This window comes from Massilia sp. Root335 (genome assembly GCF_001425685.1).
Classification (GTDB): domain Bacteria; phylum Pseudomonadota; class Gammaproteobacteria; order Burkholderiales; family Burkholderiaceae_D; genus Telluria; species Telluria luteola.
Genome location: NZ_LMCY01000005.1, coordinates 114,613 through 201,051 on the forward strand (window position 1 = coordinate 114,613; position 86,439 = coordinate 201,051).

General features: G+C 65.7%; 78 protein-coding genes and 1 pseudogene (1 of these 79 only partly in view). 34 read left to right on the plus strand and 45 right to left on the minus strand.

Annotation, left to right across the window (positions count from 1 at the left end):
* Together ASC93_RS04710 and ASC93_RS04715 are read left to right on the plus strand one after the other, a co-directional pair.
* Nucleotides 1–94: the 3' portion of a phosphatase PAP2 family protein gene (locus ASC93_RS04710; protein ID WP_229412595.1), read on the plus strand. Its footprint begins 1,790 nt before the window's first position; 94 of the gene's 1,884 nt are visible here — the last part of the coding sequence; the start codon falls outside the window, past its left edge; the stop codon is at nucleotides 92–94.
* A 157-nt stretch (nucleotides 95–251) separates the two neighbouring features.
* Nucleotides 252–1,826: a beta-xylosidase gene (locus tag ASC93_RS04715; protein ID WP_056437855.1), complete on the plus strand. Its 1,575-nt coding sequence runs from the start codon at nucleotides 252–254 to the stop codon at nucleotides 1,824–1,826.
* A gap of 107 nt (nucleotides 1,827–1,933) precedes the next feature.
* On the opposite strand, the gene ASC93_RS04720 is transcribed toward ASC93_RS04715, so the two are convergent.
* Together ASC93_RS04720 and ASC93_RS04725 are read right to left on the minus strand one after the other, a co-directional pair.
* Nucleotides 1,934–3,316, minus strand: coding sequence for a YfcC family protein (locus ASC93_RS04720; RefSeq protein WP_229412596.1), 1,383 nt, complete (start codon nucleotides 3,314–3,316; stop codon nucleotides 1,934–1,936).
* Between the two features lie 23 nt (nucleotides 3,317–3,339).
* Nucleotides 3,340–4,458, minus strand: a complete 1,119-nt coding sequence (locus tag ASC93_RS04725; RefSeq protein WP_056437862.1) for a succinylglutamate desuccinylase/aspartoacylase family protein — start codon at nucleotides 4,456–4,458, stop codon at nucleotides 3,340–3,342.
* A gap of 153 nt (nucleotides 4,459–4,611) precedes the next feature.
* On the opposite strand from ASC93_RS04725, the gene ASC93_RS04730 reads away from it, so the two are divergent.
* The 3 genes from ASC93_RS04730 to ASC93_RS04740 are packed head-to-tail and all read left to right on the plus strand — an operon-like array spanning nucleotide 4,612 to nucleotide 9,579.
* Nucleotides 4,612–5,580 carry a MurR/RpiR family transcriptional regulator gene (locus tag ASC93_RS04730; RefSeq protein WP_056437865.1) on the plus strand — a complete coding sequence of 323 codons (969 nt, stop codon included), beginning with the start codon at nucleotides 4,612–4,614 and terminating at the stop codon, nucleotides 5,578–5,580.
* A 35-nt stretch (nucleotides 5,581–5,615) separates the two neighbouring features.
* A complete protein-coding gene (locus ASC93_RS04735) occupies nucleotides 5,616–8,354 on the plus strand; it encodes a TonB-dependent receptor (protein WP_056438083.1) in 2,739 nt (912 codons plus the stop codon).
* Nucleotide 8,355: 1 nt separating this feature from the next.
* Nucleotides 8,356–9,579, plus strand: coding sequence for a cyanophycinase (locus ASC93_RS04740; protein WP_056437868.1), 1,224 nt, complete (start codon nucleotides 8,356–8,358; stop codon nucleotides 9,577–9,579).
* Between the two features lie 227 nt (nucleotides 9,580–9,806).
* On the opposite strand, the gene uvrA is transcribed toward ASC93_RS04740, so the two are convergent.
* Nucleotides 9,807–12,656, minus strand: coding sequence for an excinuclease ABC subunit UvrA (gene uvrA / locus ASC93_RS04745; protein ID WP_056437871.1), 2,850 nt, complete (start codon nucleotides 12,654–12,656; stop codon nucleotides 9,807–9,809).
* Nucleotides 12,657–13,138: 482 nt separating this feature from the next.
* Between uvrA and ssb the strand changes: the two genes are divergently transcribed.
* Nucleotides 13,139–13,639: a single-stranded DNA-binding protein gene (gene ssb / locus ASC93_RS04750; protein ID WP_056437874.1), complete on the plus strand. Its 501-nt coding sequence runs from the start codon at nucleotides 13,139–13,141 to the stop codon at nucleotides 13,637–13,639.
* A 95-nt stretch (nucleotides 13,640–13,734) separates the two neighbouring features.
* The gene (locus ASC93_RS04755) at nucleotides 13,735–14,031 is read left to right on the plus strand and encodes a putative quinol monooxygenase (RefSeq protein WP_056437879.1); all 297 of its coding nucleotides are present in this window, start codon (nucleotides 13,735–13,737) and stop codon (nucleotides 14,029–14,031) included.
* Here ASC93_RS04755 and ASC93_RS04760 read toward each other — a convergent pair.
* Nucleotides 14,028–14,354 (minus strand): hypothetical protein, encoded by a 327-nt coding sequence (locus tag ASC93_RS04760; RefSeq protein WP_056437883.1) that lies wholly within the window; start codon nucleotides 14,352–14,354, stop codon nucleotides 14,028–14,030. The two genes, ASC93_RS04755 and ASC93_RS04760, sit on opposite strands and share 4 nt — an antisense overlap.
* Before the next feature lie 330 nt (nucleotides 14,355–14,684).
* Here ASC93_RS04760 and ASC93_RS04765 point away from each other — a divergent pair, with 330 nt between their 5' ends.
* Nucleotides 14,685–15,359 carry a methyl-accepting chemotaxis protein gene (locus tag ASC93_RS04765; protein WP_056437888.1) on the plus strand — a complete coding sequence of 225 codons (675 nt, stop codon included), beginning with the start codon at nucleotides 14,685–14,687 and terminating at the stop codon, nucleotides 15,357–15,359.
* Here the strand turns inward: ASC93_RS04765 and ASC93_RS32480 are convergent.
* The 3 genes from ASC93_RS32480 to ASC93_RS04775 form a co-directional block, all read right to left on the minus strand.
* Entirely contained in the window at nucleotides 15,356–15,481 is a 126-nt protein-coding gene (locus tag ASC93_RS32480) for a hypothetical protein (protein WP_267874923.1), read from the minus strand. The two genes, ASC93_RS04765 and ASC93_RS32480, sit on opposite strands and share 4 nt — an antisense overlap.
* A gap of 45 nt (nucleotides 15,482–15,526) precedes the next feature.
* A complete protein-coding gene (locus tag ASC93_RS04770) occupies nucleotides 15,527–17,272 on the minus strand; it encodes a ClcB-like voltage-gated chloride channel protein (RefSeq protein WP_056437893.1) in 1,746 nt (581 codons plus the stop codon).
* Nucleotides 17,273–17,403: 131 nt separating this feature from the next.
* Nucleotides 17,404–17,931: a hypothetical protein gene (locus ASC93_RS04775; RefSeq protein WP_056437896.1), complete on the minus strand. Its 528-nt coding sequence runs from the start codon at nucleotides 17,929–17,931 to the stop codon at nucleotides 17,404–17,406.
* A 361-nt stretch (nucleotides 17,932–18,292) separates the two neighbouring features.
* Here ASC93_RS04775 and ASC93_RS04780 point away from each other — a divergent pair, with 361 nt between their 5' ends.
* On the plus strand, nucleotides 18,293–21,784 hold the full coding sequence (locus tag ASC93_RS04780; protein WP_056437899.1) for a glycoside hydrolase family 2: 3,492 nt from the start codon (nucleotides 18,293–18,295) through the stop codon (nucleotides 21,782–21,784).
* 226 nt (nucleotides 21,785–22,010) lie between these two features.
* Nucleotides 22,011–24,674: a TonB-dependent receptor gene (locus ASC93_RS04785; RefSeq protein WP_229412597.1), complete on the plus strand. Its 2,664-nt coding sequence runs from the start codon at nucleotides 22,011–22,013 to the stop codon at nucleotides 24,672–24,674.
* Between the two features lie 15 nt (nucleotides 24,675–24,689).
* On the opposite strand, the gene ASC93_RS04790 is transcribed toward ASC93_RS04785, so the two are convergent.
* The 7 genes from ASC93_RS04790 to ASC93_RS04820 all read right to left on the minus strand — a co-directional run bounded on the left by ASC93_RS04790 (nucleotide 24,690) and on the right by ASC93_RS04820 (nucleotide 35,704).
* Nucleotides 24,690–25,457 carry a ThuA domain-containing protein gene (locus tag ASC93_RS04790; protein WP_056437906.1) on the minus strand — a complete coding sequence of 256 codons (768 nt, stop codon included), beginning with the start codon at nucleotides 25,455–25,457 and terminating at the stop codon, nucleotides 24,690–24,692.
* A 10-nt stretch (nucleotides 25,458–25,467) separates the two neighbouring features.
* Nucleotides 25,468–26,379: an alpha/beta hydrolase gene (locus tag ASC93_RS04795; protein ID WP_056437909.1), complete on the minus strand. Its 912-nt coding sequence runs from the start codon at nucleotides 26,377–26,379 to the stop codon at nucleotides 25,468–25,470.
* On the minus strand, nucleotides 26,369–29,380 hold the full coding sequence (locus ASC93_RS04800; RefSeq protein ID WP_056437912.1) for a glycosyl hydrolase family 28-related protein: 3,012 nt from the start codon (nucleotides 29,378–29,380) through the stop codon (nucleotides 26,369–26,371). Before ASC93_RS04800 ends, ASC93_RS04795 begins: the two co-directional genes overlap by 11 nt.
* A gap of 5 nt (nucleotides 29,381–29,385) precedes the next feature.
* Nucleotides 29,386–30,708: a gluconate:H+ symporter gene (locus ASC93_RS04805; protein ID WP_056437915.1), complete on the minus strand. Its 1,323-nt coding sequence runs from the start codon at nucleotides 30,706–30,708 to the stop codon at nucleotides 29,386–29,388.
* Nucleotides 30,709–30,721: 13 nt separating this feature from the next.
* Nucleotides 30,722–33,706, minus strand: a complete 2,985-nt coding sequence (locus ASC93_RS04810; protein WP_056437918.1) for a TonB-dependent receptor — start codon at nucleotides 33,704–33,706, stop codon at nucleotides 30,722–30,724.
* Nucleotides 33,707–33,796: 90 nt separating this feature from the next.
* A complete protein-coding gene (locus ASC93_RS04815) occupies nucleotides 33,797–34,282 on the minus strand; it encodes a gluconokinase (RefSeq protein ID WP_056437922.1) in 486 nt (161 codons plus the stop codon).
* 348 nt (nucleotides 34,283–34,630) lie between these two features.
* Nucleotides 34,631–35,704 (minus strand): AI-2E family transporter, encoded by a 1,074-nt coding sequence (locus ASC93_RS04820; RefSeq protein WP_082547771.1) that lies wholly within the window; start codon nucleotides 35,702–35,704, stop codon nucleotides 34,631–34,633.
* A 140-nt stretch (nucleotides 35,705–35,844) separates the two neighbouring features.
* Here ASC93_RS04820 and ASC93_RS04825 point away from each other — a divergent pair, with 140 nt between their 5' ends.
* Complete coding sequence (locus ASC93_RS04825; RefSeq protein WP_056437925.1) at nucleotides 35,845–36,408, plus strand: putative glycolipid-binding domain-containing protein; 564 nt, start codon at nucleotides 35,845–35,847, stop codon at nucleotides 36,406–36,408.
* On the opposite strand, the gene ASC93_RS04830 is transcribed toward ASC93_RS04825, so the two are convergent.
* Entirely contained in the window at nucleotides 36,375–37,601 is a 1,227-nt protein-coding gene (locus ASC93_RS04830; protein WP_056437928.1) for a DUF418 domain-containing protein, read from the minus strand. The two genes, ASC93_RS04825 and ASC93_RS04830, sit on opposite strands and share 34 nt — an antisense overlap.
* A gap of 360 nt (nucleotides 37,602–37,961) precedes the next feature.
* Here ASC93_RS04830 and ASC93_RS04835 point away from each other — a divergent pair, with 360 nt between their 5' ends.
* The 3 genes from ASC93_RS04835 (at nucleotide 37,962) to ASC93_RS31885 (ending at nucleotide 40,715) form a co-directional block, all read left to right on the plus strand.
* On the plus strand, nucleotides 37,962–39,128 hold the full coding sequence (locus ASC93_RS04835; protein WP_229412598.1) for an MFS transporter: 1,167 nt from the start codon (nucleotides 37,962–37,964) through the stop codon (nucleotides 39,126–39,128).
* A 118-nt stretch (nucleotides 39,129–39,246) separates the two neighbouring features.
* A complete protein-coding gene (locus tag ASC93_RS31880) occupies nucleotides 39,247–39,873 on the plus strand; it encodes a DUF4254 domain-containing protein (RefSeq protein ID WP_056437932.1) in 627 nt (208 codons plus the stop codon).
* On the plus strand, nucleotides 39,870–40,715 hold the full coding sequence (locus ASC93_RS31885) for a glycosyltransferase family 2 protein (protein WP_056437935.1): 846 nt from the start codon (nucleotides 39,870–39,872) through the stop codon (nucleotides 40,713–40,715). Before ASC93_RS31880 ends, ASC93_RS31885 begins: the two co-directional genes overlap by 4 nt.
* Nucleotides 40,716–40,772: 57 nt before the next feature.
* On the opposite strand, the gene ASC93_RS04850 is transcribed toward ASC93_RS31885, so the two are convergent.
* The 3 genes from ASC93_RS04850 to ASC93_RS30350 are packed head-to-tail and all read right to left on the minus strand — an operon-like array spanning nucleotide 40,773 to nucleotide 42,455.
* A complete protein-coding gene (locus ASC93_RS04850) occupies nucleotides 40,773–41,825 on the minus strand; it encodes a glycosyltransferase family 9 protein (RefSeq protein WP_056437938.1) in 1,053 nt (350 codons plus the stop codon).
* A 28-nt stretch (nucleotides 41,826–41,853) separates the two neighbouring features.
* Nucleotides 41,854–42,312 (minus strand): hypothetical protein, encoded by a 459-nt coding sequence (locus tag ASC93_RS04855; RefSeq protein ID WP_056437942.1) that lies wholly within the window; start codon nucleotides 42,310–42,312, stop codon nucleotides 41,854–41,856.
* Nucleotides 42,309–42,455: a hypothetical protein gene (locus ASC93_RS30350; RefSeq protein WP_157201749.1), complete on the minus strand. Its 147-nt coding sequence runs from the start codon at nucleotides 42,453–42,455 to the stop codon at nucleotides 42,309–42,311. Before ASC93_RS30350 ends, ASC93_RS04855 begins: the two co-directional genes overlap by 4 nt.
* 134 nt (nucleotides 42,456–42,589) lie before the next feature.
* On the opposite strand from ASC93_RS30350, the gene nudC reads away from it, so the two are divergent.
* Complete coding sequence (gene nudC / locus ASC93_RS04860) at nucleotides 42,590–43,411, plus strand: NAD(+) diphosphatase (protein WP_082547778.1); 822 nt, start codon at nucleotides 42,590–42,592, stop codon at nucleotides 43,409–43,411.
* A gap of 39 nt (nucleotides 43,412–43,450) precedes the next feature.
* Here the strand turns inward: nudC and ASC93_RS04865 are convergent, their stop codons facing one another.
* A complete protein-coding gene (locus tag ASC93_RS04865) occupies nucleotides 43,451–44,329 on the minus strand; it encodes a hypothetical protein (RefSeq protein WP_200958268.1) in 879 nt (292 codons plus the stop codon).
* A gap of 150 nt (nucleotides 44,330–44,479) precedes the next feature.
* On the opposite strand from ASC93_RS04865, the gene folE reads away from it, so the two are divergent.
* Both folE and ASC93_RS31605 read left to right on the plus strand, forming a co-directional pair.
* The gene (folE, locus tag ASC93_RS04870; RefSeq protein WP_056437946.1) at nucleotides 44,480–45,046 is read left to right on the plus strand and encodes a GTP cyclohydrolase I FolE; all 567 of its coding nucleotides are present in this window, start codon (nucleotides 44,480–44,482) and stop codon (nucleotides 45,044–45,046) included.
* A 237-nt stretch (nucleotides 45,047–45,283) separates the two neighbouring features.
* Nucleotides 45,284–45,559, plus strand: a pseudogene (locus ASC93_RS31605) (transposase); the annotation flags it as partial.
* A gap of 63 nt (nucleotides 45,560–45,622) precedes the next feature.
* On the opposite strand, the gene ASC93_RS04880 reads toward ASC93_RS31605, so the two are convergent.
* Nucleotides 45,623–46,045 (minus strand): hypothetical protein, encoded by a 423-nt coding sequence (locus tag ASC93_RS04880; protein WP_229412599.1) that lies wholly within the window; start codon nucleotides 46,043–46,045, stop codon nucleotides 45,623–45,625.
* Nucleotides 46,046–46,349: 304 nt separating this feature from the next.
* Between ASC93_RS04880 and ASC93_RS04885 the strand changes: the two genes are divergently transcribed.
* Genes ASC93_RS04885 through ASC93_RS04895 form a run of 3 tightly spaced genes read left to right on the plus strand, consistent with a single transcriptional unit; the run spans nucleotide 46,350 to nucleotide 50,161 of the window.
* A complete protein-coding gene (locus tag ASC93_RS04885) occupies nucleotides 46,350–46,928 on the plus strand; it encodes a (2Fe-2S)-binding protein (RefSeq protein ID WP_056437949.1) in 579 nt (192 codons plus the stop codon).
* A gap of 9 nt (nucleotides 46,929–46,937) precedes the next feature.
* The gene (locus ASC93_RS04890) at nucleotides 46,938–47,945 is read left to right on the plus strand and encodes a xanthine dehydrogenase family protein subunit M (RefSeq protein ID WP_056437953.1); all 1,008 of its coding nucleotides are present in this window, start codon (nucleotides 46,938–46,940) and stop codon (nucleotides 47,943–47,945) included.
* Nucleotides 47,942–50,161, plus strand: a complete 2,220-nt coding sequence (locus ASC93_RS04895; RefSeq protein WP_056437956.1) for a xanthine dehydrogenase family protein molybdopterin-binding subunit — start codon at nucleotides 47,942–47,944, stop codon at nucleotides 50,159–50,161. Before ASC93_RS04890 ends, ASC93_RS04895 begins: the two co-directional genes overlap by 4 nt.
* A gap of 12 nt (nucleotides 50,162–50,173) precedes the next feature.
* Here ASC93_RS04895 and ASC93_RS04900 read toward each other — a convergent pair whose 3' ends face one another.
* From ASC93_RS04900 to ASC93_RS30355, 7 genes are all read right to left on the minus strand, one after another.
* Nucleotides 50,174–51,670, minus strand: coding sequence for an efflux transporter outer membrane subunit (locus tag ASC93_RS04900; protein WP_056437959.1), 1,497 nt, complete (start codon nucleotides 51,668–51,670; stop codon nucleotides 50,174–50,176).
* Between the two features lie 10 nt (nucleotides 51,671–51,680).
* Nucleotides 51,681–52,664 carry an HlyD family secretion protein gene (locus ASC93_RS04905; protein WP_162251794.1) on the minus strand — a complete coding sequence of 328 codons (984 nt, stop codon included), beginning with the start codon at nucleotides 52,662–52,664 and terminating at the stop codon, nucleotides 51,681–51,683.
* A gap of 7 nt (nucleotides 52,665–52,671) precedes the next feature.
* Entirely contained in the window at nucleotides 52,672–52,878 is a 207-nt protein-coding gene (locus tag ASC93_RS04910; protein WP_056437962.1) for a DUF1656 domain-containing protein, read from the minus strand.
* An 11-nt stretch (nucleotides 52,879–52,889) separates the two neighbouring features.
* Entirely contained in the window at nucleotides 52,890–54,932 is a 2,043-nt protein-coding gene (locus tag ASC93_RS04915; RefSeq protein WP_056437965.1) for an FUSC family protein, read from the minus strand.
* The gene (locus ASC93_RS04920; protein ID WP_056437968.1) at nucleotides 54,929–55,381 is read right to left on the minus strand and encodes a MarR family winged helix-turn-helix transcriptional regulator; all 453 of its coding nucleotides are present in this window, start codon (nucleotides 55,379–55,381) and stop codon (nucleotides 54,929–54,931) included. Before ASC93_RS04920 ends, ASC93_RS04915 begins: the two co-directional genes overlap by 4 nt.
* Nucleotides 55,382–55,719: 338 nt before the next feature.
* Nucleotides 55,720–56,352, minus strand: coding sequence for an HAD hydrolase-like protein (locus tag ASC93_RS04925; RefSeq protein ID WP_056438097.1), 633 nt, complete (start codon nucleotides 56,350–56,352; stop codon nucleotides 55,720–55,722).
* Nucleotides 56,353–56,388: 36 nt separating this feature from the next.
* Entirely contained in the window at nucleotides 56,389–56,577 is a 189-nt protein-coding gene (locus ASC93_RS30355; protein ID WP_056437970.1) for a hypothetical protein, read from the minus strand.
* A gap of 328 nt (nucleotides 56,578–56,905) precedes the next feature.
* Here ASC93_RS30355 and ASC93_RS04940 point away from each other — a divergent pair, with 328 nt between their 5' ends.
* From ASC93_RS04940 to ASC93_RS04960, 6 genes are all read left to right on the plus strand, one after another.
* Nucleotides 56,906–58,117: a PHB depolymerase family esterase gene (locus ASC93_RS04940; RefSeq protein WP_056437976.1), complete on the plus strand. Its 1,212-nt coding sequence runs from the start codon at nucleotides 56,906–56,908 to the stop codon at nucleotides 58,115–58,117.
* A 129-nt stretch (nucleotides 58,118–58,246) separates the two neighbouring features.
* The gene (locus ASC93_RS04945) at nucleotides 58,247–58,738 is read left to right on the plus strand and encodes a type VI secretion system tube protein Hcp (protein WP_056437979.1); all 492 of its coding nucleotides are present in this window, start codon (nucleotides 58,247–58,249) and stop codon (nucleotides 58,736–58,738) included.
* Nucleotides 58,739–58,751: 13 nt separating this feature from the next.
* A complete protein-coding gene (locus ASC93_RS30360; protein ID WP_157201750.1) occupies nucleotides 58,752–58,949 on the plus strand; it encodes a hypothetical protein in 198 nt (65 codons plus the stop codon).
* Nucleotides 58,950–59,177: 228 nt separating this feature from the next.
* The gene (locus tag ASC93_RS04950; RefSeq protein ID WP_056437982.1) at nucleotides 59,178–59,549 is read left to right on the plus strand and encodes a hypothetical protein; all 372 of its coding nucleotides are present in this window, start codon (nucleotides 59,178–59,180) and stop codon (nucleotides 59,547–59,549) included.
* 306 nt (nucleotides 59,550–59,855) lie between these two features.
* Entirely contained in the window at nucleotides 59,856–60,935 is a 1,080-nt protein-coding gene (locus ASC93_RS04955) for an acyltransferase (RefSeq protein WP_307188969.1), read from the plus strand.
* Between the two features lie 76 nt (nucleotides 60,936–61,011).
* Entirely contained in the window at nucleotides 61,012–61,578 is a 567-nt protein-coding gene (locus ASC93_RS04960) for an HNH endonuclease (RefSeq protein WP_056437990.1), read from the plus strand.
* Nucleotides 61,579–61,725: 147 nt separating this feature from the next.
* Here ASC93_RS04960 and ASC93_RS31610 read toward each other — a convergent pair whose 3' ends face one another.
* The 4 genes from ASC93_RS31610 to dnaA all read right to left on the minus strand — a co-directional run bounded on the left by ASC93_RS31610 (nucleotide 61,726) and on the right by dnaA (nucleotide 67,935).
* Nucleotides 61,726–62,322, minus strand: a complete 597-nt coding sequence (locus ASC93_RS31610) for a PEP-CTERM sorting domain-containing protein (protein WP_056437993.1) — start codon at nucleotides 62,320–62,322, stop codon at nucleotides 61,726–61,728.
* A gap of 326 nt (nucleotides 62,323–62,648) precedes the next feature.
* The gene (gene gyrB, locus ASC93_RS04970) at nucleotides 62,649–65,153 is read right to left on the minus strand and encodes a DNA topoisomerase (ATP-hydrolyzing) subunit B (RefSeq protein WP_056437996.1); all 2,505 of its coding nucleotides are present in this window, start codon (nucleotides 65,151–65,153) and stop codon (nucleotides 62,649–62,651) included.
* A 180-nt stretch (nucleotides 65,154–65,333) separates the two neighbouring features.
* On the minus strand, nucleotides 65,334–66,440 hold the full coding sequence (gene dnaN, locus ASC93_RS04975; RefSeq protein ID WP_056437999.1) for a DNA polymerase III subunit beta: 1,107 nt from the start codon (nucleotides 66,438–66,440) through the stop codon (nucleotides 65,334–65,336).
* 85 nt (nucleotides 66,441–66,525) lie between these two features.
* Nucleotides 66,526–67,935: a chromosomal replication initiator protein DnaA gene (dnaA, locus tag ASC93_RS04980; RefSeq protein WP_056438002.1), complete on the minus strand. Its 1,410-nt coding sequence runs from the start codon at nucleotides 67,933–67,935 to the stop codon at nucleotides 66,526–66,528.
* Between the two features lie 370 nt (nucleotides 67,936–68,305).
* Here dnaA and rpmH point away from each other — a divergent pair, with 370 nt between their 5' ends.
* The 7 genes from rpmH (at nucleotide 68,306) to ASC93_RS30370 (ending at nucleotide 73,535) form a co-directional block, all read left to right on the plus strand.
* Nucleotides 68,306–68,440: a 50S ribosomal protein L34 gene (gene rpmH, locus ASC93_RS29460; RefSeq protein WP_075796440.1), complete on the plus strand. Its 135-nt coding sequence runs from the start codon at nucleotides 68,306–68,308 to the stop codon at nucleotides 68,438–68,440.
* Nucleotides 68,441–68,474: 34 nt separating this feature from the next.
* Nucleotides 68,475–68,930, plus strand: coding sequence for a ribonuclease P protein component (rnpA, locus tag ASC93_RS04985; RefSeq protein ID WP_082547775.1), 456 nt, complete (start codon nucleotides 68,475–68,477; stop codon nucleotides 68,928–68,930).
* A complete protein-coding gene (yidD, locus tag ASC93_RS04990) occupies nucleotides 68,927–69,187 on the plus strand; it encodes a membrane protein insertion efficiency factor YidD (RefSeq protein WP_056438008.1) in 261 nt (86 codons plus the stop codon). The genes rnpA and yidD overlap by 4 nt, the downstream gene beginning before the upstream one ends.
* A gap of 9 nt (nucleotides 69,188–69,196) precedes the next feature.
* Nucleotides 69,197–70,849 (plus strand): membrane protein insertase YidC, encoded by a 1,653-nt coding sequence (gene yidC / locus ASC93_RS04995; RefSeq protein WP_056438012.1) that lies wholly within the window; start codon nucleotides 69,197–69,199, stop codon nucleotides 70,847–70,849.
* A gap of 112 nt (nucleotides 70,850–70,961) precedes the next feature.
* On the plus strand, nucleotides 70,962–72,341 hold the full coding sequence (mnmE, locus tag ASC93_RS05000; RefSeq protein ID WP_056438015.1) for a tRNA uridine-5-carboxymethylaminomethyl(34) synthesis GTPase MnmE: 1,380 nt from the start codon (nucleotides 70,962–70,964) through the stop codon (nucleotides 72,339–72,341).
* A 91-nt stretch (nucleotides 72,342–72,432) separates the two neighbouring features.
* Nucleotides 72,433–72,990, plus strand: a complete 558-nt coding sequence (locus ASC93_RS05005) for a DUF1439 domain-containing protein (protein WP_056438100.1) — start codon at nucleotides 72,433–72,435, stop codon at nucleotides 72,988–72,990.
* 332 nt (nucleotides 72,991–73,322) lie between these two features.
* Nucleotides 73,323–73,535, plus strand: coding sequence for a hypothetical protein (locus ASC93_RS30370; RefSeq protein WP_056438018.1), 213 nt, complete (start codon nucleotides 73,323–73,325; stop codon nucleotides 73,533–73,535).
* A gap of 39 nt (nucleotides 73,536–73,574) precedes the next feature.
* Here the strand turns inward: ASC93_RS30370 and ASC93_RS05015 are convergent, their stop codons facing one another.
* A complete protein-coding gene (locus ASC93_RS05015) occupies nucleotides 73,575–74,195 on the minus strand; it encodes an Hpt domain-containing protein (protein ID WP_056438021.1) in 621 nt (206 codons plus the stop codon).
* Nucleotides 74,196–74,201: 6 nt separating this feature from the next.
* Nucleotides 74,202–75,173, minus strand: a complete 972-nt coding sequence (locus ASC93_RS05020) for a CAP domain-containing protein (protein WP_229412600.1) — start codon at nucleotides 75,171–75,173, stop codon at nucleotides 74,202–74,204.
* A gap of 144 nt (nucleotides 75,174–75,317) precedes the next feature.
* Here ASC93_RS05020 and pssA point away from each other — a divergent pair, with 144 nt between their 5' ends.
* The gene (gene pssA / locus ASC93_RS05025; RefSeq protein ID WP_056438028.1) at nucleotides 75,318–76,100 is read left to right on the plus strand and encodes a CDP-diacylglycerol--serine O-phosphatidyltransferase; all 783 of its coding nucleotides are present in this window, start codon (nucleotides 75,318–75,320) and stop codon (nucleotides 76,098–76,100) included.
* Nucleotides 76,101–76,244: 144 nt separating this feature from the next.
* Here pssA and ASC93_RS05030 read toward each other — a convergent pair whose 3' ends face one another.
* The 12 genes from ASC93_RS05030 to ASC93_RS31890 form a co-directional block, all read right to left on the minus strand.
* A complete protein-coding gene (locus ASC93_RS05030) occupies nucleotides 76,245–76,553 on the minus strand; it encodes a metal-sensing transcriptional repressor (protein WP_056438031.1) in 309 nt (102 codons plus the stop codon).
* 11 nt (nucleotides 76,554–76,564) lie between these two features.
* Nucleotides 76,565–77,494, minus strand: a complete 930-nt coding sequence (locus ASC93_RS05035) for an aldo/keto reductase family oxidoreductase (RefSeq protein WP_056438036.1) — start codon at nucleotides 77,492–77,494, stop codon at nucleotides 76,565–76,567.
* Between the two features lie 137 nt (nucleotides 77,495–77,631).
* Nucleotides 77,632–78,780 carry a D-alanyl-D-alanine carboxypeptidase family protein gene (locus ASC93_RS05040; RefSeq protein ID WP_056438039.1) on the minus strand — a complete coding sequence of 383 codons (1,149 nt, stop codon included), beginning with the start codon at nucleotides 78,778–78,780 and terminating at the stop codon, nucleotides 77,632–77,634.
* 97 nt (nucleotides 78,781–78,877) lie between these two features.
* On the minus strand, nucleotides 78,878–79,507 hold the full coding sequence (locus ASC93_RS05045; RefSeq protein ID WP_056438042.1) for an alpha/beta hydrolase: 630 nt from the start codon (nucleotides 79,505–79,507) through the stop codon (nucleotides 78,878–78,880).
* Nucleotides 79,508–79,521: 14 nt separating this feature from the next.
* Nucleotides 79,522–79,848 carry a ferredoxin gene (locus ASC93_RS05050; protein ID WP_056438045.1) on the minus strand — a complete coding sequence of 109 codons (327 nt, stop codon included), beginning with the start codon at nucleotides 79,846–79,848 and terminating at the stop codon, nucleotides 79,522–79,524.
* A gap of 60 nt (nucleotides 79,849–79,908) precedes the next feature.
* Complete coding sequence (locus ASC93_RS05055) at nucleotides 79,909–81,036, minus strand: VanZ family protein (protein ID WP_056438048.1); 1,128 nt, start codon at nucleotides 81,034–81,036, stop codon at nucleotides 79,909–79,911.
* Nucleotides 81,033–81,644 carry an ABC-type transport auxiliary lipoprotein family protein gene (locus tag ASC93_RS05060; protein WP_229412601.1) on the minus strand — a complete coding sequence of 204 codons (612 nt, stop codon included), beginning with the start codon at nucleotides 81,642–81,644 and terminating at the stop codon, nucleotides 81,033–81,035. The genes ASC93_RS05055 and ASC93_RS05060 overlap by 4 nt, the downstream gene beginning before the upstream one ends.
* Nucleotides 81,645–81,658: 14 nt before the next feature.
* Nucleotides 81,659–82,606 (minus strand): MlaD family protein, encoded by a 948-nt coding sequence (locus ASC93_RS05065; protein ID WP_056438053.1) that lies wholly within the window; start codon nucleotides 82,604–82,606, stop codon nucleotides 81,659–81,661.
* A gap of 1 nt (nucleotide 82,607) precedes the next feature.
* The gene (locus ASC93_RS05070; RefSeq protein WP_056438056.1) at nucleotides 82,608–83,459 is read right to left on the minus strand and encodes an ABC transporter ATP-binding protein; all 852 of its coding nucleotides are present in this window, start codon (nucleotides 83,457–83,459) and stop codon (nucleotides 82,608–82,610) included.
* Nucleotides 83,459–84,586, minus strand: coding sequence for an ABC transporter permease (locus ASC93_RS05075; protein WP_056438059.1), 1,128 nt, complete (start codon nucleotides 84,584–84,586; stop codon nucleotides 83,459–83,461). The genes ASC93_RS05070 and ASC93_RS05075 overlap by 1 nt, the downstream gene beginning before the upstream one ends.
* A gap of 96 nt (nucleotides 84,587–84,682) precedes the next feature.
* Nucleotides 84,683–86,182, minus strand: a complete 1,500-nt coding sequence (locus ASC93_RS05080) for a B12-binding domain-containing radical SAM protein (RefSeq protein WP_056438060.1) — start codon at nucleotides 86,180–86,182, stop codon at nucleotides 84,683–84,685.
* Nucleotides 86,179–86,439: hypothetical protein (locus tag ASC93_RS31890; RefSeq protein WP_229412602.1), on the minus strand; the 261-nt coding region annotated here is incomplete at its 5' end. The genes ASC93_RS05080 and ASC93_RS31890, both read right to left, overlap by 4 nt.

Here is an 86,439-nt window from a genome sequence, read left to right on the forward strand (position 1 = left end):
CCGCAAGGGCGTGTTCACGAACGTCGTCGCGGACGGCTACAAGTCGACCGTCATCTACAGCAACACGGGCGTGTCCGTGCGGATCGACGGCTGAGAACGCAGGACCACGGCTTCCCGCATCGTGCCGCGGGAAGTCATTTAGTTTTTTGATTTTACTAAACGGCGGTAATCTACTATCCTGTCGTCAACTCGCACTGTTAGCGCAAACATTTCCTCTAAAAGCGAGCTCCGACGTTATAAGGACAATAAGCATGAGACACCGCCGCACCGTGCTGCGCGCCGCTCTGGCGCTGGCTTTTACCACTCCATTCGCACTGCCCGCGACTGCCCTGGCGGCGGACGCCGGGCGCCAGATCGTCATCGACGCCAAGGCGCCGACCGTCGCCCGCGATCACTTCGCCGACCTGTCGGTGGGCTCCGACTATCCGGGCACGCTGATCCGCGACGACAGCCTGGCCCAGCTCAAGATTGCGAAGGATGAACTGGGCTTCCGCTACATCCGCTTCCACGCCATCTTCCACGACGTGCTGGGCACTTATAAAGTTGTCGACGGCAAGCCGGTGTACGACTGGACCAAGCTCGACTACCTGTACGACAAGCTGCTGGGCATGGGCATCAAGCCGTTCGTCGAGCTGGGCTTCACGCCGGACGCGATGAAGACGTCGGACCAGACGATTTTCTACTGGAAGGGCAACACGTCGCATCCGAAACCGGACCAGTGGGCGGGCCTCGTCGACGCCTTCGTGCGCCACGTGCAGCAGCGCTACGGCAAGGACGAAGTGCGCACCTGGTTCTTCGAAGTGTGGAACGAGCCGAACCTGGACGGCTTCTGGGAAAAGGCCGACCAGAAGGCCTATTTCGACCTGTTCGACCTGACGTCGAAGACACTCAAGGCGATCGACCCGGCTTTGCGCGTGGGCGGTCCGTCGACGGCGGGCGCGGCCTGGGTGCCGGAATTCCTCGCGCACACGAAGCAGAGCGGCGCGGCCGTCGACTTCATCACGACGCACACGTACGGCGTGAACGGCGGCTTCCTGGACGAAGAGGGCAAGGGCGACAACAAGCTGTCCCCATCGCCAGACGGCATCGTCGGCGACGTGCGCAAGGTGCGGAAGGAAATCGAAGCATCCTACCTGCCCAAGCTGCCCTTGTACTTCACGGAATGGAGCACCAGCTACTCGCCGCGCGACCTCGTGCACGATTCGTACATGAGCGCCGCCTACATCCTCAGCAAGCTGAAGGCGACCGAGGGCATCGCGCAGGGCATGAGCTACTGGACCTACACGGACCTGTTCGAGGAACCGGGCCCGCCGACCGCGCCGTTCGAAGGCGGTTTCGGCCTGATGAACCCGCAGGGCATCCGCAAGCCGGCCTGGTTCGCGTACAAGTACATGCATGAGCTGGGCGACCAGCAGGTGCAGACCACCGACAAGCAAAGCTGGGTGACGAAGGACGCGAACGGCGTGCAGGTGCTTGCGTGGGACTTCCAGACGCCGGACATGGGCAACAAGAGCAACCGTCCGTTCTTCGGCGTGGTCCAGCCGACGCACGCCGGCACGCCTTTGAAACTCGCGCTGAAGGGCATGAAGCCGGGCACGTACACGATGCAGGTTTATCGGACGGGCTTCAAGGCCAACGATGCGCACACGGCCTACATCGAGATGGGCAAGCCGAAGACGCTGACGGGCGAGCAGGTCGCCAAGCTGCAGGCGCAGACCGTGGACAAGCCGGAGACGCGCAAGGTCACGGTCGCGGCGAACGGCACGGCCAGCGTGCAGGTGCCGATGCGCGTCAACGACGTCGTGCTGGTGAAGATCGCGAAATGATCTAAGCGCCTATTTCAGTAGGGTGGGCACCCCGTGCCCACCATGCGTTACCGAGACGCGAGCGTCCGGTGGGCGGAAGCCCGCCCTGCCGGGACAGGTTCCAGGTCTCAGCTCCACTGCATGAGACACGGCGGCACCAGCAGGGCGAGGGCCAGCACGAGGTAGATCAGCTGCAGCGGGATCATCCACCTGGCCCACGTGATCCAGGGCACGCGCGCGAGCGCGAGCACGCCGACCGTGATGCCGGACGTCGGGATCATCGGCGTCGACAGCTCACCCAGCTGAAACGCGAGGATCGCGGTCTGGCGCGTGACGCCCACCAGGTCCGCGAGCGGCGCCATGATCGGCATCGTCAGCGCGGCCTGGCCCGTGCCCGAGTGGATGAAGAAGTTGATCACCGACTGGATCAGGTACATCTTCTGTGCCGCGAACACGGGGTGGCTCGACTGCACGAGCGGCATCAGCCCGTGCAGCATCGTGTCGATGATGTGGGCGTCGCGCGCGAGGATCATCGTGCCGCGCGCGACCGCGATCACGAGCGCCGTCGGTGCCAGGTCTTTTGCCCCCTGCATGAATGCCGCCACCCAGTTGTCGGGCCCGAGGCGGCCGACGATGCCCACGACGATCGCCATGGATAAGAACAGCGCCGCGATCTCGTCGATGTACCAGCCGAATTTCACGACCCCGATCACCATCGAACCCAGCGCCAGCGCGAAGATCGCCAGCACCGCCTTGTGCCGTCCCATCATGCGGTCGCCCGTTTGCCCGGACGGCGCGGCCGCCGGATGTTCCAGGCGCCGCGCCTGGTCCAGCACATAGGTCGGGCTGAGCATGGGGTTCTGCTTGACGCGGGCCGCGTACCACATCAGGAAGACGATCGTGACGGACGTCGCCGCCACCCACACGACCAAACGATACCCGATCCCGGAAAACACGGGCACGCCCGCGATGCCTTGCGCGATGCCGACGTTGAACGGATTGAGGAAGGCCGCGCCGAAACCGGCCTGCGAACCGAGGAAGGGAATCGACACGCCGACGATGGTGTCGTAGCCGAGCGCCAGCGCCAGCGGCACGAAGATCAGGACGAACGGAATCGCCTCCTCGTTCATGCCGAACGTGGCGCCGCCGAGCGAGAACAGCGTGACGAAGACCGGAATCAGCGCGGCGCGCACGAGCGCCGAGTGCTCGTGCATGCGGGCGATCGAGCGGATGCCGGTGTCGATCGCGTCGGTCCGCTGCACGACGGCGAACGCGCCGCCGACGACCAGCACGAAGCCGATGATCTGCGCCGCCTCGACGAAACCCTTGATGGGCGCCTTCATCAGCGCGACGATGCCCTGCGGCGCGTTCGCGACGTAGTGGAACGAGGCCGGGTCGACGAGCTGCTTGCCGTTCACGAGATGGGTCTCGTACTTCCCGCCGGGGACGAGCCACGTCGCCAGCGCGATCAGGGAGAGAATCGCGAACAGCAGCACGAAGGTATTGGGCATTCGCAGGCGCATACGCATTGGCCTCATTGACTCAGCAGGGAACCGGAACGGAAGGGCGTCGTGCCCGCGATCTTACAGACGTGCATGCCCCGCAGCAGGTGGCGATGCGCGGTGCTGGCGAACAGCAGCCCGTCGCGGCTCGCACGCACGGTGGCCGTCGCGCCGGTCACGGGGTTGACGATGTCGGCGACGGCGTCCCCGGCCTTGACCTCGTCGCCCAGCGCTTTCAGGAAGACGAGCACGCCCGACTGCGGCGCGTGCAGCGGCTCGACGGCTTCGAGCGGAGACGGTTCGCACAGCGGCGCGGGCAGCGCGGCCGGCGGGATGTCGACGATGCCCTCGCGTGCCAGCCATTGCAGCAGCGCCTGCGCATCCTGTTCGGCGTAATCGTAGCGCACGTCCATCTCGCCGCGCAGTTCGACCGTGACGGCGGCGCAGGCCGGCGGGATCGGGATCGCCGGTCCGAAGTGCGCGGCGAGCTCCCACCACAACCGGCCGCACGCTTCGTCGAACGGCTCGCCGCCCGACCCGGCGGACAGCAGGTACGCGCGCGCGCCGAGCAGCGCCGCCAGCGGTTTTACGCGGTCCGCCAGCGCGGGACCGGTGTACACGTGCAGCAGGGCTTCGTTGTCGCAGTGCAGATCGAGCACGATGTCGGCGTCGATCGCCAGCGCCAGCAGCGTTTTCTTCAAGACCTGGGTCGCATCCAGCGGCTCCCAGCGATCGACGGCGGCGCGCGCTTGCGCGCGGATCGCGGCGACGTTGGCGGCCGCGTCGGGCCCGAGCCTGCCGGCCAGCGTCGTTTTGAGTTCGCCGGCGACGTGGCGGAAGGCGCGGTTGAAATTCACGCCGGAGGCAAGGTCGAAACGCCCGAGCGGCGTGCCGTGCACGACCTGCGACAGCCCGATGGGATTCGCGGCCGGCACGAGGATCACTTCGCCGCGGATGCGGCCTTCAAGATCGAGCCTTTCCAGTTCGCGCCGCAAATAATGCGCGACCAGCATCGCGGGGACTTCGTCCGCATGCAGCGACGCCTGGATATAAACCTTCTTGCCGCTGCCCGCGCTGCCGTAGTGGCAGGAGGTCAGCTGACAGGTGGCGAGGCCAGGCTCGGTGGCGATCGGGTGTGTCTTCGTATGCATGCGCAAGATCTCCTGGCGGCTGCTGCTGCGGCCGATTATGTATGAATTTTTACACAACGTAAATCGATGAAAGCCGATTTTCAAAATCTTGTTGAACTTTTCGAGGCACCTGTTTTACATTTAAAAACATTAACTCATTGACATCCGGTTACGATGGCTCCTCCCGCCCCGCGCAGCGCTTCGCCCGACATCGGTTTCGCCGAGTCTTCGCTCGGCCAGTCGCTGTTGCGCGTGCTGGCCGGGGGATCGGCGTCGAACCGCGCGATCGCGGACTACGTGCTGCGCAACCAGGTGCGCGTGACGGCGCTCGGCATCGAGGAACTTGCCGACGCGTGCGATGTGTCGACGGCGACCATCAGCCGGTTCGCGCGCGATCTCGGTTTTAAAAATTACGCGGCGATGCGCGGCGCGGTGGCGGAGACGCTGCAGTCCGTACTGCAGCCGGTCGAAAAGCTGCGCAGCACGATCGCGCGCCGCGCCGCGAAGGTGTCGCCCGCGCTGGAAAGCCTGGGCTATGCGGAGGCCGCGCTGACGGCGACCCGGCGCGGCCTGGCCGGCAGCGAGATCGACCGCGTCGGCACGGTGCTCACGAAGGCGCGCACCGTGTACGTGCTGGGGTTCGGGCTGTCGTCGTTCCTCGCGGGCGCGCTCGCGATGCACCTGCAGCCTTTCTGCCGTCACGTGGTGGAAGTGGCCGCGAGCGGCGGCACGGAGGTGGCGGCCAGCCATCTCGCCACCGTCACCGGCCGTGACGTGCTGGTCGTGATTTCGCTGCCGCGCTACACGCTGGACGCCGCGTCGCTGACCCGGTTCGCGCGCGCCGCCGGCGCGACCATCGTCTCCATCACGGACTCGCCCGCGTCGCCGCTCGCCGAGCTGGGACACCACGTGCTGTATGCGCACAGCGCGCATCCCGTGCTGCCCAGCAGTTCCAGCGCCGCGCTGGCCGTCATCGAAGCGCTGGCCGTGGCGCTGATGACGTCCAACAAGGCCAACGTCGCCAAGGCGGCCCGCCACACCGAGGCGATCGCCGCCTACCTCCACGGCGAGCACCAGATCCGTACCGGCGGCACGCAGAAAAAAGAGGGCGTGCGCAAGCGTCCCGCCGTCAAGAAGTCCTGAGTCACCACCCAAGACACCGAGAGAGGATGCACCGCATGACCAAGCACATTACGAGAGCCTTGCAACCGACCGTCCTCGCGGCGGCCGTGGGCCTGATGGCGCAACAGGCATACGCGCAGGCGCAGGCGGACGAACCGAAAATGCACCGCGTGGAAATCACCGGTTCGTCGATCAAGCGCATCGACACCGAGACCGCGCTGCCGGTGCAACTGATCTCGCGCGAGGACATCGAGAAGATGGGCGCGACGACCGCCGCCGAACTGGTGAAGAACATCAGTGCGAACACGGCGCCGCTGACGGACGGTCCCAGCATCTCGGACGGCACCTCCGGCCAGCGCGGCATGAATGGCGCCAACCTGCGCGGCCTGGGCGTCTCGTCCACGCTGATCCTGCTGAACGGCCGGCGCCTCGCCAACTTCGCGTCCCCGGGCGACAACTCGGGCGTCGACTTGAACAACATCCCGGCCGGCGCGATCCAGCGCGTCGAGGTGCTCAAGGACGGCGCGTCGGCGATCTACGGCACGGATGCCATCGGCGGCGTGATCAACTTCATCACCCGCAAGGATTACACGGGCATCGACCTGGCCGCGTCGGCCGCCGGCACCCAGCAGGGCGGCGCCGGCAAGCGCACCCTGAGTCTCAGCGGCGGCACGGGCGATTTGTCCACCGACCGCTTCAACGTGTTCGGCGTGCTCGACGTGCAGCAGCTCGACCGCCTGCGCTCGGGCCAGCGCCGCTTCATCGCGGAGCGCCCGCTCGCGACGACCCTGCCGGCGCAGATGTCCAGCAACACCTTCCCCGCCAACGTCGACATCTCGGGCGCGCAGCGCGCCGCCCTGATCGCCGCGGGCCTGCTGCCGGCCGGCAGCAAGTCCAGCCGCGTCAATCCGAGCTCGCCGAAGTGCAATCCGCCCGCCACCGTCTACGCCGAAAAGGGACCGGGCGGCGCGGCCGGCTGCAGCTACGACTACATGGAAGACACGGAGATCTATCCCGATTCGCGCAAGATCGGCTTCATCGGCCGCGCGACGTTCCAGCTCGATGCGGACAACCAGCTGTTCGCGGAACTCGTGCAGACGGAGGCGACGTCGAAATACGTGCTGTCGCCGAACCCCGTCCGCATCCGCAATCTGCCGGTGAGCATCCTGCCGGACGCCTATCGGACGGCGTTGTCGGCACCGGGCCTGCCCGACACCTTCAGCGGCATCCGCTACCGCATGGCGGAAGCGGGCAACCGCAGCAACGAGGTGACGAGCACCGGACAGCGCCTGCTGCTGGGCGCCACCGGCACGCTCGCGGGCTGGGACTACGACGTCGCGCTGGGCCGCGCCGAAAACAAGGCCGTCGACAAGTACGTGAACGGCTACGTCCTGTACGACAAGTTCGAGGCCGGCGTGCGCGCGGGGACGATCAACCCGTTCGCCCCGTCCTCGCAGGCGGGACTGGACCTGATCAACAGCATCAAGATCAACGACGAGGCGAGAAAGGCCAAGGGCGTGTCCACTTCGCTCGACGGCAAGATGTCGCGCTCGTTGACGGCGCTGGCGGGCGGCGATCTCGCGCTCGCCGTCGGCGGCGAATTGCGGCACGAGCACCAGACGTTCACGCCGTCGGAACTGCTCAAGTCGAACAACATCGCCGGTGACCGCGACAGCACGATCCCGGCCGGCGAACTGGCCGACGTCGAGACGGCGGACAATACGAGAAAGGTGGCGTCCGTGTTCACCGAGGTGGTCGCGCCGTTCACCAAAGAGCTGGAGATGCAGTTCGCGCTGCGCTGGGACCATTACAGCGAAGTGGGCAACACGACCAATCCGAAGATCGGCCTGCGCTGGCAGCCGATGCAATCGCTGCTGCTGCGCGCGTCGGCCGGCACGGGCTTCCGCGCGCCGTCGCTGTCGGACCTGAAGCGCCCGACGATCTTCGGCACGACGGCCGGCATCCTCACCGACCCGCAGTGCGTCAAGCAGGAAGGCAGCATCGATACGTGTACCGACCAGTGGAACGTCGAACGCCGCTCGAACCCGAACCTCAAGCCCGAGAAATCGCGCCAGTTCACGCTCGGCGTCGTGTTCGAGCCGGTCAAGCGCACGAGCCTCTCGATCGATTACTGGAACATCGAGAAGAAGGACGTCATCAGCACGCTGGGCGAGCAGGTCATCATCGAAAACCCGGCGGCCTACAACGGCAAGTACATCCAGCGCGACGAGGACGGCTTCATCTCCAACATCCTCCTCATGAAGGAAAACCAGGGCAAGCTGAAGACGTCGGGCTTCGATATCGGCGGCGACTGGCGCACCGAGCGCGGGCCGTGGGGCCGCTTCGGCATCAACCTGTCCGGCACGCTGATCCTGCACTACGACCGCCAGTTCGGTCCGGACGAGCCGTACCGCAGCAACCTGGGCGTGTTCCTGAACGACCAGGTGATCCAGAAGTGGCGCCACCGCGTGAACTTCGAATGGGACAACGGTCCGCTCGCGCTGACCCTGGCGAACCAGTACTCGACCGGGTACACGGATCAGAACACGACCTACGACCCGTACACGGACAAGCTCCTCGCACCCAATCACGTGAAATACTATTCGCTGTGGGACCTGACCGGCAGCTGGACGGTCAACAAGCAGTTGAAGGTGCGCGCAGGTGTGCTGAACCTGTTCAACGCGGACCCGCCGTTCTCGAACCAGGCCTGGTTCTTCCTGGCCGGGTATGACCCGAGCTACACGGACCCGCGCGGCCGCAGCGCGTTCGTGAGCGCGAACTACTCGTTCCGCTGACATGGTCAAGAGCGTATGTTGCGCGCTGGCGCTCGTCGTCGCCAGCGCCGGCGCGGCGGCGGCCGATGCCGGTGCGGCGAGAGGATCGCTGGTCATCATCGGCGGCGGCCTGCGCGTCAATAATGCCGAGGTGTGGGAAAAAGTCGTCGCGCTGGCGGGCGGGAAGGGCGCGCGCATCGCCGTGCTCCCGACGGCCGCGGAGAATCCCGCGAAGGAAGGCCGGCTCACCGTGGACGCCCTGAACCGCTACGGCGCGCGGGCGTTTGTCGCGCCGGTCGCGCCGCGGCTGGCCGGCCCGGACAGCATCGACGCGGCGCGCAAGGCCGCGGACGATCCGGCCCTGGCCGATGCCGTGCGCAAGGCCGGCGGCGCCTTCTTCACGGGCGGCGATCAAGCCCGCATCACGGGTTCCCTGCGGCGCGCCGACGGCAGCAACACGGCCGTGCTGGACGCGCTGTGGGCGCTGTACCGGCGCGGCGGCGTCATCGCGGGCACGAGCGCCGGCGCCGCGATCATGAGCAGCACGATGTTCTACGACCCGCCGCTGGACGTGATGCCGGTGCTGAAGAACGGCGTGGTCGACGGCAAGGACGTGGCGCCGGGACTGGGCTTCATCGGCACCGACGTCTTCGTCGACCAGCACCTGCTCGCGCGCGGGCGCTTCGGCCGCATGCTGCCCGCGATGCTGGCCAAGGGATACACGCTGGGACTGGGCATCGACGAGAACACGGCAGCCATCGTCGGGCCGGCGCGCGACGTGACCGTGATCGGTTACCGCGGCGCGCTCGTGCTCGACCTGGCGGGTGCAAGCACCGACAAGGCCAAGGCGGGGTTCAACCTGTCCAACGCGCGCATCAGTTATCTGGACAGCGGCGACCGGTTCAACCTGGCCACGCGCACCTATGTGCCGGGACCGGACAAGGAGCCCGTGGACCGGAAGTACGTCGAGCACCGCGCGCCGATCTTCTACACGGACATCCTCGGCAACACGGCGGTCGCTGACCTGCTCGAAAAACTGGTGGACAGCGATCTGCAGCGCGCCGTCGGCGTGGCGTTCGAAGGGCCGGACAGCCAGTCTCCGGAACGCGGGTTCGAGTTCACGTTCACACGCGTGCCGGACAGCGCGGAATACGTCACGAACCGCGAGGATGCGTATTCGGTCTACCGGATCAGGATGGACGTGCGGCCGGTGCGGGTGAAGCAGCCGTTTTATACGGTGGAGTAGAGCTACGGTGCAGCAGGGCTCCGGCGCAGGAGGGCTACGGTGGAGTGGGGTGTGTGAGGAGGGCGGCGCACTAAAAACCGTCGTTCCCGCGCAGGCGGGAACCCAAGCAATGTACGCGTCGCGTCAGCTCCAGCCGCAGGACTGCATGCAAAACTTGGATCCCCGCCTGCGCGGGGACGACGGTGAAGCGGTTCGGGCCACGATCGATCTCATGGCCCTGCCGCTCTTTACTGCTTCAACAGCGGCTTGAGATACTTGCCCGTCACGCTGTCCGGATTCACCGCCACCTCCTCCGGCGTCCCGTGCGCGACGATCGTGCCGCCGCCCGCGCCGCCTTCCGGACCCAGGTCGACGATCCAGTCCGCCGTCTTGATGACGTCCAGGTTGTGCTCGATGATGACGAGCGTGTTGCCCTGGTCGCGCAGGCGGTGGATCACCTTCAGCAGCAGGTCGATGTCGGCGAAGTGCAGGCCCGTCGTCGGCTCGTCGAGGATGTACAGCGTGCGGCCGGTGTCGCGCTTGGACAGCTCCAGCGACAGTTTCACACGCTGCGCCTCGCCGCCCGACAGGGTCGTCGCGCTCTGCCCCAGCTTGATGTAGCCGAGGCCCACGTCCAGCAGCGTGTGGAGTTTACGCGCGATGACCGGCACGGGCTTGAAGAACTCGTGCGCATCCTCGACCGTCATGTCCAGCACTTCGGTGATGTTCTTGCCCTTGTACTGGACTTCCAGCGTCTCGCGGTTGTAGCGCTTGCCGTGGCAGACGTCGCAGGGCACGTACACGTCCGGCAGGAAGTGCATCTCGACCTTGATCACGCCGTCGCCCTGGCACGCCTCGCAGCGGCCGCCCTTGACGTTGAACGAGAACCGGCCGGCCGAATAACCGCGTTCCTTCGCCGTCGGCACCGTCGCGAACAGGTCGCGGATCGGCGTGAACACGCCCGTGTACGTGGCCGGGTTCGAGCGCGGCGTGCGGCCGATCGGCGCCTGGTCGACGGAGATCACCTTGTCGAAGTGCTCCAGGCCGTGGATGGCGTCGTGCGGCGCCGGCTCCGTCTGCGAACCGTACAGGTGGCGCGACAGCGCCGGATACAGCGTATCGTTCACGAGCGTCGATTTGCCGGAACCCGACACGCCCGTCACGCACGTGAGCAGGCCCACCGGCAGCTCCAGCGACACGTTCTTGAGGTTGTTGCCGGTCGCGCCCGTGATGACGAGCTGGCGGTCCGGGTCGGCCTGCGTGCGCTTCTTCGGCACGTGGATTTTCTTCTTGCCCGACAGGTAGGCCGCCGTCAGCGACGTCTTGCTCTTCATGATGTCCTTGAGCGAGCCCTCGGCGATCACGGCGCCGCCGTGCACGCCCGCGCCCGGGCCCATGTCGACGATGTAGTCCGCGGTGCGGATCGCATCCTCGTCGTGTTCGACCACGAGTACGCTGTTGCCGATGTCGCGCAGGTGTTTCAGGGTCCCGATCAGGCGGTCGTTGTCGCGCTGGTGCAGGCCGATCGACGGCTCGTCCAGCACGTACATCACGCCCGTCAGGCCCGAGCCGATCTGCGACGCGAGGCGGATGCGCTGCGCTTCGCCGCCCGACAGCGTGTCGGCGCTGCGGTCCAGCGACAGATAATCCAGGCCGACGTCGTTCAGGAATTTCAGGCGCGCGACGATTTCCTTGATGACGCGCTCGGCGATGTCGCGCTTGGCGCCCGTCAGTTCGAGGCCGTCGAAATAGGTCAGGCAGTCGCGCAGCGGCGTCTTCGCGACTTCGTAGATGGCCCGTTGCTGCTTGCCATTGCCGATCTTGACGTAGCGCGCTTCCGTGCGCAGGCGCGCGCCGCCGCACGACGGGCATTCCTTCTCGTTGATGAACTTCGCCAGCTCTTCCTTCACGGCCATCGAATCCGTCTCGCGGTAGCGGCGCTGCAGGTTGTTCACGACGCCTTCGAACGTGTGCTCGCGGATCACCGTGCGGCCGCGCTCATTCACGTACGCGAACGGCACGGCGGTCTTGCCGGAGCCGAACAGCACGGCTTCCTGCGCCGGCTTCGGCAACTGCTCGAACGGCTTGTCGAGGTCGAAACCGTAGTGCGACGCGAGGCTCGTCAGCATCTGGAAATAGAACTGGTTGCGGCGGTCCCACCCCTTCACGGCGCCGGACGCCAGCGACAGGTTCGGGAACGCGACGATGCGCTTCGGGTCGAAGAACTCGATGTGGCCCAGGCCATCGCACTCCTGGCAGGCGCCCATCGGATTATTGAACGAGAACAGGCGCGGTTCCAGCTCCTGCAGCGAGTAGCCGCAGACGTTGCACGCGAACTTGTTCGAGTAGATGTGTTCCTTGTCGGTGTCCATCTCGTACGCGACGGCGCGGCCGTCGGCGATGCGCAGCGCGGTTTCAAAACTTTCGGCCAGGCGCTGCTTGATCTCGGCGGTCACCTTGACGCGGTCGATGACGACGTCGATCGTGTGCTTTTCCGTTTTCTTGAGCTTCGGCAGGTCGTCGACGTCGTAGATCTTGGCCGCGTGCGTGCCGCTCTGGATGCGGAAGCGGACGAAACCCTGCGCCTGCATCGACTCGAACAGGTCGCCGTGCTCGCCCTTGCGGTTGGCGACGACGGGGGCCAGGATCATCAGCTTGGTCCCTTCCGGCATGCCCAGCACGGCATCGACCATCTGCGAGACGGTCTGCGCGGCCAGCGGCTCTTCCGGGTGGTCGGGGCAATACGGCGTGCCGACGCGCGCGTACAGCAGGCGCAGGTAGTCGTGGATTTCGGTGACGGTGCCGACGGTCGAGCGCGGATTGTGCGACGTCGCCTTCTGCTCGATGGAGATCGCCGGCGACAGGCCCTCGATCATGTCGACGTCCGGCTTTTCCATCAGCTGCAGGAACTGGCGCGCATAGGCCGACAGCGACTCGACGTAGCGGCGCTGGCCTTCGGCATACAGCGTGTCGAAAGCGAGCGAGGATTTGCCGGAACCCGACAGGCCGGTGATGACGATGAGCTTATTGCGCGGCAGGTCAAGATTGATGTTCTTGAGGTTGTGCGTGCGGGCGCCGCGGATACGGATTTCTTCCATTGTTGTTTGAAGGCTTTCGAATGGTTGCGGGGCCGGCGCACGCAGGTGACGGGTGAGCGGGCCGAACGGGAAAGCGCACTAGTTTAACTGTTTTTATTTACAGTGGTATGCCGGGCCTCGAAAAAGTGCGCAAGGCTTGTTGGCATGATATGACGACTTGTCAAGATGTGTCGTTCTTGCGTGCCGTGCGAGACGGCGGGTGCGTTCCGTATGTGGTCCGGGGGCGGGGCAATTCAATGGCAGACTCGCCAGAAAACCGAAATATTTTTCGCCGGGTTGCATTGATGCGCATCTCTTCCAAAATGGGCACTTCGCCCCCATCTTCGTGGTCTGATCGGGTGCTGGAAACCGGGTGTCCGATCAGTGCGGAATCAGTTGCTTCTGATGCGACTGACCAGCATAATAGCGGGCGCAACATCAACAGTTTCCCTGACGCCTAGTCTGCACGCAGAGTCAGGGATCATCCAAAGGAGCTTTGCAAAATGGCATCAGTTAACAAGGTCATCATCGTCGGCAACCTCGGCCGCGATCCGGAAATCCGCTACATGCCGAGCGGCGACGCCATCGCCAACATCGCCGTGGCGACGTCCTACAAATCGAAGGACCGCAACACCGGCGAGCAGAAAGAGCTGACCGAGTGGCACCGCATCTCGTTCTTCGGCCGCCTCGCCGAAATCGTCGGCCAGTACCTGAAAAAGGGGTCGTCGGTCTACGTGGAAGGCCGCCTGCAGACCCGCAAGTACACCGACAAGGACGGCATCGAGCGCTACGCCACCGACATCATCGCTGAAAACATGCAGATGCTGGGCGGCCGCCAGGGCATGGGCGGCGGCGACAGCTACGGCGGCGGCGACGACATGGGCGGCTACGACGCCGCGCCGAGCCGCCCGGCCCCGCGCCAGGCCCCGCCGGCCCCGGCCGCACGTCCGCAGCCGAAACCGGCACCGAACTTCTCGGATATGGATGACGACATCCCATTTTAAACAGGAGCCCGTTTTCCTGTGAACGAAAGCCCGCTCTTCGCAAGAACAGCGGGCTTTTTCTTTGCCAACAATCAGTTCAACAATCGGAGCACACGATGGTGATCGAATACGTCCGCTACAAGATCCCGGCCGACCAGGCCGACCAGTTCATCGCCGCCTACGCGACGGCCGGCGAGGCGTTGCGCGCATCCAGCCATTGCCTGGGCTTCGAGCTGAGCCGGTGCACGGAAGAGCCGACGTCATTCATCCTGCGGATCGAATGGGATTCGGTCGAAGGCCACATGGAGGGCTTTCGCAAGAGCCCCGAATTCCGGGCGTTCTTTGCGAGCGTCAGGCCGTTCGTGGGCAATCTCGAGGAGATGCGGCATTACGAGCGGACGGCTGTGTGCTAGAACAGCCTGCACATGAAAGTCATGCCGGCGGCATCGTGTGCCCACGCCCACGTCACCACACCCAGGCCTGCATTAAGAAAGCTTAGGCATACGCGCAACATGATGTGCAGCTTGGGTGCGAAGACGATCGGCAAGGCGAACAGTATGGGAAGAGAGAGTACCCCGCCCAGGTAATACAGATTTGCGATCGGGGTGCAGGAGTACGTGTTGCCGATCAGGGTGGCCGAGATAAAGAATCCCACAACGATAAGCAGCGTTATCGCGACACCCAAGTGGCTTTGTTCCCTGACTCGGGCCGGAACCAAAACGCGCGATTCACTCATTTTTTATCCCGTCGTTATCGTGCTGGCTCACCTTGAGCATCAATCGTCATTATTTCAGCAATATTGCCACGCATTCCTGCGGAAAAGCATGACGGCCATGCGCTCGGCCCGTCCAGCCCTGGAAGACGGGGCGGTTCAGTCGTTGAGCACATCCGGCGTGGTTCGCGCCTGCCCGTTATTTGGGCTGCCCTCACATCCTGGTGCGTATAAGCGGACTGTTTGATTCAAGTTAGTGCGTCGGCATACGACAATCACGGTCCAAGCGGGCATGAAACCTGCTCTGAACGTTGTATGAGCCGCCGCCGGCGGTCAAACCGATCGGAGCCCAAGATGCATGCAGAAACTCTTCCCCCCTTGTCCGTCGCCAAGCCCGAGGTCAAGCTGTCCGGCGACGTGTTCGGCGCCCTGATCAACCTGTCCGGCCGCCGGCGCTTCACGTCCCAGCGGGTCGTGCTGTATTCGGTATTGGCGTCGCTGGGCCATGAAGGCGCGGACCGGACCGCCCGCGACACGCTGGCTGCTTTCAAGGACGCGCATGTCACGCTCGTGCAGGGCAAGCAGGGTTTGCCAGGCGTCTTCTGCCAGCAGTTGCACGATGCGTACTTCGGCACACTGCAGGGGGACAAGGTCGTGCGCGACTTCATCGCCCTGGCCGAGAGTACGCTGGATGCCATCGGCAGCGCGTCGCGCCGCGCGCCCGCGCTGCTCGACGACCTGGTGCGCTGCGCGACACCGCTGCTCAGCGTGCTCAACGCCCTGACCCTCGTGTACGAGGAACAGTCCAAGCGGCATGCCGCGCTGCAGCGCCGGCAGATGCAGGACTTGATGGGTGACATCAAAACCATCGCGCGGCAGGCACGCATGGTCGCCTTCAACGCACAAGTGGTCGCGGCGCGCGCCGGCCCGGTCGGCAAGGAGTTCGCCGTGGTGGCGAGCACGATGACCAACGTCACGGGCGAGATCGACGATCTGGTGCAGACCGTCCTGGCGGGGGCGCTGACCTAGGGTGGCAGGCTGTTTTGCGATGCTCCGGCGGCACGCGTCATGTGGACGACGAGGCGGTCGCGCTTGCGTGGATCGGTCAGGGTGGCGAGCAGGGCATACCCGTCTTCGTACAGAATTTTCATCACCTGGTCTTGTTCACGTTACGTGAACAAGTAAAAAAGTGAACATCACCCCTCCACCTGCACCCCCAGCGGCTCCCGGTTCAACCTGACATACGCATCCAGCACATCCGTCTTGTGCACCGCCCCGAGCAGCTCGGGGTCGGTCGCGCTGCGCACGGCCGGCAGCCGCTCGCCGAAGTGGCGCATGAACTGGCGCAAGGCTTCCTCCAGGCTCATGTCGGCGCTCACGACCGGCAGCGCATCCGGCCGCGCGATGTCGGCGCAGGTGCGGGCGGATGCGCCGTCCTGCTGGTACAGCGCGGCGACGTCGTGCAGCGCCACCACGCCGCGGTAGCGCCGCGCGTCGTCGACGAGGTAGACGTATTTCACCGGATGCTGGCGGAACAGCGCGGCGGCCAGCGCGATGGGGGCGTCGAGCGGCAGGACGGTGTCGGCGGGGCGGATCAGTTCCTGCATGCGGATGGCGCGCAGGCGCTCGCGTTCGTGCTCGTCGGCCGCGCGGCGGGCCGTGATCTCGTACATCGACGGGCCGTTCACGGCGCGCGCGACGCCGTACGCGACCACGCACGCGAGCATCAGCGGCAGCATCAACGAATAACTGAGCGTCATCTCGAAGATCATCAGGATCGCCATCAGCGGCGCGCTCGTCGCGGCGGCGAGCGTGGCGCCCATGCCGACGGCGACGAAGGCCGCCGGCGCCGCCGCCGTCTCCGGCCACAGCGCCTGCGGCACCAGCGCGAACAGATGGCCCATGGCCGCGCCGACGAACAGCGTGGGCGTGAAGATGCCGCCGATGGCGCCGGAGCCGCTCGTGAGCAGGGTCGCCGCGATCTTGCAGACGAGGACCACGAGCACGGCCTGCCACAGCCAGGACTGGTGCAGCAGCGCGTTCACGACGCTGTAGCCGTTGCCCCAGACCTGCGGCACCCACAGGGAGATGGCGCCCACGCCCAGGCCGCCGAGCGCGAGCCGCAGCGGCAGCGGCAGGCTGCTGCCGGCGAACAGGCGGCGCGTGCGCTGCAGCGCGTACAAAAAGGCCGGCGCAATCAGTCCCGCCAGCACGCCCAGCGCGACGAACCACACGACTTCCAGGTTGGCGATCGGCGCGAAGGCCGGCATCTCGTAGGTGGGGTGATAGCCGGGCAGGCGGCGCATGGTGATGTTGGCGACGACGGCGGAGACCATGATCGGCCCGAGGCTGTTCATCGTGATGGCGCCCAGGATGATCTCGGTCACGAAGAAGGCGCTGGCGATGGGCGCGTTGTAGGCCGCGGCGATGCCGGCCGCCGCGCCGCAGGCCACCAGCAGGCGCAGGCGCACGGTGTTGAAGCGGCCGATGCGGCCGACGACGGACGCGGTCATCGCGGCCAGCTGGATCATCGAGCCTTCGCGGCCGATCGAGCCGCCCGACGCGATCGACAGCAGCGACGACACGCTGTTGACGAGCGTGAGCTGCACCGGCACCTTGCCGTCGCCCACGGCCACGACTTCCATGTAGTCGGCCCGCACGCCGCCGGCGTGGCGGCGCGCCAGCACCAGCAGGCAGCCCGCGAGCAGGCCGCCGGCGCATGGCGTCAGCAGGCGCGCGGGCCAGGGCAGGGCCGTCGCGATGTCGACGAAGGAGCCGCTGCGGCCGAACAGCAGCGCCTGCAGCAGGGTGAGACCGTCGCGGAAGAGGAGCGTCGCCAGCGCGCCGGCGCAGCCGACCAGCGCCGCCCACAGCAGGATGGCGTTGGCGCGCAGCAGCTGCCGGAGCCGGGTGCGCAGGCGATCGGGTGGAGAAACGTTCATGGTGTGGATAGAGGGCCTGGCGCGGCGTCCAGGCCGGCAACTATAGCATGCGCCCGCTTCCACCCCGTATCCACCGACTCGTGCCGGCGCCCTGGCCGCATCGTCGATGGCCAAGGCGCGGCATGCGCGCGTTACGGTCGCCTGCCGGTGGCCTGGTGCGCCTGGTTGTTGCCGCCTTCGAGCGTATTGCTGCACTGGAGCAGGTTGCCCGACGACGTCTGGATCGTGAACGCGGCGATGTCGACCCCGGCGCCCGGCTCGCCCCGGTCGACGAAGTTGAACCAGATGTTGGCCGGCTCGCCGTTCAGGCGCCCGCTGCCGGTGCCGTAATACGTGTTGAACGGCGCGTTCGGCGTGGTGGCGTCGGGGCCGGTGCACAGACCCCGGGTGAGATCCGTCAAATGAAAGTGGTCGCCGGTGGACAGGTTGACTTCCAGGTTGTTGGGGCCGGAAATCGTGCCGTTCTGCTGGCAATGCAACTCGTAGCCGAACGTGTAGCGGTAGGCCGCGCCGGGGCAGATGAGGGAGCCGCCGCCCGTCATGCGGCCGGCCTCGCTCGGGGTGCTGCAGCAATCGGCCCAGGCCGCGCCGACGGCGGACGACAGCAACAGGGCCGCCAGGACGCGGCGGGATGGGAACGGCAATGCGTGGATGTTCATGCGGGATCTCCGAAAGACGACGATGACTTGGGCAACGATCCGCCGCGATGGCGGAGCATGATGTTTTGGCATGTAATAAAAACATCTTACGGACATGCCCATGCGGCAGGGTGACCCTGCGCCAAGGTCTGCCGGGATGTTGAGAGCGGTCAGACGGCTTTACTAAAGAGCCGGGAGATCGCGCCCACGGGGCGGGCGGGGCGCGCCGCACGCATGTCGCGGGCTGTTTAGTGATCACGGCTAAACTGCGCCGCCAGGGCCGTCCCGCGTTTGACCCTCCCATCGGCCGGATGCAGAATCCGCCGCACAACGATCCCGGCCGCCCCGTGCCGGGACATCACGTCCATTCCCGGAGACCTCCATGCGCCACGCCAGTTCGGGCCTGTCCACGCCCGTCGCCAGCCCACCCCGTCCCTTGAACGCCGTATTTGCCGTGCTGCTGGCCACATCTGCCGCGCTGGCGCCGGTCGCCGGTGCGGCCACGTGGGGGCCCTTCAACGCCGAATTCCCGGCCGCCAGCGACGGCCTCGTCAAGAAGCCGCCCAAGGGCATGACGCTGGCCGCGCGACGCGGCTTCGCCATCGGCGGCTGGTTCAAGCCGTCCGAACCCGCGCGCGGGACGGCGCTGTTGGCCGGCATGGACGGCATCGGTTACCTGTGCAGCGTCGACGGCAAGCTGGCGTTTTGCGGCGCCGGCGCGCCGCTGCGCACCGACGTGACGCTCGGCGCGGGCGCCTGGACGCATGTCGCGGCCAGCCGGGACGGCCGCCACGTCGTCCTGTACGCGAACGGCAGGGAGGTGGCGCGGCAGGATGCGGACGGCGCGGACACGGCCGCCGCGCAGCTCGCGATCGCGCCGCGCACCGGGGCCACCGGCGGTTTCGCCGGCCGCGTCGCGGGATTGATGGTCGCCGACGAAGCGCTGGATGCGCAGGCCGTCGCGCGGCTGGCGGCGGCACGGCCGGACGAGACGTTGACCGTGTTCGAATCCGGCAGCCCGCATTGGCCGCTGCAGACGCACCAGATGGCCGGCCAGCTCGCGCCGCAGGATGCATGGACGCTGCCCAAGAGCGCGACGCTGCCGGCGCGCCCCGTCGCCGTGCCGGCCTATGCCGGTCCGGCGCTGGAGCGGCGCGGCGCCGGCACCTGGGCGATCCGCGCCTGGACGCTGCAATCCGCGGACAAGGCATCGGGAACGGCCAGTCAGATCGCAAGCGGCGGCTACGACGCGTCGCACTGGTACAAGGCCACCGTGCCCGGCACCGTGCTCACGACGCTGGTCGACCGCGGCGTGTATCCGGACCCGGCGTACGGCCTCGACAACCTGGCGATTCCGGAAAGCCTGAGCCGGCAGGACTGGTGGTACCGCACCAGCTTCGTCCTGCCGCCGGACCGGCGGCCGGGCCGGCACCTGTTCGTCACGTTCAAGGGCATCAACTACGCGGCCGACATCTGGGTCAACGGCCGCAAGGCCGGCACGACGCGCGGCGCCTTCGTGCGCGGCAGCGTCGACCTGGGGCCGTACGTGAACCCCAAGGGCGAAAACGTCATCGCGGTCAAGGTGTCGCCGCCGCCGCATCCCGGCATCGCGCACGAGGAATCCATCGCGGCCGGCGTCGGCGAGAACGGCGGGGTGCAGGCGCAGGACGGTCCGACCTTCATCGCCACCGAAGGGTGGGACTGGATTCCGTCCGTGCGCGACCGCAACACCGGCCTGTGGCAGGAGGTCGTCCTGCGCAGCACGGGCGACGTGCGCGTGGGCGATGCGCACGTGATCACCGCGCTGGCGGCCGGCAATGGCGAGGCCGACATCGGCATCGAGGTGCCGGTGACGAACGTGTCGGACAAGCCAGTGCGCGCGACCGTGCGCGCCACCATCCGCGACCGCGCCGGAGCGCTGGCGCCGATCGTCGTGAGCCGCACGCTGGACGTGGCGCCCGGCACGCGCACGGTGCGGTTCGCGGCGGCGGAATTCGCCGCGCTCAAGGTCAAGCATCCACACCTGTGGTGGCCGAACGGCTACGGCAAGCCGGAACTGCACGACCTCGACGTCGACGTGCTGCAAGGGGCGGCGTTGTCCGACCATGCGCACACCGCTTTCGGCATCCGCAGCGTGACGTACGAGTTGTCGCTGGTCGACCATACGGGCCATTTGCGCCGCGTGGAGGCCGATTTCACGAAGGCCCACGAACTCGGCATCCGCATCACGGACGCCCGCCACGAGGCGCTGCGCAAGATCGCGGACAACCAGTGGGCGACGGGCCTGCGGGCGGAAGCCGAGGGAACGAAGGCGATCCGCGAACTGGACGACACGCGCCTGACGCCTTACCTCGTCATCAAGGTCAACGGCGTGCGCATCGCGGCGCGCGGCGGCAGCTGGGGCATGGACGACTTCATGAAGCGCGTCGACCGCGCGCGCCTGGAACCGTACTTCCGCCTGCACCGCGACGCCAACGTGAACATCATCCGCAACTGGGTCGGCCAGGACACCGAGGAGACGTTCTTCGAACTGGCCGACGAATACGGCCTCATGGTGCTGAACGACTTCTGGGCCTCGACGCAGGACTACAACATCGAACCGCAGGACGTCGACCTGTTCATGGCGAATGCGGCCGACGTCGTGCGCCGCTTCCGCAATCACCCGTCCATCGTCGCCTGGTTCGGCCGCAACGAGGGCGTGCCGCAGCCGGCGCTGAACGAAAGACTGGAAGCGCTGATCTACGCGGAGGACGGCACGCGCTGGTACACGGGCAGCTCGAACCGCGTCAACCTGCAGAACAGCGGCCCGTACGACTACCAGCCGCCGGAAACCTATTTCACGACGCACGCCAAGGGTTTCGCCGTCGAGGTGGGCACGCCGTCGTTCCCCACGCGGGAGGCGTTCGAGGCCGTCGTCCCGCCGTCCGAGCGCTGGCCGCTGGGCGACACGGCCGCGTACCACGACTGGCATGCCAGCGGCAATGGCCGCGTCGAGCCGTTCATGAAGGCGCTCGATCGCCAGTACGGCGCGCCCGCCTCGCTCGCCGACTTCGAGCGCAAGGCGCAGCTGATGAACTATGAGTCGCACCGCGCCATCTTCGAAGGCATGAACGCGGGGCTGTGGCGCGAGAACAGCGGCCGCATGCTGTGGATGACGCAGCCCGCCTGGCCGAGCACGATGTGGCAGATCCTCAGCCACGACTACGACACGCACGCCGCCTACTACGGCACGAAACACGCGTCCGAACCCGTGCACGTGCAACTGAACCTGCCCGATCACGCCGTCGACGTCATCAACAACCCGGTCGCGCCGCTGGAGAACGCGCACGTGGCGTTCGCGGCGTACACGGTCGACGGCAAGCTCGCCGGCCGCGGCGCGACCACCGTCAGCGTGGCCGGCGGCGGCACGTCCGGCCCCATCGACCTCGGCATCGGCAAGCTGCTGGCGCGGGAAGGTCTGGTGGTCGTGAAACTGACGCTCGCCGATGGCGCGGGCCGCACCCTTTCCGACAACGTGTACTGGGAGGCCACGAGCCCGGAACGCTTGCGCGGCCTGGACGCGCTGCCCGACGTACCCGTGACCGTACGCGCCGCCGGCCGCACGGAAGGCGCGGCGCGCAAGGTGGACGTCACGCTGGCCAATCCATCCGCGGTGCCGCTGCTGACCGCGAAGCTGACCTTGACGACGGCCGGCGGCGCGCGCGTGCTGCCCGTGTACTGGTCCGACAACTACGTGTCGCTGATGCCGGGCGAGAGCCGCGTCGTCACCGCCGAATTCGATCCGGCCGCCGCCGGGCAGGGCGGGCTCGCCGTCGCCGTGCGCGCGTGGAACGCCGCGGAACGGACGGTCGCGGTGGACGCGCCGCGGCCGTAAAGGAGCCGCGCCGTCGCGCGACAAACCCGTTGTTTAGTAAAGACGAAGAAACTGAAAGGTGTCCGGCGAAATTCTTTGATTTTACGAATACGGATTGAAATACTCGTTCGTACGGGGCCGGTTCGACGGTCCCTTGTCCCGACCACGTGCCGGACCCCGCATCGCCGGCACGCATAATTCAGAAGACCAAGGAGATCAGATGCTGCATCCGATGAAACGAACGGCCATGAGCATGGCTGTCGCGAGTGCCTGCGCCTTCGCCGCGCTGCCCGTCCAGGCCCAGGCCCAGACCGATACCCAGGCCACGGCCACCACGCCCGCCGCCAAGCAGGCGCAAACCAGCGACACGATTCCCGAAGTGACGGTGACCGCCACCCGCTTCAGCACCTCCCTGCTCAAGACGCCGGTCGCCGTGACCGCGTTCTCGCAGGACCAGCTGACCCGCAAGGGCGTGACGAGCATGGCAGACCTGGGCAACGAGATCCCCAACGTCACCATCAACCAGGGCCTGGACAGCGGCGTGCAGATCACGATCCGCGGCATCACCTCGACCAACTTCACCGAGACCGGCGACCCGGCCGTCGGCTTCCACGTGGACGGGCTGTATTCGCCGCGGCCGCAGGGCGCGCAGGCGCTGATGTTCGACATCGACCAGCTGGAGGTGCTGCGCGGCCCGCAGGGCACGCTGTTCGGCCGTAACTCGACCGGCGGCAGCGTCAACGTGATCACCGCCAAGCCCGATTTCAACGGCAATTACGGCCGCGCCGATGTCGACTTCGGCAACTACCAGAAGAAGCAGATCAGCCTCGTGCAGAACGTCGTCGTCAACGACAGCCTGGCGCTGCGCGGCTCGTTCATGCGCGTGGTGCGCGACGGCTATGCGCACCAGACGCAGGATCTGTCTGAAGCCAACGTGCCGTCCAAGGGCTGGGTCCCGAACGGCATCCCGGACGTGGACATGCGCTACAACCACCCGGTCTCGCCGCGCGACTACTACACCAACCAGGACGAGTGGGCGGCCCGCCTGCAGGCTGCGCTGCGCATCAACAAGGACCTGACGCTGCGCGCCGCATTCGAGAACTTCCAGGATTCGGGCGCGGGCTATGCCTTCTTCCGCGACTGCGCTTCCGGCGCCGGCACCCGCTACGCCTGCAACGGCAGCGAATGGGACATCAAGGTCAACGTGCCGGGCGCCACCGACCTGAATATCCGCACGCTGCGCACGGGCCTGGACTGGAACCTCAACGACCATACGTCGGTCAACTACAACTTCGCGGTCTCGGACCAGCGCCGCTCGCAGATCACGGACGACGACCTGGGCCTGCAGAACGCGCCGTCGTGGGCCGACATCGCCCCGTTCCCGAATACGCCCGACGGCAACTGGGGCACCTGGCCGCTGCGCGACACCTGGCACCGCACGGCCGATTCGCGCTACCTGTCGACCGTGCATGAACTGCAGCTCAAGCAGCAGCTCGGGGCCCTGAAGTACGTGTCCGGCCTGTTCTGGATGCACGAACGTAACCGCATCGACTACGAGATGACGGAAGCGATCCAGCATCCGTTCGGCGACCCGGGCAGCGTGGTCTATGCGCAGCCGAATCGCCAGGTCGATTCCAAGGCCATCTACAGCCAGGCCGACTGGAACTTCGCGCCGAAATGGACCGGTACGCTGGGCCTGCGCTACAACGACGACTGGAAGCAGGACCAGGGCGGCAAGGTGTATGGCGCCAACTGGATCGGCAACCCGGCCTACTACCGCGGCATGTACGACCGCGGCACCCCCGGCACGCCGGACTTCGTGATCCACGACGGCACCGACCTGACCCAGTTGATGGGCTGGGCCGGCGGCGGCCCGATCGCCTATGCCGGCTATGCGAACGCCACCAACAACGATCACAAGGAAAGCTGGAGCAAGGTGACCTGGCGCCTCGGCACGCAATACCAGATCACCCCGCGCCAGATGGCCTATGCCTCGATCTCGACCGGCTACAAGGCCGGCGGCTTCGCGGACAAGGTCGACAGCTGCAACTACCACCTGTGCGCGGCCACGGGCAAGCCGGGCGAGGCGACGTTCCTGCCTTACGGTCCGGAGACCGTCACGAACTACGAGCTGGGTTACAAGGGCCGCTTCCTGGACAACAAGCTGAGCCTGTCCGTCACCGCGTTCTACATGCGCTACAAGGACATGCAGCTGACCGGTAATTATTTCGTCAACCAGATCATCCCGGACAATCACCTGCCATGCCCGGCCGACCAGCCCAAGTGCGACGTGTACGAGAGCTGGCGCACCATCAACGTCGGCGACACCCGCATCCCCGGCCTGGAGATCGAGTGGGACTACAAGCCGTGGCACGGCGCCCGTTTCGGCGGCGGCTTCGCCCTCATCGACACCAGCGTGCATGGCTTCGACAACTACAGCGACGACTACCAGTGCGGCGACGTGCGCGCCGAATTCGGCGTCCAGCCTTGCCCGGCCGTCTACAACGGTACGAACAAGGCACTGCTGGGCCGCCGCCTGTACGACATCACCGGCAACCACCTGCCCAACACGCCGAAGTACCAGGTCAACATGAACTTCGCGCAGGACTTCGACCTGGCCGGCGGCTACAAGCTGACGCCGTACGTGAAGGTGAACTGGCGCGACAAGGCCTACTTCGACCTGCGCAATTCGGACTGGGCCCACATCGGCCGCTACCAGGCCGCCTATGCCCTGGTCGATGCCTCGGCACGGCTCGAAGCGCCGGAGGGCAAATGGTTTGCCGAAGCGTATGTGCGCAACGCGTTCGACAAGCGCGCCAAGACGAGCGGCGATTCCCTGTGGGGCGGCTTCATGCAGGCCTCGTACGTCGAGCCGCGCATGTTCGGCATCCGCGCGGGCCTGAACTACTGACCGGGTGGGCGGGGGTCAGCGCTGCTGGCCCTTGCCCGTCGCCGCCCACCAGATCCCGCCCATCAGGTGGGCAAGGTATTGCGGGTCGCGGTACATCTCGACGTTGTGCCCCAGCAGCGTGACGAACACGCGGCCCTGTTCGTACCGGTGATACCACGACACCGGGTGATCCCTGCCCATGCCCGTCGCTACCTGGCCCGGCCAGATCCTGGTCGGGTCATAACTCGATTCGTCCACGTTCAGCACGGGGTGGATGGCGACCTTGTACGGGTTCGTCGTCTCGTACCACTCGTCGCTCCAGATCCAGCGCGGCGGAATGCCGAACGTCGCGGGAAAACCCTTGTCGACGACGTCGACGGCCGCCGTCTGCAGTATCGGGTGGATTTTAAAAGAGCGGCCGACGAGCTTTTCGTACCACACCCACCCGTTCGGCGGCGTGATGGCGGCGCGGTGCACGATGACGGCATTGCCGCCGGCGCGCATGTATGCCTCGAAGTTCGCGCGCTGCGCCGGATTCAGTTCCTCGCCCGGCGTGTTGAGGAACACGACGGCCGCATACTGTTTCAGGTCGCCGTCGAAGACCTCGGTCTTGTTCGTGTACGTGAATTCGAACGCGTGCAGCTTGGCCAGCTTTTCCAGGCTGTCGCGCGCGACGGGGATGTATTCGTAGTGGTATTTGTTGGGGATGGCCAGCACGAGCAGCTTGTACTGGCTGTCGGCCGCCCACGCCGCCGGCGTGGCCAGCATGGTGGCCGCCGCCAGCGTCGGCACGATACGTTTCATGTCACTCCTTTCATGGCGCGGGCACGCCTTCCGGCTGGCGTCCATTGCGCGGGACGAGCCAGCCGCCGTCGGACAGCCAGTCGGTGAGGCGGTCCGGCCAGTGCTGCAGCGAGACGCGCTCGCCGCGCTGTCCCATATTGAATGCGTGGTCGGTGTCCGCATACAGGTGCAGCTCGGCCGACACGCCGGCCTTGACCAGCTGCTGGTACAGCGTGAGCGTCGGCGGCATGCAGCAGGTGTCGCGCGAGCCGGCGACGAGGAACGCCGGCGGCGCGCCGTCGACGGCCTTCGCGGGTGAGCCCAGCGGCCCAGGATACACGAGCACCTGGAAATCCGGGCGCGCGCTCTGGCGGTCCAGCGCATCCGTCTTGCCGCGCGGCGCCGGTTCGGGATTGTCGGCGACCAGCGACACGAGTTCTCCGCCCGCCGAAAAGCCCATGACGCCCACGCGCTGCGGGTCGACGCCATATTCCGGCGCATGGGCGCGCACCCAGCGCACGGCGCGCCGCAGGTCGGCCGCGCCCTCGCGCGAAGCGGTGTAGCCCGCGGAATCCGGACCGTGCTGGAGCCGGTACTTCAGCACGAAGGCCGTCACGCCGACGCGGTTCAACAGCCTGGCCGGCAGCATGCCTTCGTTCTCGACGACGAGCAGGTAGTGGCCGCCGCCCGGCACGATGACGACCGCCGCGCCGTTCGCATGGCGCGGGTCGGCGCGCAGAACCGTCAGCGACGGGTCGTGCACGTTCGTGGGGTAGGCGCCGTCGACGAGCTTTTCCGGTTCGTTGCGGCGCTGCTCCGACCCCGGTGCGCCGTCGGGCCACAGCTTGACGACCGGCGGCGCGGCCTTGGCTTGTTCGGCGAGAGCAGGGCCGGCGCAGGCCAGCGCCAGCATGGCGGACACGATCAGGTGTTCAATCGACATGGGTCGTGTAGAGGCTGTGATGGGTCAGGATGAATAGTGTACGCTTGTCGGAGCCGCCGAAGACCAGTTGCAGCGGGCGCTCCGGCACGTCGATGCGGCCGCGCTCCTTGCCGTCCGGGCCGTAGACGAACACCTGGCCGTTGGCGACGTAGACATTGCCGTCCGGGCCGAGCGCCGCGCTTTCGCCGCCGCGGTCGGCCACCGGTTTCAGGTCCGTGATGGCGCCGCCTTGCCCCATCAAGCCGCTGAACGTGCGGTTCTCGGAACCGTTCGTGAAGACCACGCGCTCGCCCACGCGGGCGCTCGTGAAGCCGTGCGTGTCGAGCGTATCGGACCAGCGGTAGCCCAGGTGGTTCGTCGCGCCCTGGCGCGTCACGCGGTACGCGGGCAGCACCAGGCTGCCGTCCGGCGACACGTATTCCTGCGCCTTCGGCTGCGCGACGTCGCGCGCGAACATCTCGGCCAGCATCGTGAATTCGTAGGTCTTCGGATCGATCTGGTCGCGGAATTCGCCGTTCTGCCAGAAGTTGACGGGCACCGCGACGCGCGCATCCGCCCGCGCCGCGACCGGCGTCGGCTTGATCATCGTGATGCCTTCGGGCGTGGGCGGCATGTCCGGCTTGAATGCGTAGACGCTCGCGCCCGGGCCGTAGTGCGACACGACCATCACGTCGCCGCTGCGGTCGATGGCGAGGTTGATCGGGTCGAGCGGCGCGTCGCGCACGATCTCGAGGCCGCGCTCGCGGCTCCACGCGTGGATGCGCTTGAAGTGGCGGTCGATGAAGTACAGCTTGCCGTTCGCGTCGACCGCGCCGCCGGCGATGGAATAGAAGCCGTCCGCGACCTTTTCCACCTTGCCCATGGGCGCCGGCGCGCTCGCCTGCGTGCCCGTGTAGTCGAGGATCGCAAACTCGCGCTCGCGCACCTGGATGTTGTGGGTGACGTCGACGATGGCGTTCTCGTACGGGTATTTCGACGCGCGCAGGTAGGTCGTGCAGCCGTTCTCGTCGCAGGTCGCGAAGCCGCTCTCGCCGTTCACGTGCACGTTCCTGAAACGGATGTCGCTGGAGTTGGCGATGCGCGCGGCCGCCAGCGCCGGCTTGATGGACCGCGTGACGCGGTAGGCGTGGTAGTTCGCGATGAGGAGGTTCTTCGAATTGCGGATGTCGAACGACGTGGAGTCCATGCCGTCGCGGACTTCTTCTTCCGTCTGCGGCGCGAAGAAGGACCAGTTCTCGACGCCGTCCAGCACGATCTCGTTGCGGATGTGGTGCTCGGCCGAGAGTTCGTACACGCGGCCCGGGGTCTTCGTGTTCGTCACGTAGAAGCCGGCCTGCGCATACCCGCTCGGCGACCAGATGCCGGTGAACGTGCCGCCGCCGCCGTCCGTCACCCAGATGCTCGGGTACTGGCGGTCCCACCAGGCCGTCGTGTCCCAGTTCGGCGTCTTCTTGTACGGATCGGCGCGCGTGCCGTCGTACAGGCGCGTGCCGTGGCCGCCCTGGATGCGCACGTCGTCGACCAGTGACGACGCGCCCGCGCGCCACAGCAGCGCGACGGCGCGGTTGTTGACTTCTCCCGTCGCGAGGCCGACGCCGGACACGATGCCGGCGCCGCCGCGCGCGCTCTCCAGCAGGGCCTTGGGCGTGCCGACATCCTGGAACAGGGGCGAGCCGTTTGGCAGCACGAGCTGCGTCAGGCCCGGGTGCAGGCCGACGATCACGGTGTCCGGCTTCATGCGGATCGTGTCGTTCACCATGTAGAAGCCCTGCGGCAGGTACACGACGCGGTTGCCGTCGATGGCCTTCTGGATGGCGGCCGTGTCGTCCGCGCGGCCGTCGCCCCGGGCGCCGAATGTGCGCACATTCGCCCATTCTTGCGTGGGCGGCAGCGGCTTCAGTACGCGCTGCGGCGTCGACCTGGTCGGGAAAGGCGCGGTCTTGTAATTGGTCGTGAAGCGGCCCGGCGCGCCCAGCTGATCGAGCTTCATGCCGTAATTGAGTTCCGTGACCTCGTACGCGCGGCCGGCGCCGGCGAGGGTCTTGCCGCTGTCGCGAAAGCGCGCGAACGTGGGCACGTTGCGCGCGGATGCGTGTTCGAAGGCGATCTGCGTGTAGACGTTGTCCTCGTTGCTGATGACGACGGCGGCCTTCGCCACGTTCTCGAAGCGCACGTGCTTCCCCCACAGCCAGTCGCCGTAGCCGCGGTCGATGTCGATGCCGACCGGTGTGTCGCGGATGTCGACGTTGTCCAGCGTGAGCCCGGCCTCGTGCTCGCGGATGGCGGCGTCGCGCTGGCCGTCGAAGCTGGAGTCGAGGAGGGTGAATTGCCACGCGGGCGACGTCTTTTCCGCGAGGATGCCGTAGCGGCCGCCGTGGAATTTCAGGTCGTAGGCGATGTTGCCGACGTGGTAGACGCCGGCGAGGCCGCTGCCGATATTGAAATCGATGTGCGACAGGTTCGAGTGCTGCGCGGTGTGCATGCGCACGCCGGTGGCGGCCGGGTTGCCGGCGCCGATCTCGAAGTCGACGTTCGACAGCACGGAATAGAAGGTCGCGGAGTTCGCGTCGCGCACGTCCTTCTGCGCGCCGACGGCGCCCGCCACGGGCATCGGCACCTTGCCGACCGTGTACTGGTCGCCGCCGGTAAAGATCACCATGTTGGCGACGCCCTGCTGGAAACCCGGCGTCTGCGGCGCCAGCACGAACACGGGGCGCGTCGGGCCGACGCCGTACAGGCGCACGGCGAGCGGGATCAGGATGCTCTTCGTGATGCGGTAGCGGCCCGACGGCAGGAACACGACGCCGCCTTCGCCCTTGTTGGCCGCGGTGTCGAGGGCTTGCTGGATGGCGGCGCTGTCGTCCGTCCTGCCGTCGCCCCGCGCATGCACGACGACGGCATGCGGGTCGTCGGGCATGGTCTGGAAGGCGGACACCGAGCCTTGCGCCGTCCCCGCGAGCGCGAACGTCGCGGCCAGCAGGGTGGAAATCGTAGTCTTCATTATTCTTATCCTTGGGTGACGAACAACGACAACAGCATCACGAACAGCAGCCCGAACGTGCCGACGAGGGTCTCCATCATCGTCCACGAGCGGAAGGTGTCCTTCAGCGACAAACCAAAATATTCCTTGAACATCCAGAAGCCGGAATCGTTCACGTGGCTGAACATCAGGCTCCCCGCACCGACCGCCAGCACCATCAGGTTCGGGTTCACGCCGGAGCTCTGCACGAGCGGCCCGACGACGCCGGCCGCCGTGATGCCGGCCACCGTGGCGGAGCCGAGGCAGACGCGGATCAGCGTCGCCACGGCCCACCCGAGCAGCAGCGGCGGCACGGGCATGTGCGCGAGCTGCGTGCCCAGTTCCGCGCTGACGCCGGACTGCGTGAGCACTTCCTTGAGGCCACCGGCGCCGGCGATGATCATCAGGATCGGCGAAATCTCGCGCAGCGCGCCCGCGGCGCTGTCGGTCGCGTGCTTGAACGGGCGGCCGCGGCCGACGCCCAGCGTCACGACGGCGACGCCGTACGACAGCAGCATCACGATGAGTGGGCTGGACAGGAACGCGAGCGGTTTCGCCAGGTCCGGGCGGACCAGCGTGACGAGCGTGAGTGCCCCCAGCAGCACGACGGGCAGCAGCGCGGTCGCGAAGCTGTTGAAGGTGCCGGGCAGTTCGCTGTCAGGGATGTCCTGCTGCGCGGTGCGGAACATCGGGGCGGGTTCGCCGCGGATGTTTTTCAGCGACATGGCGAAGACCGGCCCGGCGATGATCAGGGTCGGGATCGCGACGACGAGGCCGTACAGCAGCGTCTTGCCCATGTCCGCGTGGACCGCGACGACGAGCGCCGTCGCCGACGGATGCGGCGGCAGGAACCCGTGCGCGATCGACAGGCCGGCCAGCAGCGGCATGCCGAGCGCCACGGCCGGGCGGCCCGACTGGTACACGAGCGAGAAGATCAGCGGCACCATCAGCACGAAGCCGACGTTGTAGTACAGCGGCAGGCCGACGACGAAGCCGGTGACGGTCATCGCCACCGGGATCCGGTGCATGCCGAGCCGGTTGACGAGGCTGATGGCGATGCGCCGGGCGGCGCCGCTGTCGGCGATCAGCTTGCCGAACACGGCGCCCAGGCAGATGACGACGACCAGGGACCCGAGCAGGTCACCGATTCCCTTTTCGATCGCGCCCGGGATCTTCGCGGCAGGCATCCCGAGCATCAATGCGGCGACGAGTGCCGCGACGACGAACGCGAGGAGCGGCTGCATCTTGCCCCACGCGATCATCACCGTCAGCAGGCCGACCGCCAGCAGTACGGACAGCAAATTCCACACGGCCGGCCCCCGATCAGAAGTTGTAGCGCAGGCCGGCGCGGTACGTGCGTCCCACGACGTCGTACAGGGCCGGATTGATCGCGAAGCTGGGGTTGGCCTGCGGTGCCGGTTCCGGATCGCGGTCCGCCAGGTTGTCGATCTTGAAGTAGACCATCATCTGCTTCGACACGTTGTAGCTGCCGCCGAAATCGATGTAGGTCGCGCCCTTCATCTTGTTGTCGTAGATGGTCGGGTGGGTCAGGGTCGACACCGGGCAGTTGGTCTGGCACTCGATGTACTCGTTGCTGTACTTGCCGTCGCTGAACCAGCGTTCGGTGAGGGTCAGGCTGAGCTTGTCGTTGTCCCAGGTCTGCGTGGCCAGCAGCTTCCACTTCGGCGTGTTGCCCAGGTTGACGCCCGCGCCTTCCGACGGGATCGTGCCGACGACGCCCGAATCCGTGATGAAGTGCAGCGTGCGCGTGGCTAGAGCGCGCACGGTGAAGCGGCCCGGCAGGCTGAACTTGTCGAGGTTCGTGCGGTACGAGGACTCGACGTCGAAGCCCTTCAGGTGCAGCGACGCCAGGTTGAAGTTCTGCACCGTGACGTAGTTGTTGCCCGGGCTGTTCAGCACCATCGCCGAACAGATTTCCTTGTTGCCGGCCGTGCACAGGTCGACTTCCTGCTGGATCGACAGCGTGGAGATCACGTCGTTGACCTTGATGTCGTAGTAGTCGACCGATGTCGCGAATCCCGGCGCCCAGCTCGGCTGGCTCAGCACGATGCCGAACGAATTGTTGCGCGCGATTTCCGGACGCAGGTTCGTGTTGCCGACCGTGCGCTGTTGCAGGCTGACCGTGTTGCCCTGGTATTGCACCTGGTTGTTGACGACGACCGGGGCCGCGAACAGTTCGGACAGGTTCGGCGCGCGCACGTCCTTCGAGCTGACGGCGCGGAACCGCAGGCCGTCGATGCCCGTCTTCCACGTGGCGCCGATCTTCCAGCTGCTGACGCTGCCAGCCGTGCTGTACTTGGTCTGGCGGTCGGCGAGGTTCAGGTTCGCTTCGCCCCAGGTGGCCGATTTCAGCACGGGCAGGTTGAGTTCCACGTACGCCTCGCGCACGTTGTAGGCGCCCGCGCCGTTGTGATAGTTACCGGCGTACCAGTTGTTGCCGACGGGGGCATTGAGGGTCGGGTCGGCCGGGTAGGCCGCGGCGTCGATCGAATCGGGCGACACGCCGGCGCCGTACGGGTCGCCGTGCACGTCGTACTTCTCGCGGCGCCACTCGGCACCGGTCGCCACCGCCAGCGGACCCGCCCAGCCTTCCCACACTTCGCCGTTGAAGTTGGCGCTGGCCACGTCCTGGCTCTGCGTCGTGCGCTGGATCGGGCCGGCGGCCGGCGCGATATAGCCCCAGGCGGCCGGATCGACCGGGTTGTTGCCGATGATGTTCAGCGGCACGCAGCCGTTCGCGGCCGCGACGGCGTTGCGGCAGACGATCCTGCCGCTGGCATCGCGCACGGCGTCGATCGCGTTGTTGTAGCGCGTGTTCAGCGTGATGTCGTGGACGTTGATGTTGGTCGTGTTCTCGCCGTGTTCCGCGTACGCGTCGTACGACCAGTCCTTGCCGAACAGCGTGAACCTGCCGTCGCCGCCGAGGACGAAGCGGCGCTGGGTGCGCGTCGGATGCACGTTGATGTTGGCCGGGAAGATGGCGTTCGCCGTGCCGTACTGGAAGCTCTTGATGTTGTTGGCCGCGCAGGCCGCCGCGATCGACGCCGGCAGGAACGGGTTGTCGCACTGGATCGTCAGGTTTGCCTGCTTGGCCGCGCCCGGGTTCGGCGAGAACTGCGATTTCACCTGCGCATAGTTCATCGTGACATAGATCTCGTTATCCGGATCGATGTCCCACGACAGGCGCGTGTAGGCGACTTGCCGCTTGAAATTCATGGCGAGGTTCGTGCCGGCGCCCACGCTGCCGGACAGGTCGCCGCCCACGCAGAACGGATTCACGCAGTTGGTGACCTGGCCGGTGCGGGTCGGCACGCCATTCGAACCGTAGGCGAACTGGTACGGCACGCCGCCGTCGCCGAACGCGGTGCCCTGCAGCGGGCCGCTCGTGATCAGGCCGTATTTGGAGTACTGGTATTGCTGGGCGTGGTCAATGACCTTGTATTCCGGCTGGCCGTCATTGGTCTGCGACAGCGGGCGGCGCTGGAACACCGTGTTGCGATACCACGTGCGGCCGTTGGCGCCAACTTCGCCGAAGCCCGGCGAATCGATGCCGTTCTCCTTGCTGAACTCGCCGCTGACGGTCGCGTGCAGGCGGTCGTCCATGAAACCCTTGCCCCAGGCGGCCTGCAGCGTGCCGCTCTTGTCGTCGTGGTAGCGCGTCTGGCCGCCCTCGACGTTGGCTTTAAAACCCGTGAACTTCTTGTCGGTGATGAAGTTGACGACGCCGCCCACCGCATCCGACCCGTACGAGGCCGACGCGCCGCCCGTCACGACGTCGACGCGCTTGACGAGCAGTTGCGGGAACTGGCTGACGTCGGTCACGCCCGTGACGTTGGCGCCGACGACGCGCTGGCCGTCCAGCAGGGTCAGCGTGCGCAGCGTGCCGAGGCCGCGCAGGCTGAGCGAGGAGAGGCCCTGGATGCCGCTGGACGTGCTGTTCGTGCTCGTCGTGCGGCCCGTGCTGCCCTGCAGCGCCGGCAGTTCGGCCAAGGTGTTGAACAGGTTCGGCTGCGCCGCCTTTTCCAGGTCGGACGCGGACAGGCTCGTGGTCGGCGTCGGCTGCGTGAAACCGCGCGCCGCGATGCGCGAGCCGGAGATGCGCACGACGTTCGCTTCCGGGACGGCGGCGGTGGCCGCGTCGGCCGCCGGGGCGGCCTGGGCGGCCGTGGCATCGGCCGGGGCTTGTTGTGCTTGCTCGACTTGCTGGGCGTGGGCGGCCGCAGCCAGGATGCCGCAGGCGCTGGCGACGGCAAGATTGATCAGGGTCCGTTGTAGTGGTGTACGCATGGTGTCTCCGTTTGTTCTCGTGTGGTCGGCGCCGCCTCGGACGGTGGGCGGCTGGGCCGGAATGCGACGACTTTTGATCCGTTGCTGTCTTCAGTCCGTCCTGTCGGTCGATGCGATGATGCTGGCCACCAGGGTCTCCGGCGGCTGGGTGATGTCGAGGGTGATGCCGGCCTCGCCGGGCTGCAGCGGCTCGAGGTCGCGCAACTGGCTGTCCAGCAGCGTGATCGGCATGTAGTGGCCGATGCGCGTCTGCATGCGCGCCGCGATCGTGCCGCGCGGGCCTGCCAGGTGCGCGAAGCGCAGGTTCGGGTCGGCCTGGCGCAGCTGGTCGCGGTAGCGCTTCTTGAGCGCCGAGCACGACACCACGATGCCGTCGCCCCGCTCGCGCGCGGCGGCGATCTCGGTGGCGAGGGTCTGCAGCCAGCCGGTGCGGTCGTCGTCCGTCAGCGGGATGCCGGCCGACATCTTGACCACGTTGGGCGCAGGGTGATACGCATCGCCCTCGATGAACGGGGCGTCCAGGGCGTGCGCGAGGGCGGCGGCGATCGTGCTCTTGCCGCATCCGCAGACGCCCATGACGACCCAGCGGTCGTTACCGCGGCGGTCGTCACCGCGGCGGTCGGCGGGGTGGATGGATACATCGGTTGGTGGTGCCATACTGACTTTATTCCTTTCGATTCGAAGCGACCGTTAGCGCTATCATTTTTGCCAAGTCTTCAATAAGGCGGCGCGTTTGTAAAGTTTTATTCATGTTGCGGAGCGAAACGTGTGCGGAAGGCTTTATGCGAATTGCATTCAATGACGCGCATGTTCCTGTCGCGTCAGAGGAGAAACATCACGAAATGACTGATAGCGCTATCAGTTGTGCATAGCCGCAGTTCTCGGGTCAGGTGTGGCGTTTACAACACGGTTGCAGCGCGAGCGTCAGCCGGGCGCGGACGGCGTCGTGGCCGGGCTCGTGATCTTGGCGCGGTGCAGACGCACCTGCATGCCCACCATCCTGACCGCGGCCAGGAAGGGCACGGACAGGAAGATCCCGGACACGCCCGCCAGTTCCTCGCCGGCGAGCAGGCCGAACACGACCAGGATCGGCGGCACGTCCACGCCTTCGCTCATCAGGTACGGGTTCAGCATGTAGTCCTGGAAGATGCGATAGGCGGTGATGAAGGCGATCACCCAGCCCACGTGCTCGTAGCCGCTGAACAGGGCCACGCCCACGATGGCGGTGGCCGCGACCAGCGGACCCAGCACGGGAATCACCTCGAGCACGGCCGCCACCCCGGCCAGCAGCAGCGCGAACGGCACCGTCAGCAGCGACAGCACGATGCCGTAGGTGATCAAGGTTGCGAGCGACAGCAGGGCCAGCGCCCGCACATAGCTCGACAGCACCGTGTTCAGGCCGTGCAGCACGTCGGTCCAGAAGGCGCCGTTGCGGCGGTGGCTCATCGTCACGAGCAAGTCGTCGAAGACGGGCGCCTGCAGGATCATCAGGAAGCTCAGGATCGGCACGACGACGATATAGATCAGGTTGCCCGCCAGGTGCATCAGCCCGGCGCCGACGTTGCGCACGAACGGCATCGCCTCCGCCGAGCCGCCTTGCAACATGCCGCGCAGGAAACCGGCCAGGCGCGCGCGCAGCGGTTCGAGCGGGCCGGGAAGCGGCAGGCGCTTCTCCAGCGTGGCGGGATCGAGCAGGGTCGGCAACTGGTGCGCCAGCGTCGTCGCCTGCTCGGCCACCTGGTTGCCGAACAGCCCGACGGCCAGCACGACGAGCGCCACGACGACGAGGTAGACGAGGCACAGCAGGGGCGTGCGCGGAATCCGGCCGCCGACCCGGCGCTGGGCCAGCACGAACAGCGGATAGATGAGGTAGCTGAACAGCACGGCGATCAGCATCACGAGCAGCGTCGTGCGCACGAGATAGACGCCATACAGGCCTGCAATGACCAGCGCCGCAGTCCACACCACGCGGGCCGTACGCGCATCGATACCGAACACAGTTCCTCCTTGGGTGGCATCCCGTCGCGGGGCCTTGTCAACATGATACGGCGAGGCCCGCATCGCTGGCGCGCAACTCGGCAGCATGGTTGCGGGCATGGTGCTACAGTGGGCCTGCACGGAAAACGGACGGAGGCGACGTGAAACACAGCTATCGCTGGGCAACGGAACAGAGTGGCGGCCTGGAGCATGTCGAACTGGAGATCGGGGACGCCGGCGCGACGGCCGAAGGCGTACTTATCGGTCCCGCGGGCGGCCGATTGTTTGCCTGCAGCTACGTGCTGCGCTGCGACGAGCACTGGCGGGTGCGCAGTCTCGACGTGCATGTCGCGGGCAAGGACAGGGTCTGCCTGCGTGCCGACGGTGCCGGCAACTGGACCGACGCCGACGGCACCCCGCTGCCGGCGCTGCAGGGCTGCATGGACGTCGACCTGTCCGGCAGTCCCTTCACCAACACGCTGCCGATCCGGCGCCTGGGCGACGCCCTGCGCCAGCGCCAGGAAATCAAGGTCGCGTACGTCGACCTGCCCAAGCTCGACGTCCAGCCCGTGTCCCAGGCCTACACGGCGCTCGCGTACGCGGGCGCGGCGCCGGAGCGGGTGCGGTTCGAAAGCCTGTCCCGCCCGTTCACCGCCGAGCTCGAGGTCGACGGCGACGGCCTCGTGCTGCGCTACGAGGGCATGTTTACGCGCGTCGCCGGCTGAGCGGCCGTACCGATCCACGTGAGGCGGTGCCACACCCCTTCCAGCGGTCCCTGCTTGTGGTGCCTGAGCCACCATGCGCTGAAGGCGCCCTGCAACACCGCGAGCGCGATGCCGATCACCAATGCCAGCGCGGTGCCGGTCGTCGCGTATTGGCCGAATCCGAAGCCGTAGTACAGCGTCGTGCCCACGATCGACTGCATCATGTAGCTCGTCAGGCTCATCCGGCCCAGCGAGCGGAACATGCCGAGCACGCGCGCGCCCGACGGCCGGCGGTACAGCAACGCAAAGCCGGTCACGAGCAGCAGCATGATGTCCAGGTTGAGCAGCGGTTCGCAGATGGCGTTCAGCGGCCGGCGCAGCGCCTCGGCGGCGATCCACGCTTCCAGGTGGCTGTGGACGACGAGCAGCGGACCGAGCAGCAGCAGCGCGCCGAAAAAGATGCGGCGCCAGACGATCCGGTTCGTCTCGCCGACGGCGAACAGCCCGGCGCGCCCGGCCAGCATGCCGAACATGAACAGCGCGGGAATCTGCAGGATGCGGCCCATTTCCCAGCTCCACAGCAGCACGGCCTGCTTGCCGTTCGTGAGGTTGCCGATCCAGACGTCGAGCAGCGACCCGTGTTTCAGATAGTCGTCGGCACGGCCGAAGTACGCCCAGGACGCCGGATCCGGCAGCTTGCCCGGCGCGCTGCCCAGCGCCGCCAGCGCGTCGATCCAGGCGAACGGCTGCAGGCTGAGAAAGCAGGCCAGCAGGAATACGGTGCGCGTACGCAGGCGCGCGACCGGGATCAGCACCAGGCCGAGCACGGCATACATGGCCAGGATATCGCCCTGGTAGAACGCGCTGTTCACCAGCCCGAACCCGAGCAGGAGCAGCATGCGCCACGCAAAGCGCGGCCGGAAATCGTCCCCGCGCCGGGCCCGCGCGTCGGATTGCAGGTAGAAGGTCAGGCCGAACAGCAGGGCGAAGATGGCGTAGGACTTGCCACCGAACAGGGCGAACATCGTGTTCCAGATACCCTGACCGAGCCCCTTCAGCCAGGCCGGCTCTCCCGGCGGCGAAAAGTAGAGGTCGAAATGCTCGAGGTTATGCAACAGCATGATCGAGACGATCGCAAAGCCGCGCAGCGCATCGACGAGGTCGAGACGGGGCGCGCTGGTCACGGGCGATGGCGTCGTGGGATGGGGCGTCATGGGATTTCCTGTCCGTTGGGCCCGGCTATTTTAGGTTGAAAACGGTTTCATCCCTAATGTTTTTTCTGCAAGAAAGCGCCGATCGAGGGCCTCGGCCACTGCCGCCTTTTCTCGTCATTTGTTCACATCTGGTTACAAACCGGCGGCTTCGCGACGGGTTTGTCGGCAACCAGCAACGATTCAATGCCACCCGATAAATCCCTCTAAAATTTTTTCCGAGTGGCAAAGAAATGCACGCGGAAAGGTCGTAAAATTGCCTCCTGTCAGTGTTCTACGCGCCAACCAATCGGTTGGCGTTTGCTTTAGTTCACTGCTCGCTTGCGTCGCAAAAACTGTCTTTCAACAATAAATATCTACTCAATGCAAAATCATCTGCCCGTTCGTACCGCCAGCTCGCGCGACATCGCATTGTCGCAAGCCCAGTCGCTTGCCTTGCCGCTCCTGTTTACGGTGTTCGGCGTGATCATGGGTTCCTGGGCCGGCCGTGTTCCCGCGATGGCCCAACGCGTGCACGTGTCGCACGCGGCGTTGTCGATGATTCTTCTCTGCGGCGGACTCGGCGCCGTTCTGTCGTACCCTATTTCATCGCGCATGATGGGTTCGCTCGGCGCGCGCAAGACCATGCTGTTTTCCGGCATGGCCCTGCTGGCCGTGCTGATCGCCATCGGCGCCGCGCCGACCGTTCCCTTGCTGATGATGGCGGTGCTGAGCCTCGGTATCACCGCCAGCACCTTCGACGTCGCCGTCAACTCGGCCGCGACCGGACGCGAAAAGCAGACCGGCAAATCGGAACTGTCGAAGCTGCACGGCCTCGGCTGCGCCGGCGGTCTGGCGGGGGCAACCCTGGGCAGCCTGATGGCCAGCCTGCACATCGCACCGGCGACCCACTTCGTGATGCTGGCCGGTCCGCTGGCCCTGGTCCTGTACTTCGGCTTTTCCCTGCTGGACGCGACGGATGCCGGCGAAACCGTCGAGAAAAAATCGTTGTCGCTGCCGCGCGGCCCGCTGCTGTTCCTGGGCGCCATCGGTTTCCTCGGCTCGATGGCGGAAGGCAGCATCGCCGACTGGAGCGGCGTGTTCCTGAAAGAGCATTTCGGTGCGTCGGATGGCCTGGCGCCGCTGGCCCTGTCCGCGTTCTCCGTCATGATGCTGCTGGCCCGCCTCGTCGGCGACAAGCTCAAGGCCCGCCACGGCGCCCGTCCCCTGGTCACCAGCGGCTCGATGCTGGGTGCCGCCGGCCTGTTCTTTGCCGTGCTGTCGCCGAATGCCTATGTCGCCCTGTTCGGCTTCGCCGTCGCCGGCATGGGCATGGCGCTGGTGTTCCCGTTCGTGTTCAGCGCCGCCGGCGCGCAAGGTCCGGCGGCATTGGCCGGCGTGGCGAGCATGGCCTACAGCGGCAGCCTGATGGGCCCGCCGGTAATCGGTGCCATCGCGCAAGGCCTGGGCATGCAGGTCGCCATCGCCTACATCGGCGCCCTGGCTGCCCTCATCGCCTTCGTGGCCAGCCGTTCGCGCCTGCTGAAGTAATCTTTGCCGTCCGGCGCGCGCTGTTTGCGCTGTGCCAAGCCCGCGCGAATTCCGAAGAACTCCAGTACGCCTGCGTACTCCAAGCAACGTCACTCGTCTGCTCAGGATCGGAGTCTTCATGCAAAGCGAAATCGATGCCGTGTCCGTCGTCTGGTTCCACGACCGCCAGCTGCGTGAACGCGATTGGCCGGTGATGTCCCAAGGTGCCGGCCCGGGCGGCGGCGTGTGGGCATGGATCGATGACAACCACCGCTACAACGGCCTGCTGTGGCGCGAGGAAGACCGGGCGCGCCGGCTGGACGTGCCACCCGCCGAGATCGCGGCCGGCAAGCGCCTGATCGACCGCTACAACCAGAAGCGCAACGACGCGGTCGAGGCCATCGACGAAACGCTGCTGGCTTGCCTGAACCAGGTCGTCTGCCAGCCCGGCGCCCGGCTCTCGAGCGAAACGGCGGGCGCCATGGTCGACCGCCTGTCGATCCTGGCCCTCAAGATCCACCACATGCGCGCGCAGGCGCAACGCGCCGCTGCGGACGAAGACCACGTCCGCGCCTGCACCGGCAAGCTCGAGCGGCTGCTCACGCAGCGCCAGGACCTGATGTCCTGCCTCGACCTCCTGCTCGCGGAGGCGCGGGCCGGACAGGCATATTTCAAGCTCTATCGCCAGTTCAAGATGTACAACGATCCCGCGCTCAATCCCTATCTGAACGGCCAGGCGCCGCGGAATGGACGGGCGACGCCGTGAGCGAGACGATCGACGTCCTGATCCCGACCCGCAACCGGCCCGCGGCGCTCGCCGTCACGTTGACGGCACTCGGCGCCCAGACCTGGCCGGCCTTGCGCATCGTGCTTGCCGACCAGTCGGACGAGGAGGGCGCGTGCGCACGGGGCGAAGTGCAGGCGGTCTTGCGCTACCTTCGCGCGTGCGGGCGCAGCGTCGATACGTTCCGGCGTCCGCGCCGCCGCGGCATGGCCGAACAGCGCGCATTCCTGCTGGCCCAGGTGCGCGCCGCCTGCTGCCTGTTCGTCGACGACGACGTCATCCTCGAACCGGACCTGGTCGCCCGGTTACACGCCGTCATGCGCGCGGAACGGTGCGGCCTCGTCGGCAGTGCATTGCACGGATTGAGCTACCTGGGACAACTACGGCCGATGCAGGAGACAATCGAATTCTGGGACGGACCCGTGATGCCGGAAACGATACGCCCCGGCAGTCCGGCATGGGCACGTCATCACCTGCACAGCGCCGCCAACTTGTTCCACGTGCAGTCCCGCCTGAAACATGAGCGCGGGGCGACCCGGCGCTACAAGATTGCGTGGGTAGGCGGATGCGTGATGTTCGATACGGCCAAGCTGAAGGCCGCGGGCGGCTTCGACTTCTGGCGCAAGCTGCCGGCCCAGCATTGCGGCGAAGATGTGCTGGCCCAGCAGCGCGTCATGGCCCGTTATGGCGGCTGTGCCATCCTGCCGTCCGGTGCGTATCACATGGAACTGCCGACGACGATCACGGCGCGGGCCATCGACGCGCCGTATGTGCTGCCGCTGGCCGATCCGCCGGCGGACTGTGTACCGGGGCCGCACGGATGACCTGACGCGAGATTGCGGGCCCTGCCGGCGCCGAGGTCCGCTCACCGATCACTATCGCTACCAGTACGGCCACATGCCGGCACTGCGCTGACGGCTCGGCGCCGTGTCGGAGAGTAAGGCGCGTGCATGTTCCAGTACCACCTGTGCGCGTTCCGCCCCCGGGTCCCAGATGCAGCGGTGCTTGTGACGGTCGAGTGGCGCCCAGCGGGCGATGTCGGCCTTGCTGAACACGACGACGCTCTTGAGCTTGAGGCCGGCCGCGATGTGGGAAACGCCTGTGTCGTTGCAGAGCAATAGCCTGGCATCGCGCAGCAGGACGGCCATCGCACCGATGGAGATCGGGGCGGCGGCGTCGAGCGGCGTGTGCTGCATGCGGTCCGCGACGTCGGCCGTCAGGTCCGCTTCTTCGGCCGATCCTGTCAACACTACCTTGAGGCCGAATTCGGCCGCCAGGCGATCGCCGACCTCGGCAAACAGGTGCGCCGGCCAGCATGTGTCCCGCTTGCGTGCGCCAGGATGGATGCACAGGTATTCGCCGGGAACGAGCGTGCCGCCGAGGCCGCTTTTACGCCATTCATCCTCGTCCTGCCGCGACAGCGGGAATTCCAGGTGCACCTCCGTCGATGGCGCGCCCAGCTGTTCCATCAGGGACAGCAGCCGTTCCGGCTCCGCACCGATTTCCGGATAGGGAAACAGGACGGTGCGGTCGCGGACGACGGGACCGCCGCGACAAAACCCGGCCATGACCTGCGCACCGAAACCGCTGACGATGTCATTGCTCACGTCGCCACTTCCGTGCAACTGGAGTGCCAATGCGAACTGGCGGGTGCAGAGGCCCGTGTAGAAATGCGCGAGCGCTTCCTGCCGCACCGGTTGCTCGGGCAGCAGGGGATGGCCGGGAAAGGCGATGAATTCATCCACGTACGTGTCGAACCGGTCCGCAAATTGCTGCGCCCAGGGCAGGCCCACCAGCGCGATGTGGGCGCGCGGCAGGGCGGCGCGGAGCGTACGCAGCGCCGGCACCGCGCACAGCATATCGCCCAGGTGAAGGGCGCGGAATACCACAACCGACGACGGATCGAGGCGCTGCAGCAATGGTCGACGGTACACGTTTTCCTCCTTTGACGAGGCATCTGCCCTACACACGCGACAGGCAGTCGAGGACATTGCACGTGATGCGCTCCGGCTGGCGATCCCGGCCGGCGTCGAGCACTTGCGCCCAGTGGGTCGTCCCGGCCGGGAACACGGTGCCGGTGTCGCGCCGCTCGCGCCGCGGGCGCACGACGAACAGGGCGCTCCCGTCGCCGCGGGTGAGATCGAATGTGGTCTTGCTGCCATCCTCTTCGAAGTCGGCGATGTAGACGGCCGAGGGCCAGTCCCGTGGAATCGGAAAGTGATAGGCCGGCCAGTTCCAGTCCACGTCCGGCGCGGCGCCGGCTGTCCATGCGCCGGGCAGCCAGTCGCTGCGCAGCATCCATATCGGTCCGTCGCCCCAGCGGTGGAAGGTGACGCGGAAACGGCGGCTGTCGGTGGACACGTGCAGGATCAGCGTGGCGCCGGGCAGCACGCTGGCCCGTTCCGGATACGCGCGGATCATGTGGGCAGCTCCGGTTCGATCCGTTTGGTCACGAGGAAAGGCGGTATCGCGAGGGCGTGCGGGGGCAGGCGGCGAAACCATTCGCGCTGCCTGACGCGTGCATTGATCCGGTTAATACCGAGTACGACGGGAACATCGGTCATCGTCTCCTCCTGGTTCGATTGCGATGCAACGGTCCAGCTAAGTCTTGGAGCACGATGAGCTGGATTAGTTCATCCATTCGGTGCGGCGAAAGGCGGTATCATCTTCGGTAGCCCCCTTGATGACCGGATATCCCATGCTCCAGACGCCCGCCTCGTTCACGCCCCTGATGGCCCCGCAGCAGGATGCCGCCCCGCTGTCCTTCGTCTTCCACGGCGGTCGGCTGCTCGTGCGCGAGGCCGACCTCGGCCTGCCCGACGAGGCCGCGGTGCGCAGCCTCGCGCTCGATCCGCAGCGGCTGCAACCGGTCGGCCTGCTGGAGGGGCGCTATTGCCAGACCGCCTGGGTCGACGACGAGGCGCAGGCACCGTCCGGCTACGCCTGGCGCGGGTTGCGTTCGCTGTTCGGCGAGTTCGATGAGGCCCGGCTCGGCGTGGCCGCGCGCGCGGTTCAGGTCGCCGAATGGGCGCGCACCCACCGTTTTTGCGGCGCCTGCGGCAGCGGCACCGTGCTGGCGGCGGGCGAACGCTGCTTCAAGTGCGTGAACTGCGGCCACATGGCGTATCCGCGCATCTCGCCGGCGATGATGGTCCTGATCCGCAACGGCGACAAAGTGCTGCTGGCGCTGCACACCCAGTCGGCGGTAAAGCGCTTCGTGCCGCTGGCCGGCTTTCTGGAAGCCGGCGAAACGATCGAGGAAGCCGTGCACCGCGAGGTGTTCGAGGAAGTCGGCCTGCGCGTGCACAACCTGCGCTATTTCGGCAGCCAGTCGTGGCCGTTCCCGCACTCGCTCATGATCGCGTTCACGGCCGATTACCTGGACGGCGACATCCGCACCGATCCCAACGAGATCCTCGAGGCGCGCTGGTTCGGCCCGGATGACGAGTGGCCCGAGCGCGTGCCGCACGTGTCGGTGTCGAGCATGCTGGTCGACAGCCATCGTCCGGCCGGACGCTGAGGCCGCGCAGGGGGACGCGCGGCCCCGGCGCGGCCGGCATCAGGGCAGCGGCGTGGCCGCGGCCGCGATCCTGCCTTCCACGCGCAGCGCCAGCGGCAGTTCTTCCGGCCGGGTGCCGGTGCTGCGCATGCGCACGACACGCTGCATCAGGTCGAACCAGAAGGGCGCGCCGAACAGCGCCGTCGACGCCGTGACGAACCAGCCGGCGACCTGCAGCGCGAAGTCGGCGCCGGGCACCGGCGGGAAGCGGGTCCACCCGATCGGCAGCGCCATCAGGGCGTCGAATACGGCCGGGTCGAGCGCACCGGGGGCGTCGCGCAGGTGCGCGGCCAGCGAGGGTTGCTGCCACAGGGTGCGGAACAGGTGGATGCTGTCGATGTTGAACAGGATCGCCAGCAGCAGCGCCAGCAGCAGCGAGATCAGCAGCTGCCGCCGTTTATAGGTGCCGGACATGCGCGCCATGGCGTTGTCGAACCAGCCGGCCAGCATGTCCTGGAATTGCTGCAGGTCGCGCGCGCGGCCGTACAGCCCGCGCATCACCTGCCGGAGCTGCGGATCGGGGATCGTCTCGATTGCGCCGGCAAGCTGGATGAAGTCGCCCGGCACTTTCCACAGGCTGTCCACCAGGGCAATCGCAAAATGCGCCGGTTCGATGTACGATGGCCGGGTACGCATGTCCCGCTCGTTCGGCGCGATGCCGTCCGTGTGCGGGTTGACCAGCGGATGCATGTAGACGGCCCGCGCCAGGGCGTCGAAGCACGGGTCGTTGAGCATGCTTTTGACACCCGCCAGCAGGGTGTTGGCACGCAACCGGAACGCCGCGGCCAGCGCTTCCTGCAAGGTGCTGACGATCAGGGCGACCGTGCCATAACAAAATGTCAGGCCGATCGCGACTTCCAGGACAGTGCTTCCAAGCATGGATGTTCTCCCGCGCAGTGACAAGGACGTCGACTACGCTAGCGCATCGGCGACGGAGTGGAGTCCGATTTGCGCAAGGAAGCTGCCGCCATCTGTGGATCTGCCCCATTTTCTATATACTCTCGGCAATCGAAAATTTTAGGATTCACCATGTCTGACAAAGAAGTCTTCACCGAGAACGACTGGCGCCGCCTGTTGTCCAGCCTTGGCGAAGATCCCAACCGCTCCGGCCTGCACGAGACCCCCGCGCGTGTCGCCAAGGCCTGGAAACACTGGACTTCCGGCTACGACCAGGACCCGGTCGAGATCCTCAAGGCCTTCGAAGATGGCGCCGAGGAATACAACGAATTGATCGTGGTGCGCGGCATTCCGGTCTACAGCCATTGCGAACACCACCTGGCGCCGTTCTTCGGCAAGGCGACGGTGGGCTATCTGCCGAACGGCAAGATCGTCGGGCTGTCGAAGCTGACCCGTCTCGTCGACGTGTTCTCCAAGCGCCTGCAGGTGCAGGAACGCCTGACGGTGCAAATCGCCAATACGCTGATGGAAGTGCTGGAACCGAAAGCCGTGGGCGTCGTCATCAAATGCCGCCACATGTGCATGGAAAGCCGCGGCATCCGCACGCCGGGCGAGGAAACCATCACCTCGACCCTGCTGGGTGAACTGCAGCCGAACCTGGCGCTGCGCACCGAATTCCTGTCGCTGGCCCGCGACTGAGCTGCCGGGGCGGCACGCCGCCCCATGATCCCTCCTTTGCCGCCTCGTTTTGCCGGTGGCGCGGCGCCCAGCGCATGCCGCCCGAAAAAAAGGCGCCATGATTCCGAACACGCTGCTAGACTGTGTATTTACTGGGCGCCCGTGTTCGATCCCGTCGCGACAATGCGCTACGCCCCGTCGATGATCGGGAACCTGTTCCGGATCATGTGTCTCCAAGTGATTTTTGAGGCGATCGACATGGCCAGGCAAACCTTTCCAAGCGATGTACCGCGTGAACAGTTCGAGACCGTGCGTGAAATGCTGGAAGCGGCGCGCCGCAAGACCCGGCCGCGCAAGCACGATCTGTACGATGTCTTCTGCGCCGTCCTGTACTTCCTCCACACCGGCAGCGCCTGGCGCAGCATGCCGCCCGAATTCCCGCCCTGGCGTACCGTGCACGAATATTTCACGCAATGGACGATGCTGCGCGAAGGCGACCGCACCCTGCTCGAGCAGGCGCTCGACCGGCTCGGACGCACGGCCGAAATCGCGCGACTGCGCCAGTTGACGGGCCAGCGCTGAACCAGGCCGCGTGAATCAGCGGGAGGCCGCCACCGAGCCTTCCGCCGGCTCGAACACGAATTTCTTTTTCGCGTCCATGTGGAACACGCCGATCGGCTGCGCCTGGACATTGTCCGATGGCTCAGGCAACTGGCTGCAGTCACGGGTTTCCACCTGCCACATCTCATCGCCCGAGCGCAGCAGGAACGCTTCGTCGCCCGTCGAGAACAGCTCGACGTTCAGGTCGGCCAGCGGCGCCTTGCCGAGGTCGAACTGGCGCTGGCAGTCCGGCAGGCGCGACGCGATCACGCGCAGGCCCACCTGTCTGCTCCAGAAATAGTCCTGCGTGACGACCACGGTCAGGGCGTGGTCGCTGCCGTCGATCGTATAGCTGGCCGATTCGTTGACGCAGCCGGCCAGCAGCAAGAGCGGGGTCAACAGGAGCAAGGTGGAGCGCATGGTCATTTCCGGGTTAGCGATGCTTCCATGCATCACTGCATGAGTATAGAGCCCTTCAAACATGGACCGCAACGGCGGCCTTTCACGCGTGAATCCAAGTCACTGATTTCTTTGAAGAATTAGATTCTGGCGCGCTCCGTGATTTTTTGATTTCAGAGATGATGACCAGGATGCTTATGACGCACCGCTGGCCTGGATCAAGGTTTGAAGTGCGGCGTCGTCCCTTTTTAGCCTCAGCAGGAACCCGTGCGGACCGGGCCGGTCTGACGGTAGCCTGCCATTTCGGAATGGAAGCGAGCCAAGCATGCCAGATGACGACCAGAATCTATCGGAACAGCGGGCGCAGGGCGCGACGCTGCCCTGCGCCCCGCCGCAACCGCTGACCTTGCGGATCAATGGCGCCGAGCACAACCTGACGATCGAGCCACGCGTGACGCTGCTGGACGCGCTGCGCGAAGTGCTGGGCCTGACCGGCACCAAGAAGGGATGCGATCGCGGCCAGTGCGGGGCATGCACGGTACTGGTGGACGGCCAGCGCATCAATTCCTGCCTGACGCTGGCGATCATGCACGACGGCCGCGAGATCACGACGGTGGAAGGCCTGGGCAAGGAAGGCCTGCCGCATCCGATGCAGCAGGCCTTCATGGATTGCGACGGCTTCCAGTGCGGCTATTGCACGCCGGGGCAGGTGTGTTCGGCCGTGGCGCTGCTGGACGAAGTGAAGGCAAGGCAAGCCAGCATGCTGACCGAAGGCGACCAGCTGGCGCCGGGCGCGCTGTCCGAGGACGAGATCCGCGAGCGCATGAGCGGCAACCTGTGCCGCTGCGGCGCCTATCCCAACATCGTCAAGGCCGTCCACAGCGTGGTCTTGCGCCAGGCCTAGGAGACGCGCATGCAATCGATCTTCTATGACCGTGCCAGGGACGTGAACCATGCGCTGGAGCTGGCGCGCCAGCCCGGCGCCAAATTCATCGGCGGCGGCACCAATCTGCTCGACCTGTACAAGAGCGGCATCGAACAACCGGTGCGCCTCGTCGACGTGAGCCGGCTGGCGCTGGCCGACATCGAGGAATTGCCGGACGGCGGCCTGCGCATCGGCGCCATGGCCAGCAACACGGCGGCGGCGAACCACCCGCTCGTGCGCCAGCGCTACCGCCTGCTGTCGGAAGCGCTGCTGAACGGCGCGTCGACCCAGCTGCGCAACATGGCGACCGTCGGCGGCAACCTGTTGCAGCGCACGCGCTGCTATTACTTCACCGATCCGGCCTTCCCGCACTGTAACAAGCGCGATCCGGGCTCGGGCTGCGACGCCATCGACGGCCACAACCGCATCCATGCGATCCTCGGCGCCAGCCCGCACTGCATCGCGACCAATCCGTCGGACATGAGCGTGGCCCTCGTCGCGCTCGACGCGGTCGTCCGCCTGCAGGGGCCGGACGGCGAGCGGCAGGTGGCGGTCGCCGACTTCCACCGCCTGCCGGAAGACCGGCCGCAGGACGACACGGTGATCCGCCCGGGCGAACTGATCACGGCCGTGGAACTGCCGCCGTCGCCGTTTGCGCAGCACGCGCACTACCTGAAGGTGCGCGATCGCGCCAGCTATGCGTTCGCACTCGTGTCGGTGGCAGCGGCCGTCGACCTGGACGGCGAGACCATCCGCGACCTGCGCATCGTGCTGGGCGGCGTCGCCCATAAACCCTGGCGCGCGCTCGGCGCGGAACAGAGATTGCGCGGCCAGGCGCTGGACGCGTTGAGCGACGCCGTGCTGGGCAAAGTCGGAGAGGACGCCGTCGCCGGTGCCCGGCCGCACGCGCACAATGCGTTCAAGGTCGAACTGGCGCAGCGCGCGGTCGCGCGGGCGCTGCGGATCGCCACGGGCCTGATGGGAGGTATGGCATGAGCATCACGGGCGCACCCATCAATCGCGTCGACGCGTGGGCGAAAGTCAGCGGCGCGGCGCGTTATTCGGCCGAGCATCCGGTCGACAACGTGGCCCATGCGGTCCTCGTCACGAGCACGATTCCCAGCGGACGCGTGCTCGCCATCGACGACAGCGCGGCCCGCGACGTGCCGGGCGTGCTGCTCGTGATGACCCACGAGAACGCCCTGCGCCTGCCGCCGAAGACGAAAGACGGCAAGATCCAGCCGCCCATCGGCCGCAGGCTGACTCTGCTGCAGGAAGACGACGTCTACTACAACAACCAGCCGATCGCCGTCGTCGTGGCCGACACGTTCGAGCGCGCGCGCGAGGCCGGGGCCCGGCTGCGCATCGAGTACGAACGCAAGCCGGCCGTGGTCGACTTCGAACAGGCCAGGCAATCGCTGCATCCGCCGGACAAGGTGTTGGCGGAAGAAACCGACACGAAACGCGGCGACCTGCACGCCGGGCTGCTGGCGGGCAGCGCGCGGATCGACGTCACCTACACGACGCCGATCGAGCACCACAACCCGCTCGAAACCCACGCGACCATCGCCGCATGGGAGGGCGACCACCTCACGCTGTACGACTCGACCCAGTACATGAAAGGCGTGCAGCGCATCGTCGCCAGCATCTTCGACATGCCGCCGGAAAACGTCACGGCGATCTGCCCTTACGTGGGGGGCGGCTTCGGCTCGAAAGGCTCCGCGTGGTCGCACGTCGTGCTGGCGGCGATGGCCGCCAAGCAGGTGGGGCGTCCCGTCAAACTGTCGCTGGACCGCAACCAGATGTTCGGTCCGGTCGGCTGCCGCCCCAACACGGTGCAGCGCATGCGCATGGCGGCGCTGCCGGACGGGCGCATGATGGCGTCCAGCCACGACACGATCGCGTACACGTCGATGATCGAGGACTGGATCGAGCCGTGCGGCCTCGTCACGCGCATGATGTACGAGAGCCCGAACCAGGAAACGTCGCACCGCCTCGCGCGCATGCACCTGGGCACGCCCACGTTCATGCGCGCGCCCGGGGAGGCCACCGGTTCGTATGCCCAGGATTGCGCGATCGACGAACTGGCCTATGAGCTGCACATGGACCCGCTCGAACTGCGCCTGAAAAACTACACGGAGCGCGATCCCGGCAAGGACTTGCCGTTTTCAAGCAAATCGCTGCGCCAGTGCTACGAGATCGGTGCCGAACGTTTCGGCTGGCGCGACCGCAATCCGCAGCCGCGCTCGATGCGGCAGGGGAATAAACTGGTCGGCTGGGGCATGGCGACGGCGAGCTATCCGACGAACCGCTCGCCTGCGGCGTGTTCCGCCACGCTGCTGCCCGACGGCACTGCGCTGTTCCGCTCGGGCACGCAAGACCTCGGCACCGGCACCTACACCGTGATGACCCAGGTGGCGGCGGACGCGCTTGGCGTGCCGGTGGAGCGCGTGCGTTTCGAGCTGGGCAATTCACGGATGCCGGAAGCGCCGGTCTCGGGCGGGTCGATGACGGTGGCCAGCGTGGCGCCGGCCGTGCAGGCGGCGGGACAGGCGCTGCGCCTGAAGCTGGTCGGGATCGCCGCCGCGGACGAGCGTTCTCCCCTGTTCGGCGCGACAGCCAACCAGGTCGGCGTGGATGCGACGACGGATGGCGGCGAACTGTATCTGTTGGCGGAGCCGGCCCGGCGTGTCGCCATGCAGGCCATCGTTGCGGGCCACGGCAGTCCGGTGGAGGTGACAGCCAAGGCCGAGCCCGGCGACGAGAAGCAGAAATATTCGATGCATGCGTTCGGTGCCGTGTTCGTCGAGGTGACGGTGGATGAAGACCTGGGCGAGATCCGCGTGCCGCGCGTGGTCGGCGTCTACGGCGTCGGCAAGCTGATGAACGAAAAGACGGGCTACAGCCAGCTGATGGGCGGCATCGTCTGGGGTATCAGCCTGGCGCTGTTCGAAGAAACGATGATCGACAAGCGGGAAGGCCGCGCGGTGAACGGCAACTTCGCCGAATACCACGTGCCGACGAATGCCGACATCCAGGCAATCGACGTGCAGATCGTGGACGAGGACGATCCGTACGTGAACCCGCTGGGCGCCAAGGGAATCGGCGAGATCGGCATCACGGGCGTCGGCGCCGCCATCGCGAATGCCGTGTTCCACGCGACGGGCAAGCGGGTGCGCGATCTGCCGGTCACGCTCGACAAATTGCTGTGAGCGACAGGCGCGTCACTTCGCGTGACGCGCCTGCGCCACCTGCGCGGTGTCGTGCTTGTCGTGGGCCGTGTGCGTGTTCTCCCAACCCCCACCGAGGGCCAGGAACAACTGCACCTGGTCCGCCGCCAACTGCGCGTCGGACGCGGCCAGCATGCTCTCGGCGCTGGCCAGCGTGCGGTCCGCGTCCAGCTGGGACAGGAAGTCCGTGCGGCCGAACTGGTACAGCTTGGCCGATTGGCGCGATGCCAGCGCGCTCTGGTCGCGCGCGGCGCGCAGGAAGGCGTTGCGGTCGAGTTCGCGGGCGTAGACGGTCAGCGCACTTTCCGTCTCGCGCAGCGCGTTCAGCACGACCGCATCGAAGCGGGCCAGCGCACCCGTCGTGTTGGCCTTGGCCTGGGCGATGTGGGAGCGGGCCGAGCTGGTGGCCGGCAGGTTCCATGAGATCAGCGGGCCGAGGCTGAATTTCCAGGTATTCGCATCGTTGAACTGGCTCATCATGCCGACCGCGCCGACCGATGCGCCCAGGGTGATGTTCGGGTACAGCTCGGCCGTCGCCACGCCGATGCGCGCGGTCGCGCCGGCCAGCTGGCGTTCGGCCTGGCGCACGTCCGGACGGCGGCGCAGCAGGGCGGCACCGTCGCCGACGGGGATCGTCGCTGCGACGCGCGGCGGCGTGGCGCATTGCGCGACTTCGGCCGGGAACTGGCTCGGCACTTCGCCGGTCAAAACGGCAAGGCGGTACAACGCCGTGCGGCGCCGGGCTTCCAGCGGCGGCAGGCTGGCGCGCAGTTGCTCGAGCTGGGCCTGGACCCGGGTGGTGTCGATGGCGATGCCGCGGCCGCGCTGGACGCGTTCGGCCGTGAGCCTGGCGAATTTTGCCTGCAGGTCGACGGATTGCTGCGCCACCTTGAGCTGATAGCCGGCCGAGCACGCTTCCGCATAGGCGCGGGTCGTGTCGGCCGCGACGATCACGTGGGTGAGGTCGCTGGCGGCCTGCGCGGCGTCGACGTCCGCTTCCGACGCTTCGACGGCGCGGCGGATGCGGCCCCACAGGTCGAGCGTGTAGCCGATCTTGATGTCGCCGTCGTACAGGCCGTCGGTGGGTAATTGTTCCGGGATGCCCAGCTGCGCGCCGGCGATGCGGCCGTACAGCGGGGCGGCGCTCATCTCGACTTCGGGGCGTTTCTTTTCCTCGACCTCGTCCAGCACGCCGTGCGCGCGTTGCAGGTTGGCGGCGGCCACGCGCAGGTCGGCGTTGTGGGTGAAGGCCTTGGCGATCAGCTTGTCGAGCAGCGGGTCCTGGTACAGATGCCACCAGTCGGCCGGCAGCGGGTCGGATTTGAACGGCGTTTCGGTCGCGCCCATGAACGGGGCGTTGGCCGCGTCGCGCTTGATCACGGCCTCGTTCGGCACGTGGTAGTCGGGGCCGACCGTCGTGCAGGCGGCCAGCGCCGCCGCCATCAGCGTCAGCGCGCATGCTTTCCTGGCGGTTGAGCGGTAAAGGTTCATGATCGTTGCGTCAATGCGTGGTGGCGGTTGCGGACTTGGCGGCGGCGACGGCGACGACAGCGGCCGCCCTGGCCGGTGCCGCGGGTGCCGCAGCGGGCGTGACAGCGGGCGTGGAAGCGGGTTTGGCCGCGGCCGGCAGCACCTTGACGGTCGCCGTCTGCCCGGCCACGAGCCGCACGTTGGCCGGCACCCGGTCGAGGGCGATGCGCACCGGCACGCGCTGGGCCAGGCGGACCCAGTTGAAGGTCGGGTTCACGTTCGGCAGCATGTTGGCGCCCGTGCTGCGGTCGCGGTCGGTGATGCCTTCGGCGACGCTTTCGACGTGGCCGTGGATCGGCTGGCGCGTGCCCATCAGCGTGATGTCGACCGGATCGCCCAGCTGGATGCCGGGCAGCTTCGTTTCCTCGAAATAGCCTTCGACATAGAACGAGCCGCTGTCGACGACGGCCATCACCGGATGCGCCGTGGTGGCGTAGGCGCCCTCGCGCAGGTCGAGGTTCGTCACGATGCCGTCCACGCTCGACACGACGTGCGTGCGCTCGAGGTTCAGCCGGGCCGTGTCGCGGTTGACGATCGCTTGCGCCAGCGCGGCTCTGGCCTGGTCGGTGCGGGTCTCGCCTTGCTCGCGGGTTTCCTGCGACACGAGGTCGTCGAGCTGGGTGTTGCGCTTGTTCTCGCGCTGCGCCTGGGCCAGCGCGGCTGCGGCCGCCGTCACCTGGGCGTCGGCCTGGCGCAGGGCCAGTTCGAAGCGGGCGCGGTCGATCTCGAACAGCGGCTCGCCCGCTTTCACCTGCTGGTTGTCGTGGACGTGGACCTTGGTCACCTGGCCCGTCACATCGGGCGCCACCTGCACGACATAGGCCTTCACGCGGCCATCGCGCGTCCAGGGTTCGAGCTCGTAGTGGTGCCACAGCTGCCAGCCCGCGTAGACCGCGCCCGCGGTCACCACCGCCGTGAGACTTACCCGGCCAATCGCCGCCAAAATAGTTTTCATTGCCATCTCAAGACCAGTTGCGTGTGTAATACGTCAGTGCGCCGAGCACGATGACGAACAGGGAAAAATCGAACAGGGCCGGGTGCCAGACCAGGCGGTAAAAGCCCGTCCTGGCGAGGACCAGATTGATGAGCCGCGATACCACCAGCGCCGCCAGCGCGAGCAGCAGGAGCGGAGGAACGTAGAGGCCGTAGATGCTGACTTCGCCGATCATCGGATCGCCTTTCAGAGTGCGGTTGCGAGCGACGGCGCATAGGCCGCCGCCTTGGGAAACAGGTCGCGGCGCATGCCGGTGAGCGCCGCCAGGGCCTCGCGCTGGGCCGCGTCGCGCTGGCCGGCGCAGATGGCGCGCAGGGCGTTGTCGAGCGTATCCAGCAGGCTGCGTTCGCAACCGGCGTCGACGGCCGGGCGCAGCGCGAAATGGCGCGACAGCTGCTTCATCAGCGGGCCGACGGCCGCTTCGCCGCGCCCCAGCTGGGCGCGCACGCTTTGCAGCAAGGTCATGTTCAGGCCGATGCGCAGGTCGCGCAGGGCGTCCACGGCTTGCAGGTCCTGGTCCTTGCCGGCCAGCGCCAGGCGCGGCGTCAGCATGCCGACGCGGTCGACCATCCGCGCCGAGAATTCCGGCAGCGACGGCACCCGTTCTCCGCTGCCCAGGCGCGACAGCTCGCGCCAGCCGGCCTTCAACAGGCGGCGCGCCGTCCAGCCGGCGCCGACGGTGCGGAACACGCTCGTGGTGACGGCGGCCGCGACGTAGCCGACGACCTGCGACAGCGTGCTGTTCATGAAGGAGACCATGTCGGCGTTGTGCGTGTCGACCATCGCCAGGGTGCCGCAGATGCCGAACAGGAAGGGGATGGCGCGGCCATACGTCGCGGGCCGTGCGACGAACACACCCAGCACGAGGAAGGTCGGGGCGCACGCGAGGATGAACGACTCGAAGCCGTGCACGGCCGGCAGGATGCCCAGCAGATAAACGGCCGACAGCGGGATCGAAAAGATCGAATACCACATGAAGGTCTTGATGAACGGCACCGGATTGTCCTGCGTGGAGAAGAAGCAGCACAGCACGGCGGTCATCATCGGGGCGGCCGCGCCGGACGGCCAGCCGGTCAGGATCCAGAACGCGCAGCAGGCCAGCACGGCGACCGCGGCGGCGAAGGCGGACAGCACGGCCATGCCGCGGTCGTGGTGGAGCGCGCTCATCGGCACGCCCGGCAGATGGCGCACGGCCTCGGGCAGGCTGCCGTGCACGCCGGCGTCGATGTGCTGGCGCAAGGCGCGCGTTTCGATGCAGACGTCGATCAGGCGGCGCAGGCGCGCGGCCAGGTTCACTTCGATCATGCCGGTCCAGCCGAGTTCCTCGTTCACCGCCGGTTCGAGCGCGTCGATGCGCTGGCGCAAGGCGGCGCCCGGGGCATCGAGCGCCACGTCTTTCGGCGTTTCGGTGAGGGCGACGACGTCCTTGAGCAGCACGCGCCAGCGTGCCGACACGTCCGTGGCTCCCATGTCGCGCAGCGCGGTCAGGCGGTCTTCGACGCCGGAGACGATGGGCACGAACGCGGCCAGGCGTTCCTGCAGCGCGTTCACGGCCGTCTCCGTCCAGCGCAGGTGCGACGTGTCGAACGGCAGGTGGGTCGTCATCAGGCGCATCTCGGTGATGTCGCCGGCCAGCTTGCGGCGGTCGGAGGCGGCGCGCGCATCGCCGGCCGGATTCAGGGCGTCGCGGATCCAGTGGTGGGCGTCGCGCACGGCATTGTCCAGGCGCGCCAGCAGCATCGGACCGAACGGTTGCGGCAGCACGAGGCTGTGCACGACGGTGGCGCAAGTGATGCCGAGCAGGATTTCCTCGACGCGCGCGAGGGCGATGTCGAAGATGGCGCTCGGATCGTTCACGGCGGGGAAGGCGATGAGGCCGGCCGTGTAGCCGCCCAGCATCAGCATGTAGGAGCGCGGCGTGCGGTCGAGCAGCGAGAAATACAGGCAGCCGGCAATCCACAGCGCCAGCGTCAGCGACAGCAGTTCGGGCGAGTTGATCAGGCGCGGCACGAGGAACGTGACCGCGATGGCGCCCAGGACGGTGCCGCCCGCGCGGTACAGACCCTTGGAGCGGGTCGGTCCGGCGAACGGCGCGGCGCAGATGTACGCCGTCATCATCGCCCAAAAGGGTCGCGGCAGTCCGATGCGCATCGATAAATATACCGAGAGCATCGCTGCCGCGAATGACTTGACGGAGAACAGAATCTCCGACCGGGTGGGTGTGTTCATGCGGCCTGGATCGTGGCGATGGCGGTCGGCAGGCCGGACAGGACGCGCAGCGTGGCCTCGACGTCGGCCGCGTCGAACTCCCCGAACAGCTTGCGGCGGAAGGGCGTCAGGGCCTGGTCCATCTGGTGGGCCGTTTTCAGGCCCTCGTCGGTCAGGCGCAGGATCTTGGCGCGGCGGTCCTGCGGGTCCTCATGGCGCTCGACCAGGCCCGATCCGATCAGGTGGTCGACGACGCGCACGAGCGACGACGCTTCCAGGCTCAGCGTCTCGGCGAGGATGCCCGGCCGCACGCCGTTGTCGCCGAAGCGGTGGATGACCAGCACCGGCAGGCCGGTCGCCTGGGACAGGCCGAAATCGGACGCGACCTTGTCGGCGGCGGCACGGTAGGCGCGCGACGCGTGGGTCAGCGCGGCGGTGAGACTGCTCAGGGTCTGGTCGGATAGGCGCATGTCGGTTCGCGTAAATACTTTGTTTGAGTACTGTTGATATGCGAAAGTTTAGCATGCAAACTATTTTCATGCAACGCATGGCGGACACGGCGCTATCCTTAGCGTCAGCCGTAGGGTGGGCAACTCGACCGATAACGGCGGCATGGACGTGCGGCATGCGCTGCCCACGCGTGACGTGTGCATCGTGTTGGCCGGGCATGAGCCGGTTGAACGCGTGGGCGCGGGGCGCCCACCCTACCCGTAGTGCGAGTGCATCGTGTTGGCCGGGCATGAGCCGGTTGAGCGTGTGCGCACGGGGCGCCCACGTTACCCGTGACGCGACGGCCGCTGGTCAGGCGTCAGGCTGCGGCAGCGATCCGGCGCAGCTCCGCCGGCGTCACGAACTCGGTGGCGCACGCCTGCTCACGCAGGGCTTCGATGGCGGCATAACCCCAGTGCACGGCCCCGAACGCCACGCCGGCCTTGCGCGCGGCTTCGGCGTCGGTGGCCTGGTCGCCGATGTAGAGCGCATCCGCGGGCGCCACGCCGCAGGCCTTGAGCACGGCGCGGATGCGGCTCGCTTTGCCGAAGACGGACATGCCGCAGTCGAAGCGCCGGATCAGCGCCGCCAGTTCCGGCCCCAGCACCGCGCGCACGTTGTGCTCGGAATTCGACGACACGACGGTGAGCGGCACGCCGTAATCGTGCAGGTGCCGCAGCGCGTCCGCGATGCCGTCGAACAGGGGAATAGCGTGGGCGCTGTCCTGCATCATCGCCACGAAGGTCTTCGAGGCCAGCGGCAGCTTCCAGGCCGGCATGCCGACGTGGTCCATCATCTGGCGCACGCCGAGGTGGCGCAACTCGCCGGCGCGTTCGATGTCGATCCGGCGAAACGCGTGGCGGTCGGCGACCGTGTTGAAGACGCTGACGAAAAAGGGAAACGAGTCGGCCAACGTGCCGTCGAAATCGAACATGGCGAGGCGGTAAGTCATGCGCACATGGTACACGCCGCGCCACGTGGGCGACGATCAGCCGTCGATGGCCTTGCGGGTGAGCGCCGGATCGTCCGAGAACAGCCCATCGATGTCCGTCTCGAGATAGCGCCGGATCTCCGCGACCGACCCTGCGTCGTGGCGCGCGCTCAAGCCGGCGCCGTCGCGGAAGTCGGCCGCGAGGAAGGCGTTCTCCGGACGGAAGGTCCAGACGACGACCTGCAAGCGGGCCTTGTGCCATTGAAGCCGTGCACGAGCAGCGCCAGGTTCTGCTCATTGTTGCCCCACGGGTCGGCCGGCTGGAAGCGCACGCCCGGCAGCGTCTGCAATGCCTTCAGCGGATTCACGCCTGGCAGCACCTTCTGCATCTCCGCGCCGGACATGGCAACCGACGAGCGCGTTTTGCGGGTCGAGATCTCGACGGTGGCAATGGTGCCGGCGGGCGTTTTTGCACAGCCGCCTGATCAAGCGCGCACATTGCTTTGCGCTTGCACATCGGTCTACCTCAACTAATCTGATTCGAGTCAATCTCACAACAACAATCGGAGACAACATGGCAATCCTGATCAAGGCAAGACATCTTGCCGGCATCCTCATTGGCTTTCTCGGCACGAGCGCCTTCGCGGCGGTCGTCGCGCTCCCCAAATACAACGTCAGCGTGAACGACGTATCCGTCTCCGGCTTTTCGTCCGGCGCCGACATGGCCGTGCAGATGCATTTCGCGTATTCGAAGACGGTCAGGAAGGGCGCGGGCGTCATCGCCGGCGGCCCTTATTACTGCTCGCAGGGCAATGCCGCGATCTCGATCGGCCCGTGCATGGCGAATACCGGCTCGCGCAATCTGCCGTACCTGACGTCGGTGGTGAATACGTGGTCGGGCAATGGCTATATCGACCCGACCAGCAATATGGCGGCATCGAAGGTCTATTTGTTGTCGGGAACGATCGATTCCACGGTGCGCCAGCCCGTCATGGACGATCTCAAGACGATGTATGGCAGTTACCTCCCGGCCGCCAATATCTATTACAAGAACAATCTCGCGGCCGAGCATTCGGTCCCGACGGATTTCTTCGGCAACGGCTGCGCCATCAACGGCAGCCCTTACGTCGACAACTGCAACTTCGATACCGCGGGCGAAATCCTGAAATGGATTTATGGACCGCTGAATCCCAAGAATACGGGCACCCTGAGCGGCAGTTTTATTAATTTCGACCAGTCCGTCTTCTGGGGCAACTTCAACCCGAATACTTACAGCATGGCCAGCAGCGGCTACGCCTACGTGCCGGCGCCCTGCGCGGCGGGACAGTCATGCCGGTTGCACGTGGCATTCCACGGCTGCCTGCAAAGCGCCTCCGTCGTTGGCACGGCCTTTTATCAGAATGCGGGCTATAACCGCTGGGCCGATACGAACAACATCATCGTGCTGTATCCGCAAACGATCGTCACGGCGAACAATCCGGGCGGTTGCTGGGACTGGTGGGGTTACGAGGACGTGAATTTCCCGGCCAAGAGCGGCGGGCAGATGGTCGCCATCAAGACCATGATCGACAAGATCGTCAGCGGCAACAAGGCGGCGCCGTTCACGTGCAGCCACTGGTATGCCAGCAATGTGTCGCACGTGGCAGCCGGCCGGGCTTATATCGGCGCCGATGGCCAGGTGTATGCGAAGAATTCGAACCAGTATCTGGGGTATTACATGCTGATGGCGTATACGGATGTCAGGCAGACGTCGGCGGGGTATTACGCGTATGGTAGTTGTTCTTGAGCGAACAGACTGTCATGCGTCGCGATGTCGTTTTGCTTGACGAAACGCATCGCGCGTCTGCTGGGTTCGGGTGAATACTTCGTGTCTTCATCGCAGAAGTGATTCACCCTCAACCTTGGAGACGACTTCATGGCAATCGACGTGTATCTGCAAATTGATGGTATCAAAGGAGAGTCGCAGGATTCCGCTCACCAGGGATGGATTGAACTGACGTCTGCCCAGTGGGGTGTTTTGCAGCCCAAGTCAGCGACGGCGTCGACTGCTGGCGGCCACACAGCCGAACGTTGCGAACACCGTAGCATTACGGTAACGAAGCTCGCCGATCTGTCGTCACCCCTGTTGATGCAGGTCTGTTCGGCAGGGAAGACAATTCCTAAAGCCAAGCTTGAATTCATGCGTGCCGACAGCGACGGCAAGCCGGTCAAGTATTACGAGGTTGAACTGGAAAACGTGTTGATTGGCGGCGTGAATCAGGCTGCTCATGAAGGTGGCATTCTCCAGGATTCCGTGGCCCTCAAGTTTTCGAAGGTCAAATGGAAATACACCCAGCAGAAAATCGGCGGTGGCGCAGGCGGCAACACGGCCGGCGGCTGGGACTTGGCAACCAATCGCATCATGTGAGTGGAGGCTGGCCATGCCCGAAGTCCAACCCAGAGATTCGCGTGGTTACTTCATGCTCCCGCAAGCTCCCGAAGATGCAGGCTATTACGTGGATGGCACGCCGGATCAGGGAGGCGGGCAATATGCCCATCCCGCGATGATGACGCTGATCCTATTCATCGAACATCAGCTTGCCGGGCGGCGGCAAGTTCAAACCGCATGCTTCACATAAGAATGGCCTGCAGGTCGACATCCGCCCTTTGCGAAAAGATGGCGCTTGTGTTGCAGTAAATTATTTTCAGGCCGGTTATGACAGAGAAGCCACGGAAAGGCTTATCGGTCTCTTTCAGTCGCATCCTGCGGTGATCAAAGTGTACTTCAACGATCTGAGTATTCCAGGCGTCCTGCCGCTAAAGAATCACGACAATCACTTCCATGTGGAAGTACGGGCAAGCACAATATGAAGAAGACTTTGGCAATCTTGGGTACAACCTCGCTGCTTACTTTGGCATACGCTGGCGAGCAACTCCATCGGCCGGCGCCATATCGGCCGTTCAAGGGCGAATACACCATTTACTCCGGCGACTTGGGTGACCAGCAGGCGCCGACCAAGGAGGATCGCAAGTTGTCTTTCATCGTCGAAGGCCAATCGGCAAAGGACATCTTCAATGCGATCCCTCCAGATGACAAGGAAACGTGCATCAGGGAGAAGGGTGCGCGCAGCCGGAGCAAGGAGAATGTGTGGTGCACATTCGCACCCGCTGACGGGTATACCTGTTACTTCGGTTTTGATCTGAAAACAGGTAAGAGCATCGCCGGCGGAACCTGCTGACGGCGCGATTTCTGCACCGGCGATGCCGCTTTGACCGCTTCGCGCGGCCGGGATCCTCCGCAAAACTCGATCTCGGCCACTATTTGTAAAACTGATTTGCATCTTTATGTAACAAGCTTTACGAGGTGTAAAGCGTGGTCCCGCACGAGTCAGCTCGGCTATCATGGCCGCCCGCTCAACTGTATCGACAACTTTGTTGCTTGATTGGCATTGGGCAACTTTGAATGGCTGGGCTCACACATGAAAGATTCGGGAGTGTCCGGACCGAACGCAGCGGTCCAAAAACAGTTTGGCTTGATCAACCTCTTGAAAGCCGGTGCTGCGCAACTGATCGTGCTGCATCACCTTGCGTTCTACGGCCCGATGGCCGACGCCGCGCGGCCGTTGATGCCGTCGATCATCGACTGGCTCGACCACAATGGCCGCATCGCCGTCCAGGCCTTCCTCGTCATCAGCGGCTTCCTCGTCGCGAAATCCCTGTCGCCCGCTGGCCTGCCCGGCATCGGCAACCCGCTGGGCACGATCTGGCGTCGCTACATCAAGTTGGCCCCGCCATTCATCGTGGCCATGTTCCTGGCGATCGGCGCGTCCGCGCTCGCGCGCACGTGGATGGTCCACGATTCGATCTCGGCGCCGCCCAATCTGTCCCAGCTGGCCGCGCACGTTCTCCTGCTGCAAAGCGTGCTGGGCTATGAGTCGCTGTCCGCCGGCGCCTGGTATGTCGCCATCGATTTCCAGTTGTATGCGCTGATCACCGGCCTGCTGTGGCTGGGTGGACGCATCGCCGGCAACCGGCCCACGACCTGGCTGATGCCCCTGCTGGTGACGCTGGGCGTGAGCATCTCCTTGCTGTACTTCAATCGCGACGCCGATTTCGACGTGTGGGCACCCTATTTCTTCGGCAGCTACGGCCTGGGCATTCTCGCGTGGTGGGCGAGCGATCCGCGCCGGCCGTTCATCGCGACGTTCGCTTTGCTGTTGATGATGATCGTGCCGACCGTGCTGGCGCTGGGACTCGATTTCCGGATCCGCATCGCGGTGGCGGCGGTGGTTGCCAGCGTCCTGTTCCTGTTCGGCCGCACGCGGCTGAGCACGTACGCAAGCTCGGGCTGGTCCGTCGTCAATTACCTCGGCAAGATCTCGTACTCAATTTTTCTCGTACACTTTCCGGTGTGCCTCGTCGTGAACGCGGCGTTCACGCGCTTCGTGCCGGACGATGCGTATCTGCAAGGTGCCGGCGTGGTGTGGGCATGGGCGGCCAGCGTGGCGGCGGGTGCCCTGTTTTTCCACTGGGTCGAGACGCCCCTCGGGCGATTCCTGTCCGGGTTGGCGCAGCCGGCCGCGGTGCGGCCGTTTGCCGCGAAGCCGGCCAGAGTGCGGAGCTAAAACGAAAGTCAGCATCAGTTGCTGACTTTTTTTTGTATTGAAGATAGTCTGTGCCAATCAGACGAAGGTGGACACGATGAACACCCAGATCCTGGCACTCGATATTGCGGGCAATCCGTTCGACTGGATCCCGCCAGAAGACGCGATTTTGTATTACGTAACCGGCAAGGTGGCCTGGGAATTGGGCGACCGCGAGTTCGTTTTCCGCGGCGGCTATTCCCGTTCAGGCGTGCAGTCGAAGATCGCGGTCAAGCCGATTATTGCCATCGCCGGCAGCGAGATCATGACGCGCATGTTCAAGGTCGGACTGCCGCTGACGCACCAGAACGATCTCCTGTTCAAGCGCGACCGTTATACCTGTGCCTACTGCGGCAACCGCTTCGCGCACAAGGACCTGTCGCGCGACCATATCCTGCCGAAGTCGCGCGGCGGCAAAGACACGTGGATGAACTGCGTAACCGCCTGCAAACGCTGCAATCAGGAGAAAGGCAATCTGCTGGTCGAGCAATTCCGGCCGCTGATCTACGTACCTTACGTGCCATGCCGCGCGGAGCATTACCTGCTGAGGGGCCGCAATATTCTTGCTGACCAACACGAGTATTTGACGGCACAGCTGCCAAAGCATAGCCGGTTGTTGAATTGACGGTCACGTACGAATAACAGCATCGATGCAAATGGCCTTTGCGATCCGGTCATTGCTGAGCATCGCCAATGCCGTCGCGGCGCGATCGGGAAGGCGGTTTAAAAACAAAAAGCCCGCCGAAGCGGGCCCGATTCACGCAGCCGGGGCTCAGACCTTGCGGCGGCGTGCAATACCGGAACCGATCAGGCCCAGGCCGAACAATGCCAGCGTGGCCGGCTCAGGCACATTCGTGGTGTCCTTGTGCAGGCGGACCGCCAGCGATTCGTTGCAGCTGCCTTCGCAACCGCCGCCGATGTCGCCATCAGCCAGGCTCCACTGACCTACGGCGCCCTGGCCCCAGTCGATCCAGTTGCTCGTCGTAAACCACGGGCTTGCGACCGCGACGTCGAACAGCGGGTCGCCATCGACGACGTATTGCAGATTGGCGCCGCTGGCTTCGTCCAGGTTGTTGCCGGTCTTGTAGTCGACGTTCGCGCCGACTTTCGCGAAATTCTGGGCGGTCAGGCCGCCGATTTCGTTATATTGCGCGTTGGTCATGCGATCCCAGCCATACGCCTGCTGGTACGAAAAATCGATGCCGCCCGGGGTAGCGAACTGGCTCCATGGCGAAATCCACGCGATGTCATATTTGCCGACAGTGATGTAGGCGCTTTCCGGAAGTTCCGTGGTGACAAGCACGCTGGCGCTGGCAACTTGGCTGATCAGCAGCGTGGCCGCAGCCATCGAGATCAGGATGTTCTTCATTTTGGATTCCTTTATAGTTTTAGCTTCGTGAAAGCATCGCTAAATGCAATAGAGCAATTCGTATGCCAAACCTGATAAGTCCTTGAAAATACTTGCTTTTTTTCAATGGAATTTCATGGCGAGGAGAAGGTTGTCAGATTTTCCGACAACGGGATGGCAAAACACTCTGTCTTGCCGCTTGCGCCAAGAAAAAAGCCCCCGGAGGGGCTTTGAACGGAAGGGGGACGCCGGCAAAAACATCATGTTCGCGGTAGACGCTTTTGCCGGATTCTCAATAACTGTGTCGCCCGATTCCATCGGTTTTCACTTTTCCCGTTGGCCGATCATCAGACGTCAATATTCCCCGCCTGCAGCGCATTCGACTCGATAAAGTGACGACGCGGCTCGACCTCGTCACCCATCAGCGTGGTAAAGATCTGGTCCGCCGCAATCGCGTCCTCGATCTGCACCTTCAGCAGGCGGCGCACGGTCGGATCCATGGTCGTTTCCCACAACTGCTCGGGATTCATCTCGCCCAGACCTTTATAGCGCTGCTTGGAGACGCCGCGCTCGGCTTCTTCGCGCAGCCATTCCATGGCCTGCTGGAAGTCGCGGACGGCGAATTCCTTCATCTTGTCGCCTTCGCCGCGGCGGATGATGGCGCCTTCGCCCATCAGGCCCTGGAACGTTTCGGCCGAGTTTTCCAGCGTCCGGTAATCGGCGCCGGCGACGAAGTCGGCGTCGATCGAGGTCACTTGCACGTTGCCGTAGTGGATGCGTTCGATGCGCAGGCTGTGCTTGTCCGACAGTTCGTCGGAGCGCACGCCCACCTTCACGCTCGGGTCGTGGATCGCGTTCGCCAGTGCTTCGCCCGATTTCTCGGCCGCTTCCTGGCTCGACAGGTCCAGCTTCACGCCGGTCATGATGGCGGACAGGGCCGCGCGGTCGATCACGCGCGACAGGCGCATCATGATCGCGTTGGCCTTGTTGTACTTGTCGACCAGGTCGCCCAGCGCGCCGTCGGTGACCGGCTCCGCGCCTTCCTTCGGCAGCAGCGCGGCGCCGTTCAGGGCGAAGCGCATCATGTAGCTCGCTTCCTCCACGTCGTCCTTGAGGTAGCGCTCGTCGCGGCCGGCTTTGACCTTGTACAGCGGCGGCTGCGCGATGTAGATGTGGCCGCGCTCGACCAGTTGCGGCATCTGGCGGTAGAACAGGGTCAGCAGCAGGGTGCGGATGTGGGCGCCGTCGACGTCCGCGTCGGTCATGATGATGATGCGGTGGTAGCGCAGCTTGTCGACGTTGAACTCGTCCGGGCCGATCGACGTGCCCAGGGTCGCGATCAGGGTCGTGATCTGTTCCGACGACAGCATCTTTTCGAAGCGCGCCTTTTCCACGTTCAGCACCTTGCCGCGCAGCGGCAGGATGGCCTGGAACTTGCGGTCGCGGCCCTGCTTGGCGGAACCGCCTGCGGAGTCACCCTCGACGATGTACAGCTCGGCCAGCGCCGGGTCGCGTTCCTGGCAGTCCGCCAGTTTCGACGACAGGCCCAGGCCGTCCATCACGCCCTTGCGGCGCGTGAGGTCGCGGGCCTTGCGCGCGGCTTCGCGTGCGCGCGCGGCTTCCACAATCTTGCCGCAGATGATCTTGGCGTCGTTCGGCTTTTCCATCAGGAAGTCGGTGAGCGTCTTCGCCACGATTTCCTCGACCGGGCCGCGCACTTCCGACGACACGAGCTTGTCTTTCGTTTGCGACGAGAACTTCGGCTCAGGCACTTTTACCGACAGCACGCAGGTCAGGCCCTCGCGCATGTCGTCGCCGGAGATCTCGACCTTCGCCTTCTTGGCGAAATCGTTCTCGTCGATGTATTTGTTGATCACGCGCGTCATCGCCGCGCGCAGGCCGGTCAGGTGGGTGCCGCCGTCGCGCTGCGGGATATTGTTCGTGAAGCACAGCACCTGCTCGTTATAGGCGTCGTTCCACTGCATCGACACGTCCACCGAGATATTGGTGCCGTTTTCCGACTGGCGCTCGCCGGTGGCCTGGAACACGGTCGGGTGCAGGACGGTCTTGGCCTTGTTGATGTATTCCACGAAGCCGCGGGTGCCGCCCTCGAAGGCAAAGATTTCTTCCTTGCCGGTGCGCTGGTCGGTCAGCTTGATGTTGACGCCGTTGTTCAGGAACGAGAGTTCGCGGATGCGCTTCGACAGGATCTCGTAGTGGAATTCGACGTGCGTGAAGATTTCCTCGTCGGCCCAGAAATGCACGTCGGTGCCACGCTTGTCGGTTTCGCCGATGACCTTGATCGGAGAGACTTCAAAACCGTCGCGGATTTCGATTTCGCGGTTCAGCGGGACGCCGCGTTCGAATTCCATCTGGTGCACCTTGCCGTTCTGGCGCACGGTCACGCGCAGCAGCTTCGACAGCGCATTCACGCACGACACGCCGACGCCGTGCAGGCCGCCGGACACTTTATAGGCATTCTGGTTGAACTTGCCGCCGGCGTGCAATTCCGTCAGGGCGATCTCGGTCGCCGAGCGTTTCGGCTCGTGCTTGTCGTCCATCTTGACGCCGGTCGGGATGCCGCGGCCGTTGTCGGTAACCGAGATCGAATTGTCGGAGTGGATCGTGACGTGGATCTCGGTGCAGTAGCCGGCCAGCGCCTCGTCGATCGAGTTATCGAGCACCTCGAACACCAGGTGGTGCAGGCCGGTGCCATCCGACGTGTCGCCGATGTACATGCCCGGACGCTTGCGTACGGCTTCCAGGCCTTCCAGGATCTGGATCGACGCGGCGCCGTATTCTTCCACTTTGGGTAGAGAGGCTTCCAAAACTGCTTGAGTGTTCTCGGACATGACTGCTTTCTCAAATAACGTGTGAATCAGACGGCGGGCGCGTGGCCTTGCGGTCTTGGATCGTCGGTCGGCCGGGCCGCAATGCATGAATGCCGCGCAGGCGGGAATCCATGCATCGCTGCATCAGCTCTTGCCGCAAACAGGACGGCAAACAACGAATATATGGGCGCTTTGCCCGAATTAAATACGCATCGGCATGACGACGTACTTGAAGTCGCCATTGTCGGGAATCGACATCAGTGCCGACGAATTCGAATCGCCCAGCGAAATGTTCACCTGGTCGCACTTGAGGTTGTTCAGCACGTCCAGCAGGTACGTGACGTTGAAGCCGATGTCGATCGTGTCGCCGCCGTAGTCGATTTCCAGTTCTTCGACAGCTTCTTCCTGGTCGGCGTTGGTCGAGCTGATCTTCATCGAACCCGGGGAGATCATGCAGCGCACGCCCTTGAACTTGTCGCTCGTCATGATCGCCGCGCGTTGCAGCGAACGCAGCAGTTCTTCGCGGCTGATCGTGAAGTCGTTCTTGTAGCCTTTCGGGATCACGCGGGTGTAATCCGGGAATTTGCCTTCCACCAGCTTCGACACGAGTTCGATGTCGGCGAAGGTCAGCTTGACCTGCGAGGCGGCGATGTCGAGGCGGACGGTGTCGTCGCTTTCTTCCAGCAGGCGCTGCAGTTCCAGGATGGTCTTGCGCGGGATGATCACTTCCTGGCGCTCGAAGTGCTGCTCGGCCGTTACTTGCGAGAACGCGAGGCGGTGGCCGTCGGTGGCGACGGCGATCACGTTATTACCGTCCAGCACCAGCAGCAGGCCGTTCAGGTAGTAGCGGATGTCCTGCTGGGCCATCGCGAAGTGCACCATGTTGAACAGGTGCTTCAGCGTCTTTTGCGGCAGCGTGACGGTCGCGTTGTAGGTGTCGGCCACGGACACCGTGGGAAATTCCTCGGCCGCCAGCGTCTGCAGCGCGAAGCGCGACTTGCCGCTCTGCACGGTGAGGCGCTTGTTCAGCAGGGTCATCGTGACGTCGCCGGATTCCGGCAGCGCGCGCAGGATGTCGAGCAGCTTGCGCGCCGCGACGGTCGTGCCGGCTTCTTCGGGACCGGAGCCGATATTGGCCAGGGTCGTGATCTGCACCTCGGTGTCGGTCGACAGGAACGAGACGCTCTCGCCATTCTTGCGGATGAGGATATTGGCCAGAATCGGCATGGTGTGCCGACGCTCGACAATACCACTCACGATCTGCAGTGGCCGGAGAAGCGTGTCTCGGGTGGATTTGACCAGTTGCATAGATATCCTCGATTAGGGGTAAAAATGTTGTTTGCGCAATATTTTGCCAGAAATCATCGGGGGAGCAGCCTTTCCCCCTTACGCATCAGCCTTTCAGGGTCTGTTCCAGCACGTGCAACTCGTGGTTGCATTCGGCGTTCTTGGTCCGGTCCTGGGCGATCTTGCGCACCGCATGCAGCACCGTCGTATGGTCGCGGCCGCCGAACAGTTCGCCGATTTCCGGCAGACTTTTTTGCGTCAGCTCTTTCGCCAGATACATCGCGATCTGACGCGGACGCGCGATGTTCGCCGGGCGGCGTTTCGAATACATGTCCGCGACCTTGATATTGAAAAAGTCGGCCACGGTCTTCTGGATGTTTTCCACCGAGATCTGGCGGTTCTGCACCGACAGCAGATCCTTCAGCGCTTCCTTCACGACGTCGATCGTGATGTCCTTGCCGTGGAAACGCGAGTACGCGAGGATCTTGCGCAGCGCGCCTTCCAGCTCGCGCACGTTCGAGCGCAGGTGTTTCGCGACGAAGAAGGCGACGTCGTCGTTCAGCATCACGCCTTCCGATTCCGCTTTCTTCATGAGGATCGCCACGCGCATTTCCAGCTCCGGCGGTTCGATCGCGACCGTGAGGCCGGAGTCGAAGCGCGAGATCAGGCGGTCGTCCATGCCGGTGATCTCTTTCGGATAGGTATCCGACGTGATGATGATCTGTTTCTTGGCCGCGATCAGCGCTTCGAACGCATAGAAAAATTCTTCCTGCGTGCGGCTTTTGCCGCCGAAGAATTGAATATCGTCGATGAGCAGCATGTCCAGCGAGTGGTAGTAATGCTTGAAGTCATCGAAGCCCTTGCGCTGATAGGCCGTCACGACGTCGCGCACATACTGTTCCGCATGGATGTAGCGGATGCGTGCGCCCGGCTGGTCGGCCATCACCTGGTTGCCGATCGCGTGGATCAGGTGGGTCTTACCGAGGCCGACGCCGCCGTAGAAGAACAGCGGGTTGTACGAGACGCCCGGATTGTTGGCGACCTGGATCGCGGCGGCGCGCGCCAGCTGGTTCGCCTTACCGGTCACGAAGTTCTCGAACGTGAGGTCCGGATTGACGCGGCTCTGTTCGCGGCGCGGATTGTTCGCGATGACGTTGTCCGGCGTCACGACGGGCATTTCCGGCACGGTCTTGTCGGCGGCGGCGTTCACGCCCAGCGCACCCGTCATGGCGGGCGCGGAGGACGGTGCCGCTACCGTTTTCTTCGGCATGCTGTTCTTGGGGTCGAGCACGAACTGCACGTCGACCGGCCGCTGGAAATAATCGGACGCGAACGATGTGATGCGGTTGGCGAACTGCGACTTCACCCAGTCGAGTTTGAAGCGATTGGGCGCTGCAATGCGCAGCTTGCCGTCCTCGTAGTCGAGGGCGACAAGTGGTTTGATCCACGCGGTATATTGCTGCGGTGTCAGCTCGAGCTCCAACTGGTTGGAACAGGTCTGCCAAAAGTTATCCATACATCGACTAGGTTAAGCGTAACACTCTATTTTACCTGTGTTCTCGCAAGTTATCCACAGGCGATTCGCGAATTTTCCACCGAAACCGGACAGCTTGTCCGATGGCTTTGTATACAGGTGCAACCGTTTGCGGCGCACAAAAACGCAGCGGCAACACAACGGCTTCCTTGACAGCCAAACCAAAAATGATGTCTAATTCAGGGTTCCCCGCCCGTACGATTTGTTAATCCAACAATGAGCACACAGGCGACAAGCTTTGCTGTGGCGTGACGCTGGCTTAACAACTGCGAAATGTCATTGGCGCAATGCTGACTCAGCGTGAGCTCAGCCCCGATTTTTTGCATTCTATTTTGCTTTAAGCGAGACCACCATGAAACGTACTTACCAACCTTCCGTCGTTCGTCGCAAGCGCACGCACGGCTTCCGCGCACGTATGGCTACCCGTGGTGGCCGCCTTGTCCTGAACGCTCGCCGCGCCAAGGGCCGCAAGCGCCTGGCTGTCTAAGCCTGCGAAGCCGCATCGACCACGCCTACGTCACATGACAGGCGAAGGTTCGCACGACTTCGCGCGCGTTCGGCGTATCGTAAAAACGGATGAGTTTTCATCCGTTTTTCGTTTGCGCCCTGCACAAAAAACCGCGCATTTCGTGCTTTATACCCGACCGAATGCCCTGCCTCATGCGCGGCTGGGCGTCGTCGCGGCCAAGCGTTTTGCGCCGCGCGCGGTCACGCGCAACACCATCAAGCGCATCACCCGCGAACTGTTCCGCACCATGCCGCTGCCGGCGCTCGACTGCATCGTCCGTCTGGCCCGTCCCGTCAACGGCAAGGACGGTCCGGCCACGACGTCCGCCCTGAAGGCGCTGCTGCGCGTCGAACTGGCGCGCCTGTTCGCGTCGCAGGCACCGCGTGTCCGGAAAGCCGATCAGGCCGGCGCCGCCGCTCCACAGGCGGCGAGCGTTGCGCCTTCAGGTTCGCAACCGGGATTATCATGAACCGGTTGCTCGTCTGGCTGTTGCGCGGTTACCAGTTGCTGGTGTCTCCGATGCTCGGGCAGAACTGCCGTTTCTATCCGACCTGTTCCAATTACGCGATCGAGGCCGTCAAGGTCCACGGCGCCGCGCGCGGTGGCTGGCTGGCCGTGCGCCGCGTCTGCCGCTGCCATCCGTGGAACGACGGCGGCGTCGACCTGGTGCCGCGTCCCGGAGAGCAGCATTCCTCACCAACCGCTTGCGGTTGCAAGCATTCCTGAATAAGACCAATGGAAATCAATAAACGTACCATCCTGTGGATCGTGTTCGCCGTCGCACTGGTCGTCCTGTGGAACGACTGGATGGTGGCCAACGGCAAGCAGTCGATGTTCTCGGCGCAGCCGCCGGCCAAGGTCGCGCAAGCCCCTAACCCGGTCAAGCCGAACGACCTGCCGACTGCCGCCACGCCGGCCCCGGCCGCGACCGTCCCGGGCGCGCCTGCCGCGCCCGCACCGGTCCAGACCCAGGTCATCACGATCACCACCGACGTCGTCAAGGCCGACATCGACACGGCCGGCGGCGTCATTCGCCGCCTGGAGCTGCTCAAGTACCGCGACAAGGTCGACCCGACCAAGAACCAGGTGCTGTTCCAGAGCAATGGCCCGCGCGTCTACCTGGCCCAGACGGGCTTGACGGGCACCAGCACGGCCGGCGTCCTGCCGAACCACAACACCGCCTTCACGGCCCGTCCGGGCGTGCGCACGCTGGACAATGGCAACCAGGTGCAACTCGTGCTGGACGCGGAGCAGGGCGGCGTGCGCCTGACCAAGACCTTCACGTTCAAGCGCAACGACTACGTGATCGACGTGCGCCACGACGTGACGAACCTGACCCAGGCACCGGTGACCCCGTCGCTGTACTTCCAGCTGGAGCATGACGGCATGAAGCCGGCAGGCGACACCTATTTCAACAGCAGCTACACGGGCCCCACGCTGTGGACGTCGCAGGATCACTACCAGAAGCTGACCTTCGACAAGATCGCCAAGGGCACGGACGACCACACGAAGACGGCGACCGACGGCTGGATCGCGATTTCGCAGCACTTCTTCGTCTCGGCGTTCATTCCGCCGGAAAAGGCGCAGCGCGACATCTACACGAAGGCCCTGGGCAACGACCTGTTCGCCATCGGCGCCGTCGAGCCGCTGGGCACCGTGGCGCCGGGCGCGACCGTCTCCAACGCCGCGCGCCTGTACTCGGGTCCGCAAGTGCAGAGCCTGCTGGAAAAAGTGACCCCGGGCCTGGACCTGGTGCGCGACTACGCCTGGGCCGCGATCATCGCCAAGCCGATCTTCGCCACGATGAACTGGCTGCACTCGATGATCGGCAACTGGGGCTGGACCATCATCGCCTTCACCATCCTGATCAAGCTGCTGTTCTTCCCGCTGTCGGCGGCCGGCTACCGCAGCATGGCCAAGATGAAGACCGTGACGCCGAAGATGCAGGCGCTGCGCGAGCGTCATAAAAACGATCCGGCCAAGATGCAGCAGGCCACGATGGAGCTGTACAAGGCCGAGAAGATCAACCCGCTGGGCGGCTGCCTGCCGATCGTCGTGCAGATGCCGGTGTTCCTGGCCCTGTACTGGGTGCTGCAGGCCGCGGTCGAGATGCGCGGCGCGACCTGGCTGTGGATTCCCGACCTGACCTTGAAGGATCCGTTCTTCATCCTGCCGGTCCTGTACGCGATCTCGATGTTCATCACGCAGCGCCTGAATCCGCAACCGGCCGATCCGATGCAGGCCAAGATGATGATGTTCATGCCGCTGGCGTTCTCGGTCATGTTCCTGTTCTTCCCGTCCGGCCTCGTGCTGTACTGGGTGGTGAACAACCTGATCTCGATGGCGCAGCAGTACGTCATCACCAAGAAGTTCGCGCCGGCCAAGTAAGCCTGGCCTGGTGACCGAAAAGCCCGTGTCCGCACGGGCTTTTTTGTTTCTGACCGGAACGTGCACCGATGCCATCAGCACGCGCACCTTCGATCAACTACAATCGCACCCCATGAAACTCGACACCTCCCCCATCGCCGCCATCGCCACCGCCCCCGGACGCGGCGGCATCGGCGTGGTGCGCGCGTCCGGCAAGGACCTGTCGCCGCTCGTCGCCGCGCTGTTCCCGGGCGCGACGCTGGCGCCCCGCCACGCCACCTACCTGCCGTTCAAGGATGCCGCGGGCACCGTCATCGACGAAGGCCTCGCGCTGTACTTCAAGGCGCCGCACTCGTACACCGGCGAGGACGTGCTGGAACTGCAGGGCCACGGCGGCCCCGTCGTGCTGCGCATGCTGCTCGCGCGCGTGCTGGAGGCCGGGCGCGACGCCGATTTGCGCCTTGCGCAACCGGGCGAATTCACGCGCCGCGCTTTCCTGAACGACAAGCTCGATCTCGCCCAGGCCGAAGCCGTCGCCGACTTGATCGACGCATCCACCGAGGCCGCCGCGAAATCGGCGTCGCAGTCGCTGTCCGGCGCGTTCTCGAAGGTCGTCCATGAACTGGTCGACAAGACGATCAACCTGCGCATGCTCGTCGAGGCCACGCTCGATTTTCCCGAGGAAGAGATCGACTTCCTCGAGAAATCGAATGCGCGCGGCCAGTTGAAGGGCATCGTCGATGCGCTGGAAGCCGTGTTCCGCCAGGCCGCCCAGGGCGCGCTGCTGCGCGAGGGGCTGAACGTCGTGCTCGTCGGCCAGCCGAACGTGGGTAAATCGTCGCTGCTGAACGCGCTGGCCGGATCGGACGTCGCCATCGTCACCCCGATCGCGGGCACCACGCGCGATAAAGTCAGCGAGACGATCCAGGTCGAGGGCATCCCGCTGAACATCGTCGACACGGCCGGCATCCGCGCCATCGACGACGGCATCGACGTCGTCGAGCGCATCGGCATCGAGCGCACCTGGGGCGAGGTCGGCAAGGCGGACGTGATCCTGCACCTGCTCGACGCCAGCCTGGGCCCGGCCAAGGCCGACGAAGCGATCGTCGCCGCGTTCCCGGCCGGCGTGCCCGTCGTGCGCATCTGGAACAAGATCGACCTGTCGGGCCACCAGCCGGGCATCGACCAGAGCGCCGACGCCGTCCACATTTATCTGTCGGCGCACGAAAAGATCGGCATCGACCTGCTGCGCGCGGAACTGCTGCGCATCGCCGGCTGGCAGCAGACGGGCGAATCGCTGTACCTCGCGCGCGAACGCCACCTCGTCGCGCTGCGCAATGCGCGCGAGCACCTGCGCTTCGCCGCCGAACACGCGGCGCAGGACGACCAGTCGCTCGACCTGTTCGCCGAGGAGCTGCGGCTCGCGCAGGACCAGCTGTCCAGCATCACCGGGCAGTTCACGCCGGATGATCTGCTGGGGGTGATTTTCAGCCGGTTCTGTATCGGTAAGTAAGCGTAGGTAAGCGCCAATGACACTCGCCGCGGATGTGCTAGTCTTCCCCCATCCAATGATGAGCGAGGCAGGCATGACGAACCGGGACGGGATGTCGAGACGGCAATGGGGCAAGGCGGTGCTGGCGCTGGCCGGCGGCGGCCTGCTGGCGTCGTGCGCAAGCGTCGTCGGGCCGCGCCGCATCGAGCTGTCGCAGTCGCGCCTGCAGGCTGGTCTCGAGCGCCGCTTTCCGCTGCATAACCGCATGCTCGAGTTGTTCGACGTGCAATTGACCCGGCCGCGCCTGGCGATCCTGCCGGATACCGACCGCGTCGGCCTCACCCTGGACGTATCCTTGTCTCCGCCGTTCCTGCGCCAGTCGTGGAACGGCACGCTGGCCCTGTCCGGCCATCTGGTGCTGGACAATGTGCGCAATGCCGTTGTTCTCTCGGCGACCCACGTCGACCGCTTCGACGTCGACGGCATGGACAGCAAGCGCGTGCGCGACCTGGGCCGCGCCGCCGATGTGCTCGTCAATCAATTGCTGCGCGAGATGCCGGTCTACAGTTTCCACCCCGAAGACCTGCGTTATGCGGGCATGCAATTCGCTCCCACCCGGCTCGAGACGGCGCCCGACGCCCTGTTCGTCACGCTGGAACCGGTGCGCTGACTGTTGCCAAAACTGCGCGTCGCAAATCCGACACGGCGTGCGCGCACGATTGAACGGCCCGATGCATACGTTGCCAGTACTGCTATTATTTCCGGCAGTTGGACGGTCCGGCATCGGTGACGATGACGTCGGGGCACTGCGACTGTTGTTTCTTTAAAACTAGCTGGGCCCAAGCGTTGCACAGGTAGCGCAAACGGCGCACACTGGTTTGAAAGGCCACAACAGCACGAACCGCAGAAGCGGGCACAACCGCGCTTGCGCTTTCTCATGCACACGGTGTTCCACTAAAGTAATCTCTGCGTTACTGACGTGCTGCCGGTAAGGGGGTAACCTTGGAAACGATACAGGAAAGTGTTCCGGACAAGAGCGTGCCTGTCGAGCCGATCGTCGCCGCCTCGATGAGCGCGACGCCGGTGCCAGCCCGTCTGAGCCTGCCGCCCAAGGGCTCGTGCTGGTATTGCGAAAAACCGCTCGACAGCGTACGCCGCTTCTGCGGCAAATCCTGCGCCGACTCGTTCGACGAAGAAGCGGAATACAACCGCTGAGCCGCGGCACCGCCGCATCCGGCGGTCGCACCGGCGCGGTCAGCCGCCCTCCGCCCGTCCGCGCAGCAGCGCCAGGGCACCGTCGAAGTCGAAGCCGTCGACCAGATCCGCCACCCGGCGGTAATCGTCTTCCCCAAGTTGAGCGGCCAGCGCATCGGCGGCCTCGCGCACGAGGTCGACCGCATCGCCATTGCCTTCGTCGAGCAGCGTCATGAGGCGGCCGACGGCGTCGTGACCGGTCTGCGCCGGCCGTTTCGCCGGCGCCGCGGAACGGCGCTCGGGCAGGGTGCTGGCCAGGGCGTCCAGTTCGCGCAGCACCCGTTCCAGTTCATCCTGCAGGCGCACGAGGCTGCCGTGGACGCCGCCATCGTTCGTGTGCAGCATCCGTTCCACGACGTCCGCCTGGCGCCGCAGCGGCACCGCCTCGATCATGCCGGCGGCCCCTTTGAGGGTGTGCACGAGGCGCAGCGCCAGCACGGTGTCGCCCTGGTCGTGCGCGGTACGGATGCCGGCCGCGGCCTGGCGGTACTCGTTGCGAAAGCGCGCGAGGACGCGCCCGAACAGGTTTCCGTCGCCCATCAGGCGCGCGATGCCGCCCGCGTGATTCACGGCCGGGTCGTCGAGCGCAGCGGGCGGGGGGCGTTGATCGGGACTGTCCATCAGGTCTTATTTTGTCGTAAACGACCAGCTGCGGCTGACCGGTGTGCCGTCGATGGCTCCCGTGAAGGCGACGTCGTAGGTGGTCGCCGCCGCCAGCGGGGCCAGCGGGACGATCGCCGCCGCCGACTGGGTGTGCGTGTTCGCATCCTGGCCTTGCACCAGCAGGCGCGTGGACAGGTCGCTGCCGGCGCCGTGGGCGCGGATCGTGAAGCTCTGCACCGTCAGCTTGCGCGTCAGGTTCGTGTGCACGCTGACCGGGTAGCCGACGTTATTAATGTTGGGCACCGGATCCGGCTCCTCGTAATCGCTGAGAAAATTCGCCGGCACCTGGGTCTGGCCATTGAACGGCCACGTCACGATCGTCCCGGCGGCGATGCCGCTGCCGTAGCCGTTGTTGGCGACGAAGTCGGCGGTGAAGTAATTATAGTTGCCCGACGACGTCGCCGCACCGGCGCCGATTTCCTTGAACATGGGCTCGAAGATCACGAAGCGGTGATAGATGGCCGTGATCAGTTCCTCGGCCATGTAGAAGCCGGTGCCGTTCGTGGTTGCCGAGATGACTTCGCCGATCGCGTTCTCGCCGGCGAACACGTAACCCGCCGCCGTCAGCCGGTCCCCCAGGTCCACGCCCGTGAAGCCCGGTTTGCCGGCCGTCTGGTCGTGGGCCACGACGTTGTTGATGCGCTGGTAGTCGGAATGGCCCTGGGCCGCGACGTCGATCACGCCGTTGTGCGTGAGGGCCGGCATGCCGATCTGGCTGCGGCGGTAGTTAATCCAGTTCAGGCCGTCGGTGGCGATGTTGTTGGTCGCGATGGGCGCCGCGGCGTCCTGTCCCGAGAAGCCGGTCGTCAGCGGGCCGCTCGAGACGCCGGCATTGCCGCCGCCGCTGCTGCTGCCACCGCCGCCGCAGGCGACCAGCGCCCACGCCGCGGTGCAGGCGAGGGCAATTTGCCGCACACGATACATTCTGTTCGTCATATGAAATTCCCAGTGCCCGGCCTGCCGGCTAAAAAGAGCTTCCATTCTAGGCGAAATCGGCGCGCGGCGACGAGCGTACGGACAATCGCGGCCCCGGCATAAGCCCATGTAAAATAAGCCATTCTTCCGCTTCGAACGAATTCAGTGAACGCTACCCGCCAGCAGCGCCTCGCGCGCGCCAAGTTTGCCCTGCCCAGTTTCGTGACCCTGCTGTCGATCGCCTGCGGTTTCGGCAGCATCGTGATCTCGGTCGACAACGCGCCCGTGGGCGATCCGTCCGACTATCGCCTGGCCGCGATCCTGCTGGTGCTGGCCGGGGTCTTCGATGCCCTCGACGGCTTCGTCGCCCGCGCCACCAACACGCAGTCCGCGTTCGGCGTGCAGCTGGATTCTATCGCCGACGTGATGAATTTCGGCTGCGCCCCGGGCCTGCTGCTGTACTGCTACGGCTTCGCCCAGATGGGCGCCGCGCACCCGACCCTCGTGCGCATGGGCGGCCTGGCCTGCTTCGTGTTCGTGGCCTGCGGCGCGCTGCGCCTGGCGCGCTTCAACGTGATGGTCGGGAGGACCGACCCCCGCTACTTCGTCGGCATGCCGATCACGGCCGGCGCCGCGTGCGTGGCCGCGGTGGTGGTCGCATGGCCCGATCCGGTGGCGGACATGGCCGGCGCCTTCCTCGTCATGCTGCTGATGATCGCGGTGGGCACGCTGATGGTGTCGACGATCCGCTTCCCCAGCTCCAAGCAGCCGAAATCGACGGCGGCCTTCATTGCGCTGGTGGTCTGCGTGGTGCTGCTGGCGTTGTTGCGGACGCGCTTCTTCGCGCTGTTCTTCGTGTTTTATATCAGCGCGACGCTGCTGCTGAACATCGCGTGGCGGGGTGGCTGGACGAAGATCGCGCCGCCGAAGGTGTACGACGACGAATGAACGGGCAGGGTGGACGGCTTGCCGTCCACGCGTCCAGACGACATGTGCCCGCACGAGCTGGTTGAACGCGTGGGCACGTGGTGCCCACGATGCGTCAGTGGAATGCCGGGTGCCGTAGGGTGGGCGGCCTCCGCCCACGATCCGTCACGCGAACTTGTCGAACAGGGCCGCCAGGTGCGCGGCGGCCGCCTTCGCTTCCTCGACGTCGCCCGCATTGCCCGTATGGGTGACGATGCTGGCGGTGAGGAGCTGCACGAACGAGCGGTCCAGCGCCTTGCGCGCGGCCGCCATCTGCTGGGCCACCGCGTCGCAGTCGGACGGCGTATCGGCCAGCGCGATCAGCTTCTGGACGCCGCGCAGCTGACCCTCCACGCGCGCGAGGCGGTTCAGCAAATCCTTCTTCTGCTGCGCCGTCAGCGCGCTGCCTTCGACGATCTTGAGCGGTTCGGCCATGGGCGCACCGCTTATGCGACCTCGTGGCCGCGCGCCGCGCGCAGGATCGTGAACCAGTCGGCGCGCGCCAGCTGGAACGTGGTGCCGGCGACGGCGACCGAGATCGCCTCGATGCGGCCGCTGCCCGTCAGCGGGAAGGGACGCGAAGGCAGCTGCATGATCCACGCGAACACCACGCTGGCGAACGGCTGGTGCAGGCGGTCGGCGATCTCCTTGATCACGAGGCGCAGGTTCTCGGCGTTCGCATCGTTGGCCGTGAACAGGCGCCCGCCGGCCAGCGGCGACCAGATCATCGGCGCGACGCCCTTGTCCTGCAGGCCGTCGAAGGTCTCGTCGAACATCGGCGCCACGTGCAGCGGCGAGAATTCCACCTGGTTGGTCGACAGCTCGATGCGGCGGTTCAGCGCCTCGAACTGGTGGCGGCTGAAATTCGACACGCCGAAGTGCAGCACCTTGCCGTCCTGCTTCAGGCGCGTGAAGGCCTGCGCGATCTCGTCGAAGTCCATGAGCGGGTCGGGACGGTGGATCAGCAGCAGGTCCAGGCGGTCCGTGTGCAGCTGGCGCAGCGATTCCTCGGCGGAGGCGACGATGTGGGCGGCGCTCGTGTCGTAGTGCTGGATGGTGTGCTGCGGGCGTTTATTCGACAGCAGCCGGATGCCGCACTTGCTGATCAGCTGCATGCGGTCGCGCAGCGAAGGCTGGGCGCGCAGGGCTTCGCCGAACAGGCCTTCGACGCCGTAGTTGCCGTAGATGTCCGCATGGTCGAACGAGGTGACCCCCAGCGCGATGCACTGCTCGATGAAGGCGATGCGCTGCTCCACCGTCATGCCCCATTCGACCATGCGCCACATGCCGGCGACGATGCGGGACAGTTCGAGGCCACCGTTCTTGCGGATGGCAACGCGCGGGCAGGACAGGTCGCGGGGCAGGGCAGAGGTCATCGTTCTACTTTCAAATAAACGTAGGGTCATTATAGACGTAGGGTGGGCACCCCTGTGCCCACGCGGACGTTCGCAAACCGCAAACGGCACGCGTGGGCACGGGGTGCCCACCCTACGATGTCGTGCTTACAGCGAGGTTACTTCATCCACAAGCGCATCGAGTCCCACGCGCGCCCGAAGATCGACGCTTCCTGCACTTCTTCCAGCGACACCACCGGCAGCGCCAGCAGCGCCTTCCCGTCGACCATCATCTTCAGCGTGCCGACGCGGCTGTTCAGGGCCAGCGGCGCAACCAGCGGGTCCTTGCGCTCCAGGACCGGCTTCATCTTCTGGGCCACGCCCTTCGGTACGGTCACCCACACGTCGTTCGGGAAGCCGATCTTCACGTTCGACCTGGAGCCCTTCCAGATTTCCGGGGTCAGGATCGCCTGACCCTTGGCGTACAGCTTGACCGTGTCGAAGTTCTGGAAGCCCCAGTTCAGCAGCTTCTGGCTTTCCGCCGTGCGGTTGCCGTCCGACGTGGCGCCGGACAGCACCGAGATCAGGCGGCGCTCGCCGGCCGGGCCGTTCGGGCGGTGCGCCGACGCGATCATCGAGAAGCCCGAGGCTTCGGTGTGGCCGGTCTTGAGGCCGTCCACGGTCGGGTCCAGCCACAGCAGGCGGTTGCGGTTCTGCTGCTTGATCTTGTTGTACGTGAATTCCTTGATCGAGTCGATCTTGTAGAACTGCGGGAAGTCCTGGATCTCGTGCGAGGCCAGGATCGACAGGTCGCGCGCGGTCGAGTAGTTCTCGGGGCTCGGCAAGCCGTGCGGGTTGGCGAAGTGGGTGTTCTTCATGCCCATGCGCTGGGCCTCGCGGTTCATCAGGGTGACGAAGGTCGCTTCGTCGCCGGCGACGGCTTCGGCCAGTGCCACCGCGGCGTCATTGCCGGACTGGATCATCAGGCCGTACAGCAGGTCCTGGATTTTTACCGGGGTGGCCGGGTCGATGAACATCTTCGAGCTGCTGCCGTCGACTTTCCAGGCATGCACCGAGACGTTGACCATCTGGTCCAGCGTGATCTTCTTGTCGCGCAGGGCTTCGAAGACGACGTACGCCGTCATGACCTTGGTGAGCGAGGCCGGTTCGATGCGCATGTCCGGGTCTTGCGAGGCGATGATCTGGCCGCTGGTGGCGTCCAGCAGGAGCCACGAACGGGCGGCGATTTGCGGGGCCGGCACCTGCTGCGCATGGGCGGCCGACATCAGGAGGGCACTGGCGGCGAAGGCCGCGATTAACTTTTTCATGGAAGGCAAACGAGAGGTGAACAGGAGATGACGCGATGGCAATGCCCGTAAGCATTGCCTTGAAAGAAGATCGCATCATTATAGGCCAGCGTTCGGCTCAAATGTCACGCCGCCACAATTGCGCGACAAGATTTTTAATGTGGACGAGCTTGCGGTGAAAAAAGTGGTCGGCGCCGGGAATCACGGTCACGGGGATGTCGAGCGGGCGCGCCCAGTCGAACACGTGCGCGAGCGGTATCGTATCGTCAAGTTCGCCGTGGATCAGGATCGTGTCGGCCGGGACTGCCGGCACCGGCCACTTGCCGGCGGCCGTGCCGACCAGCGCCAGGCGCTCGGCCGGGCGGCCCTGGGCGATCAGGCGTTGCTGCAACTGGGCCTGGACGAAAGTGCCGAACGAGAAGCCGGACAGCGCGTACGGCAGGCCCGGATACTGCTGGATCATGTGGTCGAGCATGATCTCCATGTCGTCCACTTCGCCGCGGCCTTCGTCGTGCACGCCTTCCGACTCGCCCACGCCGCGGAAGTTGAGGCGCGCCGTCGCGTAGCCGAGGCCGACGAAGGCGCGGGCCAGCGTCTGCGCCACTTTATTGTCCATGGTGCCGCCATACAGCGGGTGCGGATGCGCGACGAGGGCGATGCCGCGCGGCGGCCCGTCCGGTTCGTCCAGCAGGCATTCCATTCTGCCGGCGCGGCCGGTCAGGTAAAACTTGTGCGAATTCTTGTTCATTGCGTGCGTCGGCCTCAGATCTTCAGGCGCTCGACCACCTCGCCCTTGACGAGGTGGCGTTCGATGATTTCGTCGATGTCGGTGGTGTCCACGTAGGTGTACCACGTGCCTTGCGGGTAGATCACCACGACCGGGCCTTCCTCGCAGCGGTCCAGGCAACCGGCCTTGTTGATGCGCACCTGGCCCGGCCCATTCAGGCCCAGTTCCTTGACGCGCTTCTTGGCGTGCTGCTGTGCCGCCTCGGCGCCGCTCTTGCCGCAGCTCGGGCGGCAGTCCTTGCCTTCGCGTTCGTTCAGGCAGAAGAACACGTGGTGTTGATAAAAGGGTTTGTCGTCGTTCATGTCGTTTCCGGATGAGTTGGCGGCCGCGCCGGCGCCGTCGCCCGCTATGATACGCCCTAATCAGGGCCGGTTCAGCCGATGCGAAGGCAGCAGCAGGAACCACAGCGCGAGGACCGGCCAGGCCATGCCGAGGAATTGGGCGGCGCCGTTGAAATTCAAAAATTTACCCTGTTGCCAGGCCTGCAGCGTCGAGACGAAATACGGGTTGGCGGGAATCGTGTTGACGACGATGAGCGACAGCACGAGCGTCACCACGGCCAGCCGGCGCTGCGCCACCTGGGGCGCGAACGCGAGGCCGGCCAGCATGATCAATCCGATCAGGAAGCCGCCTTCCGCGCCCGGCGTGACCCAGACGAAGGCGTTGTCCGGTGCGAAGAACAGCGAGCTCGCGAGCGTCTTGACGACGATGCCGACGAGGACCAGCGCCAGCATCAGCGACAGCCTTGGCGCGCTGCGGCGCGTGAGGCACAGCAGGGTGAGGGCGGCGCCCGTCATGCCGCACGCGGTGATGATGGTCTCGGACAGCCAGTACTGCTCCACGCTCATCGGCGCGTCGCCGCGCAGCAGCGTCACGAGGTCGATGTCGGTGTCGAGCCATTCGGACAGCCATTCCGACAGCAGCGGCAGCACCTGGCCGTTGCCGAACAGGTAGTTCTGCGGATAGACCTGGGCCAGCGGCCACAGGGCGATGAGCACCAGGCCCTGGCTCGCGTGCGACGCGAACCAGCGCTGGCGCAGCAGATACAAACGGCTGCGGTCCACCAGCATCGGCGCGAACCAGGCGCCGACCAGCGCCCCGGCCAGGCAGCCGGCAGCATTGGTCAGCAGGTCGAGGTTCGACGGCACGCGGCTGGGCAGGTAGTTCTGCACGGCCTCCATCGTCCCCGACACGAGCAGCCCGACGGCGGCCGCGACGAGCACGGCCCACATGCCGCGCACGCGCGGGTGCAGCGCCAGCACGATCAGGACGCCGAACGGCATGTAGCCGACGACGTTGACCAGCACGTCGAAACCGGTCCACCAGCGCGGCATCTGCAGGTTGAGGAAGGCGAACGGCGACAGCCCGCTGCTGCGCCAGCCGGAAAACGGGAACCAGCTGGCGTAGACGATCAGCAGCAGATAGGCCAGCAGCGCCGCGCGTGCCACCGGCGAGGCGCGCGGGCCGGCGTCGTCTTCCGTATCGGTCATCGTCGGTTGATGTTCAGTGTGCCCAGCCAGGCCACGATGTCGGCCGCGACGGCGTCGGTGCTGGCCGCGAGGGCCCGCGCGCCGCCGGCCGCGTCGGCGCTCGTCGCGGGGACGGACTGGCGGAAGCTGCGCTGGTCGACGAGCGTATGGCCCTGGAATACGGAGGCGCGCACCGCAACCACGCCGGTGCTCCGGCTGGTGCCGCCGAAGTCCTGGATGAATTCGTCGACGTCGATGCGCAGCAGCGGAATACCGATCGACGCATCCGTTTCCGACAGCACCCGGGCGCCGGCCTGCGCGAGCCGCGTCTTGAAGCGCTGGGTCAGCAATTGCAGCGGATTCGCCGTCCAGCGGCTGTTCGCATAGGTGCGCGCCTGCAGCGGGTCGGCATAACTGAGGCGGTAGAACATGCGCTCGTTGTCCAGGGCGCTCGAGCCGGTGACGTCGGTGACGACCACCGAACCGAGCGCGCCCTGCGCGGGCGCCTGCGGCGTCGTGGGGGTGGCCGGGCCGAAGTCGAACTGCGTGGTCGGCTGGCCTTTTTGCGATGCGCAGCCGGACAGGATCAGGGCCAGGGCCGCGGCGAGAATGAAGCGGGTCGGATGCATGGTCGCTGGATTCCTCATTGGGTCGGGGGGACGAAACCGGGTTCGCCCGGGCCGGGTTCGGCCGCCGGGGCGCCGAACAGGATGCTTTGCGGGCGCTCGCCCAGGTTCGTCACGGTGCGGCGCACGGCGCGCAGCGACGTCTTGGCTTCGTCGGCCATGTCGACCACGTGCGGCAGCGTCTGCAGCTCGAGGTCGGACGTCACGCCGCCCAGCGAATCGATGGCGGTGCTGGCGCGTTCGAGCGGGCCGCCCGGCGCCTGCAGGCTCGTCGCGAGGCGGTCGTAATTGCGCACGGCGGCCGTGGCGCTGGTCGACAGGTCGTTCACGGAACCCATCGTGCGATCGAGTTTATCCGTCAGCGCGGGCAGGCGCGCCAGTGTCGGCTGGAGCTGGCCCGGGATCTCGGCATACGCGGCGGCGGCCTTGTTGATGCTGTCGAAGGCGCCGGTGATCTTGTCCTGGTTTTCCTTGCTGAGGACGTTGTTCAGGCTGTCGGTGATGCGCTCCGTCTTTTCCAGGATCGCGAGGCCGCGCTTTTCCAGCTGGTCGAGCAGGCCGGGACGCAGCGGAATGCGCGCCACGCGGTCCTTGTCGCTTTTCAGCAGCGGGGAGCCGGTGCGGTCGTCGTCCAGCTGGATGAACGCGATGCCCGTCACGCCCTGGTAGCCGAGCGAGGCGAACGTCGTCGTCGTGACGGGCGCGCCGTCTTCGATCGACAGCTTGATGAGAATCTGCCCGGTCACGCGCGGGTCGAACACGATGTCGTCCACGCGCCCCACTTCCAGGCCGCGGTAACGCACGGCCGCCTGCGGATTCAGGCCGGGGATGGTCTGCGTGGTGACGATCTCGTATGGATGCGTCTTGGTGCGGTCGCGGTTCAGCCACAGGCCGACCAGGATGGCGGCCACCAGCAGCGCGACCGTGAAGAAGCCCGTCATGAGGGCATACGATCTGTTTTCCATGTCAGTCTTCCGACTCCTTTCTTGCGATGCGCTCTTCCAGCACTTCCAGCGCCCGCTGGCCGCGGGGCCCCAGGAAAAAGTGTTTGATGAAGGGGTGAGGGACGCGCAGCACGTCGCACGACGGGCCCACCGCGATCACGTGCTTCTCCGCCAGCACGGCGATGCGCGAGGACAGTGCGAACAGCGTGTCCAGGTCGTGCGTGACCATCACCACGGTCAGGTGCAGCTCGCTGTGCAGCGTCTGGATCAGCGCCACGAAGGAGTCCGACAGGTCCGGGTCGAGGCCCGCCGTCGGCTCGTCGAGGAACAGCAGTTGCGGCTCGAGCGCGAGCGCGCGCGCGAGGGCCGCGCGCTTGATCATCCCGCCCGACAGGTCGGACGGCATCTTGTTGGCGTCGCCCGGGCCGAGTCCGACCATGTCCATCTTGAGCAGCACGGCGTCGCGCACGACGTCCTCGGGCAGGGCGCGCAGCTCGCGCAGCGGCAGCGCGATGTTGTCGAACACGGTCAGCGCGGAATACAGCGCGCCCTGCTGGAACAGCATGCCCCAGTGGTTGCGCATGCGCTGCAGCTGTTCCGGGCTGGCGCTGCTGACGTCCTCGCCGAATACCCTGACGCAGCCGCTGGACGGCCGCTCCAGGCCCAGCATCTGGCGCAGCAGCACGGTCTTGCCGGTGCCGGAACCGCCGACGATGGAGAGAATTTCGCCCGCGTAGATGTCGAGGTTCAGGTCCTGGTGCACGACGGTGCGGCCGAAGCGCGTCCACAGGTTGCGGATCTGGACGACCGGCGGCCCGACGTCTTCCTCGGGTTTGCGGTTCAGTTGCTGCGGCGGGCGCTGGGGCTTTTCCATCAGAAGCCCACCCCCGAGAAGACGATCGCGAACACGGCGTCGGCCAGGATCACGACGGTGATCGCCGTGACGACCGACGTCGTCGTGCCGCGGCCCAGGCTTTCCGTGTTCGGCTTGATGCGCAGGCCGAAGTGGCAGGACACGAGCGCGATCAGCATGCCGAAGGCGACGCCCTTGCCCAGGCCGATGGTGTAGTTCACGATCGGCACGGCCGACGGCAGCTTCTGCACGAAGTAGCGCATCGTCAGGCCCAGTTCGATCTTCGCCGAGACCATGCCGCCGATCAGGGCCATGGCATCCGTCCACACGACCAGCAGCGGCATCGCCAGCGCGAGCGCCAGCACCTTCGGCATGATCAGGCGGTAGCCGTGCGAGATGCCCATCACGAGCATCGCATCGAGTTCCTCGGTCACGCGCATCACCCCCAGCTGCGCCGTGATCGACGAACCGGAGCGGCCCGCGACCAGGATCGCCGCCAGCAGCGGGCCCAGTTCGCGGATGATGCTCATGCCGAGGATGTTGACGAGGTAGATGTCGCCGCCGAACATGCGCAGCTGCTGCGCCGACAGGTACGAGAGCACCACGCCGATCAGGAAGCCGACCAGCGCCGTGATGCCGAGCGCCTGGAAGCCGGAGTGGTAGACGTTGGCCGAGATCTCGCGCCACGGCCCGGACAGCGGATGGCGGAGGAAGCGGCCGATGTCCTGCACCACCTGGCCGATCAGGGTGATCGCGCCGCGCAGGTGCTCGAAGAAGGACAGCACGCCGCTGCCCAGCGTGATCACCCACTGCAGGCGGCTCTTGCGGGTGCGCGGCAGCTCGATGTGGCCGGATTTTTCGATGCGCTCGAACAGCTCTTCCTGGCGCGGGTCGAGTTTCAGTTGCGCGGGGCGGCGCTTGCCCCAGGAACTCCAGAACAACTGGGCGCCGATGTGATCGAGGCTGGCGATTTCGGAGAGATCCCAGGCGACCGGCTTGCCGGCCAGGGATTTCATCGTCTTTTCGATGTCCTTGAAACCGCGCCGCGAGAACGCGTGGACTTGCCATACGCCGCGCGCCACCACGGATTGCTCCGCGCCGGCAATGGGATGCTCGATGGTTAATGTTGGCGCATTTTCAATCTGCATTGCGGCAGTGTAAAAGAGATTCGCGACTGCCGCCACCAGCGTTACGCTTGCGTGCCGTAGAGCGTACGCTGGCGCACATTGGCGCGCGCCCCGTGTTTACGCGGCCAGGTGCCGCACCTGGCGTTCCGGCGCGGCGGCCGGTTTGGGTTGCGTGCCGTTGTCCCTGGCGGCCGGCCTGTGCGCGCTGCCCGCATAATCGCTCGCGACCAGGGCTGCCGCTTCGCCGGCCGGCATCCCGCGCAGCTGCAGCCAGGCCTGTACCAGCTTCGCGAGGCGGTCCAGCGCGATGCGGTGGGTGGCGTCGAGCTGCGCGTACATCCAGTCGGAGAAGGCCATGAAGCTGGCGAACGGGCTGTCGCCCAGCAGGACCGTGATCGTGTGGGCGAAGCGGCCGGAGTTCGCGACCAGGTCCCAGTAGCGGGCAAAGCGCACGAGCCGCTGCATGGTGCCGAAGTCGATGCGGTCGGTGGCCAGCACGGTGTACGGCGGATACGGGTCGTACACCATCTTGTAGGGGGCCGTGTGGCGGATGATGGGCGTGCCGCGCAGGCGCTTGAGGATGCCGAACTGGATCTCGTGCGGGCGGAGCGCCACCAGCTGGTCGAAGCCGCGCGCGAACGATGCGACGTCCTCGCCCGGCAGGCCGGCGATCAGGTCCACGTGCAGGTGCGCGTGCGAGTGCGTCGTCAGCCAGCGGATGTTGTCCGCGGCCTTGGCGTTGTCCTGACGGCGGCTCACGAGGGCCTGCACGTCCGGGTTGAAGCTCTGGATGCCGATCTCGAACTGCAGGGCGCCGGGCGGGAACCTGGCGATCGTTTCCTTCAGCGCTTCCGGCAGGTGGTCCGGCACGAGTTCGAAGTGGGCGTAGACCGGATCGTCCGGATTGGCCGCGATCTTATCGAGGAAGAACTGCATGATGCGCTGGCTCGTCCTGACGTTCAGGTTGAACGTGCGGTCGACGAATTTATACAGGCGCGCGCCGCGCCGGTACAGCGCCTCCATCTCCGCGAGGAATGCGTCGAGCCCGAACGGCCACGCCGTCTTGTCCAGCGACGACAGGCAGAACTCGCACTTGAACGGGCAGCCGCGCGACGCCTCCACATAGATGGTGCGGTGGGCGATATCGTCGTCCGTATAGAGTTCGTACGGCAGGCGGATGTCGGCCATGGGAGGCTGCACGCCCGCATGCACCTTCATGAGCGGCTTGGGGCCATGCAGGATGTCGCCGCACAGCTTGGGAAAGGTGATGTCGCCCCAACCCGTGACGACGTAGTCGGCCAGGCGCACGATCTCCTGTTCGCCGGTCTCGTATGACACTTCCGGACCACCCAGCACGACCGTCACCTCGGGTGCCACGCGCTTGAGCATGGCGACGACCCTGGCCGTCTCCTCGACGTTCCATATATAGATGCCGAAACCGACGATGCGCGGCTGCTTGGCCAGCAGGCGTTCCACGACCTCGGTGGTTTTTGCGCCGATCACGAATTCCATCAGGCTCGTCTGTTCTTGCAACGCGCCCATATTGGCCAGCAGGTAGCGCAGCCCCAGCGAAGCGTGGGCATAGCGGGCATTGAGGGTGGCGAGCAGGATGGTCATGGCGATGCGGGGAGGACGGCAAAGCGCCCATTGTACGCTGCCGCGGTTCGCCAGGCGTGCGGGCCTTGCGGTCTGTTTTCGACACTGGTATCATTCGGTCCCTCGTCGAAAACGAAACGAACTTTAACGGTTCTGAACGCTTCGAAGGGGAGAAAAAGAAGTTGACGAACATCTCGAAACACTGGATAATCTCGCTTCTCTGCTGCTGACGAACAAAACGATTCGCAGATGCAGCAAGGCAGTACCGAATACAGTTC

Bases quoted from the DNA above. Each gene is read 5' to 3' on its own strand.
- ASC93_RS04960 (WP_056437990.1), top strand. From the start codon at position 61,012: ATGAACACCCAGATCCTGGCACTCGATATTGCGGGCAATCCGTTCGAC.
- ASC93_RS04780 (WP_056437899.1), top strand. From the start codon at position 18,293: ATGCGCCACGCCAGTTCGGGCCTGTCCACGCCCGTCGCCAGCCCACCC.
- ASC93_RS04815 (WP_056437922.1), bottom strand. From the start codon at position 34,282: ATGGGCGTCTGCGGATGCGGCAAGAGCACGATCGCCGCCGCCCTCGCG.
- ASC93_RS32480 (WP_267874923.1), bottom strand. From the start codon at position 15,481: ATGAAAATTCTGTACGAAGACGGGTATGCCCTGCTCGCCACCCTGACC.
- ASC93_RS05005 (WP_056438100.1), top strand. From the start codon at position 72,433: ATGTCGAGACGGCAATGGGGCAAGGCGGTGCTGGCGCTGGCCGGCGGC.
- ASC93_RS05040 (WP_056438039.1), bottom strand. From the start codon at position 78,780: ATGAAAAAGTTAATCGCGGCCTTCGCCGCCAGTGCCCTCCTGATGTCG.
- ASC93_RS05045 (WP_056438042.1), bottom strand. From the start codon at position 79,507: ATGAACAAGAATTCGCACAAGTTTTACCTGACCGGCCGCGCCGGCAGA.
- dnaN (WP_056437999.1), bottom strand. From the start codon at position 66,440: ATGCAACTGGTCAAATCCACCCGAGACACGCTTCTCCGGCCACTGCAG.
- ASC93_RS05065 (WP_056438053.1), bottom strand. From the start codon at position 82,606: ATGGAAAACAGATCGTATGCCCTCATGACGGGCTTCTTCACGGTCGCG.
- ssb (WP_056437874.1), top strand. From the start codon at position 13,139: ATGGCATCAGTTAACAAGGTCATCATCGTCGGCAACCTCGGCCGCGAT.
- ASC93_RS31880 (WP_056437932.1), top strand. From the start codon at position 39,247: ATGCAAAGCGAAATCGATGCCGTGTCCGTCGTCTGGTTCCACGACCGC.
- rpmH (WP_075796440.1), top strand. From the start codon at position 68,306: ATGAAACGTACTTACCAACCTTCCGTCGTTCGTCGCAAGCGCACGCAC.
- ASC93_RS04865 (WP_200958268.1), bottom strand. From the start codon at position 44,329: ATGCTTGGAAGCACTGTCCTGGAAGTCGCGATCGGCCTGACATTTTGT.
- ASC93_RS04940 (WP_056437976.1), top strand. From the start codon at position 56,906: ATGGCAATCCTGATCAAGGCAAGACATCTTGCCGGCATCCTCATTGGC.
- uvrA (WP_056437871.1), bottom strand. From the start codon at position 12,656: ATGGAAGAAATCCGTATCCGCGGCGCCCGCACGCACAACCTCAAGAAC.
- ASC93_RS04855 (WP_056437942.1), bottom strand. From the start codon at position 42,312: ATGATCCGCGCGTATCCGGAACGGGCCAGCGTGCTGCCCGGCGCCACG.
- ASC93_RS04740 (WP_056437868.1), top strand. From the start codon at position 8,356: ATGGTCAAGAGCGTATGTTGCGCGCTGGCGCTCGTCGTCGCCAGCGCC.
- ASC93_RS04915 (WP_056437965.1), bottom strand. From the start codon at position 54,932: ATGAACACACCCACCCGGTCGGAGATTCTGTTCTCCGTCAAGTCATTC.
- ASC93_RS04735 (WP_056438083.1), top strand. From the start codon at position 5,616: ATGACCAAGCACATTACGAGAGCCTTGCAACCGACCGTCCTCGCGGCG.
- nudC (WP_082547778.1), top strand. From the start codon at position 42,590: ATGCTCCAGACGCCCGCCTCGTTCACGCCCCTGATGGCCCCGCAGCAG.
- ASC93_RS04880 (WP_229412599.1), bottom strand. From the start codon at position 46,045: ATGCGCTCCACCTTGCTCCTGTTGACCCCGCTCTTGCTGCTGGCCGGC.
- rnpA (WP_082547775.1), top strand. From the start codon at position 68,475: ATGACAGGCGAAGGTTCGCACGACTTCGCGCGCGTTCGGCGTATCGTA.
- ASC93_RS04890 (WP_056437953.1), top strand. From the start codon at position 46,938: ATGCAATCGATCTTCTATGACCGTGCCAGGGACGTGAACCATGCGCTG.
- ASC93_RS05080 (WP_056438060.1), bottom strand. From the start codon at position 86,182: ATGACCATCCTGCTCGCCACCCTCAATGCCCGCTATGCCCACGCTTCG.
- ASC93_RS30360 (WP_157201750.1), top strand. From the start codon at position 58,752: ATGCCCGAAGTCCAACCCAGAGATTCGCGTGGTTACTTCATGCTCCCG.
- ASC93_RS04775 (WP_056437896.1), bottom strand. From the start codon at position 17,931: ATGAACATCCACGCATTGCCGTTCCCATCCCGCCGCGTCCTGGCGGCC.
- ASC93_RS04720 (WP_229412596.1), bottom strand. From the start codon at position 3,316: ATGCCCAATACCTTCGTGCTGCTGTTCGCGATTCTCTCCCTGATCGCG.
- ASC93_RS04885 (WP_056437949.1), top strand. From the start codon at position 46,350: ATGCCAGATGACGACCAGAATCTATCGGAACAGCGGGCGCAGGGCGCG.
- ASC93_RS05070 (WP_056438056.1), bottom strand. From the start codon at position 83,459: ATGGAAAAGCCCCAGCGCCCGCCGCAGCAACTGAACCGCAAACCCGAG.
- ASC93_RS04910 (WP_056437962.1), bottom strand. From the start codon at position 52,878: ATGATCGGCGAAGTCAGCATCTACGGCCTCTACGTTCCTCCGCTCCTG.
- ASC93_RS04925 (WP_056438097.1), bottom strand. From the start codon at position 56,352: ATGACTTACCGCCTCGCCATGTTCGATTTCGACGGCACGTTGGCCGAC.
- ASC93_RS04830 (WP_056437928.1), bottom strand. From the start codon at position 37,601: ATGACGCCCCATCCCACGACGCCATCGCCCGTGACCAGCGCGCCCCGT.
- ASC93_RS04730 (WP_056437865.1), top strand. From the start codon at position 4,612: ATGGCTCCTCCCGCCCCGCGCAGCGCTTCGCCCGACATCGGTTTCGCC.
- folE (WP_056437946.1), top strand. From the start codon at position 44,480: ATGTCTGACAAAGAAGTCTTCACCGAGAACGACTGGCGCCGCCTGTTG.
- ASC93_RS05020 (WP_229412600.1), bottom strand. From the start codon at position 75,173: ATGACGAACAGAATGTATCGTGTGCGGCAAATTGCCCTCGCCTGCACC.
- ASC93_RS04715 (WP_056437855.1), top strand. From the start codon at position 252: ATGAGACACCGCCGCACCGTGCTGCGCGCCGCTCTGGCGCTGGCTTTT.
- ASC93_RS04785 (WP_229412597.1), top strand. From the start codon at position 22,011: ATGAGCATGGCTGTCGCGAGTGCCTGCGCCTTCGCCGCGCTGCCCGTC.
- ASC93_RS04810 (WP_056437918.1), bottom strand. From the start codon at position 33,706: ATGCGTACACCACTACAACGGACCCTGATCAATCTTGCCGTCGCCAGC.
- ASC93_RS04770 (WP_056437893.1), bottom strand. From the start codon at position 17,272: ATGAACGTTTCTCCACCCGATCGCCTGCGCACCCGGCTCCGGCAGCTG.
- yidC (WP_056438012.1), top strand. From the start codon at position 69,197: ATGGAAATCAATAAACGTACCATCCTGTGGATCGTGTTCGCCGTCGCA.
- mnmE (WP_056438015.1), top strand. From the start codon at position 70,962: ATGAAACTCGACACCTCCCCCATCGCCGCCATCGCCACCGCCCCCGGA.
- ASC93_RS05050 (WP_056438045.1), bottom strand. From the start codon at position 79,848: ATGAACGACGACAAACCCTTTTATCAACACCACGTGTTCTTCTGCCTG.
- ASC93_RS04790 (WP_056437906.1), bottom strand. From the start codon at position 25,457: ATGAAACGTATCGTGCCGACGCTGGCGGCGGCCACCATGCTGGCCACG.
- dnaA (WP_056438002.1), bottom strand. From the start codon at position 67,935: ATGGATAACTTTTGGCAGACCTGTTCCAACCAGTTGGAGCTCGAGCTG.
- ASC93_RS04945 (WP_056437979.1), top strand. From the start codon at position 58,247: ATGGCAATCGACGTGTATCTGCAAATTGATGGTATCAAAGGAGAGTCG.
- gyrB (WP_056437996.1), bottom strand. From the start codon at position 65,153: ATGTCCGAGAACACTCAAGCAGTTTTGGAAGCCTCTCTACCCAAAGTG.
- ASC93_RS05055 (WP_056438048.1), bottom strand. From the start codon at position 81,036: ATGACCGATACGGAAGACGACGCCGGCCCGCGCGCCTCGCCGGTGGCA.
- ASC93_RS05075 (WP_056438059.1), bottom strand. From the start codon at position 84,586: ATGCAGATTGAAAATGCGCCAACATTAACCATCGAGCATCCCATTGCC.
- ASC93_RS04765 (WP_056437888.1), top strand. From the start codon at position 14,685: ATGCATGCAGAAACTCTTCCCCCCTTGTCCGTCGCCAAGCCCGAGGTC.
- ASC93_RS31610 (WP_056437993.1), bottom strand. From the start codon at position 62,322: ATGAAGAACATCCTGATCTCGATGGCTGCGGCCACGCTGCTGATCAGC.
- ASC93_RS04755 (WP_056437879.1), top strand. From the start codon at position 13,735: ATGGTGATCGAATACGTCCGCTACAAGATCCCGGCCGACCAGGCCGAC.
- ASC93_RS04950 (WP_056437982.1), top strand. From the start codon at position 59,178: ATGAAGAAGACTTTGGCAATCTTGGGTACAACCTCGCTGCTTACTTTG.
- ASC93_RS05030 (WP_056438031.1), bottom strand. From the start codon at position 76,553: ATGGCCGAACCGCTCAAGATCGTCGAAGGCAGCGCGCTGACGGCGCAG.
- ASC93_RS04920 (WP_056437968.1), bottom strand. From the start codon at position 55,381: ATGCGCCTATCCGACCAGACCCTGAGCAGTCTCACCGCCGCGCTGACC.
- ASC93_RS04895 (WP_056437956.1), top strand. From the start codon at position 47,942: ATGAGCATCACGGGCGCACCCATCAATCGCGTCGACGCGTGGGCGAAA.
- ASC93_RS04795 (WP_056437909.1), bottom strand. From the start codon at position 26,379: ATGTCGATTGAACACCTGATCGTGTCCGCCATGCTGGCGCTGGCCTGC.
- ASC93_RS05060 (WP_229412601.1), bottom strand. From the start codon at position 81,644: ATGCATCCGACCCGCTTCATTCTCGCCGCGGCCCTGGCCCTGATCCTG.
- ASC93_RS05035 (WP_056438036.1), bottom strand. From the start codon at position 77,494: ATGACCTCTGCCCTGCCCCGCGACCTGTCCTGCCCGCGCGTTGCCATC.
- ASC93_RS04835 (WP_229412598.1), top strand. From the start codon at position 37,962: ATGCAAAATCATCTGCCCGTTCGTACCGCCAGCTCGCGCGACATCGCA.
- ASC93_RS05015 (WP_056438021.1), bottom strand. From the start codon at position 74,195: ATGGACAGTCCCGATCAACGCCCCCCGCCCGCTGCGCTCGACGACCCG.
- ASC93_RS04900 (WP_056437959.1), bottom strand. From the start codon at position 51,670: ATGAACCTTTACCGCTCAACCGCCAGGAAAGCATGCGCGCTGACGCTG.
- ASC93_RS30350 (WP_157201749.1), bottom strand. From the start codon at position 42,455: ATGACCGATGTTCCCGTCGTACTCGGTATTAACCGGATCAATGCACGC.
- ASC93_RS04760 (WP_056437883.1), bottom strand. From the start codon at position 14,354: ATGAGTGAATCGCGCGTTTTGGTTCCGGCCCGAGTCAGGGAACAAAGC.
- ASC93_RS04905 (WP_162251794.1), bottom strand. From the start codon at position 52,664: ATGAAAACTATTTTGGCGGCGATTGGCCGGGTAAGTCTCACGGCGGTG.
- ASC93_RS04725 (WP_056437862.1), bottom strand. From the start codon at position 4,458: ATGCATACGAAGACACACCCGATCGCCACCGAGCCTGGCCTCGCCACC.
- yidD (WP_056438008.1), top strand. From the start codon at position 68,927: ATGAACCGGTTGCTCGTCTGGCTGTTGCGCGGTTACCAGTTGCTGGTG.
- ASC93_RS04800 (WP_056437912.1), bottom strand. From the start codon at position 29,380: ATGAAGACTACGATTTCCACCCTGCTGGCCGCGACGTTCGCGCTCGCG.